The organism is Flagellimonas algicola (assembly GCF_005937185.1).
Taxonomy (GTDB): domain Bacteria; phylum Bacteroidota; class Bacteroidia; order Flavobacteriales; family Flavobacteriaceae; genus Flagellimonas; species Flagellimonas algicola.
In genome coordinates this window covers 749727-865069 of sequence record NZ_VCNI01000002.1, presented here as the reverse complement: position 1 = coordinate 865069, position 115343 = coordinate 749727, and the positions used below count along the sequence as shown (strand labels likewise).

At 40.9% G+C, this 115343-nt stretch carries 117 protein-coding genes (1 of these 117 only partly in view); 78 read left to right on the top strand and 39 right to left on the bottom strand.

What is annotated here, in order from left to right; translation table 11 throughout:
- Positions 1–141: 141 nt before the first annotated feature.
- The 23 genes from FGG15_RS12820 to purD all read left to right on the top strand — a co-directional run bounded on the left by FGG15_RS12820 (position 142) and on the right by purD (position 25456).
- A complete protein-coding gene (locus FGG15_RS12820) occupies positions 142–1011 on the top strand; it encodes a M23 family metallopeptidase (protein ID WP_138836831.1) in 870 nt (289 codons plus the stop codon).
- Positions 1012–2508 (top strand): GH3 auxin-responsive promoter family protein, encoded by a 1497-nt coding sequence (locus tag FGG15_RS12815; RefSeq protein ID WP_138836829.1) that lies wholly within the window; start codon positions 1012–1014, stop codon positions 2506–2508. It abuts the gene before it with no gap.
- A gap of 42 nt (positions 2509–2550) precedes the next feature.
- Complete coding sequence (locus FGG15_RS12810; protein ID WP_138836827.1) at positions 2551–4236, top strand: DUF6909 family protein; 1686 nt, start codon at positions 2551–2553, stop codon at positions 4234–4236.
- Between the two features lies 1 nt (position 4237).
- Positions 4238–5287 carry a hypothetical protein gene (locus tag FGG15_RS12805; RefSeq protein WP_138836825.1) on the top strand — a complete coding sequence of 350 codons (1050 nt, stop codon included), beginning with the start codon at positions 4238–4240 and terminating at the stop codon, positions 5285–5287.
- A 95-nt stretch (positions 5288–5382) separates the two neighbouring features.
- Positions 5383–6438 carry an N-acetylneuraminate synthase gene (neuB, locus tag FGG15_RS12800; protein ID WP_138836823.1) on the top strand — a complete coding sequence of 352 codons (1056 nt, stop codon included), beginning with the start codon at positions 5383–5385 and terminating at the stop codon, positions 6436–6438.
- Positions 6429–7724, top strand: coding sequence for a GNAT family N-acetyltransferase (locus FGG15_RS12795; RefSeq protein WP_138836820.1), 1296 nt, complete (start codon positions 6429–6431; stop codon positions 7722–7724). The genes neuB and FGG15_RS12795 overlap by 10 nt, the downstream gene beginning before the upstream one ends.
- Entirely contained in the window at positions 7711–8802 is a 1092-nt protein-coding gene (locus tag FGG15_RS12790) for a DegT/DnrJ/EryC1/StrS family aminotransferase (RefSeq protein ID WP_138836818.1), read from the top strand. The genes FGG15_RS12795 and FGG15_RS12790 overlap by 14 nt, the downstream gene beginning before the upstream one ends.
- A gap of 2 nt (positions 8803–8804) precedes the next feature.
- On the top strand, positions 8805–9839 hold the full coding sequence (gene gmd, locus FGG15_RS12785; RefSeq protein ID WP_138836816.1) for a GDP-mannose 4,6-dehydratase: 1035 nt from the start codon (positions 8805–8807) through the stop codon (positions 9837–9839).
- 9 nt (positions 9840–9848) lie between these two features.
- Complete coding sequence (locus FGG15_RS12780) at positions 9849–10553, top strand: acylneuraminate cytidylyltransferase family protein (protein ID WP_138836814.1); 705 nt, start codon at positions 9849–9851, stop codon at positions 10551–10553.
- Between the two features lie 12 nt (positions 10554–10565).
- Positions 10566–11930, top strand: a complete 1365-nt coding sequence (locus tag FGG15_RS12775) for a glycosyltransferase family protein (protein WP_138836812.1) — start codon at positions 10566–10568, stop codon at positions 11928–11930.
- 121 nt (positions 11931–12051) lie between these two features.
- A complete protein-coding gene (locus tag FGG15_RS12770) occupies positions 12052–12579 on the top strand; it encodes a hypothetical protein (RefSeq protein WP_138836810.1) in 528 nt (175 codons plus the stop codon).
- A 412-nt stretch (positions 12580–12991) separates the two neighbouring features.
- Positions 12992–13798: an O-antigen ligase family protein gene (locus FGG15_RS12765; RefSeq protein ID WP_138836808.1), complete on the top strand. Its 807-nt coding sequence runs from the start codon at positions 12992–12994 to the stop codon at positions 13796–13798.
- Positions 13799–13831: 33 nt separating this feature from the next.
- On the top strand, positions 13832–13963 hold the full coding sequence (locus FGG15_RS20385; protein ID WP_262710838.1) for a hypothetical protein: 132 nt from the start codon (positions 13832–13834) through the stop codon (positions 13961–13963).
- Positions 13964–14297: 334 nt separating this feature from the next.
- Positions 14298–15107: an O-antigen ligase family protein gene (locus tag FGG15_RS20095; protein WP_161991966.1), complete on the top strand. Its 810-nt coding sequence runs from the start codon at positions 14298–14300 to the stop codon at positions 15105–15107.
- A gap of 75 nt (positions 15108–15182) precedes the next feature.
- Complete coding sequence (locus tag FGG15_RS12755) at positions 15183–16442, top strand: oligosaccharide flippase family protein (RefSeq protein WP_138836804.1); 1260 nt, start codon at positions 15183–15185, stop codon at positions 16440–16442.
- A 43-nt stretch (positions 16443–16485) separates the two neighbouring features.
- The gene (locus FGG15_RS12750; protein WP_138836802.1) at positions 16486–17511 is read left to right on the top strand and encodes a Gfo/Idh/MocA family protein; all 1026 of its coding nucleotides are present in this window, start codon (positions 16486–16488) and stop codon (positions 17509–17511) included.
- Positions 17504–17956 (top strand): acyltransferase, encoded by a 453-nt coding sequence (locus FGG15_RS12745; RefSeq protein ID WP_138836800.1) that lies wholly within the window; start codon positions 17504–17506, stop codon positions 17954–17956. The genes FGG15_RS12750 and FGG15_RS12745 overlap by 8 nt, the downstream gene beginning before the upstream one ends.
- A gap of 2 nt (positions 17957–17958) precedes the next feature.
- Entirely contained in the window at positions 17959–19068 is a 1110-nt protein-coding gene (locus FGG15_RS12740) for a DegT/DnrJ/EryC1/StrS family aminotransferase (RefSeq protein WP_202619557.1), read from the top strand.
- Positions 19058–20254, top strand: a complete 1197-nt coding sequence (gene lhgO / locus FGG15_RS12735; RefSeq protein ID WP_138836795.1) for an L-2-hydroxyglutarate oxidase — start codon at positions 19058–19060, stop codon at positions 20252–20254. The genes FGG15_RS12740 and lhgO overlap by 11 nt, the downstream gene beginning before the upstream one ends.
- The gene (locus FGG15_RS12730; protein ID WP_138836793.1) at positions 20254–21495 is read left to right on the top strand and encodes a glycosyltransferase family 4 protein; all 1242 of its coding nucleotides are present in this window, start codon (positions 20254–20256) and stop codon (positions 21493–21495) included. The genes lhgO and FGG15_RS12730 overlap by 1 nt, the downstream gene beginning before the upstream one ends.
- A gap of 177 nt (positions 21496–21672) precedes the next feature.
- Positions 21673–23043, top strand: a complete 1371-nt coding sequence (locus FGG15_RS12725; protein WP_138836791.1) for a sugar transferase — start codon at positions 21673–21675, stop codon at positions 23041–23043.
- Between the two features lie 15 nt (positions 23044–23058).
- Complete coding sequence (locus FGG15_RS12720) at positions 23059–24045, top strand: UDP-glucuronic acid decarboxylase family protein (RefSeq protein ID WP_138836789.1); 987 nt, start codon at positions 23059–23061, stop codon at positions 24043–24045.
- 139 nt (positions 24046–24184) lie between these two features.
- Complete coding sequence (gene purD / locus FGG15_RS12715) at positions 24185–25456, top strand: phosphoribosylamine--glycine ligase (RefSeq protein ID WP_138836787.1); 1272 nt, start codon at positions 24185–24187, stop codon at positions 25454–25456.
- A 48-nt stretch (positions 25457–25504) separates the two neighbouring features.
- Here the strand turns inward: purD and FGG15_RS12710 are convergent, their stop codons facing one another.
- Positions 25505–25726, bottom strand: a complete 222-nt coding sequence (locus tag FGG15_RS12710) for a DUF6341 family protein (RefSeq protein WP_138836785.1) — start codon at positions 25724–25726, stop codon at positions 25505–25507.
- A 39-nt stretch (positions 25727–25765) separates the two neighbouring features.
- Here FGG15_RS12710 and FGG15_RS12705 point away from each other — a divergent pair, with 39 nt between their 5' ends.
- The 3 genes from FGG15_RS12705 to FGG15_RS12695 are packed head-to-tail and all read left to right on the top strand — an operon-like array spanning position 25766 to position 28373.
- Positions 25766–26698 (top strand): DUF6427 family protein, encoded by a 933-nt coding sequence (locus tag FGG15_RS12705; RefSeq protein ID WP_138836783.1) that lies wholly within the window; start codon positions 25766–25768, stop codon positions 26696–26698.
- A gap of 36 nt (positions 26699–26734) precedes the next feature.
- Complete coding sequence (locus tag FGG15_RS12700; RefSeq protein WP_138836781.1) at positions 26735–27340, top strand: DUF4254 domain-containing protein; 606 nt, start codon at positions 26735–26737, stop codon at positions 27338–27340.
- The gene (locus FGG15_RS12695) at positions 27324–28373 is read left to right on the top strand and encodes a glycosyltransferase family 9 protein (RefSeq protein ID WP_237561817.1); all 1050 of its coding nucleotides are present in this window, start codon (positions 27324–27326) and stop codon (positions 28371–28373) included. Before FGG15_RS12700 ends, FGG15_RS12695 begins: the two co-directional genes overlap by 17 nt.
- Before the next feature lie 136 nt (positions 28374–28509).
- On the opposite strand, the gene FGG15_RS12690 is transcribed toward FGG15_RS12695, so the two are convergent.
- A complete protein-coding gene (locus tag FGG15_RS12690; RefSeq protein WP_138836779.1) occupies positions 28510–29127 on the bottom strand; it encodes a TetR/AcrR family transcriptional regulator in 618 nt (205 codons plus the stop codon).
- Between the two features lie 416 nt (positions 29128–29543).
- Here FGG15_RS12690 and bla point away from each other — a divergent pair, with 416 nt between their 5' ends.
- On the top strand, positions 29544–30446 hold the full coding sequence (gene bla / locus FGG15_RS12685) for a class A beta-lactamase, subclass A2 (RefSeq protein ID WP_138836777.1): 903 nt from the start codon (positions 29544–29546) through the stop codon (positions 30444–30446).
- A 23-nt stretch (positions 30447–30469) separates the two neighbouring features.
- On the opposite strand, the gene arsS is transcribed toward bla, so the two are convergent.
- The 3 genes from arsS to FGG15_RS12670 all read right to left on the bottom strand — a co-directional run bounded on the left by arsS (position 30470) and on the right by FGG15_RS12670 (position 32731).
- Positions 30470–31558, bottom strand: coding sequence for an arsenosugar biosynthesis radical SAM (seleno)protein ArsS (gene arsS, locus FGG15_RS12680; RefSeq protein ID WP_138836776.1), 1089 nt, complete (start codon positions 31556–31558; stop codon positions 30470–30472).
- Positions 31559–31634: 76 nt separating this feature from the next.
- Positions 31635–31970, bottom strand: a complete 336-nt coding sequence (locus FGG15_RS12675) for an arsenosugar biosynthesis-associated peroxidase-like protein (protein ID WP_055397919.1) — start codon at positions 31968–31970, stop codon at positions 31635–31637.
- A 92-nt stretch (positions 31971–32062) separates the two neighbouring features.
- The gene (locus FGG15_RS12670) at positions 32063–32731 is read right to left on the bottom strand and encodes a TIGR04282 family arsenosugar biosynthesis glycosyltransferase (RefSeq protein ID WP_161991965.1); all 669 of its coding nucleotides are present in this window, start codon (positions 32729–32731) and stop codon (positions 32063–32065) included.
- A gap of 342 nt (positions 32732–33073) precedes the next feature.
- Between FGG15_RS12670 and FGG15_RS12665 the strand changes: the two genes are divergently transcribed.
- On the top strand, positions 33074–33859 hold the full coding sequence (locus FGG15_RS12665; RefSeq protein ID WP_138836772.1) for a patatin-like phospholipase family protein: 786 nt from the start codon (positions 33074–33076) through the stop codon (positions 33857–33859).
- Positions 33860–33945: 86 nt separating this feature from the next.
- Here FGG15_RS12665 and FGG15_RS12660 read toward each other — a convergent pair whose 3' ends face one another.
- The gene (locus FGG15_RS12660; RefSeq protein WP_138836770.1) at positions 33946–34995 is read right to left on the bottom strand and encodes a ferredoxin--NADP reductase; all 1050 of its coding nucleotides are present in this window, start codon (positions 34993–34995) and stop codon (positions 33946–33948) included.
- A 123-nt stretch (positions 34996–35118) separates the two neighbouring features.
- Between FGG15_RS12660 and FGG15_RS12655 the strand changes: the two genes are divergently transcribed.
- The 3 genes from FGG15_RS12655 to FGG15_RS12645 all read left to right on the top strand — a co-directional run bounded on the left by FGG15_RS12655 (position 35119) and on the right by FGG15_RS12645 (position 39299).
- Positions 35119–36588, top strand: a complete 1470-nt coding sequence (locus FGG15_RS12655; protein WP_138836768.1) for a DUF5687 family protein — start codon at positions 35119–35121, stop codon at positions 36586–36588.
- A 114-nt stretch (positions 36589–36702) separates the two neighbouring features.
- On the top strand, positions 36703–37398 hold the full coding sequence (locus FGG15_RS12650) for an ABC transporter ATP-binding protein (protein WP_138836766.1): 696 nt from the start codon (positions 36703–36705) through the stop codon (positions 37396–37398).
- A gap of 275 nt (positions 37399–37673) precedes the next feature.
- Positions 37674–39299 carry a BspA family leucine-rich repeat surface protein gene (locus tag FGG15_RS12645; protein ID WP_138836764.1) on the top strand — a complete coding sequence of 542 codons (1626 nt, stop codon included), beginning with the start codon at positions 37674–37676 and terminating at the stop codon, positions 39297–39299.
- A gap of 216 nt (positions 39300–39515) precedes the next feature.
- On the opposite strand, the gene FGG15_RS12640 is transcribed toward FGG15_RS12645, so the two are convergent.
- Genes FGG15_RS12640 through FGG15_RS12625 form a run of 4 tightly spaced genes read right to left on the bottom strand, consistent with a single transcriptional unit; the run spans position 39516 to position 41204 of the window.
- Positions 39516–39887: a SnoaL-like domain-containing protein gene (locus FGG15_RS12640; protein ID WP_138836762.1), complete on the bottom strand. Its 372-nt coding sequence runs from the start codon at positions 39885–39887 to the stop codon at positions 39516–39518.
- A gap of 38 nt (positions 39888–39925) precedes the next feature.
- A complete protein-coding gene (locus tag FGG15_RS12635; RefSeq protein ID WP_161991964.1) occupies positions 39926–40609 on the bottom strand; it encodes a DUF2461 domain-containing protein in 684 nt (227 codons plus the stop codon).
- The gene (locus tag FGG15_RS12630; RefSeq protein WP_138836758.1) at positions 40596–40886 is read right to left on the bottom strand and encodes a putative quinol monooxygenase; all 291 of its coding nucleotides are present in this window, start codon (positions 40884–40886) and stop codon (positions 40596–40598) included. Before FGG15_RS12630 ends, FGG15_RS12635 begins: the two co-directional genes overlap by 14 nt.
- 3 nt (positions 40887–40889) lie before the next feature.
- Positions 40890–41204: a hypothetical protein gene (locus FGG15_RS12625; RefSeq protein ID WP_138836756.1), complete on the bottom strand. Its 315-nt coding sequence runs from the start codon at positions 41202–41204 to the stop codon at positions 40890–40892.
- A gap of 110 nt (positions 41205–41314) precedes the next feature.
- Between FGG15_RS12625 and FGG15_RS12620 the strand changes: the two genes are divergently transcribed.
- The 11 genes from FGG15_RS12620 (at position 41315) to atpG (ending at position 51537) form a co-directional block, all read left to right on the top strand.
- Entirely contained in the window at positions 41315–42328 is a 1014-nt protein-coding gene (locus FGG15_RS12620; RefSeq protein ID WP_138836754.1) for a GlxA family transcriptional regulator, read from the top strand.
- A 241-nt stretch (positions 42329–42569) separates the two neighbouring features.
- A complete protein-coding gene (gene porW, locus FGG15_RS12615) occupies positions 42570–45125 on the top strand; it encodes a type IX secretion system periplasmic lipoprotein PorW/SprE (RefSeq protein ID WP_202619556.1) in 2556 nt (851 codons plus the stop codon).
- A gap of 6 nt (positions 45126–45131) precedes the next feature.
- Positions 45132–45569, top strand: a complete 438-nt coding sequence (locus FGG15_RS12610) for a bactofilin family protein (protein ID WP_138836752.1) — start codon at positions 45132–45134, stop codon at positions 45567–45569.
- On the top strand, positions 45547–45777 hold the full coding sequence (locus FGG15_RS12605; RefSeq protein ID WP_138836750.1) for an AtpZ/AtpI family protein: 231 nt from the start codon (positions 45547–45549) through the stop codon (positions 45775–45777). Before FGG15_RS12610 ends, FGG15_RS12605 begins: the two co-directional genes overlap by 23 nt.
- On the top strand, positions 45777–46166 hold the full coding sequence (locus FGG15_RS12600; RefSeq protein ID WP_138836748.1) for a DUF6168 family protein: 390 nt from the start codon (positions 45777–45779) through the stop codon (positions 46164–46166). Before FGG15_RS12605 ends, FGG15_RS12600 begins: the two co-directional genes overlap by 1 nt.
- Before the next feature lie 118 nt (positions 46167–46284).
- Positions 46285–47415: a F0F1 ATP synthase subunit A gene (gene atpB / locus FGG15_RS12595; RefSeq protein WP_138836746.1), complete on the top strand. Its 1131-nt coding sequence runs from the start codon at positions 46285–46287 to the stop codon at positions 47413–47415.
- A 96-nt stretch (positions 47416–47511) separates the two neighbouring features.
- Positions 47512–47703: an ATP synthase F0 subunit C gene (gene atpE / locus FGG15_RS12590; RefSeq protein WP_045801726.1), complete on the top strand. Its 192-nt coding sequence runs from the start codon at positions 47512–47514 to the stop codon at positions 47701–47703.
- An 86-nt stretch (positions 47704–47789) separates the two neighbouring features.
- The gene (locus FGG15_RS12585) at positions 47790–48290 is read left to right on the top strand and encodes a F0F1 ATP synthase subunit B (RefSeq protein WP_138836744.1); all 501 of its coding nucleotides are present in this window, start codon (positions 47790–47792) and stop codon (positions 48288–48290) included.
- A gap of 96 nt (positions 48291–48386) precedes the next feature.
- A complete protein-coding gene (gene atpH / locus FGG15_RS12580) occupies positions 48387–48926 on the top strand; it encodes an ATP synthase F1 subunit delta (RefSeq protein WP_138836742.1) in 540 nt (179 codons plus the stop codon).
- Positions 48927–49027: 101 nt separating this feature from the next.
- Entirely contained in the window at positions 49028–50608 is a 1581-nt protein-coding gene (atpA, locus tag FGG15_RS12575) for a F0F1 ATP synthase subunit alpha (RefSeq protein WP_138836740.1), read from the top strand.
- Positions 50609–50676: 68 nt separating this feature from the next.
- On the top strand, positions 50677–51537 hold the full coding sequence (gene atpG / locus FGG15_RS12570; protein ID WP_138836738.1) for an ATP synthase F1 subunit gamma: 861 nt from the start codon (positions 50677–50679) through the stop codon (positions 51535–51537).
- Between the two features lie 121 nt (positions 51538–51658).
- Here atpG and FGG15_RS12565 read toward each other — a convergent pair whose 3' ends face one another.
- Positions 51659–53296, bottom strand: coding sequence for a sulfatase family protein (locus tag FGG15_RS12565; RefSeq protein ID WP_138836736.1), 1638 nt, complete (start codon positions 53294–53296; stop codon positions 51659–51661).
- Between the two features lie 118 nt (positions 53297–53414).
- Here FGG15_RS12565 and FGG15_RS12560 point away from each other — a divergent pair, with 118 nt between their 5' ends.
- Genes FGG15_RS12560 through FGG15_RS12530 form a run of 7 tightly spaced genes read left to right on the top strand, consistent with a single transcriptional unit; the run spans position 53415 to position 60156 of the window.
- Positions 53415–54884, top strand: a complete 1470-nt coding sequence (locus FGG15_RS12560) for a lipopolysaccharide biosynthesis protein (RefSeq protein WP_138838282.1) — start codon at positions 53415–53417, stop codon at positions 54882–54884.
- Positions 54874–55308 (top strand): dUTP diphosphatase, encoded by a 435-nt coding sequence (dut, locus tag FGG15_RS12555; protein WP_138836734.1) that lies wholly within the window; start codon positions 54874–54876, stop codon positions 55306–55308. Before FGG15_RS12560 ends, dut begins: the two co-directional genes overlap by 11 nt.
- Positions 55309–55342: 34 nt before the next feature.
- A complete protein-coding gene (locus FGG15_RS12550; protein ID WP_138836731.1) occupies positions 55343–56359 on the top strand; it encodes a sugar phosphate nucleotidyltransferase in 1017 nt (338 codons plus the stop codon).
- Between the two features lie 28 nt (positions 56360–56387).
- A complete protein-coding gene (locus FGG15_RS12545; protein ID WP_138836729.1) occupies positions 56388–57302 on the top strand; it encodes a tetratricopeptide repeat protein in 915 nt (304 codons plus the stop codon).
- A complete protein-coding gene (gene lolB1, locus FGG15_RS12540) occupies positions 57302–58090 on the top strand; it encodes a lipoprotein insertase outer membrane protein LolB1 (protein ID WP_313790990.1) in 789 nt (262 codons plus the stop codon). Before FGG15_RS12545 ends, lolB1 begins: the two co-directional genes overlap by 1 nt.
- Position 58091: 1 nt before the next feature.
- Positions 58092–59318 (top strand): murein hydrolase activator EnvC family protein, encoded by a 1227-nt coding sequence (locus FGG15_RS12535; protein ID WP_138836728.1) that lies wholly within the window; start codon positions 58092–58094, stop codon positions 59316–59318.
- 1 nt (position 59319) lies between these two features.
- The gene (locus FGG15_RS12530) at positions 59320–60156 is read left to right on the top strand and encodes an aldo/keto reductase (protein ID WP_138836726.1); all 837 of its coding nucleotides are present in this window, start codon (positions 59320–59322) and stop codon (positions 60154–60156) included.
- A 3-nt stretch (positions 60157–60159) separates the two neighbouring features.
- Here the strand turns inward: FGG15_RS12530 and FGG15_RS12525 are convergent, their stop codons facing one another.
- Positions 60160–60672, bottom strand: a complete 513-nt coding sequence (locus tag FGG15_RS12525; protein WP_138836724.1) for an acyl-CoA thioesterase — start codon at positions 60670–60672, stop codon at positions 60160–60162.
- A 61-nt stretch (positions 60673–60733) separates the two neighbouring features.
- Complete coding sequence (locus FGG15_RS12520; protein ID WP_138836722.1) at positions 60734–61678, bottom strand: HU domain-containing protein; 945 nt, start codon at positions 61676–61678, stop codon at positions 60734–60736.
- Between the two features lie 104 nt (positions 61679–61782).
- Between FGG15_RS12520 and dprA the strand changes: the two genes are divergently transcribed.
- Complete coding sequence (gene dprA / locus FGG15_RS12515) at positions 61783–62889, top strand: DNA-processing protein DprA (protein ID WP_138836720.1); 1107 nt, start codon at positions 61783–61785, stop codon at positions 62887–62889.
- A 6-nt stretch (positions 62890–62895) separates the two neighbouring features.
- Positions 62896–63237 (top strand): GIY-YIG nuclease family protein, encoded by a 342-nt coding sequence (locus tag FGG15_RS12510; RefSeq protein WP_313790997.1) that lies wholly within the window; start codon positions 62896–62898, stop codon positions 63235–63237.
- A gap of 151 nt (positions 63238–63388) precedes the next feature.
- Here FGG15_RS12510 and trpS read toward each other — a convergent pair whose 3' ends face one another.
- Complete coding sequence (gene trpS / locus FGG15_RS12505; RefSeq protein WP_138836718.1) at positions 63389–64357, bottom strand: tryptophan--tRNA ligase; 969 nt, start codon at positions 64355–64357, stop codon at positions 63389–63391.
- Between the two features lie 85 nt (positions 64358–64442).
- On the bottom strand, positions 64443–64685 hold the full coding sequence (locus tag FGG15_RS12500) for a GlsB/YeaQ/YmgE family stress response membrane protein (protein WP_138836716.1): 243 nt from the start codon (positions 64683–64685) through the stop codon (positions 64443–64445).
- Positions 64686–64741: 56 nt separating this feature from the next.
- Between FGG15_RS12500 and FGG15_RS12495 the strand changes: the two genes are divergently transcribed.
- Entirely contained in the window at positions 64742–65473 is a 732-nt protein-coding gene (locus FGG15_RS12495; RefSeq protein WP_138836714.1) for a lysophospholipid acyltransferase family protein, read from the top strand.
- Positions 65474–65582: 109 nt separating this feature from the next.
- Here FGG15_RS12495 and FGG15_RS12490 read toward each other — a convergent pair whose 3' ends face one another.
- The 6 genes from FGG15_RS12490 to recA form a co-directional block, all read right to left on the bottom strand.
- Positions 65583–65969 carry an endonuclease domain-containing protein gene (locus tag FGG15_RS12490; protein WP_138836712.1) on the bottom strand — a complete coding sequence of 129 codons (387 nt, stop codon included), beginning with the start codon at positions 65967–65969 and terminating at the stop codon, positions 65583–65585.
- A gap of 344 nt (positions 65970–66313) precedes the next feature.
- Positions 66314–67483, bottom strand: a complete 1170-nt coding sequence (locus tag FGG15_RS12485) for a histidine kinase (RefSeq protein WP_138836710.1) — start codon at positions 67481–67483, stop codon at positions 66314–66316.
- 221 nt (positions 67484–67704) lie between these two features.
- A complete protein-coding gene (locus FGG15_RS12480) occupies positions 67705–69237 on the bottom strand; it encodes an outer membrane beta-barrel protein (RefSeq protein WP_138836708.1) in 1533 nt (510 codons plus the stop codon).
- Complete coding sequence (locus tag FGG15_RS12475) at positions 69238–69768, bottom strand: RNA polymerase sigma factor (protein ID WP_138836706.1); 531 nt, start codon at positions 69766–69768, stop codon at positions 69238–69240.
- Positions 69769–69810: 42 nt separating this feature from the next.
- Positions 69811–70233, bottom strand: a complete 423-nt coding sequence (locus tag FGG15_RS12470) for a hypothetical protein (protein ID WP_237561816.1) — start codon at positions 70231–70233, stop codon at positions 69811–69813.
- A gap of 89 nt (positions 70234–70322) precedes the next feature.
- Positions 70323–71330, bottom strand: a complete 1008-nt coding sequence (gene recA / locus FGG15_RS12465; protein ID WP_138836704.1) for a recombinase RecA — start codon at positions 71328–71330, stop codon at positions 70323–70325.
- A gap of 294 nt (positions 71331–71624) precedes the next feature.
- Here recA and trhO point away from each other — a divergent pair, with 294 nt between their 5' ends.
- Positions 71625–72656 (top strand): oxygen-dependent tRNA uridine(34) hydroxylase TrhO, encoded by a 1032-nt coding sequence (trhO, locus tag FGG15_RS12460; RefSeq protein ID WP_138836702.1) that lies wholly within the window; start codon positions 71625–71627, stop codon positions 72654–72656.
- 455 nt (positions 72657–73111) lie between these two features.
- On the opposite strand, the gene FGG15_RS12455 is transcribed toward trhO, so the two are convergent.
- On the bottom strand, positions 73112–74761 hold the full coding sequence (locus tag FGG15_RS12455) for a BspA family leucine-rich repeat surface protein (protein WP_138836700.1): 1650 nt from the start codon (positions 74759–74761) through the stop codon (positions 73112–73114).
- 227 nt (positions 74762–74988) lie between these two features.
- Here FGG15_RS12455 and FGG15_RS12450 point away from each other — a divergent pair, with 227 nt between their 5' ends.
- The 9 genes from FGG15_RS12450 to FGG15_RS12410 all read left to right on the top strand — a co-directional run bounded on the left by FGG15_RS12450 (position 74989) and on the right by FGG15_RS12410 (position 82505).
- Positions 74989–75234: a type II toxin-antitoxin system HicA family toxin gene (locus FGG15_RS12450; RefSeq protein WP_138836698.1), complete on the top strand. Its 246-nt coding sequence runs from the start codon at positions 74989–74991 to the stop codon at positions 75232–75234.
- Positions 75235–75236: 2 nt separating this feature from the next.
- Positions 75237–75599, top strand: coding sequence for a type II toxin-antitoxin system HicB family antitoxin (locus FGG15_RS12445; protein ID WP_138836696.1), 363 nt, complete (start codon positions 75237–75239; stop codon positions 75597–75599).
- A gap of 194 nt (positions 75600–75793) precedes the next feature.
- A complete protein-coding gene (locus FGG15_RS12440) occupies positions 75794–76951 on the top strand; it encodes a PSP1 domain-containing protein (protein WP_138836694.1) in 1158 nt (385 codons plus the stop codon).
- Positions 76941–77429 carry a gliding motility lipoprotein GldH gene (locus FGG15_RS12435; protein ID WP_138836692.1) on the top strand — a complete coding sequence of 163 codons (489 nt, stop codon included), beginning with the start codon at positions 76941–76943 and terminating at the stop codon, positions 77427–77429. The genes FGG15_RS12440 and FGG15_RS12435 overlap by 11 nt, the downstream gene beginning before the upstream one ends.
- A 4-nt stretch (positions 77430–77433) precedes the next feature.
- Positions 77434–79767: a penicillin-binding protein 1A gene (locus FGG15_RS12430; protein WP_138836690.1), complete on the top strand. Its 2334-nt coding sequence runs from the start codon at positions 77434–77436 to the stop codon at positions 79765–79767.
- 101 nt (positions 79768–79868) lie between these two features.
- Positions 79869–80570, top strand: a complete 702-nt coding sequence (locus tag FGG15_RS12425; RefSeq protein WP_138836688.1) for a CoA transferase subunit A — start codon at positions 79869–79871, stop codon at positions 80568–80570.
- A 45-nt stretch (positions 80571–80615) separates the two neighbouring features.
- Positions 80616–80966 carry a four helix bundle protein gene (locus FGG15_RS12420; protein WP_202619555.1) on the top strand — a complete coding sequence of 117 codons (351 nt, stop codon included), beginning with the start codon at positions 80616–80618 and terminating at the stop codon, positions 80964–80966.
- 41 nt (positions 80967–81007) lie between these two features.
- Complete coding sequence (locus tag FGG15_RS12415; RefSeq protein ID WP_138836684.1) at positions 81008–81661, top strand: CoA transferase subunit B; 654 nt, start codon at positions 81008–81010, stop codon at positions 81659–81661.
- A 313-nt stretch (positions 81662–81974) separates the two neighbouring features.
- Positions 81975–82505 carry a GNAT family N-acetyltransferase gene (locus FGG15_RS12410; RefSeq protein ID WP_138836682.1) on the top strand — a complete coding sequence of 177 codons (531 nt, stop codon included), beginning with the start codon at positions 81975–81977 and terminating at the stop codon, positions 82503–82505.
- On the opposite strand, the gene FGG15_RS12405 is transcribed toward FGG15_RS12410, so the two are convergent.
- Positions 82494–82814 (bottom strand): hypothetical protein, encoded by a 321-nt coding sequence (locus tag FGG15_RS12405; protein WP_138836680.1) that lies wholly within the window; start codon positions 82812–82814, stop codon positions 82494–82496. The genes FGG15_RS12410 and FGG15_RS12405 overlap by 12 nt on opposite strands.
- A gap of 144 nt (positions 82815–82958) precedes the next feature.
- Here FGG15_RS12405 and FGG15_RS12400 point away from each other — a divergent pair, with 144 nt between their 5' ends.
- Positions 82959–83666 (top strand): helix-turn-helix domain-containing protein, encoded by a 708-nt coding sequence (locus FGG15_RS12400; protein WP_161991963.1) that lies wholly within the window; start codon positions 82959–82961, stop codon positions 83664–83666.
- Positions 83667–83670: 4 nt separating this feature from the next.
- Here FGG15_RS12400 and FGG15_RS12395 read toward each other — a convergent pair whose 3' ends face one another.
- From FGG15_RS12395 to FGG15_RS12385, 3 genes are read right to left on the bottom strand one after another with little or no spacing between them, the layout of a single operon-like run.
- Positions 83671–84816: a methionine aminotransferase gene (locus FGG15_RS12395; protein WP_313790989.1), complete on the bottom strand. Its 1146-nt coding sequence runs from the start codon at positions 84814–84816 to the stop codon at positions 83671–83673.
- Positions 84809–85288 (bottom strand): very short patch repair endonuclease, encoded by a 480-nt coding sequence (locus FGG15_RS12390; protein WP_138836676.1) that lies wholly within the window; start codon positions 85286–85288, stop codon positions 84809–84811. The genes FGG15_RS12395 and FGG15_RS12390 overlap by 8 nt, the downstream gene beginning before the upstream one ends.
- 59 nt (positions 85289–85347) lie before the next feature.
- On the bottom strand, positions 85348–86217 hold the full coding sequence (locus FGG15_RS12385) for a winged helix-turn-helix domain-containing protein (protein ID WP_138836674.1): 870 nt from the start codon (positions 86215–86217) through the stop codon (positions 85348–85350).
- Between the two features lie 108 nt (positions 86218–86325).
- Between FGG15_RS12385 and FGG15_RS12380 the strand changes: the two genes are divergently transcribed.
- Together FGG15_RS12380 and FGG15_RS12375 are read left to right on the top strand one after the other, a co-directional pair.
- The gene (locus tag FGG15_RS12380) at positions 86326–86910 is read left to right on the top strand and encodes a YceI family protein (protein ID WP_138836672.1); all 585 of its coding nucleotides are present in this window, start codon (positions 86326–86328) and stop codon (positions 86908–86910) included.
- A complete protein-coding gene (locus FGG15_RS12375) occupies positions 86911–87876 on the top strand; it encodes a WD40 repeat domain-containing protein (protein WP_138836670.1) in 966 nt (321 codons plus the stop codon).
- A gap of 96 nt (positions 87877–87972) precedes the next feature.
- Here FGG15_RS12375 and FGG15_RS12370 read toward each other — a convergent pair whose 3' ends face one another.
- Genes FGG15_RS12370 through FGG15_RS12360 form a run of 3 tightly spaced genes read right to left on the bottom strand, consistent with a single transcriptional unit; the run spans position 87973 to position 91399 of the window.
- A complete protein-coding gene (locus FGG15_RS12370; RefSeq protein WP_138836668.1) occupies positions 87973–88719 on the bottom strand; it encodes a succinate dehydrogenase/fumarate reductase iron-sulfur subunit in 747 nt (248 codons plus the stop codon).
- 5 nt (positions 88720–88724) lie between these two features.
- Positions 88725–90728: a fumarate reductase/succinate dehydrogenase flavoprotein subunit gene (locus tag FGG15_RS12365; RefSeq protein ID WP_138836666.1), complete on the bottom strand. Its 2004-nt coding sequence runs from the start codon at positions 90726–90728 to the stop codon at positions 88725–88727.
- 2 nt (positions 90729–90730) lie between these two features.
- The gene (locus FGG15_RS12360; RefSeq protein WP_138836664.1) at positions 90731–91399 is read right to left on the bottom strand and encodes a succinate dehydrogenase cytochrome b subunit; all 669 of its coding nucleotides are present in this window, start codon (positions 91397–91399) and stop codon (positions 90731–90733) included.
- Positions 91400–91597: 198 nt separating this feature from the next.
- Here FGG15_RS12360 and FGG15_RS12355 point away from each other — a divergent pair, with 198 nt between their 5' ends.
- Together FGG15_RS12355 and FGG15_RS12350 are read left to right on the top strand one after the other, a co-directional pair.
- Positions 91598–92488, top strand: a complete 891-nt coding sequence (locus FGG15_RS12355) for a RimK family alpha-L-glutamate ligase (RefSeq protein WP_138836662.1) — start codon at positions 91598–91600, stop codon at positions 92486–92488.
- On the top strand, positions 92466–93425 hold the full coding sequence (locus FGG15_RS12350) for a succinylglutamate desuccinylase/aspartoacylase family protein (protein WP_138836660.1): 960 nt from the start codon (positions 92466–92468) through the stop codon (positions 93423–93425). Before FGG15_RS12355 ends, FGG15_RS12350 begins: the two co-directional genes overlap by 23 nt.
- Here FGG15_RS12350 and FGG15_RS12345 read toward each other — a convergent pair.
- From FGG15_RS12345 to FGG15_RS12320, 6 genes are all read right to left on the bottom strand, one after another.
- Positions 93422–93910, bottom strand: coding sequence for a hypothetical protein (locus tag FGG15_RS12345; RefSeq protein ID WP_237561815.1), 489 nt, complete (start codon positions 93908–93910; stop codon positions 93422–93424). The genes FGG15_RS12350 and FGG15_RS12345 overlap by 4 nt on opposite strands.
- A gap of 153 nt (positions 93911–94063) precedes the next feature.
- Entirely contained in the window at positions 94064–94600 is a 537-nt protein-coding gene (locus tag FGG15_RS12340; protein WP_138836658.1) for a hypothetical protein, read from the bottom strand.
- A 16-nt stretch (positions 94601–94616) separates the two neighbouring features.
- Complete coding sequence (locus FGG15_RS12335) at positions 94617–95744, bottom strand: acyl-CoA dehydrogenase family protein (protein ID WP_138836656.1); 1128 nt, start codon at positions 95742–95744, stop codon at positions 94617–94619.
- 120 nt (positions 95745–95864) lie between these two features.
- Complete coding sequence (locus tag FGG15_RS12330; RefSeq protein ID WP_237561814.1) at positions 95865–96731, bottom strand: helix-turn-helix domain-containing protein; 867 nt, start codon at positions 96729–96731, stop codon at positions 95865–95867.
- Positions 96732–96779: 48 nt separating this feature from the next.
- Positions 96780–97958, bottom strand: a complete 1179-nt coding sequence (locus FGG15_RS12325; protein ID WP_138836654.1) for an acetyltransferase domain-containing protein — start codon at positions 97956–97958, stop codon at positions 96780–96782.
- A gap of 198 nt (positions 97959–98156) precedes the next feature.
- A complete protein-coding gene (locus tag FGG15_RS12320; RefSeq protein WP_138836652.1) occupies positions 98157–101000 on the bottom strand; it encodes a beta propeller repeat protein in 2844 nt (947 codons plus the stop codon).
- Between the two features lie 86 nt (positions 101001–101086).
- Between FGG15_RS12320 and FGG15_RS12315 the strand changes: the two genes are divergently transcribed.
- Positions 101087–102379, top strand: a complete 1293-nt coding sequence (locus tag FGG15_RS12315) for an aminopeptidase P family protein (protein WP_138836650.1) — start codon at positions 101087–101089, stop codon at positions 102377–102379.
- Between the two features lie 64 nt (positions 102380–102443).
- The gene (locus FGG15_RS20205; RefSeq protein ID WP_202619554.1) at positions 102444–102611 is read left to right on the top strand and encodes a hypothetical protein; all 168 of its coding nucleotides are present in this window, start codon (positions 102444–102446) and stop codon (positions 102609–102611) included.
- Between the two features lie 31 nt (positions 102612–102642).
- Here the strand turns inward: FGG15_RS20205 and FGG15_RS12310 are convergent, their stop codons facing one another.
- Positions 102643–102852: a helix-turn-helix transcriptional regulator gene (locus tag FGG15_RS12310; protein ID WP_138836648.1), complete on the bottom strand. Its 210-nt coding sequence runs from the start codon at positions 102850–102852 to the stop codon at positions 102643–102645.
- Positions 102853–102998: 146 nt separating this feature from the next.
- Here FGG15_RS12310 and FGG15_RS12305 point away from each other — a divergent pair, with 146 nt between their 5' ends.
- Positions 102999–103190: a SymE family type I addiction module toxin gene (locus FGG15_RS12305; protein WP_138836646.1), complete on the top strand. Its 192-nt coding sequence runs from the start codon at positions 102999–103001 to the stop codon at positions 103188–103190.
- Positions 103191–103288: 98 nt separating this feature from the next.
- Here FGG15_RS12305 and FGG15_RS12300 read toward each other — a convergent pair whose 3' ends face one another.
- Both FGG15_RS12300 and brnQ read right to left on the bottom strand, forming a co-directional pair.
- Positions 103289–104599 carry an AbiH family protein gene (locus FGG15_RS12300; protein ID WP_138836645.1) on the bottom strand — a complete coding sequence of 437 codons (1311 nt, stop codon included), beginning with the start codon at positions 104597–104599 and terminating at the stop codon, positions 103289–103291.
- 1 nt (position 104600) lies between these two features.
- Entirely contained in the window at positions 104601–106082 is a 1482-nt protein-coding gene (gene brnQ / locus FGG15_RS12295; protein WP_138836643.1) for a branched-chain amino acid transport system II carrier protein, read from the bottom strand.
- Between the two features lie 271 nt (positions 106083–106353).
- Between brnQ and FGG15_RS12290 the strand changes: the two genes are divergently transcribed.
- Positions 106354–106611 carry a hypothetical protein gene (locus FGG15_RS12290; protein WP_138836640.1) on the top strand — a complete coding sequence of 86 codons (258 nt, stop codon included), beginning with the start codon at positions 106354–106356 and terminating at the stop codon, positions 106609–106611.
- A 120-nt stretch (positions 106612–106731) separates the two neighbouring features.
- Here FGG15_RS12290 and thiL read toward each other — a convergent pair whose 3' ends face one another.
- On the bottom strand, positions 106732–107778 hold the full coding sequence (thiL, locus tag FGG15_RS12285) for a thiamine-phosphate kinase (RefSeq protein ID WP_138836638.1): 1047 nt from the start codon (positions 107776–107778) through the stop codon (positions 106732–106734).
- Between the two features lie 65 nt (positions 107779–107843).
- On the opposite strand from thiL, the gene FGG15_RS12280 reads away from it, so the two are divergent.
- From FGG15_RS12280 to FGG15_RS12250, 7 genes are all read left to right on the top strand, one after another.
- Positions 107844–109121: a choice-of-anchor B family protein gene (locus FGG15_RS12280; protein ID WP_138836636.1), complete on the top strand. Its 1278-nt coding sequence runs from the start codon at positions 107844–107846 to the stop codon at positions 109119–109121.
- 9 nt (positions 109122–109130) lie between these two features.
- Positions 109131–110471 (top strand): hypothetical protein, encoded by a 1341-nt coding sequence (locus FGG15_RS12275; protein ID WP_138836634.1) that lies wholly within the window; start codon positions 109131–109133, stop codon positions 110469–110471.
- Positions 110472–110589: 118 nt separating this feature from the next.
- Positions 110590–110919, top strand: coding sequence for a HesB/IscA family protein (locus tag FGG15_RS12270; RefSeq protein WP_138836632.1), 330 nt, complete (start codon positions 110590–110592; stop codon positions 110917–110919).
- Between the two features lie 45 nt (positions 110920–110964).
- The gene (gene sufB / locus FGG15_RS12265; protein ID WP_138836630.1) at positions 110965–112410 is read left to right on the top strand and encodes a Fe-S cluster assembly protein SufB; all 1446 of its coding nucleotides are present in this window, start codon (positions 110965–110967) and stop codon (positions 112408–112410) included.
- A gap of 83 nt (positions 112411–112493) precedes the next feature.
- Positions 112494–113246: a Fe-S cluster assembly ATPase SufC gene (gene sufC / locus FGG15_RS12260; RefSeq protein ID WP_138836628.1), complete on the top strand. Its 753-nt coding sequence runs from the start codon at positions 112494–112496 to the stop codon at positions 113244–113246.
- Between the two features lie 75 nt (positions 113247–113321).
- The gene (gene sufD, locus FGG15_RS12255; RefSeq protein WP_138836626.1) at positions 113322–114638 is read left to right on the top strand and encodes a Fe-S cluster assembly protein SufD; all 1317 of its coding nucleotides are present in this window, start codon (positions 113322–113324) and stop codon (positions 114636–114638) included.
- A gap of 3 nt (positions 114639–114641) precedes the next feature.
- On the top strand, positions 114642–115343 hold the 5' portion of the coding sequence (locus FGG15_RS12250; RefSeq protein WP_138836625.1) for an aminotransferase class V-fold PLP-dependent enzyme. Its footprint extends 525 nt past the window's final position; 702 of the gene's 1227 nt are visible here — the first part of the coding sequence; the start codon lies at positions 114642–114644; its stop codon lies beyond the right edge, outside the window.

Below are 115343 nucleotides of genomic sequence, written 5' to 3'. Positions count from 1 at the left end.
ATTAGTAAAAAGAACCGTAAGGCTCTAGATGATTAACGAAAATTAGCAGTTCCAGCCGTTTCTGGAACAAATAGTTGCTGTAGACGGGGTTTTATAAAAGCTTAACATCTATATAAAAATCTAAGGCTATCTTTGTCCATCATGGCAAAGGACAAGAAGAAAAGAAAAGAAATCAAGCAAAAGCTGCTCCACAAGTATCGTTTGGTGATTTTGAACGAGAGCACTTTTGAGGAGAAAATCTCATTTAAACTGAGCAGACTCAACGTTTTTGTTACCGGAACTCTTTTCATAATCGTGCTTATTGGCTTGACGACCCTGATTATTGCCTTTACACCCCTTAGGGAATATATTCCTGGCTATTCTTCAACCCGCTTAAAAAGACAGGCTACTGAACTCACCTATAAAACGGATTCTTTGGTCACTGTATTGAATTATACCAATAGGTATTTGGACAATGTCCGTCTGGTACTGAGAGGAGACGTGGAAAATAATGAGGTCAACAGAGATTCCCTTTTTGAAAAGTACAAGCTGGATCCCTCAACAGTGGATTTAACTCCAATTCGAGAAGACTTACTACTACGGGAGGAAGTGGACTTGGAAGACAAGTACAATCTCTTCGAACGGAACATCGAAAATGTTGGCTCCTTGTTGTTCGCTCCGCTTAGCGGAACAGTATCGCAGAACTTTGACCCTAACAACAAACATTATGCGGTGGATGTTGTGGCACCGAAGGACACTCCGGTCAAATCCATTGCCGATGGAACGGTGCTTTTTTCTGAATGGACTGCCGAGACAGGCTATGTGATTATTGTTAAACACCAAGATGATTTGACATCGGTGTATAAACACAATGGTTCCTTGAGTAAATCACAGGGAGACTTGGTCAGGGCTGGGGAAGTGATTGCATCCATAGGAAATACTGGAGAGTTGACTACTGGCCCACATCTCCATTTTGAACTTTGGAAAAAGGGCAAACCCGTAAATCCATTAAATTATATCGACTTCAAATAAATGTCGCTAAAGTCATTTGCAGCAAAGCTTTTTGCCAAAAGAATAGCCAAAAAGACAAGGGCATGGTCTAGCAACCCTATCCAGGTCCAGGAAGAGCTATTTCAAAATTTAATTACTAGGGCCAAAAACACCCAATTTGGCTTGGATCATGGTTTTGATGGGATTAAAACGCATTCGGATTTTACCAGACAGGTTCCCGTAAGGGATTATGAGGAGCTCAAGGACTACGTACATAGAATTATTGATGGCGAAGCTGATGTGCTATGGCCGGAAAAGCCGGTTTACTTTGCAAAGACTTCGGGAACTACTTCAGGAGCCAAATACATACCCATTACCAGGGAATCCATTAAAAATCAGGTTGAGGCCTCTAGGAACGCCATTTTGAGCTACATTCATGAGACTGGCAATGCCAATTTTGTGGATGGACGCATGATTTTTTTACAAGGAAGTCCGGAATTGGAGGAAAAAGGAGGCATAAAACTGGGACGACTGTCTGGGATATCGGCCCACTACGTTCCCAACTATTTACAGAAAAACAGGCTACCTAGTTGGGAGACCAACTGTATTGAGGATTGGGAAACCAAAGTGGACAAAATTGTAGAGGAGACCGAAAATGAAAACATGACGGTAATAGCCGGCATTCCGTCTTGGGTTCAAATGTATTTTGAAAAGCTGAATGCCAAATCGGGCAGGAAAGTCGGGGAGCTTTTCAAAAATTTTCAATTGTTCATTTATGGAGGGGTAAATTACGAACCCTACAGGGCTAAATTTGAGGAATTGATGGGCAGGAAAGTGGACAGTATTGAATTGTTCCCGGCTAGTGAGGGATTTTTTGCCTATCAGGATTCCCAGAAAGAGGAAGGCATGCTTCTATTGCTTAATGCAGGTATTTTCTATGAATTTATCAAAGCGGACGAATTTTTTGACGAAAGCCCAAAACGAATAACTGTAAAGGATGTGGAAGCTGGAGTGGACTATGCCATGATTATTTCCACTAATGCCGGGCTGTGGGCCTACAACCTAGGAGATACCGTTCGGTTTGTTTCTTCTAAACCTTATAGGGTTGTGGTATCTGGGCGAATCAAACACTTCATTTCTGCTTTTGGGGAGCATGTAATTGCCAAAGAAGTGGAGGAAGCCATTCAAATGGCTATTTCAAAATCGGATGCCATAGTGAATGAATTTACTGTGGCGCCCCAGACCTCCCCACCAACTGGAGAACTCCCCTATCACGAATGGCTTATAGAATTTGAAAAGCAACCCTCAGATGTGCCGACCTTCATTTCCCATTTGGAAGAAAGCATGAAAGATCAGAATAGCTATTATCTGGATTTGATTGCGGGAAATATTCTGCAACCACTAAAAATTTCCAAAGTACAAACTGGGGGATTCCAAGAATTTATGAAGACCATTGGAAAACTGGGCGGTCAAAACAAGGTGCAGCGTCTTTCCAACGACCGTAAGGTTGCAGAAGGCTTGAAACCTTTTCTCATTTAGGTACAGCTTTCGTAGGAATTCATGTATTTTTGTCGCTAAATTATGATGACCACCAAAGTAAAACAGGCGACACGCGCACAGGAATCCACCAATGCCATAGAACGCCTTTATATTACCATGCGCCATTTGCTAAACCGTGGGTTTTATAAGCCATCTGGTGTATCGGGCAATGCGCTAAGGACTGCACTTTTGTTGTTACGGCCTGAGATTTATGGTTCTGTTGCAGAGGATAAGGCGGAGTTAAATGGTCTTATTTATGTGTTGGAGAGATTGCCTGAAGGCATAGAGGAATGCCGATTTATCAATCTCACCTCAGACGAGGGATTTTCCAAATCACATTTATCCGCTATTATTCCACCAAAAAGACGACGGAATTGCTATCGGATTGATGAGGAACAAATGAATATTGAGATTACTCGTGGCAGAAGCGATATCTATGATATTCTTACCCACCTTACGTTTCTGTACATTGAATCAGGAAAGATTTGCAAACGCGTATTGGTGGACCAAACCGAAACCATTCGGGACTGGGACAAGCTTTCGGAATTTATCACTAGTGAAGAAAAGAGTGGTGCCGAACGGGAAATTGCCATGATTCATGCCGCCAACATTCTGGGCAGGACTTTTGAGGACGTGGTTGAGATTCAAGAAAAACTTAGCACAAAAGAAAATCCAGACCGCTTTTTGGATGTGATATTTTGGCTAGGGAAGTTGGCCATAGAGGAAGAAACAACAGGCTTAAAGCGGACAATCACTTTTAGTCCACTACTGCGCGAAAGGTTGGGGCATCACATCCATGGAGAACGTTGGGCGGACATAATCAAACAAACACTAGTCAAAAACGGTTTGTTGGGTCGCCCCCTCCACATTATAAGTGCCAACATGCACAGTGTAATGAACTCTTTGTTTGCCAAAACAACCTTGTCAAAGGAATTGCAAGAAACCAAATCCCTGGACATTTATGAAGCTTTGAGTTCGTCTGAAAACAAAGAGTTGAGAAAAAAAGTTCAGCAAGTCGCCAAAAAGAACGGGATGCTATTTTTGGATGACGAGTCTGGAGCCAACATCGATGTTCAAATCTTCGATACGGCTAAATTTGGCGTCAACGCATGCTGTTATGACTTTCCAGAGGGAATATCTGAGGCGGATAAACCCGTTATCTTTGTAATGGACTATGCCTTTGGCGAACAAGCGTACGAGACCATAGATGAACTGTTAAAGCCTTTAGAAATTAAGGGAAAGAAGCAATTTTTAAATGTAGATTCCATTTCCATTATGGGCAAAGCTGGTATTTTGAAAGGAGGCAAGGGAGATTTGATGATTCCTTCAGCCCATATTTTTGAAGGCTCCGCAGATAATTATCCCTTTGACAATGAATTGTGCAAAGAAGACTTTGAAGGATATGATCTCATGGTTTTGGAAGGAGCAATGGTGACGGTATTGGGCACATCCTTGCAGAACAAGGACATACTCAAGTTTTTTCATGAATCAACATGGAACGTTATTGGCCTGGAGATGGAAGGAGTACACTATCAAAAGGCCATTCAATCGGCTTCCAAGATTCGGAAAAGTATAAAAAAGGATGTAAAAGTAAGGTACGCGTATTATGCATCGGATAATCCATTGGAAACAGGGAGCACCTTAGCATCAGGTGGTCTTGGAACCACCGGTGTAAAACCCACCTATTTGATAACAGATCGGATTTTAAAACAAATATTCAATTCATAAGATGGCAGAACAACCCGTAAACAACAATTCTTCGGATGAAATAGATTTGGGACAATTGTTCCAAATGATTGGAAGGGCTTTCGAACGTTTTTTCAGTTTTATTGGCAGCATTTTTAAAGGGATTTTCCATTTGGTGATTCTTTTACTTCTTTTTGTTCAGAAAAACTTCATTGTACTATCCGCCGCAGTACTCGTGGGGGCAGTTGCCGGTTATTTTCTGGACAAAAGCTTACCAGAAAAGTATGTTTCCAAGATGGTAGTGGAACCCAATTTTAATAGCGTCCAACAGCTGTACAATAATATTGATTTTTACAATGATTTGGCCAAAGCACAGGATTCTACGACTTTGGCTACTGCGCTAAACATTACAGAACATGAGGCAGCTAGTATCAGCCAGATTTTTGTAGACTCTTACTCCGACGAGAACCAAAAAATTGAACTTTTTGATGACTTCATTAAAAATTTGGATACGACTACTATAAAGACGATTGATTTTGAAAATTACCTTAAGAACTTTAATTCCCTGGATGCTAGGTTTCATCAAATATCCGTTGTGAGCTATGACAATAAGGTAGCAAAAAAGTTGCAACCTGCCATTATTGGATCCATTTCCGTAAATGACTATTTCAAACTCCAAAAGAAGATCAACGATGAAAACTTGGATTTACAAGAAAGAATTTACAAGAAGCAATTAACTGAAATAGACTCACTTCAAAGCCTTTATAGAACAGTTTTAATCAAGGGAGCTGACAAACCTATGCAGGGTACAAATATTAATTTGGCAGAAAATGGAGAGTCCCAAAACAAAGAGTTAGCATTGGTTCAAGAACGGGAAGTGCTTAAGGGGCGTTTAGTGGAATTAAATCGTGAAAGAGCAAATAAATCTGAAATACTTAATGTTATAAGCGATTTTCCTACAAGAGGCGTGAAGCAAAAAGGTTTTTGGAAGAGCTATAAATTTGTACTGCCATTGATTCTATTGGGTTTTGTACTTGTAATATTGGGAATAATTGGTTTAAATGCATTTTTAAAAACGTACAATAACCCATAATTATATCGAATAGTGAGCAAATTTTTATTTGTCATTGGTATTTGTGATTTATTTAATTTTATTGCTCTAACCAGATTATTTAATCCTAGATTTTTATGAACTCATTTCGTATCGGTGATTTTACTATTGGCAATAATAGTAGCTGCTATATAATTGCTGAGGCTGGTGTTAACCACAACGGCGACTTACAAATGGCGCTTAATCTTGTAAGAGCGGCTAAAAAAATTGGTGTTGATTGTATCAAGTTTCAAACTTTTAAAGCAGAAAGTGTAATCACAAAAGATGCTCCTAAAGCAAAATACCAGCTTGAAGTAACGGACAAAGCTGAAAGCCAATTTGAAATGCTGAAAAAACTAGAATTGACTGAGAACGACTATACAGCGATTATCGAAGAGTGCAATAATCTGGGGATTACATTTCTTTCTACTCCTTACAATGAGGACGATGCTGATTTTTTAAACAAGCTTAATGTACCAGCCTTTAAAATAGCGTCAGGCCAGATTGTGGAATTATCATTTTTAGAACATGTCGCTAAGTTTAACAAACCAATCATTTTATCAACGGGCATGTCAACCTTAGCTGAAGTTTCGGATGCTGTGAATACAATTAGATCCACAGGAAACGAACAAATTGCAGTACTGCAATGTACAACCAACTATCCATCGTTAAACAGAGATGCCAATATTAGGGCGATGATTTCAATGGGAGTAGCCTTAGATACAATTTTTGGCTATTCTGACCATATTGAAGAGAATTATGCCTGTTATGCCGCTGTTTCTTTAGGAGCTAAAATTATTGAAAAGCATTTTACACTAGACCGTAATCTTCCAGGGCCCGACCATAAGGCTTCATTGAACGTTGATCAGTTCCAAAATTTAATAGAAGGCATTCGAAAGACGGAAATAGCATTGGGAAGCCCGGTAAAAAGACCTTCTGAAAAGGAAATTGCCAATACTGAGGGAATGAGAAGGAGTATAGTTCTGAAAAAGGAAATTAAAGAGGGGCAGAGAATTACGTCGGAAAATATTGCTTTTAAAAGACCAGCAACGGGATTAAATCCTAAGAGGAAAAATGATATTGTTGGTAAAAAGGCTAGTGAAGATATCCCACAAGATGTGCCTTTGAAGGAAAGCATGATAGTATGGGAGTAGAACTTGAAGTATTAGAGATATCAAATAAAAATTATACTATCCTCGAATCTTTCATTGAAAGCTTGGATGATGAGAAAAACTCTTTTCGTTATTTCAACAAAAGGGGTAAGGAGGTTTTAAATAACCATCTGTGTACCCTGTTATTAAGAAAGGATAATGAAACAATGGGTTATGGACATTTGGACAAGGAAAATGACACCATCTGGCTAGGGATAGTAGTTAAGAGTTCTTTTCAAGGACTTGGTTTAGGTAAAAGGATAATACAAATATTGTTAGATAAAGCAACGCAACTGGGAGTTGGAGCCATTCAGTTGTCTGTTGACAATGATAATTTTAAGGCAATCAAACTTTATAAAGGTTTTGGCTTCAAATTAATTTTGCAGGAAAACACCTATTCTATATTTAGAATAGATATAAATGCCAACTCTTTCGCCAACACTATTGGTGTAAGCACCTTGGCATTTGGTAAAAATAGCAGGGAAGAAATTGTTTCAATTTCCAGGGAAGAGGAACTTACGATTGAATTTAGTTCTAGCTTTCCATTTCAAAGTGACATGGGGGAATTCTTTGTTAATTGTGACATTAAAAGGTTGGCACACAACTATTTTCCTGCTCCTTCCGAACCCTTCGTACTCAACCTTGGAAGTAGTAATGCTGAAATAAGGGAACGTTCCATATTACATTGTATTTCGGGTTTGAGATTATCCAAAAAGGCAGGAGCGCCATGTTTTTCTGCTCATGCAGGATTTTGCGTAGACCCTCAGCCCGATCAACTGGGCAAAAAGCTTAATATCGATGTTCCCGTGAACAGGGAGGAGAATTGGTCACATTTTATAAACTCTGTCAAAATTGTTTTGGACGAAGCCGAACGTCTAGGTCTTTCTTTTTATGTTGAAAACAACGTGACCGCCAGTTTTAACCTAAGAAATGATGGAATAGAGATGCTTTTGTGTTCAAGGCCTCAGGAAATGGTAAGGTTGTTTGAAGAAATAAACTCTGAAAGTTTTGGGCTTCTTTTGGATACCGCACATTTGAAAGTGTCCGCAAATGCGTTGAACTTTGAATTAAATAATGCTGTTGAGAAAGTTAAACCTTATGTGAGGTACATTCATCATAGTGATAATGACGGGAACCGGGATACCAATGAAAGCATTGACGACTCGTATTGGTTTTTACCATGGTTAAAACACTTTCCAGATTGCATCCATGTCCTGGAAGTAAAAAACATCACATTAAATCAAATTAATAAACAGCTTGGACTTTTAAGAACTTATGGCAAACAGTAAAATACCAATATATCAGCCATTTTTAGGAGCCGAAGAACAGAAATTGGTTGCAGAATGCATGGACTCCACCTGGATTTCAAGTCAAGGTAAATTCATAAATAGTTTCGAGCAAGAAGTTGGAAAATATACTGGAGCAAAACATGCTATTGCCGTTAGTAATGGAACGGTTGCAATCCATTTGGCCATGTTGGCTTTGGACATCGGCGAAGGAGATGAAGTAATAACCACCAATTTTACATATGTGGCAAGTACCAACGCTATTTTGTATGTAGGGGCCCACCCAGTATTTGTAGATGTTGATTCTGAAAGTTGGAATATTGACACGAATAAAATCACGGAGAAGATTACATCAAAAACCAAGGCCATTCTCTATACTAATATTTATGGATGTCCTTCAGAATATAACGAATTGAAACGCATTGCAAAAGAGCATGGTGTATTTTTGATTGAGGATGCTGCGGAATCATTTGGTGCCAGTTATCATGGAAAGATGTCTGGGGTTTTGGGTGATGTGTCGACATTCTCTTTTTTTGGAAACAAAACCATAACCACTGGAGAAGGAGGAATGGTATTGACACCTCACGACGAATTGAACAAGAAAATAAGGAAACTTAAGAATCAAGGCAACTCTGAAACCAGAAGATATTACCATGATGTTCTTGGATATAATTATCGAATGACAAATATACAGGCGGCCATTGGACTTGGACAGTTAGGCAAGCTAGAAGAAATCTTGGGCCTTAAACGTGTTTTACAAAACAACTATGAAAAAGCCTTGTCAGATGTTCTGACTTTTCAGAAATTGCCAGAACACTCAACATCATCTTATTGGATGTGCTCGGTACTGTTTAATTCAATTGATGAAAAACTTAAAATTGAGTCCGCATTAAATTCGGCCAACATTGAAACTAGACCTTTTTTCACCCCAATCGATGAATTACCATTTTACGATGAGGTGGAAGACTGTCCAAATGCAAAGAGGATTTCTGCTTTGGGACTAAATTTACCAAGCTATCCTGGACTACAATTTGAACAGCAAGAACAAATCATTGAAATAATCAAAAACAACATTAAATAATTGTGAAGAAGAAAGCATTAATAACTGGAGTTACAGGTCAGGATGGGAGCTACTTGGCCGAATTTTTATTGGAGAAGGGATATGAAGTTCACGGAATGGTGAGAAGATCCAGCTTAGAACAAAAACTAAGAATAGATCATTTGTACAAGGGAGTTGATGCCCATGAATTAGACTTTCATGTACACTACGGGGATATGACGGATTCATCCAACATTATGCGTTTATTACAGCAAATAAGGCCAGACGAGATTTATAACTTGGCCGCCCAGAGCCATGTTAGAATATCTTTTGATATTCCGGAATATACAGCGAACGCCGATGCCTTGGGGAGTCTTAGAATACTTGAGGCAATACGTATTCTAGGGCTGGAGAGGAAAACCAAGTATTATCAAGCCTCCACTAGTGAACTCTATGGAAAAGTTCAAGAAATACCACAAAAAGAAACCACACCATTTTATCCAAGAAGCCCATATGGAGTAGCAAAACTTTATTCATATTGGCTAACGGTAAATTACCGAGAGGCGTATAATATTTTTGCGTGCAATGGAATTTTATTCAATCATGAAAGTCCAAGAAGGGGAAATAGTTTTGTAACAAAAAAAATAGCGGAATCAGTTTCCAAAATCAAAGAAGGGAAGCTTTCTAAAATACGTTTGGGCAACTTGGATGCAAAGAGAGATTGGGGATATGCAAAGGACTATGTTGAAGCCATGTGGTTAATGCTACAGCAGGATGTTGCCGAGGATTTTGTTATTGCTACCGGTGAGACAAACACAGTAAGGGAATTTGTGGAAAGAGCCTTTAAATATATCGACATAGATATTGTGTGGAAAGGTGAAGGGATTGATGAGGTGGGTTATGATAAAAACACGGAAGAAATCCTAGTGACAATAGACCCATATTATTTTAGGCCAACCGAGGTGGACATATTAATTGGCGATGCCACCAAAGCAAAAGAGAAACTGAACTGGGAAGCTAAAGTGAAGTTTGAGGAACTCGTGGATATAATGATGAAGTACGAGTTGTCTGAGGTATAACGTGTATTTATGAAACCACTTGTTGTAATACCGGTGAGAGGGGGATCAAAAGGGATTCCCAATAAGAATATTAAAAAGCTTAAGGGAAAACCCTTGATTGAATACACTTTGGATGCAGCGAAAGAAGTCTTTCCTATTGAACAAATTTGTATATCTACTGATTCTGTTGAAATAAAGAATGTTGCTGAGAAAAATGGCCTGGAAGTGCCGTTTCTTAGACCAGACGAACTCGCGACGGATACTGCAAGTACGTACGACGTGTTGATACATGCGCTGGAATTTTATGAAAAAAAAGGGTACTCGCCTGAAGTTGTAATAATACTTCAGGCAACATCACCATTTCGCGGTGCGAAACATATCTTAGAAGCTTTGAAGCTCTTTGACGATGAGATGGACATGCTTGTTTCAGTTAAGGAGACAAAATCCAACCCATATTACGTACTATTTGAGGAAGACAATAATGGATGGTTGGTAAAAAGCAAATCCGGAGACTTTACCAGAAGACAAGATTGTCCGCAAGTCTGGGAATACAATGGGGCTATTTATATCATTAACACAGAATCTTTACGGAAGAGCAGTATCTTGAATTTCCAAAAGATCAAGAAGTATGTCATGGAAGATGTAAACTCCTTGGACCTGGACACCCCATTGGATTGGATGATTGCCGAGAAATTGTTGGAAACCAAAGAATTTGTAAGGGCTCTTAACCAATAAGATAGCCAATAAATGAATCTCAATAAGATTGAAAGGGACATAAAAGTCCAAGGAATAAAACACAAAGGAGTTTCCGTTTGGCCAATAATAAAATGTTATTTAATAGATTTAGTAGGCGAACGAAAGGTCATTAAAAAGGTTGACCAATCATTCATCAAGATTGTATTGAATGGTATCTGGCTAGATGTTGGTTCCTTACTTAACTTGAGAAAATCCAAATATTGGGTTTTTTCAACCTCCCAAACGAGATTCAGACTTAATGAAGAGTCAATTGACCGTGTTGCGTCAAGCCTGCTTCGTTATTTGCCGAATATTGTTCTAATAGAAAATCCTATTCCAAAGGGCAAAACCTCAAGAAGCAAATTTCAGAAAAACGAATTTTACGTTGGCATGTCCTTAATGTTTCTAGGACAATTTGTTGTTCAGAAATTAACAAGAAAGCCAAAAATAAAAGACTTTGAAAAGCTTGAAAAATATTTGGATGCCGACTTGGAACGGTTCTACCCAATTTATCATCGTATTTATGCTTCCATGCTGTTCTATGGTTTTTTATTCCGAATAATCAGGCCTAAGATGATTTTTGCAGTATGCTACTATTGCAATTTTGGAATGATCTGGGCAGCTAAAAAGAAAAACATCCCCGTGGTGGAAATGCAACATGGCTTAATTGCAGATGCGCATAGAGCATATAATTTTACTGAAAAACAAGACAATAGACTAATGCCGGATTATCTGTTAAGCTATGGGGCTGAATCTACTAAAGTGGCCCTTAAAGGCAATATAGTTACTACAGATAGGGTATTGAACTACGGAAATACATTTCTCCAGGATGTATATGAAAGACTTAGTGCATCCAAAACCCTAATAGCCTACCGTAGGAGATTTGAGAGAGTCATCTGTGTCACAGGCCAGTTAGAACTCACGGATCGGCCATTGATTCAAATGTTGAGTGAGATATGTGTAGCATTTCCTCGTGTTGGGTTTTTGTATAAACCAAGACATTTAGATTCCTTTTTGGACTTTTCTGGCCAGGACAACTTAATTCGATGTGATGGCATTAACACCTATGAATTAATGAAGTATTGTGATTATCATCTTACTGTTTATTCAACTTGTGCTTTGGAAAGTTTAGCATTGGGGACACCTAATATATCCGTTGACATTAAAGGCTATTATAAAAGGTATTTGCATGACATCTTAAAGGATAACCCCTATAATTTTGAAGTCGGTTCCAAGCTAGCATTAAAAAATCTAATCTTATCATTAAACAACGAAACATTTATTCAAGAGAAAGTAAAGGCGTCGGTGCATCACATTTTTGCAAAGGGTGTAGATCGCACTGCGTTTCATTCATTTTTCAAGGGAGTAATTAATTAGGATATCTTTGCTAAGGATTAAGAAGTTGCTTCGAGTTTGGCGGTCAATCTAACTGAAAAGAAAGTTGTCTATTTATCAGGTAAAACAAATTGAAGATTTACGAAAGCATAGAGTAACTTCTATGCCCATTCTGTATATAACCCTTATTGTTTTAACGCTTCTTTCCTGTAACCAAATAAAGGAGGATAAAGTTAAAGATCCGCAATTAATCGATGACAATTTTCTATCAATAGGATGTTCTGCAATCAGTATTTTTGAGCAAAAAGTAAAACTTGAAGTACATGTTGAGGATAAGCTTGGATTTCAATTTGAAGACATATATTTATCAAAGACAAATAATGATACATTTACAATAGCGATAGATGCCAAAACAAACGACCTTACCAATAGTAAATTAAATGAATATTACCTTCTAATTGCCTTTTATCCTATTGATGACGAAATAGGGCTGTTAAGGGAGGAAAGAACAAGGTATGGTTTTGAAACCTTTTCCACTAAAATTTTACCCTCGGCAAATGAAAAGCCTCTAATAGAAAGGACCATTCAAACAGCTTTAAGAAATCTTAGGGCAATGACCATAACATTGTTGGATAGGGAGAACAAAAAGTATCAAGTTTTGGTAATTCAAAATTTGAAATTAAACGAATAGTTGGTATTGAAACTTAAGGATGGAACAAACCTTACGCATATCAAAAAAGTGGCTGATCGGTAATCTACACTTGGTCATAATCACAATTGCCGGTTTAAGTACCATATTAAGACCATCTATCGAGAGCAAGGTAACCCTGTTCAGAGTATTGCTTCCCTTCCTGTTTTTTTGGCTGTTTATTGCCAATACCAGGCGAGCATTAAAATTATCTTTGATTCTGTCTGTGTTTGTTGTTTACTCATTAATTGCCTCATATTTGGGTAGATTCCATTCATTGAGTATTACGTATAATTTATACTATATAACTGTATTCTTTTTCTACTTCTACTATAAGGAAGTTCTAAGGATAGTAGGAGCGGTCCGTATATACCAGTATTTGTTAGTCCTTTTTAAAGTCCTAATAATTCTTGGGATGGTCCAGTTCTTGTTTGGAGGGGTATACTTTAATACCATAAGCAGATTACCTGCGGTACATATTTTTTTCTGGACAGAAAATGAGTTCTCCGCCATTTTGGCCATTTTTGTTCCGCTTTACTTTTTAAAGGAAAAAAGTCTTGTTAAATTCCTCTGGATAGGTCTTGCAGTTTTTCTTATCGTCTATAATGATGCCAAGTTGGCCTTTTTGTCCCTAATAGTATTTTTCGGCGGATATGGGTTAATGGCATTAAAAATATTCAATCTCAAATATCTTGGGTTTATCGTGTTGGGCTTAATAGGAGTATTTGGGCTATATTTTTTCCGTAATTATAGTGTCAATGGTGTATACACTATTGAATATATAATTTCACGTTTGATAAATAATCTGATTGCCCAGGAGCCTTTGGAACATTTGGGTACGTTTAACGCAAGATCAAATGCTGTTATTTTAGGGGTCAAAGAATTTGTAAATTCATATTTTATTGGAATTGGCCCTGGAAATTCATTAAAAATGATGGCTGAAATAGTTGTTCCAGGAACTGAAGAATTTACCGCCTTGAGCATGCACAATTTTACCTTACAATTGGTCACGGAAATGGGATTGTTTGGACTTGGCATGCACTACATTTTCTTTCGCAAGGTTGAGCAAGCGGCTTTTCAAAGCAAATACTCTTTGAACATGGTTTTTGTCTTTTTCGTTAGCTGTGTGATTTCCATTACGCTATTATCGGGAGCATGGGCCAATTACTTTTATTTGTTCATTTTGGTGTATTCCATAGATTTTTTCAAGCACAATGTCTAGTAAAATTCAGTTTGATACGGCATTCACAAAAAAATGGATCTACTTAGAGAGAATGCTTCTTGGGAATATCCTATTCTCGCTTCCATTAATACCAAAGATAACGGCGGTTCTTATAATCATATTTACTTGCCTTTCCTTATTGAGGTTTCGAGTGGCTTTTTTTAAAAGATTGCTGATTTCAAAAGAACTATTGCTCTATATGTTGCTATATGTTTTATTGACCATTGGCATATTCTATTCTTCCAATTTCAACAACGGTATTTCCAAAATCCAGACGCAAGTTTCTTTTATTTTAATACCCCTAATTCTAGGGGGAAGAAGATTCAGGTTGTGGGAAAAAGTGTTTTACATCCGTATGTTTGTTTGGGGCACGTTTTTATCAGTGATTATATGTTTGCTAAATGCAACAAGAAGACTTTATTTGTCTAATTCGCTGTATACGGTTGATGCATTTGGGAAAAGACATAATATTTTTACGTACAATGAATTTTCCTCTTTTATGGACTTACATCCATCGTATTTTGCTCTTTACGTTGGTTTGGCTCTGCTGCTGTTGCTATTTGATTCCGCTTCTTTAATTTGTAAACCTAAACTATGGAAAGTTGGCCTGACACTTGGTTTCATGGCCGCTCTCCTTTTAATTTCAAGTAAAGGTGGTTTGATTTCTTTTTTAACAGCTTTTACAATTGTCTCGGTTTATAAATTGATAAGTGCCAAATCAAAGAAAACGAATTACCTATATATGGTTTTGATTTTTGTTGTTTTGGCATTCACGGCCCAAAAATCAGGTTTTTATAATAGAGCCATAAAAGGTCTAACAAGTTTTAGCGAGTCTTATGAGCGTGGCCAAGCAGTTTACGAATCAACAAGCATCCGTTATTATTTGTGGAAATTGTCCTTAAAAACTGCCAAAAATTCATTGCTTTTGGGCCATGGTACGGGTAGTGTCCAAAATGAATTGAACGATCAATGCCTGCAGCACTATTATTTTTCTACGTGTGAACTGTTAAGGAATAAAAACAGCCATAATCAATATCTCAACTTTTTGGTTTCAAACGGATTGTTGTTCTTGCTGTTGTTTGTGTTGGCAATTGTGATTAGTATTATCAAATCAATTCGGACAAACAACATTTTCTTGTTGACTTTCTTAACATTTATTTCCGTGAATTTATTTTTTGAAAGTCTTTTACAAAGGGAGCGTGGAGTAATTTACTTCATGTTGTTTATAGTAGTTTTTCTAAAGAAAAGCCCACCTGCACTGAGAAGTGCAAAATCCTTTGAAAACCATAAAGCAAAAATTGCAGGATAGCATTCACCTCAAAGATGATATATTTGTAGAACAATCAAAATGCGTTGATTGGGGGAGAAATTTTTAAGCAACACAATGAACAATAAAGGCCTATTCAAAAACATCTCCCTTTTTACTTTTTTCAATCTACTTAACTCTGGAATCCCTTTTTTACTTCTGCCATTTTTGACGGTTTATTTGAGCCCAGAGGATTATGGCCTAGTAGATATTTTCTATAATATTTACTTGGTTGCTATGCCTGTAATTGGTCTTAGTGTTGTTCAATCCATAAGTCGTTTTTATTTTGAGAAAATCAACCTTGGGCCATTTCTTACCACTGTGTTGGTGATACTTTGTGTTATAGGGTTCATAATTACTGTGCTAAGCACATTGCTATCATCAGTTTTTTCAGATTTTTTGTCTGGGCACAACATCCCTGGACACTTCATTTTAATTGTATTGTTATATACTCTTTTTTCCCAAGTTTCGGAAATATTACTGCTACTTTGGCGTGTGTCGTACAAAACCGTCCAATATGGCATTTTTAGAGTTTGCAAAACCTCTTTGGATTTAGGGCTGTCTCTTGTTTTGGTTATTGGACTGGGAATGGATTGGAAGGGAAGGGTGTTTCCACAACTGTTCGTAGCAATTTTATTTGGTATTATTGCCGTTATAATCCTGTATCGCAAAGGTCTATTGTTAAAGGATGGTTATTCCAAGGAATACAGGAAGGAAGCGCTATCATTTAGTACACCTTTAATCTTTCACTCCCTTGGTTCCAGCCTTTTAGGTTTTTCAGATCGATTTTTTATTTTATTCATGCTCGGTTTGAGCGATGTAGGGATTTATTCTGTGGGTTATCAGGTAGGAATGGTAATGTCCCTTTTGCAAAATTCCTTTAATCAGGCATGGGTTCCATATTTCTATCAAATACTTAAGAAGGATCAAATACAGGACAAAATAAAAATTGTAAAAATCACTTATGTCTATTTCATCTTTATTTTAATTGTAGCACTTTTGTTCTATCTAACAACGCCATTTATATATAGGGTTTTTATTGGTAAAGAATTTGAATCTGGAATTTCAGTTGTATTATGGATTCTATTGGGTTATGCTGTCTTAGGGATGTATAAAATGATGGTCAATTATTTATTTTATCTCAAAAAAACCAAAATAATTGCTTTTTGTACCGTGTTTACCGTAATGATCAATCTAATACTGAACTATGTTCTCATAACCAATAATGGTATTGTTGGTGCAGCTCAAGCCACCTTGATTTCCTTCGTAATTTTGTTTATTGTGGTTTTTGTAATATCCAAGAGGAATTATAAAATGCCCTGGCTTCTAAAAGTGTAATTTTGCGTGATAATTGAGAAAATAACATAAAGAGTTTAAACACATGAATAAACAGTTGAATTTTGCCATAGTGGGCTGTGGTAGGATTGGCGAAAGACATGCCGGTCATATTGTCAAGAATGGAAAACTTATTGCGGTCTGTGATATCGAAAAAGATAAAGCGGATCAATTAGCTGAAAAACATGACGCTAAAGCCTACTATGACATTGATACTTTGTTAAAACTTGAAGGCGATATAGACTTGGTGGCCATATGTACTCCAAATGGATTACACGCAAGTCATTCTATAATGGCTTTGCGAATGGGATTTCATGTTCTATGTGAAAAACCGATGGCAATTTCAGTACATGACTGTGGTGAGATGATCAAGGCTGCTGATTCAGCCAATAGACGATTGATGATTGTTAAGCAAAATAGATTTAATCCCCCAGTTGAGGCTGTCAAAAAACTTATCGAAAATGACAAGTTAGGTAGAATTTACTCTATTCAATTAAACTGCTTTTGGAACAGAAACCCTGATTATTATAAGAACTCTTGGAAAGGCACTCTAGATTTGGATGGAGGGACACTCTACACACAATTTAGTCATTTTATTGACTTATTGTATTGGATGATAGGGGATGTAAAATCTGTCAAAGCTTTCGGGGGTAATTTCAATCATCAGGGAATTGTGGAGTTCGATGACAATGGTGTAATAGCTCTTGAGTTTTACAATGGTGCATTGGGTACTATTAATTATACGGTGAATTGTTTTGAAGGGAACATGGAAGGATCCTTGACAATCTTTGGAGAGAAAGGAACTGTAAAAATTGGGGGCCAATATTTAAATGAATTGGAATATCAAAAAATAGAAGGCGTGGAAATCAAAGATTTGCCCAAAGGAAACACGGCGAACAATTATGGAAAATACCAAGGTTCCATGTCCAACCATGACAAGGTGTATGAAAATGTGGTTCAGGTATTAACCAATGATGGCGTAATTTCTGCCAACGGTTTTGAAGGACTAAAAACAGTAGAAATAATAGATAAGATATATCAACAAATAGGAAATAGAAATCAAAATGTATAAAAAACTAACAGTCGGCATAGTTGATACAGCATTTGGTTCTAATGTGAAAGTTGTGGAGCCGGTTAATATTTATGGCTGTAAAATAGGAAATGATTGTTTTGTCGGCCCTTTTGTTGAAATCCAGAAAGATGTCATCATAGGCAATCGCACCAGGGTACAGTCACATAGTTTTATTTGCGAATTGGTAACAATTGGCGATGATTGCTTTATTGGACACGGAGTCGTTTTCATAAATGATCTGTTTTCTGATGGGGGTCCGGCCGGCGGTGATACCTCAAAATGGAAATCAACAGTAATTGGAAACAACGTTTCCATTGGGTCAAATTGTACTATACTGCCAGTGTCGATTTGCGATAACGTGGTAATTGGTGCCGGTGCAGTGGTAACTAAAAATATCAAAAAAAGTGGAGTATATGCAGGGAATCCTGCTGTTAAGATTAAATAATAATGATAAAATTTCTGGATTTAGTAGGTCAGTATAACAGCATAAAAGGAGAGGTGGACTCAGCCATTGAAAGTGTGATATCCAAGTCTTCTTTCATTGGAGGAGAGGAAATAAAAAAACTGGAAGAGGATTTTGCACAATTCCAAGGAGCCGAACATTGTATAGGAGTCGCAAATGGAACTGATGCACTTGAGATAGCTATAGAAGCGCTTGAGTTACCTGCTAAATCAGAAATTATTGTTCCCGCTAACAGTTTTATAGCTAGCTCGGAGGCAGTGACTAGATCTGGCCATAAGGTAGTTTTTTGCGATTGTGACCCTAATAATTATACAATTTCAATCGCAAGCCTTAAACAAAAATTAACTAGTAAAACCAAAGCTATTCTCGCTGTTCATTTGTATGGCCATCCCTGTGATATGGATGAATTGTTGAGTTTGGCAAAGGAAAAAAACATCTATATCATTGAGGATTGTGCACAAGCACATGCAGCAGAGTATAAAGGGAAAAGGGTTGGTGCAATAGGTGATATAGGTACCTTCAGCTTTTATCCAGGTAAAAATTTAGGAGCATATGGGGATGCTGGCGCCATAATTACAAATAATGTGCACTTAGCCAAAAAAACAAGGATGATTGCGAACCACGGTCGGATAGAAAAATACAACCATGTTTTTGAAGGCAGGAATAGTAGGTTGGATAATTTACAGGCTGCCATATTAAATGTGAAGCTCAAATATCTTGAAGATTGGACTAAACAAAGAATCGCAATTGCAGACTATTATTTAAAGGAATTGGATGGGATTCACAATTTGAAACTTCCAAAAAGAGAGAAATGGGCACGTCAGGTGTACCATCTTTTTGTGATTAGAACCAATTCAAGGGACCAGTTAAAGACTTTTTTGTTGGAAAGAAATATTCAATGTGGTGTTCACTATCCAATTTCGTTACCTAAATTAAAGGCATATGAATACCTTGACTCGGCCTCAGAAGGGTTCTTTGCCAATAAAACAGATTCAGAACTGCTAAGCCTACCTATAGGAGAACACTTGACTATCAAGGATGCGGATACAGTTGTAAAGGCTATTAGAGATTATTTTTCGGAACATGAATTATGATGTTGCTGTAATTGGAGCAGGAATTGTTGGGCTCTCTGTTGCGCATAATTTGTTATTGGAACGGCCTGGGCTTTCCATTGCAATTATTGAAAAAGAGTCAATTGTGGCAAGTCATCAGACAGGAAGAAATAGTGGTGTAATACATTCCGGAATCTACTATACACCCGGAAGTTCTAAGGCAATCAATTGTAAAAAAGGATATGAGTTGATGGTTTCTTTTTGTAAGAAACATGGAATAGAACATGATATCTGCGGGAAATTGATTGTTGCAACTAGCCAGGACGAGGAGTCCAGATTGATGGAAATTTACCGTCGGGGGCAACAGAATGGATTGAAAGGGTTAAAGATATTGGATCCTGAAGATATTAAGAATATAGAACCTCACGTAGTTGGAATAAAGGCAATATATGTTCCGCAATCCGGGATTGTAAGTTATAAAGATGTAGCGAAGTGTTTGGAAAAACTATTAATTCAACAAGGTGTAGTATTTAGCTTTAACCAGACGGTAAAAACAATTGACAAAGGCCAAAATGGGTATATTATTAAATGCGATACCAAGATTGTTAAATCCAGACTTCTAATAAATTGTGCCGGACTCTATTCCGATAAAATTGCTCAAAAAAGCCGTGTTGGGCTGAAAGCAAAAATAATTCCTTTTAGAGGGGAGTACTACTTGTTAAAAGAAGAAAAAAAGTATTTGGTCAAAAATTTGGTTTACCCTGTACCCAACCCTGCATTTCCGTTTTTGGGAGTTCATTTTACCAGAAGAATTACTGGAGAGATTGACGCAGGCCCGAATGCAGTACTGGCATTTAGTAGAGAAGGATATAAAAAATATCAAGCCAACATAAGTGAATTTTTAGAGAGTATATCATACATCGGGTTTATCAAAGTCGCATTGAAATATTGGCAAGTGGGCTTGTATGAAATGTACAGATCTTTTTCAAAACGAGCATTTGTGCGAGCTTTGAAAAGACTAATTCCAGAAATTGAAGAATCGGATTTAATTGTTGGAAGCTCAGGGGTAAGGGCTCAACTTTGTGACAATAAAGGAAATCTAGTGGATGATTTTATGGTTGATTATTCTGATGATGCGGTTCATGTTGTCAATGCCCCATCTCCTGCAGCTACCTCATCATTGCAAATTGGAAAAACTATTGCTGATAAAATTTCTAAAAACTTCTAATGAAGCAAGTTTGGATAATAAACCAGTACATTACCAGTCCCGATATCGAAGGTGATGGTTATAGACACTATTATGTAGCGAAAGAACTGGCTGAAAAAGGATATGATACCACTTTGATCACTTCATCTTTTTCGCATGCGCCCTATAGGCATACTAAAATAAAAGGACTTTATAAACTTGTAAATAAGGATGTCCGTACGCTTGTGTTAAAGGGTAATAAATATGGGAAATCACAAGGCTTGGGGCGTATTATTAGCTGGATAGTATTTGTAATTCAGCTAATGTGTCTGCCTTTGATTTCTAGAAATAAAATTCCACGCCCAGATATTATTGTGCTTTCCTCATTGCCTTTGTTGCCAATTTTGAATGTCATTTTATTCAAGGCCCTATTTTATAGGAAGGTGAAAATAGTATTTGAAATCAGGGATTTATGGCCATTATCGGCAATAGAATTAGGTAATTATTCAAAGCGGAATGCTTTTATAGGATTTTTATCATACTTAGAAAAGAAGGCGTATCAAAATGCGGATTTTATTATATCGGTAATCCCGCGGGCTGACATACATATCAAGGAGGTTCTAACACATGAAAAATTTAAATTCCGGTGGATTACCAACGGGTTTAAAATCCCTTCAAGCTCACGGAAACTGGAACTTTCAGATGTTTGCGACACTTCGATTAATACCAATGATTTTAATATTGGCTATGCTGGCACCTTGGTTGTAGCCAACCCTTTGGATACAATAATTCAGGTGGTAGGGAATCATGAAAATAAACAGATTAACCTTTTTATATTGGGGGGTGGTCCAGAGAAAGAACGGATTGTAAAACTTGGGAAGGACTACCCAAATATCCATGTGTTGGATAGAATACCCAAAAAATATGTTCAATCCTTTTTAAGTCAAATGGATTTATTGTTTATGGGTAAGGGAACCAAAAACACCACCATTTACAAATTTGGGACTTCACAATTAAAGACCTTTGACTACTTTTTCGCCAAAAAACCCATTATTCAAGCGCTTAACTCATCTGAAAACCCTGTTACCTATTCTAATTCTGGTTATGTGGTGGAGCCTGAAAATGATGTAGAATTGAAGGAAAAAATTGACTATTTTATTGGAATGGGGAAAGATGGCCGCAACTCTTATGGGAACCGAGGTTATGAATATTTGATCGCAAATTGCACTTATAAGATAATTGGCGAAAGATTTGCAGAAGTTTTTGATGAATTGATGACTTAAATCAAAGAAACCACATGTTAGTTTTTTGCTTTTTTCAAGTTTTGTAAAAAATTTTGGAAGAAAACCAGACAAATTGTCCAATTTTACCTTGGCTAAGTATTGTTTTATAAATAAACTTTGGGGGAAAACAGGGAAGGATAATTATAAATGATTTAGTAGAATCTTACTAATACCCAGATGCCTAAACTATCCATATTAAATTCAATAGAACGCAAGTTTATTCTGCTTATCGTTGATCTTGCAATAATAGTTGCATCCCTAAACCTCTTTATTAATCATGCAATAGATGATGAGTTTATTTCTTTTGAGCTCAAAGTATTTGTTTTTGTATTTGGGATTTCCACTTATCTGGGGCTGTCCTACATTTTGGATTTTTACAATTTAGAAAGAACAGGCCGTAAACGACATGTATTGTCACAATCGGTATACATTACGGGGATTTTTGTTTTTCTGGTTTTTGTATTTACCATTATAACATATGATGTTAGTTTTTGGAGAATTCCATTGCTCTATTTTTTGATATTAACCCCATTGGAAGTATGGTTATGGCGCCTGTTTTTTACCAATGTATTTAGTATAATACCTACCGTTAAAAAAGTACTCTATATATATGATGAGAACAACTTGGACAATCTTCGCGAAAATATTGGATATATTAATGGCGATGGTGTAAGCACATTTTACAAAGTAAAACTTACTTATGCGATCAAAGAAGATCAATCTAATTTAGACAAGCAGACATTTCATGATGCAATTGATAAAATAGACACTTGGATATTAAACGTTCAAGATTACTCAGACATTTCCAAAGAGCTGGAAACTTTGCTTTTGGACTCAATTTTAAAGGGGAAAGAAGTTTTGACGTACACTTCATTTTACGAAAGTGTTTACGAGGCAATGCCTATCCGCTCCCACTACCATAGTTTTTATGAATTGCTGCAACTCAAGAATAAAAAAATCAGATATTTACAGGTGATTTTCAGTTTCATGGTGAATTTCATTTTATCTCTTTTTGTAGGTATTGTGTTTTTCTTGGTCTGTCCACTGGTATGGTTTTTTAATATATTCTTGAATAGAGGCCCTCTTTTTTACACCCAACTAAGAGTTGGTCAATATGGAAAGGAGTTTAAAGTTTACAAATTCCGATCAATGGTGGTTGATGCAGAAAAGAACGGGGCTAAGATGGCTTCAAAGAATGATAATCGCATAACTCCTTTTGGCAAAATTTTAAGGACATTTAGAATTGATGAATTACCCCAAATAGTTTCTGTGTTGAAAGGTAATATGACCTTTATTGGACCAAGGCCAGAAAGAAAGATTTTTGTAGATCAATTGGATGCCATTTCCCCATTTTATAGTATTAGACACCTTTACAAACCGGGGATAACTGGATGGGCTCAAGTAAAATATAAATATGGTGAAGATTTACAGGATTCCATCAGAAAATTAGAGTACGATTTATATTATATTAAAAACAAATCCGTAACGCTGGATCTGAGAATTATTTTTAAAACCATTACAACTGTTTTGTTTTCACGGGGCGTATAGAGAGATAAATAATATATGAAAAAAACCCTCATTACAGGAGCTGCAGGTTTCCTCGGGTCTCATCTTTGTGATCGGTTCATTGCCGAGGGGCACCATGTCATTGGCATGGACAATCTGATTACTGGGGATTTAAAGAATATAGAGCACCTTTTCCCATTGGAACGTTTCGAGTTCCATCATCACGATGTGTCCACTTTTGTCCATTTGGGAGGCGAGTTGGATTATATTCTACATTTTGCATCTCCTGCAAGTCCCATTGATTATCTGAAAATTCCAATTGAAACCCTAAAAGTGGGTTCTTTGGGTACGCTTAATCTCTTGGGCCTGGCCAAAGAAAAGAATGCCCGTATTTTGGTCGCTTCCACTTCCGAGGTATATGGTGATCCCCTTGTTCATCCCCAGAATGAGGAGTACTACGGCAACGTAAGCCCTATTGGCCCTCGTGGTGTTTATGATGAGGCCAAACGTTTTATGGAATCGATCACTATGGCTTATCACCGACACCATGGTTTGGATACCCGTATAGTTCGGATTTTCAACACCTATGGCGCCAGGATGCGATTGAATGACGGCCGTGTGGTGCCGGCCTTTATGGGACAGGCTTTAAGAGGAGAGGACTTGACGGTCTTTGGCGACGGTTCCCAAACCCGCTCTTTTACATATATAGATGACCAGATTGAGGGAATTTATCGTTTATTGATGAGCGACTATGTGGAACCGGTCAACATTGGAAATCCGGATGAAACCACTATCTTGGAGTTTGCAGAAGAAATCATAAAACTAACAGGAACGAATCAAAAAATTGTATTTAAACCATTGCCAGTGGATGACCCGCTACAGCGACAACCGGACATTTCAAGGGCCAAGAAAATCTTGGACTGGGAGCCTCAAGTGCATCGTTCCGAGGGCTTAAAAAAGGTTTATGAATACTTCAAATCCTTATCTCCCGAGGAATTGCACCAAAAAGAACATCGGGATTTTTCACATTTAAATGGGAAATAAGGAATGTCATTTCGAAGAAGCAAGGCGACTGAGAAATCTAACAATTAAGTTTGGAAACTGATTGCTTATTTCATTCGAAATGATACTATTCTTATGCAATTACATCTGAATTGAACTATTTTTGCCAAAATTTTGATTGATGAACATCCTTGTCCTAGGTTCTGGAGGTCGTGAACATGCGATTGCCCATAAGATTTCACAAAGCCCAAAAATCAACAACCTTTATGTTGCCCCTGGTAACGCAGGTACCTCCAAAATTGCCAACAATGTTGGGGTTGGGGTCAATGATTTTGAAGGAATCAAGAAATTGGTTTTGGACAAGAACGTCAATCTGGTGGTTGTGGGACCCGAGGATCCGTTGGTGAATGGAGTACACGATTTTTTCCTGAACGACCCAGAACTACAAAAGGTATTCGTGATTGGCCCGCAAAAAGCAGCTGCAGCCTTGGAAGGGAGCAAGGAATTTGCCAAGGAATTTATGATGAGACATAACATTCCTACCGCCGCCTATCAAAGTTTTACTTCTGATAATCTGGAAGAAGGCTATGCCTTTTTGGAAACTTTGCAACCGCCTTATGTACTAAAGGCAGATGGTTTAGCTGCTGGAAAGGGTGTTCTCATTCTTCAAAACCTCGAAGAGGCCAAAAAAGAACTTAGTGCTATGTTGCTCGATTCCAAATTTGGAAAGGCTAGCACAACAGTCGTGATCGAAGAGTTCTTGGATGGGATAGAATTGAGCTGTTTTGTACTGACGGATGGGAGCAACTATAAGGTCTTGCCTACGGCAAAAGATTACAAGCGGATAGGTGAGGGAGACACAGGATTAAACACGGGCGGCATGGGCGCTATTTCCCCGGTTCCTTTTGCAGATAATGCCTTCATGCAGAAGATAGAAGAGCAAATTGTTATACCCACCGTAGAAGGCCTTAAAAAGGATCAATTACCCTATGTTGGATTTATATTTATTGGATTGATTAAGGTTGGGAATCAACCCAAGGTCATAGAATACAATGTAAGAATGGGGGATCCGGAAACCGAGGTGGTTATCCCAAGGGTTCAAACAGATTTGGTGGATATTCTGACCGCCATGGCAAATGGAACACTAGATCAAATAGATGTTCAAATTGATGAAAGGGCGGCTACGACGGTTATGGCTGTTTCAGGAGGATATCCTGAAGCTTATGAAAAGGGCAAAGAGATAATAGGAATAGATACGGTTGAAGATTCTTTGGTATTCCATGCTGGAACCAAAATCTCAGAAGGTAAAGTGGTAACTAATGGTGGAAGGGTAATCGCTGTAACTTCTTTTGGAGATGATTTCCACCAAGCCCTGAAAAAGTCCTACAACAACATGGGAAAACTCCATTTTGATGGGATATACTACCGCAAAGACCTAGGGTTTGACCTATAGCCAAATAGCTTGAATTATCCCAAAAAAGAAACGAATACCAGGGAAATATTATATGTAGGTGTGGGAAGTTATACTCTTGTCTTCCTCGCCGTTGTCATTGAAAATCTTCAGTTCTTTCATCCAATAAACCATGGCTACAAAACCGATAATGGTAAAGATCCAGTTTACAGTATTGGAGGCCCACCAGCTTTCCATAAAACGGAATAAATCATAAGGGGCAAAAAGGTAGTTTACAAATAAGTCTTCAATGCCGTAAAAAAACTTGCTCATGTTAGCTATATTTACTTTGCAAAAGTAGTAAAACCCACGATGATTTCAAGCTTTTTCGGAAAAACAAAACCCATAAACTACATTGTTTTGTCCGTCTTTTTGGTTCTGTTTTATGGCTTGTTCCAAATTCTTCAAATCCATGGTAGTGGAAAGAATCTTTCTATCCCGTTGGAAGTCTTGACCTTAGGCACGTTGATCCTGACCATTTTTGTGATCAATCAAATTATTAAAACAGAAAAAGTCACGGAGTTTAGCTCCTATGCCATGTTGTTTTTTGTTTTGCTCTTGGTCGCATTTTCGAACATCCTTAAAGATAAAAATGCAATTTTTGCCTCCTTTTTTCTATTGCTGGCCATCTGGAGACTCTTGGCCGTTAGGTCCATCAAAAATGTAAAACACAAAATTTTTGACGCTTCTTTTTTAATATGCGTGGCCAGTCTGTTCTATGATTGGGCCATTGTGTTCCTAATTTTGGTGTTTGTGGTGATCAATGTATATGATAGGAAAACCGTAAAAAATTGGATAGTTCCTTTGATAGCTATGTTTACCGTTTTTGTTTTAACATTTGGGATTACAAGACTGTTTGGCATTTCTGATTTTTACCAATTGCATTATCGATTTTCCTTTGGCTTTTTGCAAGATGGACTTTTCTCTCAAAAGGGCGTATTGCTGTCTCTAATTTATCTGTCGCTTTTGGGGGCTTTGGCCTCATTGGTGTTTCTTCAAGTAAGAAGAAAGGGAGGTGGAAGGTTGGTGCCTCTGCGTATTTTGTTTCTGGCTTTCATCTTGGGTGCCATATTTAGTTTTCTCACCCAAAACGGTACGGCCACTATACTGATTACTTTTTTCCCTGCAGCTGTTTTTCTGACCAATTTTTTGGAAACCATAAAGCGCCCAAGAATCAAAGAATTGGTTCTGGCCGCTTGCATAGTAGTTCCCGTTTTGCTTTTCGTTCAAAGCCTAAACCAATAAACCATAAAGCAATATCTTTGCGCAAATTGATACAACATGTTTAGTGCGTTTGCTTTTAGCATTTTTCAAAAGAGTATAGATACCTATCACATTAAGGACGACGTATACCAAGATTTTACAAATCCCTATCCCAAGGATGATGTGGAGCATTTGTTATATCGAAAAAATTGGATAGATACGGTGCAATGGCATTATGAAGATATAATCCGTGACCCAGAAATTGATCCGGTAGCTGCCCTGGATCTCAAACGAAAAATTGACGCCAGCAATCAGGACAGAACGGACTTGGTAGAGTATATTGATAGCTATTTTCTTCAAAAATACCAATCGGTTCAGGTAAAGGATGATGCCACCATCAATACAGAGAGTCCGGCCTGGGCCATAGATCGCCTTTCCATCTTGGCATTGAAGATATACCATATGCAAGAAGAAGTAGATCGTACCGATGCTTCACAAGAACACGTTGATAAGTGCTCTGTCAAACTTGCTGTGCTACAAGAACAGAAAAAGGACCTTTCTTCCGCCATTGACCAACTATTGGCCGACATTGAAGCGGGAAACAAGTACATGAAAGTCTATAAGCAGATGAAAATGTACAACGATGATGAACTAAATCCAGTGCTTCGTGGACAAAAAGGGTAAACCTGCCCACATTTTGGTCATCCGGCTTTCGGCCATGGGGGATGTTGCCATGACCATTCCTGTTTTAAATGCTGTTTTGGATGCGTATCCAGAAGCGAGATTTACCGTTCTCACCAAAAAACATTTTGCTCCTATTTTTTCCCAATTGGATAGGGTGTCAGTGCATCACGCTGAGGTAAAAACCAAACATAAAGGCCTGATCGGGCTATGGCGATTGTACAAAGAACTGTCCAAGTTTAAGTTTGATGCCGTAGCCGACCTTCACAATGTTCTCCGAAGTCGGATTCTGAAGAAATATTTTGCCTTGGATGGGGTGCCCTTTGTGCAAATTGACAAAGGAAGGAAAGCAAAAAAGGCATTAACGCGGAAATCCAACAAATCTTTCCATCAATTAAAGACCACCCACCAGCGGTATGCGGATGTGTTCTCTGAACTGGGTTACCAAATTAATTTGGAGGATGCGAAACCACTAGCCAGATTACAACTTTCAGAAAATGTCCTGAAAGCTGTAACACAAGATGCCAAGAAATGGGTGGGCATCGCGCCCTTTGCAGCCCATGAGGGCAAGATGTACCCGCTGAAACTGATGAGGGAAGTCGTTAAGGCCATTGTTGATACCGATAAGTATAAAATATTGCTTTTTGGGGGAGGCGCCAGCGAGGTGGAACAGCTAAATGCTATTGCAGTATCCAATAGTAACGTTCAAAATGTGGCTGGGAAATTGAGTTTGACCGAAGAGTTGGAACTGATTTCCAATCTGGATGTAATGCTCTCTATGGACAGTGGCAATGCCCATTTGGCGGCCAACTATGGTATTCCAGTGGTAACGCTTTGGGGGGTTACCCACCCTTTTGCGGGCTTTGCACCCTTTGCACAGTCCAAGGAGAATGCGCTGCTATCAGACCGAAATGAATTTCCTTTGGTTCCCACTTCGGTATATGGGAATAAACTTCCCAAAGGATACGAATCCGTGATGGAATCCATTCCACCCAAAAAAGTGGTGGAGAGGCTTATCAACATATTGGAAAACTAGAAAGGAAGTTTTCGTCAGTTTGAGTGGCAAATCAAGGGTTTGGTGTATCGAAAACAAGAAAATTTCGGGCTTTAAGCACTTCTCGATACTGGATGCTTTTCAGCATTTAACTCGAAGTGACGGATTCTTCACCCAATTACGCCACTACCTGTCTTTCCTCAATGGCATTAAAATACAATTTCAGCTGCTGAACGTAATTATACTTCAATTGCCTATTTGTACTTTCAGCTAAAAGCGTGCGCATTCCCAAATACGAGGCAATAATATAGCTTGCAGCACCTTCGCAATCCACATGGCGGGCGATATAACCATCCACTTTTCCTCTTTTTAGGATCGAGACCAAGTTGACCTCCCATACTTTTAGGATATCCCGCAAATAGGTGGCAATCTCTTCATTTCGCTTACTGAATTCCGTGATAAAATCGTTCAACATAAAGCCATAGGCAATTTCATTGGGCCTACCGGGCTCCAAGGCCTTCTCAATACTGTCCAAAATTACCGGCAAGGGATTTTCATGAGTATTTAAAGGTTCTACCAAAAGGGCATACACCTTTTGCTGCACAAGATTTTGCACAATGGCAATAAAGTAATCCTCCTTGGATTTAAAATGATGGTAAAATGCACCTTTAGATAAGGAAAGGTCTTTTAGGATGTCATCCAGATTGGTGTTGTAATAGCCTTTTTCATGAAAAACTTCAAGGCCTTTGGCACACAGGCGGTGCATGGTTTCGCGTTTTTTCAGGTTCTTGTCCATAAGATTTGGGTTTTGGGCATTCAGACTGTTAAGTCGGTTACAAAGTTTCCCCAGTTTTGGCCCAAGCTCAAGAATCAAGGACGTATTTGTAAGAAAAATCGGTGAAGTGACCAAAAAGGCCCCAAATCTGAAGGAGCGAAAAAATGGAACCGACCGGCGGGTCGGTTTAAGCGATTCTTTTTTGGGATTAAAAACATGGACCCAATGGCTACATGCATCTATTTAGGTAGGATTTTTAATTAAAAATTCCCGAACTTCAATCGCTACTTATTATTAAAGAGCGATATCTCGATCATTAACCTACTTTATGGATAAAATTTTCAGCCCGATTTCCCTTCTCTCCACATTTACTGTTGAGCAAAAAGAACCATAAAATCATTTTCAAATAACTAACACCTAAAAACAAAGAATCAATAATGCTAAAACACACGCTTGCAACAATCTTCGCCTTCTTAATGGTTTCTACCCATACCAATTCACAAAAAAAAGAAACCTTAAGACATCAAATAGAGGGCATTATAAGTTCCAAAAATGCCACGGTTGGGGTGGCCATCAATGGGATGGATGCTAAAGATACGTTGAGCATCAACGGTCAAAGGCACTTTCCTATGCAAAGCGTTTTCAAGTTTCCAATTGCATTGACCATTTTAGCTGAAGTTGATAAAGGCAATCTCTCCCTAGACCAAAAAATCGACATCAAGAAAAGCCAATTATTGCCAGGTCTGTGGAGTCCGCTACGAAAAAAGTACCCCGAAGGGGGCTCCATTCCCTTAGACGAAATTATAGAGTACACGGTCGCTTTGAGTGATAATGTGGGTTGCGATGCGCTATTAAGACTACTGGGCGAACCTCGGGCCGTTGAAAGATATTTTTCCAAACTGGGCTTTACCGATTTTGCGGTTAAGATAAATGAAGAAGTCATGCAGGGCAATTGGGAGCTACAGTTCTTAAACTGGACAACCCCCAAAGAAGCCAACAGGATATTGGCAACATTTTATGAGACCAGCAACAACTTGCTTTCCAAGAAAAGCTATGATTTTATCTGGGACATTATGAAAGGGACCAAAACAGGAAAAAAACGATTAAGGGGACACCTACCTGAGGAAACCATAGTGGCGCATAAAACAGGCTGGTCGGGAAAACATAAAGAAACAGGAATAACCGCCGCAGTGAACAACATCGGAATTGTTTTTTTACCCAGCGGGGAGCATTTTACCATTAGCGTCTTTGTCACTGAATCATCTGAAAGTCTTGAGACCAATGAGAAAATAATAGCGGAAATTTCCAAAGCAGCTTGGGACTACTTCTTGGTAAAGTAACCGACCCAAAGTATAGATGGGGATTAGGCCACCGTTCCCTGGCAACTACTACCCGCCCCTGCTGTACATCCATAACAATGTTGGGATATTACAATGTTTCGGTCGTTTAGCAAATCCTCGTTGTAATCCTTTATATGTTTCACCTTGCTGGCTACTTTCAGTTCCAGCATTTGGTTAAAGTCACAATCGTACAACCAGCCATCCCAACTTACGGAAATGGTATTGGTACACATCACATTGGAAACTGCTGAGGGATTATAGGCCTCAACCAAAGCATACATATAGTCCTCATAGTTGTCCGATGCAATCAAATAATCCAAGAAACGTGATATGGGTAGATTGGTGATGGCAAACAGATTATGGAACTGGATTCCAAAATCTTCATCCAGAGCCTTTTTAAAGTCGCGCTCCATGGCCATTTGATCGCCAGGTAAAAAAGCGCCCGAAGGATTGTAGACCAAATCCAATCGCAAATCACTTCCCGGCATGCCATAGCCCACAGCGTTTAGTTCCTGCAAAGCTTTGATGGACTTGTCAAAAACCCCATCTCCACGTTGCTTGTCAGTTTTGCCTCTGGTATAATGCGGCATGGAAGAAACCACATGAACATTGTGCTTTTTAAAGAACTCAGGGAGGTCATAGTACTTCTTGTTGGCTCGGATTATGGTCAGATTGCTACGCACAATAAAATCCTGGATACCAGCTTTGGCGGCTTCCTCAACAAACCATCTAAAATTCGGATTCATTTCTGGTGCACCTCCCGTAAGGTCCAATGTATGGGCACCTGTATTTCTGATGACTTCCAAACACAGCTCCATGGTTTCGCGCGTCATAATTTCCTTTCGATCAGGCCCGGCATCCACATGGCAGTGTTCGCAGACCTGGTTGCACATGTATCCCACATTGATCTGCAAAATTTCCAGCTTATTGGGGCGTAGTGGAAAATGTCCAATCTCCGCAATCTTATCCTTAAAATAAGGAAGTTCCCCATCGGCGAAAATTCCCCCATTCAGGATTTCCAATTGCTTGTTGGTTTCCGCAAGCTCATTTTCCCTGGCCTTAAGGGATTTTTTGGCCGCCTTTTTTATTTGAGGTAATATGCTTTGTTCCATTTGTGTAAACTCAATTATTTGGTCTAGTTTCTTGAAGCGAAGCGGTCTAAAATCCAAGAGCGCAGCGCGTCCATACTTACATAGATAATTTGTTGTACTTGTTCATCATTTGTACCCCATGCACTAGGGTAGCGCCACTTTCAATTGCGGCTCCGGCATGTACCGCTTCCATCATTTCCTCTTTGGTAATTCCTCGCTGTAGCCCATCTTTGGTATAGGCATCAATGCAATATGGGCATTTGACCACGTGTGCCACTGCAAGGGCGATCAAAGATTTTTCGCGGGCACTAAGTGCGCCTTCTTCAAAAACTTTTCCGTAGTAATCAAAAAATTTGTTGCCCAATTCCTCGCTCCATTCGGTGATTTTTCCAAACTTCCGTAAGTCCGCGGGATCGTAATATGAATTTGCCATGTGTTTTGCTTTTTTGGTTCGTAAACGTGAATAACGCTATAGCGCATCACTAATAATTAAATGGGAAAAAGAACCTTTCTAAGGTTCAAGAATTAATAGAGTTGGGTAAAACGAACCGGCGACCCCTTGTTAAAGGGATTTTGTCGACTTAGGATTTCAGGAGATATTTCTATAGTTGAAATGAAGCGATGTTTTGTTTTCAACATTTTGGAAAACAAGGACAACCAATTTTTGCTCAATGTTTTCGCAAAATTGGAGAGATGTTTAATGTCGATTATTGAGTCTATATCCGATAAGGTTTCCAATGTAGCCAGTTGGCAAGCAACGGAATCAAAATAAGCAAGAGTGTCCTGATATAAGTTTGAAGTCTGCCAGGGAAGGGATTCCAACCCATTGGCGTCAAAATGTTCTCTTGTGATTCCCAAGAGATAAAATCCACCATCCAATGATGGACCCAGAACCACTTTCTTTTGTAAGAGTAGCTTTGAAGCTTCCTGTATATGGTGTTTTCCTAGATGGGGACTGTCATTTCCAATGGCAATAACGTTGAGATAGCCTTTGTCAAATATGGCCTGAATAGCATTAACAAAGCGTTTTCCAAAGGAATTTCCAACCTGTTCCTTTTCTGAGAAATGAAAATGTGGAAGATCAGTGGCCTCAATAACCTTTATAACGTGTTGATTGAGGGATTCCAACAAACCGCTGTCCGCATGCAATTTTTTTGCGCGAATATCCTCTTCGGCAGAATTGGCGAAGAGCAAAATGGCAGTATGTTTTGTATGCGCTTTGATTAAAACAGCTTATATGTAAGTAAACTTACAACAATCTAGGCTTCAATTTAGGTCGAAAAATGGGTTTTCAGTTTACATTTTATGCCGCTTTTTCCAAATTTTAACATACCGACTCCCCAGTCGGTCAACGAAAAAGGCACCTTTGAAAAAGTCCAGATTAAAATCGATGACATTTCGATAAAATGCACAAACTACCTCAATTTCGATTTCAAACCGACCCGCCAGTCTGTAATAATCCCATAAATTTTCAGGTTAAAAACTGGATTTTTCCCAAGTGGAAGCTAGTTTTATAGTGCCTAAAATCTTGAATCTATGAACAAAGTAATTTCTGATGCAAAAACTGTGGGGCTTGTGCTATCTGGAGGTGGAATCCGGGGCATGGCACATATTGGACTTCTCAAGGCGATGGAAGAAAAGGGCGTTCAGGTCCAAGTGGTTTCAGGCTCAAGTGTGGGCGCCTTGGTGGGAGCATTGTATGCCAACGGGAATTCCATTGATGAGATGCTGCAGTTTTTTAAGGAGACCCCCTTGTTCAAATATGATTTTTTTGCAATCAACAAGCCAGGTTTTATCGACACTGAACGCTATTTCAAGATTTTTAAGGGCTATTTTCCGGAAGATGCTTTTGAGGCATTGCGAATTCCATTGTTCGTGGTGGCTACGGACCTCCTTAAAGGAGAAGAAAAGGTTTTTTCTAATGGAAAATTGATTAGGCCGCTGCTAGCATCCGCAGCCTTACCGCCAGTTTTTAGTCCAATCGAAATTGAAAAGACCCTCTACGCTGATGGTGGGGTCATGAACAACTTCCCAAAGGAATATGTGGACGATAAGGCGGATTTCATCATCGGGAGTAATGTTTCCATTGCAGATGAAATTGATAAAAGGGCCATCCGGAATTCCATTTTATTGGCCGGAAGGGTAACTGGCTTGATGATTTATGCCTCCAGTCACAGGAAATTGTTGGAATGTGATATCAGCATAGAGCCCAAAGAGCTGGAAGGCATCGGTGTTCTTGACAAAAAAGGGATAGAAAAGGCCTTCAAAATCGGATACGAACATGGGAGCAGGGCATTAGAACTAACAAGTGTTTCAAATTAGCCTGACACGAATTTCACCAACTTATCGAATTAATGTGGAGGTTGTTGAAAAAGCGAATAGAACCCTTCGCCTTTTACCCTTACACCCTATACATCATCATAATCCACCTTCAGAGTGGGCGTCAAAGGATGTGCTTGGCAGGTTAGGATTAAGCCCTCGGCAACTTCCCCGTCTGTTAGGATTTGATTTTTCACCATCTCGGCCTTTCCTTCGGTGATACGTGCAATACAGCTGCTGCAAACCCCGCCTTGACAGGAATAAGGAGCATCGATTTTTTCCTTCAGCACTGCGTCTAGTACAAGACTCTTTTTATCCATGGCGAAAGAAAAAGTCTCGTCGTCCACCACCACTTCTACCTGGGTTTTTCCGTCCAAGTTTTCGGCCAAGGTATCTTCCGTTTCAGAAGCCGTAAAGAGCTCAAATAGAATTTTATCTTCGGAAACCCCATTGTTTTTCAAAGTATCAGATACCGTATTGATCATCTCCTCTGGGCCACATAGGTAAAAGGCGTCAAAAGCCGTTTCCTTGAACTTGTTTTTTACAATAAAGTTGACGGTTGAGGTTTCTATTCGTCCAAATAGAGCGCCTTCTTCCTGGGAACGACTGTACACCTTTTGAATAAAAAACCTATCGGAATATTTTGTTTGTAATCCCTCTAAATCCTTTAAATACATAGTTTCCCCCGGAGTTTGGTTCCCAAAAACAAGCACAAATGTGCTTTCCGGATGGGATTCCAAAACAGTTTGGGCAATACTCATTATAGGGGTAATTCCACTACCTGCTGCGAAGGCCGCAACGTTTTTTGGGGAAGAGTTCGGTTCAAACACAAATCGACCCTCTGGCACCATTACCTCCAGCACATCCCCAGCTTTTAATTGCTCATTGGCATAAACAGAAAATGTACCGTTGGGTACTTTCTTTATACCCACCGTGATTTGACCAGATGATGGGGAAGAGGAAATGGAGTAGGCTCGTCGGACCTCGGCTCCGTTCACCTGATGTTTTAGCGTGATATATTGACCAGCGGTAAAGGAAAATGTATCTTTTAGGTCCGTGGTTATTTCAAAAGTAAGTGCAACTGAATTTGGGGTCAATGCTTCCGTCGAAGCTATTTTCAAAGCATGAAATTCGCTCATTGTAATCAATTTTTGTGCAAAACTACGGATTCGGGCTATTTTGGAGTGCCAATTTTGAAAAAAGAGTACTTTTTGTAACAAATGAACGGAATGGGCTACTAACCAATCGATAAACCTCCAACCATGTTTAAACGTTTTATCCAGCTGCAGTGGAAATCCTTTTTTCGGTCCTCTTCTTTCGGAAAGGGGTTGGCTCTAAAAATTGTGATGATCTTTTTTGGACTCTATTTGTTGTCTGCCCTGGTTGGTTTAGGGGTCGTTCTCTACTTTGTCCTTCGAAAGATTTTTCCAGACCAAAACCCTATGTGGATGCTGAGCCAGTTTATGATATACTGGATTTTGGTGGAGCTCTTCTTCCGGTATTTCATGCAAAAACTCCCGGTGATGGATGTGAAACCGCTCTTGTCCATGCCCATTAAAAAGAGTGCCATCACACATTATATTCTTGGGAAATCGGCAATTTCAGTTTACAACCTGATGGCATTTTTCCTATTTGTTCCCTATGGATTGGTTTTGCTATCCAGAGGTTACCCTATTTTGAACGTAGGTCTTTGGTTGGTGTCTATTATGGCCTTGGTCTTGTGTATCAACTATCTCAATTTTATTGTAAACAAGAGTGATAAGGCCTTGATGATCATAGGTGGAATTTTGTTGACCCTTTATGGACTTGACTATTTTCAACTGCTTCCTGTCAGGGAATTTTTTGGGCCGCTATTTCACGGGTTGTACCAGTACCCGGTTACGGTTTTGATACCGCTTACCCTAGCTGCCATTACCTACTACGTTAACTACAGATATTTAAGGAACCGTATATTTTTGGATGCTTCGCTCAAGACCAAATCCAAGGAAGCGAAGACTTCAGATTTGGCTTGGACCAAACGCTTTGGCGATATGGCGCCTTTTTTACAATTGGACCTTAAAATGATCTGGCGCAACAAGAGAACCAAAGCCCAAGTAGTTATCTCCCTGCTCTTTGTTTTTTATGGCTTGATTTTTTATTCGCAGGAAGAATTCGCCAATATGATGCCCATGCTGGCATTCTTGGGCATTTTTATGACAGGCATTTTCCTGACCAATTTTGGGCAGTTCATTCCGGCTTGGGATAGCTCCTATTATAGTATGATGATGTCCCAGAACATACCCCTTCGTAAATATTTGGAATCCAAAGCCAGTTTGATATCGGTTAGTGTTGTGGTCATGTTTTTGTTGACCATTCCCTACGTCTATTTTGGATGGGATGCCCTGGCGATCAATTTTGGGAGCGCACTTTATAATTTGGGTGTGAACATTCCGGTCATCCTATTTTTTGGATCGTTCAATAAGAAAAGAATCGATTTGGATAAAAGTCCATTGGGGAATATGCAAGGCACCAGTGCTACCCAATTTTTGATTATTCTACCGGTTTTGGGGCTTCCCATTTTGATTTTTACTGGGGTGTATTTTCTGATTTCCCTAGAAGCGGCTGTGATAACACTTTCGCTTTTGGGAATTGTCGGATTTGCGCTGAAAAGTAAACTTTTGGATGCAATCACGGAACACTATAGAAAGAAAAAATATGGGATGATAGCCGGCTTTAAGGAAAAAGAAGGCTAAAGAACTATAAACCTAGTAATAGCTTTACACAAATTGAATCTGACAAAAAGAAGATTGAACTTGAACTTGATTTTTGAGCTTGAACTTTAAAATTGAACTTGATACTTTATCATTATGATAACTACACAAAACCTCACCAAAAAATACGGATCGCAGCTAGTATTGAATATAGAATCCCTAGACATTCCCAAAGGGCAGAGCTTTGGCTTGGTCGGAAACAATGGGGCAGGGAAGACCACCTTTTTTAGTTTGTTATTGGATTTGATTCAACCCACAACGGGGCGTGTGGAAAACAACGGGATTCAGATCAACACCAGCGAGGATTGGAAACCGTTCACCTCAGCCTTTATTGATGAATCTTTTTTGATAGGCTATTTGACCCCAGAGGAATACTTCTATTTTATTGGCGACCTCCGCGGCAGAAACAAAGCTGATGTGGATAAGCTTTTGGCGTCATTTGAAAATTTTTTCCACGGAGAGATTTTGGGGCAAAAGAAATATTTGCGGGATCTATCCAAAGGAAACCAGAAAAAGGCTGGTATTGTTGCGTCCTTTATTGGCAACCCGGAAGTGGTGATTTTGGACGAGCCCTTTGCCAATTTGGATCCCACTACGCAAATCCGCCTTAAGGCCATTATCAGGGAACTGGCGGCAAAAGAAGGCGTCACCGTTTTAATTTCCAGTCATGATCTGGCCCATGTAACAGAAGTTTGTGAGCGCATTGTGGTTTTGAACAAAGGGGAAATAGTTAAAGACATCCAGACCTCTACAGAGACCCTTCAAGAACTGGAAACTTTCTTTGGCGGGTGATAACTCCCCTCTTGAGAGGGGCTAGGGGTGTGTTCAACCTTTTTGATACGAACCCATAAAACATATCCCTGATTTCTCAGCTCGAAATCTTCCCTTCTCAAGAAGGGAGAGGTTTTAAAAATATTCAATTTAAATTCCCCTCTCGAGAGGGGCTAGGGGTGTGTTTATATGGCTTCAAAACACCCATCCATCAATTCATATGGGGCATCCGTCAATTGGGAGGCGCCTAAAAGAGCGGTATCATTTTACTTTATGGTTTAACCATAAAAACCCAAATGATGAAAAGAATTGCTCAATGGCCCACAGTGGCCCTAGCCCTAGTTTTGATTGTAATAGCCTGTGGCAAAGAAGATGGTCCAAGCACAAATCCAGAACCTGGTAATGGAACTCCAAACATTGCGGCACAAACATTAAATGCCTCTGAGGACATAGCTCCAGGCGTAATTGATAATGTATCAGCCTCTGATCCAGATGGAGACCCAATTACTTTTTCAATCAAAACCAATTCCGACAATCTCTTTAAAATTTCTGAAGAGGGCGAACTAAGTTTGGCAGCGGACAAAAAATTGGACTACGAGTCGGCATCGTCCCACGAACTTATTGTTGAGGTATCGGACGGAACAAATAGTGCCAGTGAGACCATCACGGTGTTGGTGGGGAACGTTCCAGACGAGCCTTTCATTACCACATGGAAGGTTGGAGATGGAGAAACTTTGGAAATTCCTACTGGAGGAGACTACACCTATAGTTGCACCATAAATTGGGGAGATGGCACGGAGGAAACCATTACCTCGAACACCCCATCTCATACCTATGGTACCGCAGGGACTTATACCGTAACCATCGGTATAGGGTTTCCGAGTATTGAAATGAAGGATAGTTATTTCGATAGCAATCTTGTAAGTATAGAGCAATGGGGTGAGATTGAATGGAAAAAATTGGAAAACGCATTTAATTATTGTGTAAATATGATAGGAAATGCCACAGATGCCCCGGACCTTTCACTGGTAACAAGCCTTGAAGGGATGTTTGCTTCGGCAACGTCTTTTACCGGAAATCTTAATAATTGGGATGTAGGTAATGTGGTGAATATGGCCAGCATGTTTGACTACGCGACATCATTTAATAGCAACCTGAATAACTGGAATGTAACAAACGTAACTAATATGGCAGACATGTTCAATGGCGCAGAATCGTTTAATGGAGATATCGGTAATTGGGACGTACGTAATGTCGAAAATATGAGGGCAATGTTCTTAGGCACAAAACTTTTTAATCAGGATTTGAGTGCTTGGAAAGTAGATAAGGTTGCAAATATGGCTTTTATGTTTTCCCTAACAACGGCATTTAACGGCAACATAAACACATGGGATGTAAGTAATGTGGAAACCATGGAATCAATGTTTAGATATGCCAAGGTGTTTAACCAAGATTTGAGCAAATGGAAAACGGGTAAGGTTACTAATTTGCACTCAATGTTCTTTAATGCTTCAAACTTTGATTCAGACCTGTCCAATTGGAAAGTGGATCTGGTTACGGATATGAGTGTAATGTTTAGCGGAGCCACTAGTTTTAATAGTGATATAAGCAATTGGAAAGTAGGTAAGGTAACAGATATGTGGGGAATGTTCCGGGATGCCGAGAGTTTTGATCAGGACCTTGGAGGATGGGATATAAGCAAAGTTGAGAATATGGCACAAATGTTGGATAGATCAGGGCTTTCTTCATCAAACTATAGTAAGACCCTTATTGGCTGGGCTAACCAATTAAATGTTCCAAACGGTATTACCCTAGGGGCAGAAGGACTGGAATACTGTACGGAAGTGTCAACCTACCGAGATGTTTTGGATATTGACAATGAATGGACGATAAATGATGACACCCAAGTAAATTGCTCTTAATCAACAAGTTTTGGAATACATTTATAGGCAGCAATGAGATAGCCATAAGCTTGGTTTTTGTTGTTTTTGACTTGGATGGTCCCTTCTCAAGAAGGGATTTTAATCAATTATCAAAAATGAATTCCCCTCTTGAGAGGGGTCAGGGGTGTGTAAAAAAACACCCAAATATTCAGTTCGAACCTGCTTTTGTCGGCAGGCTCGAACTTAACTTAAATTTTAACCCCCCATAACCGAAGGATCATAGAAAAACTGGGCTTTGGTGATTTGCCCATTTTCTACCTGGTACATACAGAATTCTTCCATGTTGATACGGCCTCCCTGTTTAAAGGTCACATCGCTGGTCATGGGTACTACAAAGTGGTTGCCCACTACCATGGGGTCGCCCACGGTTCCGCCATGGGATTCCTCAATATTGCTGGCCCATTGGGCAAATCCTTGAAGAATATTGTCCAGTCCTTCGGTTTTTTCGTTGGGTACCCCTGGCATCTCAACGCTCACCGCATCCTTAGCATACAGGCCATAAGCTTCCTCATATTTGCCTTCCCTACAAAGGCCCACTAGTTTGTCTGCTACTTCTTGTGTTGTCATTTTGTTTCTGTTTTTATGATTAATAAATAAATTGGTATTCAATCCAATGCTTGGCCCAGATAGGTATTCAAAGGTTTAATGGCTTCAAAATGGGATAGAACCTCATCCTGCAGTTTGCTACTTTCATAAAAAGGCTCCAACGGAAACTCGGCCATAGCATAGAACTGTTTGTGATAAATCAAATCTGTTTTTTCCGCGACAGGAAGTAAACTTTTATCCAAACGCTTCGCTTTTTCACCCTTGAGCTTACCAAAGTTTTGGGTAAAGGAAGTATCCGAAACAAGCTTTATCAAAACCTCTGGGTCATCGGCAATATGTTCCCTCACTTTCTTTAACTCTGGTGGGTGAAGCATAAAAAGCCCACCTCCTACATGGATGTTTTCCGCATCAATGCCCAAATAATACCCTGGTAAAACAGACTTTTTCCCATTAGGGGAGAAGCCGGCTTTTAGAATGGTATGGTAAGGCGTTTTGTCCTTGGAAAACCGAACATCCCTGTTAATTCGGAACATGGCCTTTTTGGGGTCGGCAAGAATTCTATGGTCCCATTCGGTCAAAGCGGGAATCAATTCTTCCAATAGTTTCAAAAAAGGATTTTTGACCTCAATCTCGTACCGCTTTTTATTGGTATGGAACCATTCTTTATTGTTGTTCTTGGCCAATTCCTTAAAGAACGAAGTGTAGGTTTTTGTGATCATGATAGGTCTGTTAGTGGATTTCATTTTGGAGCATGGGCTTGGGCATAATTTCGCAAAGCGGATACAGCACATCCGTAAATTCCCTGCAATAGCTACTCTTCTTGTGCAGCGTTTCGGCCTCCGGGTTGGCAAAGCTCATCACATGTGTAAAACTTGTGGGTTCTTCAGCATCCTGGAAGGATTTGTACAACAAGGTGCCAGGCTCGTTTTCCTCAATTTGGGAAATAAACTTGCCCACAATTTCCTTTACGGTTTCCACGGCATCCGGTCTTACCTTATAGGGTACAAATACATGGATCATGGCTCAGTCCGTTTTGATTTTTTCCAAAGCAATGTCTGCCAGTTTTTCCCAACTTTCGTGGTATTGGAACTCCGCTTCGTACCAACCTTTCAATGGCCCTTTGTTCTTGAAAGGGTTAAACTCCATGAGTTCAACTTCAATTCCTTCCACGGCGGATGGCGAACCCAGCTTAAAAACCATTTTATTTTTTTTCGAGAAAAAGGCAAACACCTTCTTTTTATAATGAATGGACTGGGAACTCATCATTTTGCCTTCGGTGACATCAGCCTCTTGCAAGCAAAGCTTATCCCGTATTTCCAAGAATTTTTCGAACTCCATATCCCAAAGCTACAAAAGAGGCCTATGCAGGTATAAGGGTAAATATGACACTTTTAAGGGTTGATTGTGCCAAGTATTCCCATTACATTTATAGTGTAAAAAAGCTGATTATGAAACATGTAAGCATATTGGTGCCCAAGGGCAATGCCATTTTAAGCAGTGTGGTGGGCCCATTTAAAATATTGATGGCCGCTAATCAGTTCTTGAAAAAAGCGGGGATTCGGGAAGATGATTTTTTTGAACTGCATTTGGTGGGTTTGAATCATGACTATTCCTTGTACGAAGGACTTTTCAGTATACATTGCGATAGCACAATTGATGATATTAAAAAGACGGATTTGATTCTTATTCCAGCCTTAAGGCCGGACAAACTGGACGCCGATTTGGATCAGAACAAGGATTTTATTCCATGGATTCTAAACCAAAGACTCCGGAACAATACCGAAGTTGCCAGTATGTGTATGGGCGCTTTTTTGTTGGCCCAAACCGGATTGGTGGACGGCAAACAATGCGCTACCCACTGGGCGGGAATGGATATGTTTAGAAAGATGTTTCCACAAGTAAACTTGGTGTCCAACAAAATTGTGACCGACGAAGATGGCATTTATACAAGTGGCGGAGCTTTTTCCTTTTTGAACCTTATCCTCCATTTGGTTGAAAAATACTGTGGCCGGCCAGCAGCTATTTATCTGTCCAAGTTTTTTGAGATTGATATGGATCGGCAGGACCAGAACCAATTTGCGATTTTTCAGGCACAAAAAGATCACGAGGATGATGCCATAAAAGAAGCTCAAAAGTATATTGAAGATAATGTGAGGAGTAAGATATCTGTGGAACGTTTGGCAGAGAAATATGCAATCAGTAGTCGCAATTTTGTGCGACGGTTTAAAAAAGCTACCCAGAACACCCCCTTGGAATACATTCAAAGAGTGAAGATTGAAGCAGCGAAACGCAGCTTGGAATCTACCCAGCAAAATGTGAATGAGATCATGTATCAAGTGGGTTATGCCGATCAAAAAGCGTTTCGCACCGTCTTTAAAAAATATGTGGGACTTTCCCCAGTGGCATACAAGTCCAAATACAATAGGAGCAGGACCAATTTTGAAAGACCTTCAGCCTGGTAGTCTTCAATATTTTTAATGTACGGGGATGTTTGGTAGTGACACATCCTGGATTTCGTTGCTTGAAATCTTTCCCTTCTCAAGAAGGGAGGATTATCAAAAACTTTCTAAGATTAAATTCCCCTCTGGAGAGGGGTTCGAGGTGTGTAAAAAATCCAAGAAGAAAAATTATTGCATTTTGCCGATGAGCCTTATAATAATCTGGACGTTTTTCAGTTAAGGTTAGACACGATTATCGATAATTTTGAAGCTTCAACATCTTTTTTTTGCCACAATTGTATTGGGCGGGCTGGTTTTTAACTCCTGTTCCACAAAAAAGGACAAGTTCCTTAACCGCAATTGGCATGCCCTAAATACTAAATACAACACCCTGTATAATGGCAATATTGCCTTTGATCAAGGCAGGGAGGAACTCAATTCCAATTACCGCGATGACTATTGGGAAATTTTGCCCGTGGAACGTTTGGAAGTCACCGATGAGGTGAAACTGGATTCCGAGAACAACAACCCCAACTTTATCATTGCGGAGGAGAAGGCCACCAAGGCCATCCAAAAGCACAGCATGGACATTAAGGACGAAGAGCGCAATCCACAAACGGATGAGGCTTTTCTTTTGTTGGGCAAGGCCCGATATTTTGACCAACGCTATATTCCAGCCTTGGAATCTTTCAATTACATTCTGAGAAAATATACGGAAAGTGATAAGCTCAACGAAGCCACCATCTGGCGGGAGAAAACGAATATGCGTCTAGACAATCCGGAATTGGCCATAAAGAACCTGCAAAGATTGTTCAAATTTGAACGCCTAAAAGATCAAGAGCATGCCGATGCCAATGCAGTGATGGCACAATGCTATATCAACCTAAAGGCTAAGGACACGGCCATCCAAAAATTGAAGATAGCCCAGGCCTATACCAAAAAGAATGCTGAAAAGGGAAGGTACCTGTTCATCATTGGTCAGCTGTACAACAATTTGGGATTCAAGGATAGCGCCAACTATGCTTTTGATAAGGTAATTGCCCTGAACAGGAAATCCCCAAGGGTCTACATGATCAATGCCCATCTAAAGAAAATCCAGAACACGGAGATTACGGATACCAACCAAGAAGAGGTATTGGAATATTTGACCGAGTTGGAAGAGAATAGAGAAAACCGACCGTTTTTGGACAAGATCTATAGAGAGATTGCCCAGTTCCATTTGAACACCCAATCCGACAGCTTGGCCATTATCTATTTCAACAAATCCTTAATGGCCAATACCGGAGAGCGTAAATTAAATGCGCTTAATTACAAAGATTTGGGCGACTACTACTTTGACCAAGACGCCTACAAAACCTCAGGGGCCTATTATGATAGCACCCTGACCAACCTTGTGGTAAACACCAAGGAGCATCGTCGCATCAAGAAGAAGTTGGACAATTTGGAAGATGTGATCAAGTACGAGGACATTGTGCAGTATGCGGATAGCGTAATCACTTTATATGAAATGCCGGAAGCAGAGCGTAAAGCTTATTTTGAAGAACTTATTGCAGAGCTCAAGCGCAAGGATGAGGAAGCGGCCCAAGCAGAATTGGAACGAACAACCGCTGGTTTTGCCACTTTTGCAGAATCCAAAGGCGGAAAAGAAAACAAGGGCAAGTTTTATTTTTACAACATTACCAGTTTGGGCTACGGAAAAAACGATTTTAGAACCCGCTGGGGGGATCGAACCTTGGAAGATGATTGGCGTTGGAGTAACAAAGCTAGAACTTTGGTTTCCGAAGCAACCGGAGAAGCAGTTTTGGCCAATGGTCAGCCCGCTACGGCCATTTCGGATGAACAAAAATATTCGCTGGATTTTTATTTGAGCCAGATACCAACAGATGAAAAGGTGATTGATAGTCTTTGGGGCGAACGCAATTTTGCCAACTATCAATTGGGATTGATCTATAAGGAAAAATTCAAGGAGAACCTATTGGCTGCGGGCAAACTTGAACGGGTTTTGGCTTTGAATCCAGAGGAGCGCTTGATCCTTCCATCCAAATACAATCTGTACAAAATCTATGAGGAAACAGGAAGTCCCTTGGCGCAGAACATGAAACAGGATATCATCAGGAACCATCCGGATACCAGATATGCCGAAATTCTGCTGAATCCCCAAGCGGTATTGGCTGGAAATACGGATAGCCCGGATGCCAGGTATGCGTCGCTTTATAAATTGTACGAACAACAAGAATATCTTCAGGTAATAACCTTAACCCAGGATTACATCAACAAATTTACAGGAGACCCCATTGTTCCCAAGTTTGAGATGTTGAAAGCGAATGCCATTGGTCGTTTGCAAGGATTTGAGTCTTTCAAGGAAGCACTGAATTTTGTGGCACTGACCTATCCCAATAATCCGGAAGGTAAAAAAGCCGAAGCAATGGTGGCCAACCAATTGCCCAAGTTGGAAGCCAAGGAATTTTCCCCAGAAACCGGATCAACCGGAGCTGGGAATTGGAAAGTGGTTTTCCCATTTAAAATAAAGGACAACGAAAAAGCGTTGAAATTAAAGGAGCGATTGGAGGCATCCATTAAGGACCTTAATTATAAAAATGTGGTTTCCAAGGATATTTATACGTTGGAGGACCAATTTGTGGTGGTGCATGGATTTAGATCGAAAGACTTTGCCCTAGGCTATGCAGAGCTTATAAAAAAGAATAAGGACTACCGCATCTACGATGAGAATTTTGTAGTTTTATCTAACAATTATAAAATCATACAAGTACACAAAAACTTAAATGCGTATAAGGCGCAAATTTTAACCCCAAAACCTTAGAAAACAATGTTTTCAGACAACAAAAAACCTCGGACTATGACAGAACTTGGAGGACAACCCAACAGAATTGAGAAGAACACCAAAATTAAGGGTGATATTACTTCGGAGGCCGATTTTCGAATCGATGGTAAACTCGAAGGCAACGTAAAAACTTCCGGAAAAGTGGTTATCGGAAAAGATGGCTACATCAAAGGAAAAGTAGAATGTGTAAATGCAGATATTGAAGGGAAATTTAATGGCGAACTTCAAGTAAACGATTTACTATCCCTTAAGGCATCTGCAATAATTGAAGGAACGGTAAGTGTTTCAAAGTTGGCGGTTGAACCCGGAGCCACATTTAATGCTGCTTGTACCATGGGCAAAGGAGCATCGGCACCAGCTGCTGCTGCCTCCACGCACAAACTGCAGCCCAACAAGACCAATGAACCAGCAAAAGTCTCCTAAGAAGAAGAACAATTTTAAGAATGCCGCAATGCTTTCAGGCATTGCATTTGAAATGGGGGCCATTATTTTCCTCGCTGTAAAAGGTGGGAAATGGTTGGATTCTTATTACGGGAACGAAAAAAATATTTTCACGGTAATTGCCACTTTATTGGGAGTGGCAATTTCAATTTGGGTAGTTTTGCAACAGCTAAAACGGATTAAGTACTAATGCCCAAACTCAATTTTCCCACCAAATTTATTGCACTTCTTTTGTTATTGTTGCTCCTGTCCTTTGGAGCGCATTTAGGAATTCTGTCGCTGAGGAACCTTCCTCTTTTTGACAATCTCATTGTGCTTTCCTATGTAGTAAACGCGATTTTGGCAGCCGTAATTTTTCTATTGCTCTATAAATTCAAGGAGAAGCTTAAAAATCAGATTGGATTTTTGTTTATGGGCGGAAGTCTGCTCAAGTTTGTGTTTTTCTTCCTATTATTTTACCCGACATACAAGAGTGATGGAGATATGTCCGTCTTGGAGTTTGCAGCTTTTTTTGTTCCCTACGCCATCTCACTTTTTTTGGAGACATTTTTTACTTCCAAAATGCTCAAAAACCTATAGGATAGACCTCAAAATTATCCCACTCAAGGTGTCAAAAATAAAAGTTTGAAAGCTTTTTTCTTTTTGTGAGAATGACTTACATTTGCACCGATTTTGAGAGACCGATATTTTGAGCGAAATGCGAAAAACTTTTTTTACGAGATTTCTTCTTATTGCAGCACTATTTTTAGGTCAGTTCACTTTTGCAAGTGAAACCAAAGAAGAAGCCGATGGACACGGCAAGGACCTTAAGACAGAAATTAAGGAATACATCGCCCATCACCTTCAGGACGCCCATGATTTTTCTTTGTTTTCCTATACCAAGGAAAATGGGGAGCACAAGTATGTTGGATTTCCATTACCGGTTATTCTTTGGGATAACGGATTGAAGGTTTTTTCCTCTTCAAAATTCCATCATGGCGAAACTTTGGCCGAAGTTGATGGTAACTATTACAAGCTTTATCACAGCAAAATATATAAAACAGATGCGGAAGGGACCATCCATTATGATGAAGACCACCACGCCACCAATGTAAAGCCTTTGGACTTTTCCATCACCAAAAACGTGGTGATGATTATTGTAACTGGCTTGTTGATGTTGTGGTTGTTCACCAGTTTGGCAAAATCCTACGGCAAGAACAACGGTATTCCAACAGGAGCAGGTCGTTTCTTCGAGCCGATAGTCCTATATATTAGGGATGATATTGCAAGACCAAACATTGGCGAAAAGCGCTATAGAAAGTATATGCCCTTTTTGTTGACTATCTTTTTCTTTATTTGGTTTTTGAACATATTTGGATTGACTCCACTGGGAATCAACGTAACAGGAAACATTGCCATTACAGTTTCTTTGGCGATTATGACCTTTTTGATTACCAATTTTACAGGGACAAAGGATTACTGGATGCACCAGTTTGACCCCCTAGGAAAGTCATTGCCTTGGTATGGCAAAATACCATTGTATATCATTTTGGTTCCCATTGAATTGTTGGGATTGATCATTAAACCTTTCTCCTTATTGATTCGTTTGTATGCAAACATGCAAGCGGGTCATATTGTATTAATGAGTTTGATCGGGTTGATGTTCATCTTTAAAAGCTGGTTGGGAAGCCCATTGTCCTTTGGACTGGCTTTCGCCATTTCATTGATTGAGGTATTGGTAGCATTGCTGCAAGCATATATTTTCACCATGTTGTCTGCTCTGTATTTCGGATTTGCTTCTGAAGAACACGAGCACGACCATGAGCATGAAGCTGAAGTAGCGCATTAATTGATTAGAATGTTGTTCCCACCGTCAGGTCGAGCGCAGTCGAGACTAAATGTGGGAATCCAAAAATTGAGTATTTAATTTTTAAACTAGATAGATATGGAAATTCCAGTAATGGTAGGTGCAGGTTTGGTAGTGATCGGTGTAGGTCTTGGTATTGGTAGAATCGGTGGTTCTGCTATGGAGGCTATCGCTCGTCAGCCTGAAGCTTACGGAAAAATCCAAACAGCGATGTTGATTGCAGCAGCGTTGATTGAAGGTATTGGTTTCGCTGCCCTATTCGCGGTATAATCAAACCCACAAAGTAAAGGCTGTAACGGTTGGTTGCAGCTTTTACTTCGTTTAAAAATTCAAAGTATAAAAGCATAGAATAGATTATGGAAAAGTTATTGGAAGAGTTTTCAGTAGGATTGTTTTTCTGGCAGACATTGTTGTTCGGCTTGTTGCTGTTTCTAATGTGGAAGTTTGCATGGAAACCAATTTTGAAGGCAGTAAACGATCGTGAAGATGGAATCAAGGACGCCTTGGCAGCAGCGGAAGATGCCAAAAAGGAAATGCAGAACGTTACTGCCGATAGCGAAAAATTGTTGAAGGAAGCTAGAGCTGAGCGCGAAGCTATGTTGAAGGAAGCACGTGAGATCAAAGATAAGATTGTGGCTGATGCCAAAGAGCAAGCTCAGGTTGAAGGAGATAAATTGGTAAAGCAAGCCCAAGCAACCATCGAGAGTGAAAAGAAAGCTGCTGTTGCCGATATCAAGGCGCAGGTGGCAAATCTTTCCATCGATATTGCTGAGAAAGTGATCAAAGAAGAATTGTCCGACAAGAAGAAACAAGAAAAGCTTGTTCAGGATATGTTGGGTGACATCGAGTTAAACTAGTTAAAAGATTAAGGTTAAAAGTTAAAGACAATCGGCCTTACAGAGATTGGAACCTATTAACTGTTAACCAAGAAACGAATAACAATTGCGAATATAATGAGCAATAACAGGGCAGCCGTACGTTACGCAAAAGCAACCTTGGATTTCGCTATCGAAAAGAAAGCGGCCGATGCCGTTGAAAAAGATATGCGAAGCATTGCTGCTACCATCAACGATAATGACGAGCTCCAAAGCTTATTGGGAAGCCCGGTCATCAAAGGAGAAGCAAAAAAGGAGGCGCTAAAAAAGATATTCAAAGGGTCTAACCAAATTACTTTGGGCCTGATCAATACCTTGACCGATAATAAAAGAATTGGTCTGTTGCAAGAGGTGGCCTATAAGTTTATCATCTTACACGAGCAATTGAAAGGTGAGGACGTTGCGTATGTCACCACTGCGGTTCCATTGACGGCAACTTTGGAAAAAGAGGTGTTGGCCCAAGTGAATAAAATCACGGGAAACAAAGTCACTATACAAAACAAGGTGGATGAAAGCATCTTGGGTGGGTTTGTGTTGCGCATTGGGGATTTGCAGTACGATGCCAGCGTATCCAACAAATTGAACAATTTAAAAAGAGAATTTACAAATAGTCTATAGTCCTTCGCTGTGCTACGGACTATAATCGTTTAAAAAATTGAAATAAAAACACGACGCATAGCTATCAAAATCTATCGTCTAAAGTCTAATATCTAGTCAAAATGGCAGGAGTAAAAGCCGCTGAAGTATCAGCAATTTTGAAAGAACAATTATCAGGATTTGAAGCATCCGCTTCCTTGGATGAAGTAGGTACCGTATTACAAGTAGGTGACGGTATTGCCCGTGTCTACGGACTTTCCAATGCTCAATATGGTGAGCTTGTGGAGTTCGATGGCGGTATGGAAGGTATTGTTTTGAACTTGGAAGAAGATAATGTTGGTGTTGTATTGTTGGGCCCATCCAAAGAAGTTATGGAAGGCGCAACCGTAAAAAGAACACAACGTATCGCATCCATCAATGTAGGTGAAGGAATTGTTGGTCGTGTGGTAGACACCTTGGGTAACCCTATTGATGGAAAAGGACCCATTTCTGGTGAAACTTACGAAATGCCTTTGGAGCGTAAAGCCCCAGGGGTTATCTACCGTCAGCCTGTAAATGAGCCATTGCAAACAGGAGTTAAGGCAATCGATGCCATGATTCCAATCGGTAGAGGCCAGCGTGAGTTGGTGATTGGTGACCGTCAAACGGGTAAGACCACCGTTTGTATTGATACCATCCTAAACCAAAAAGAATTCTACGATGCAGGAGAACCTGTTTACTGTATTTATGTAGCTATCGGACAAAAAGCTTCTACAGTTGCGGCTATTGCCAAGACTTTGGAAGACAGAGGAGCTTTGGCCTATACAACTATAGTTGCAGCCAACGCATCCGATCCTGCGCCGATGCAGGTTTATGCGCCAATGGCCGGAGCATCCATAGGAGAATATTTTAGAGATACAGGTAGACCAGCTTTGATCATCTATGATGATTTATCAAAACAAGCTGTTGCTTATCGTGAAGTTTCACTTCTTTTGAGAAGACCCCCAGGACGTGAGGCCTATCCAGGTGACGTATTCTATTTGCACTCAAGATTGTTGGAGCGTGCAGCAAAAGTTATTTCAGATGATAGCATTGCAAAAAACATGAACGATTTACCTGATGCCTTAAAGCCAATGGTAAAAGGAGGAGGTTCTTTAACTGCACTTCCTATCATTGAAACACAGGCGGGTGACGTATCCGCATATATTCCAACCAACGTAATTTCCATTACGGATGGACAGATTTTCTTGGAGCAAGATTTATTTAACCAAGGGGTAAGACCAGCGATCAACGTGGGTATTTCCGTATCTCGTGTGGGTGGTTCAGCTCAGGTGAAGTCCATGAGAAAAGTAGCAGGTACCTTGAAACTGGATCAAGCACAGTTCCGTGAATTGGAAGCTTTTGCCAAGTTTGGTTCCGATTTGGATGCTGCTACCTTAAACGTAATCGAGAAAGGTCGTAGAAACGTTGAGATTTTGAAGCAAGCACAAAACGATCCATTTACTGTGGAAGATCAGATTGCAATTATCTTTGCAGGTTCTAAAAACTTGTTAAGAGATGTTCCTGTTGAAAAAGTAAAGGAATTTGAAAGAGATTTCATAGAATTCTTGAATGCCAAACACAGAAATGTATTGGATACCCTTAAAGCTGGTAAGCTTACCGATGAGGTAACCGAAACGTTGACTGCGGTTTGTAAAGATCTTTCAGGAAAGTATAGAGCATAGATTTTAGTATTGAGAAGTGAGATAGGACATCTCATTGCTTAATACTCAATACTCAATTCTAAATAAGAATGGCAAACTTAAAGGAAATACGAAATAGAATAGCCTCGGTATCTTCAACCATGCAGATTACCAGTGCCATGAAAATGGTGTCTGCTGCCAAATTGAAGAAAGCCCAGGATGCCATTACCGCGATGCGTCCCTATGCAAATAAGCTTACGGAATTGTTACAAAGTTTAAGCGCAAGCTTGGATGGAGATGCCGGAAGTAAATTTGCGGATGCTAGAGCCGTAAACAAGGTTTTGGTAGTGGCCATTACCTCCAACCGTGGTTTATGTGGTGCCTTCAATTCCAACATCATTAAACAATCCATCGTATTGGTTAATGAGACCTATACGGGCAAGCAGGTGGATTTTATTGCTATTGGGAAAAAAGGGAATGATATTCTAAGTAAAAAGAATACGGTTATTGCCAACCACAGCCAGGTTTTTGATGACATGACTTTTGAAAATGTTGCAGCAATCGCCCAAGACCTAATGAATCATTTCACCGAAGGCGATTATGACAAGATTGAGTTGGTGTACAACAAGTTCAAGAATGCGGCAACGCAAATTGTCATGACGGAGCAATTCTTGCCGATTGTGCCGGTAGAAGGCGATAATTCAGGTGCTGCAGATTACATTTTTGAGCCATCAAAACCTGAAATCGTTGAGCAACTGATTCCGAAATCTTTGAAAACCCAATTGTTCAAAGCGGTTCGTGATTCCTTTGCAAGTGAGCATGGTGCCCGTATGACAGCAATGCACAAAGCAACTGATAATGCCACAGAGCTTAGAGATCAGTTAAAATTGACCTATAACAAAGCAAGACAGGCTGCAATTACCAACGAAATCTTGGAAATTGTTGGTGGTGCGGAAGCACTAAACAATTAGGCGGAACAAAGAGAAGCCAAATAGATTAAGTGCTGAAGCTTTGAACAATTAAGGCTAAATAATACTAATGGAAAAGGCCGCTTCATTGAAGCGGCCTTTTTTATTTTATCATGTTAACGGGCTAATGGGTTTTAGCCATTCTGGATTCGTGCAAATCAATATAGTGTTGATTGAGCTCATCAGAATCTTTATACTGAACGCGAAGTTTCTCCAGCTTTATCTTTAGTTCACGCACCACTTCCGCATAAGCAGGATCTGCATATACATTGTTCATTTCCCGTGGATCTTTTTTGCGGTCATAGAGCTCCCATTCGTCCACATCATAATAAAAGTGGGCTAGTTTGTAATCAACGGTAACAATTCCGTAGTGCCGCATCACTTGATGTTCTGCAGGATATTCATAGTAGTGGTAATACACGGCATCCCGCGTCCATTTCTCCTCGTTCGATGTCAAGAGGGGCATCAAACTTTCCCCTTGCATATCATCCGGAATTTCAATTTGTGCAGCCTCCAAAAAGGTTTGGGCAAAATCCAGATTTTGTACCATTTCCTCATTGGTTATTCCGGCCTTTATTTTGTTTGGCCAACGAATCAGCAAAGGTGTTTTGAAGGATTCGTCATAAATAAAACGTTTGTCAAACCAGCCGTGCTCCCCTAAATAAAACCCCTGGTCAGAGGTGTAGACTACCAACGTATTCTCCGCTAGCTGATTCTCGTCCAAATAATCCAACACACGTCCCACATTGTCATCCACAGAAGAAATACAGGCCAGATAATCCTGCATATAGCGCTGGTATTTCCAAATCATTTTCTCTTTATCCGTCTTAGAGGGCCAGTTCTCTTCAAAATCTTTGCTTATCGCATCCAAAAAAGGTTTGAGTTGGGCTTTCTGCTCCTCGGTGGCACGATTGTACTGATTGTTAAAGGCGTTGACCAAATCAGGCACCTCTGGAGTCACGGTGCCCATGTTTGCAATGGTCTCTGGCCAAACCTTGGTGTCATACACGTACTTCATATGGGTGAGCAGGTTCATTTCTGCTGTTTTGGCAGCTGAACCTCTATTGCTATAATCATCAAAAAGTGTTTCAGGAATCGGAAACTCCTTGCCATAGTATTCCTTGAACTTTTCAGGCGTTGGCCACCAAGGTCTATGGGGAGCTTTGTGCAAATACATCAGCATGAAAGGCTTGTTGGGATCTCGTTTTTTGTCCAACCAGTTAAGGGTGATATCGGTGGTGATATGCGTGGCGTAACCTGTTATGGTTGTATCTCCATTTTGAGTGATAAAATCGGGATTAATATACTGTCCTTGACCTGGAAGAATCATGAAATCATCAACTCCTTTGGGGTTATTTCCAAAATGGAGTTTCCCAAACATGGCGGTTTGATAGCCGGCCTTTTGGAACAATTGGGGAAAAGTCACTTGAGTGGTGTCAAAGGGCATCAAATTATCCACTTTACCATTGATATGGGTGTGTTTTCCCGTTAAAATGGTGGCCCTGGATGGCGCGCATATAGAATTGGTAACACAAGCATTGGTAAAAACAATTCCTTCCTTTCCTATTCGGTCAATATTGGGAGTTTGGATCAGATGGTCACTATAGGCACTTATGGCCTGATAGGCATGGTCATCTGACATGATGAACAGGATGTTGGGTCTTGTTTGATTTTCGGTTTGGACTTCTTTTTTCTTTTCAGCACAAGAGATTAAAAAGAGGGTTGAAAAGATGAGGGAAAATGTTTTTGAAATGGCTTGCATTGGGTTGATTTATTTATACAAGTCAAAAAGGTACAAATTGTTCCGCTAAAGCTATAACCAAAACGTTTTGCGTAACTTGTACTCTTCAAAGGAATGGTATTATAACAAGGAGTTTCTATTGAACCCACTTAAGCGGCTTTTTAAACAGACTTTTATCTATGGCCTGGCCACCGTTTTGCCCAGGGTACTTTCCTTCTTCTTGCTACCCTTGTACACTTCAGTTTTTGAAAATGCTGCTGGATATGGTCAATATATCAACATCTACGCTTGGATAGCGATATTCAATGTTTTTTTGGCTTATGGAATGGAAACTGCTTTTTTCCGATTTTACCATAAGAATGAAGATAAAAAATCGGTGATTTCCACTTCATTGATTTCCCTTTTATGTTCCTCGCTACTGTTTTTGATTTTGGCTTTGGGCGTCAAGGAAAGCTTGGCCAACGTCACCAATATCAATATCGATTACATCAAGTTTACCACTTACATTTTGGTGCTGGATGCCTTGGTAATCATCCCTTTTGCTTTGTTGAGAGCTAATGAAAAACCTATGAAGTATGCCATGCTCAAGACCATCAACGTGGCAATCAATTTAGGATTCAATGTGTTTTTCCTTTTAATTCTCCCGGGACTCGCCCAGCAACATCCAGAAGGGTTTTTGGCGGGAATTTACCATGAGGGATGGGAAATCCAGTATATCTTCATTTCCAATATTATTGCAAGTGGAATTACATTGCTCTTGTTGTTGCCCACATATTTTAAGACGTCCTACAGCTTCGATTTTTCAATCTGGAAAGGCATGCTCAAATATGCAGGTCCCGTGATGGTGGCGGGAGTTGCTTTTACCATCAATGAGGTATTTGACAAAATTCTTTTGACCGAACTTTTACATCCTGATGTGGCCGAGGCCGAGGTGGGCAAATACGGCGCCTGTTATAAATTGGCCCTTTTCATGACTCTTTTTGGAACCGCATTTAGAATGGGGGTGGAACCTTTCTTTTTTAGTCATGCAAATTCTGAGAAACCCCAAAAAACGTATGCACAGATTACCAATTACTTTGTCATTCTAGGAAGCCTGATATTGCTCACGGTGATTGTGTTTGTGGAGCCTTTGGGGAAACTGTTGATTCGAAATTCAACCTATTGGGAAGCTTTGAGCGTGGTTCCCATAATACTGTTGGCGAGCTTTTGCTTGGGCATCTATCACAACTTATCCGTATGGTATAAAGTTACGGACCAGACCAAGTTTGGCGCTTACATTTCCTCTATTGGCGCTTTGATTACCTTGATCGTTAATTTGGCCTTTATTGATAAAATAGGATATATGGCTTCCGCGCTGGCAACACTAGCAGCCTACGGAAGCATGATGCTCATGTCTTATTACTTTGGGAGAAAATATTACCCCGTTCCATATAACATGAGGAAAATCGTTTTCTATATGTCCGTTTCCTTGATTTTTTCTGCCCTTGCATTCTATGTTTTTAACCGAAATTTAATAGCTGGAGGCCTGTTACTTTTAGTATTTTTGATGTTAGTTTATAAATTGGAAGGGGATAAGTTAAAGACCATATTTTTGCAGCGTGAAAGTTAAGATCATCAATAAATCAAACCACCCATTGCCCCATTATGAGACTATCGCTTCGGCTGGAATGGACCTAAGGGCAAATATTGACCAACCCATCACCTTAAAATCCTTGGAAAGGACCATAATACCAACGGGTCTTTATATAGAACTGCCGGTTGGCTATGAAGCACAGGTGAGGCCTCGTAGTGGACTGGCAGCCAAAAAAGGAATCACGGTGTTGAATGCCCCAGGCACAGTCGATGCCGACTACAGGGGGGAGGTCGGGGTTATTTTGGCCAACTTGTCCGCAGAGGATTTTACCATTGAAAATGGTGAGCGAGTGGCCCAAATGGTTATTGCCAAACATGAACAAGCCGAATGGATCCAGGTAGAGGAACTTTCCAGTACAGATAGAGGAGCTGGAGGATTTGGGAGTACCGGAAGACAATAAAAGAAAACACTAACTACGTTATATACTGATAAGCATGAAAATTATAGTGCCTATGGCGGGACGGGGATCTCGCTTAAGACCACATACATTAACCATTCCTAAACCACTGATACCGGTAGCGGGAAAACCTATTGTACATCGCTTGGTGACGGATATTGCAAAGGTCCTAGGCGAACAAATTGAAGAAGTAGCCTTCATTCTGGGAGATCCCGCATTCTTTGGTGATGATGTGGTTGAAAGCCTAATGAACCTGGCCGAAGAATTGGGAGCAAAAGGATCCATTTACAGACAGGATGAACCGCTTGGCACCGGACACGCCATTATGAGTGCGAAGGAATCCCTTAGCGGCCCTGCAGTAATTGCTTATGCAGACACCCTGATTCGTGCAGATTTCGATTTGGACAAGTCCGCTGATAGCGTAATATGGGTAAAACAGGTAGAACGCCCAGAAGCATTTGGGGTGGTCAACCTGAATGATGACAAAGAGATTGTTGAGCTGGTGGAAAAGCCAAAGGAATTTGTTTCTGATTTAGCTGTTATTGGCATCTACTATTTCAAAGATGTCGGTGTCTTGAAAAATGAGCTTCAATACGTGCTTGACAATAACATAGTACATGGCGGAGAATATCAAATCAATGACGGAATCAAGCGGATGATGGAGAAGGGCATGAAGTTTGTGCCCGGAAAGGTTGATGAATGGATGGACTGTGGCAATAAAAATGTAACTGTGGAAACCAATCAACGCATGTTGGGCTTTTTGGAAAAGGATGGTGAAAGTTTGATTGCTGAATCAGTAAAACAGGAAAATGCTAACATTATTGAGCCTTGTTTCATTGGGGAAAATGTGATGCTAAAAGACACGACCGTTGGCCCATATGTTTCAATAGGGGCGGACACTTTGGTGGAGAATTCCACCATAAAAAACAGTTTGATCCAAAGCAATAGCAAGATTTCAAATGCCAATCTGGATAATGCCATGATTGGCAACAATGTGGTTTTTGACGGCAACTTCGAATCAATAAGCATTGGGGACTATTCCGTGCTGGTGTAAATAGCAGGCAGATATAAGTGATGGACGGATGAAAAAGCATTTCAATTTTTGGGTTGTATTGGCCCTGTTTCTTGGAACGGGGTATACATGCTATGCCCAAGAGGAAGAGAGTGCCGAAGTCTATCTTGAGGAATATACCGACGAATTTCAGGAGACTTTTTTTGAGGCCGTAATGCAGAAGAGCATCCAAAATTATGACAAGGCAATCAACCTCTTTTTGGAATGTAAACAGTTGGATGTTTCAAGTGATGTAATTGACTACCAATTGGCCAAAACATACTTTTTGGACAAGCAGTATATCCAAGCCCAAGAATATGCCATTGAAACTCTCAAGGCCAAATCAGGGGATTTTTGGTATTTGGAAAACCTCGTCAACATTGTGGAAGCGCAAGGGAGTTCTTTGGAATCCTTGAAAGAGCGTTTGCCGTTGGAAAATTCGAAGCTAAAGGAGAACCTTGCCTTGATTTATTTCAAAAAGGCTAAATATGAAAAGGCCCAAAAGGTTTTAAGAGAAATGGGCGACACCAAATTTGCTCATGAGCTTGCATTGAAAATCCAGGATTCCTTGAACAAGAAGAACAGTTCTCGGGTGGAGCCGGCAAAGGAGAATGCCCCTAAAGAAGATGACCTGTTAGCCCAGAATATCGCTAAAATGGAAGAACTTTTAGGGACATCGGATTTTGGAGCATTGGAAAAATTGGCCGAGGAGGCACTGGAAGCGTATCCCCTTCAGGCGTTTTTTCACTACGCCTATGGAGCTGCTCTCAATGGAAAATCGGACACGGCAAAAGCCATTGAGGTGTTGGAAGGAGCCTTGGATTTTTTATTTGACGATGATGCACTCGCCAATAAAATATATAAGGAACTTTCCGTGGCGTACACCAAAATTGGAAATTCGTCCAAGGCAACAGAATATCTTAATAAAATAAAACCCGGATTGTAATGATGGGCATTCAGTTTAGAACAAATCGCCTTTTTACCGCAATTGCATTGATTTTGATGATGGGCTTTACTGCTTGTAAATCCGCAAAGAGCATAACTGGGGGTGAAGTGGATTCCCGTTTGTCTACCAAACGGATCATCGAAAACCATTATGCCAACCAGCTTGAGTTTAAAACCCTGAGCGGGAGGGTCAAAATTGATTATTCAGATGGTGAGGACGCCCAGGGGGTCACGGTGAGTCTTCGAATGGAAAAAGATGAGGTGATATGGATTAGCGCTCCTTTAGGCATGGTTAAGGCTCGTATTACCCCAGAGCGGGTATCTTTCTATAACAAACTGCAGAATGAATATTTTGACGGAGACTTTAGCTACCTAAGTGATTTGTTGGGGACAGAATTGGACTTTACCAAAGTACAGAACCTGCTTTTGGGTACAGCGGTTTTAGACATGAGGGATGAAAAATATACGTCCACAATAAATGGGAGCAATTATCAGTTAAAACCTAAGAAGGCCCGGGAATTGTTTAAGATCCTGTTCCAATTGGAACCTGGAAATTTTAAAATTCATTCCCAGGAAATAGCACAGCTGGAAAGCAATAGATTGCTTACTGCTGAATATACCTATCAGGATATATCGGGAAGTGTGCTGCCCAATGAAATTCATATTGTTGCATTGGAAAAGAATGAGAACACAAAAATTGACCTTAGTTTTAGAAGCCTTGAATTGAACAGACCCTTGAATTTTCCCTATAAAATTCCAAAAGGGTTTGACGAAATTATATTAAAGTAATATGTTCAATAAGCTACCATATTGTCTTTACTTATTGCTTTTTACCTTGGTATGTATTGGTTCAGTGTCGGCTCAGACGAGCGAACAGAAAGCATTGGAAGCCAAAAGGGAGCGACTGCAAACAGAAATAAAGGAAATTAACAGATTGCTTTTTGCCGAAAAGAAGGAAAAAGGCAATGTACTGGATCAAATGGAGGCACTGGATAATCGAATCAATGTCCGCCAGGAGTTGATTCGTGTAACCAACCAGCAGTCCAACTTACTCAACAGACAAATCAATGTGAACATCAGAAGCATCAGTAAGCTTCGGGAAGATTTAAAAATCTTAAAGGAAGATTATGCGCAATTGATCCGCAAAACCTATCAAAACAAAGCGCAGAATAATCGTTTAATGTTCCTGTTGTCCGCCGACAACTTTTTTCAGGCTTTTAAACGGCTCCAATATATGGAGCAATATGCAAAGCATAGAAAGAAACAGGGGGAGGATATTCAGAAAAAAACAGACCAATTGGCTCGGTTGAACCAAGAATTGGTTCAGCAAAGAAAGTCCAAGGAGCAATTGCTAGCGGAAAACAAAAGAGTAAAGGCAAGTCTGTTTGATGAAATTCAAACGCAAAAGGACCTGTTACAGAGCATTCGTCAAAATGAGAGCAAGTATACAGCGGCCATTCAGAAGAAACAGCGAGAGGCACGTAAGATAGACCGGGAGATTGAGCAACTTATTAAAAGCGCGATTGTTAGCACCAACCGTAAGGCAGGCTCTTCAAGCTCAAGAACCAAATTTGTATTGACCCCTGAAGCCAAATTGGTGGCGACAAATTTCTCGGCCAATAAAGGAAAGTTGATTTGGCCGGTGGAAAAAGGAATTAAAAGCCAAGGGTATGGAGTTTACGCCGATCGCTTTTACCCTGGAATAAAACATCGGAACAATGGGGTTACAATTGCAACAGATAAGGGAAGCAAGGCACGGGCCATTTTTGAAGGGGAAGTTATTGCCATTCTTTCTGTTCCTGGCGGTGGAAGAGGCGTTTCCATTAAGCATGGAAATTACATCAGCACCTACTACAACCTAACGAATCTTTACGTTAAAAAGGGGGACAAAGTTACGGCCAAGGACGTTCTCGGAGACGTTTATACCAATCGGTTTGACGGGACAACCAAACTTAAGTTCTATCTTTATCAAGATACAAATCGATTAAATCCAGAAGACTGGATATATCAACTATAACATGGGAAAAATTACCGATTTACAAGGATCTTTTGAATTACACAATGGGGTCCAGATGCCCTATTTTGGTTTGGGCGTATACCTTTCCAAGGATGGGAAAGAAGTGTCCAATGCTGTTAAAGTTGCCCTAAACCACGGATATAGACATGTGGACACGGCTTCAATTTACAACAATGAGGTAGGCGTTGGCCTTGGTATCAAGGAAAGTGATGTAGCTAGAAAGGATGTATTTGTGGTGAGCAAGGTTTGGAATTCCGATCAAGGATACGATTCCACATTAAAGGCTTTTGATGCCAGTTTGGAACGGCTTGGATTGGACTATCTGGATCTTTATCTGATTCATTGGCCCAAAGGCAAGCTGTCCAAGGAAACCTGGAAAGCCATGGAGCGGATTTATAGGGAAAAGAGAGTGCGAGCCATAGGGGTCAGTAATTTTATGCAGCATCACCTTGAAGATGTATTGACAGATGCTGAGATAGTCCCCATGGTAAATCAAATGGAATTTCATCCCTATCTGGTGCAGCAAGACCTTGTCAATTTTTGCAAGAATAAAGGCATTCAATACGAGGCCTGGTCTCCAATGATGCAAGGGAATATTTTTGACCTACCCGTTTTAAAGTCCATGGCGGAAAAATATGGGAAAACAGTGGCCCAGATTGTACTGCGATGGGACTTGCAAAAAGGGGTGGTTACCATCCCAAAGTCTTCCAAACCAGAACGCATTGTTTCGAATGCAGACCTTTTTGACTTTGAACTGAGCGTAGAAGATGTTCAAGTATTGGACGATCTTGATCGTGGCCAGCGATTTGGTCCAGACCCGGATAATTTTGATTTTTGAGGATTACGAAGTGAATAAAGCCTTCAATTCCGTTGCATCGGAAGGTTTCATTTTGCCAGCAAGCACTAAACTCAACTGCTTTCTTCGCAAGGCTGCGGCAAACCGTTCTTTTTCCTGATCGGTTTCAGGTTCCAAGGGCGGAACTTCTGTAGGTATTCCGGTTTCATCCACAGCAACAAAGGTGTAGATAGCTTCATTGGCTTTGGCGCGTTCCCCTGTAAAACGATCTTCCATCCATACATCAATATAGATTTCCATAGAGGTTTTAAAGGCCCTGGAGACTGCGGCCTCTACGGTAACAACGCTTCCAAGTGGTACGGAGCGGTTAAAAGCCACATGGTTTACAGATGCTGTAACCGTGATTCTACGGCTATGTCTTCTGGCAGCTATACTGGCAGCCCGATCCATACGGGCTAAAAGTTCGCCACCAAATAGATTGTTTAAAGGATTGGTTTCACTGGGCAAAACCATATCGGTCATAACCGTTCTTGATTCACTGGGCTTTTTTGGGCGCATACCTAAAATTTTGCGCAAAGATATTGAAGAGAATTAGGGTATTAAAGAAAAGAGAAGGGGATTATCGCTCAGATAATAACCAAGCATCCGGAGATTCCGTTCTTTTGATCTTTTTAAGATAGACGAGGGCTACCTTGGGATCCTCGAAACTGTCATAGGCTACTTGGTGGAGTCCAAAGCGATTGGCACCCAAATAAAAAGCATTATAACCCTGCTCTTTTAGCTGAGCCACCTTCTTTTCGGCATTTTGCTCAATACGGAAGGCCCCGGCAATGACGTGGTGTTTGCCCAACTGCTTTTTGGTTACCTCAATATTCAAAGCCGGAAGTTCAAAGGGCGCACTATCAAAAAATGTGGCCTCTTGGATATGCTGTTCCACCTGTTTCCTTGCATTCTCCTGGGTAACAAGCTGGTTTTCCTGTAATTGATTGTAGGTTCTAAAGGATGTAGTTCCTATTGAAACTGCCAATAGCAGGATGGCCGCATATTTTAACCATGGTCTAAAAGAAGATTGTTCTCTTTTTTCCGGGGTGATAATAAATGGAATTCGTTCTTCGAGTTCCTCCACTTCTTCCTTAAGGGATTCCCTTTGTATTGGAGTAGCCGCAAATGCAGATAATCCAAAAGATGAGGTTAGAAAGTTGTTTTTGTTCTCAGGTTGAAATTGCACTTTTTGCGCGTTATTGAGCCAGAGTTTACCAACCTCAAAAAGCTCGATGCTATCCCCTTGGTTCAATCTCTTCTTCCAATCCCCGGCAACGGCTTCCACTTCAGAGAGTATCTCGTCATAGGCCAGACCTTTTACCTCAGCAATATGGGAGACCAAAAGTCCGTCATTTTTGCTTAACTGTGCATTAAAGGACACGGACTTGGTGGGTGGAAGCAAGGTATTGGTGGACAAATCCAAGGCTGCAGATTTTCCATGTGCCAAAAAGGCACCAAATTCAGGAACCACCACGCAATTGTAGTTGTACAACAAATCTTCTATGTACGAGTCGATACGCATCGACACAAATATTGCAAAAAAACCCTGAGGACAAAATATGCCAGATAACTTTTTATTAACATTTGAAAATCTGTACTTTGTGAACAACTTAACCTACTTAATAAATGACTGAGGATGAATTTCTTGCGGCCCTTCGGCTGCAGGCGGTTCCTAATATTGGGGATTTGACCGCCAAAAAACTGATTACTCACTGCGGTAGTCCAACAGCAGTTTTTCAAGATAAGGCGCAACACTTATTAAAGATTGAGGGTATTGGAAAAATGACCCTTAAGGGACTTCACGACCCTAATTATGCCCATGAAGCTGAAAGTGAGTTTGAATTTGTTTCCCAGGAAAAGTTGGACTATTCCTATTTTATGGACAAAACCTATCCTGATTATTTAAAGCACTGTGCAGATGGACCACTATTGCTTTTTCATCGAGGCAACATCGATTTAAAAAACAAGAAAATAATCAGCGTTGTTGGCACCAGAAACATTACCAATTATGGCAGTGCGTTCTGCGAGGCCTTTGTTGAAGAAATTGCTCCTTTGCATCCAATCATTGTTAGTGGTTTTGCTTATGGGGTGGATATCACTATTCAAAAATTGGCAATGGAACATGGTTTGCAGACCATTGGTTGTTTGGCTCACGGGTTGAATCAAATATATCCGAAGGCTCACAAAAAATTTGTTTCCAAGGTTAAGGAAAATGGTGGGTTCCTTACCGAGTTTTGGAGTACGAGCAATCCCGATCGTGAGAACTTCTTAAAACGAAATAGGATTATTGCGGGTATTAGTGAAGCGACCCTAGTAGTGGAATCAGCAGAAAAGGGAGGCAGCTTGGTTACTGCCGATTTGGCCAATGGATACAATCGAGAAGTTTTTGCGGTACCAGGACGGTTTTCAGACAAGTATAGCACAGGGTGCAATAATCTTATTAAACGACAGCAGGCCCACATTCTTACTTCCGCCGCAGAACTAGTTTACCACTTAGGCTGGGAACTGGAAGCCGAGGATGCCAAAACGCCCATCCAAAAACAACTTTTTGTACAGTTGGATGAAACCGAAAAATCCATTTACTCTTATCTACAATCCAATGGGAAACAGCTGCTGGACTTGGTAGCAGTGGAATGCCGATTACCCATTTTTAAAGTTTCGTCCACACTTTTGTCTATGGAAATGAAAGGCTTGGTTCGTGCCTTGCCGGGTAAACTTTTTGAGGCCATCTAAAATGTCATTCTGAGCGAAGCGAAGAGTCTAACAATTATTATTAACAGCCACTTTCGGACCTATTATATTTACATCTTAACCAACAAGAACAAAACCGTTCTATACACTGGAGTAACCAACAGTTTGACGCGAAGATTGTCTGAACATCACGAAAATATAATATTGAGAAAGCGAACATTTGCAGCGAGATACAATTGTAGACATCTGCTCTATTATGAGCAGTTCTCTCGGATTATTGATGCCATAGCAAGAGAAAAAGAAATCAAAGGTTGGCTTAGGGTGAAAAAGTTGAAATTGATTAAGAGTATGAATCCTGAAATGGAGTTTATGGAGCACTTGTTCCTCTGAAACTTTATGGTTGTAACGAAATAAGGTTAGTGTCTATGGCTATTCCTGTCAGTCATACTGAGCAAAGCAAAGTATCTCTGGGCAATTACTGGGTTTAGTACGATTCTTCACCCTCGCCGTGCTCGGGTTCAGAATGACCTTAAATGCAGTTTTAATACCCAATTTTCTCACGAACGCGTGCAAGCACCCCATCTGCCACTTTTTTGGCTTTTTCAGCCCCAATGGCCAAAGCCTCATCCACCTCTTTCAAGTTATTCATGTAGTATTCAAACTTTTCCCGTGGCTCGGCAAACCGTTCCATGATGACCTCAAAGAGGGCTTGTTTGGCGTGGCCATAACCGTAGTTTCCTGCCAAATAATTGGCGCTCATCACCTCTATCTGGTCTGGTTGCGCTAAGATTTTATATAGGGCAAATACATTATCGGTGGTTGGATCTTTGGGATCCTCCATGGGAGTACTGTCCGTTAAAATTCCCATGATTTGCTTACGCAGTTTTTTATCGGGTTGAAACAGATTGATAAGGTTTCCCTTGCTCTTGCTCATTTTCTCGCCGTCCGTTCCTGGAATGTACATGGTCTCTTCCTGAACCTTGGCATCTGGTAAAACAAAAGTTTCCCCAAACTGATGATGGAACCTAGAAGCCACATCACGGGTCATTTCCAAATGCTGCAATTGATCTTTTCCCACGGGAACAATATGCGCATCATAAAGCAAAATATCAGCAGCCATTAACATGGGATAAGAAAACAATCCACCGTTAACATCCTCCAACCGATCTGCTTTATCCTTAAACGAATGTGCCAAAGTAAGCCGTTGGTACGGAAAGAAACAGCTTAAGTACCAGGCCAGTTCCGTTACTTGGGGAACATCACTTTGTCTGTAGAAAACAGTTTTTTCAATGTCCAGACCAAAGGCCAACCAGGTTGCTGCAGTGGCATAGGTGTTGTTTCGCAATTCCTCCCCATTTTTTATTTGGGTAAGGGAATGCATATCCGCAATAAAAAGAAACGACTCGTTTTTGGGGTCTTGTGCCATTTGAATGGCAGGAACAATAGCCCCCAATATGTTTCCCAAATGCGGAACGCCCGTACTTTGGATTCCCGTTAAGATTCTGGCCATGCCTTAATTTTGGCCGTAAAAGTAACAATCCGCATGCGATAAAAAAAGCAAGGATAGACCGCTTACCGAAAAAGAGGGTAAAATGTTATTTTTTGAAGAGGCCAGCTACAAAAAGGATCACCACAGCACCAATAACTCCAGTAATCAAGTCGCCAATAAGACCTGTGCCAATCTGAACACCCAAGGTGCCAAAGAGCCAGTTCCCCACGGCACCACCAACAATACCCAAGATAATGTTGATCAAAGCACCAAAACCGCCGCCTTTTATGATTTTTCCGGCCAGCCAACCGGCAGCCGCTCCAACTAAAATGGCATACAAAATTCCCATAATCAAGTTTTTAAGGTTGTTTCCTTAAAGATATTCAAAAATTCTACTTTTGAAATATGGTTCAATTTTTCAAGAACATTGGGCATGTCCTCTACCGAATTTGGTTTTACGTGTTGGTTGCCCTTCCCATCTTTCTCTTTTTCCCATTTTTACTCCTGACCGTCTTTTCCGAAAAGACCTATCCACAGTTCTTTTGGTTGGCCAGAAACTTATGGGCCAGACCCATTTTGTATGGCATGGGCTGTTTCCCAAAAATTGAAAGGGAACAACAAATGGAAAAAGGAAAAAGCTATATGTTGGTTTCCAACCACACCAGTATGCTGGATATTATGCTCATGTTGGTGGTAAGCAAAAACCCCTTTGTTTTTGTGGGCAAAAAGGAGTTGGTGAAGATTCCCGTATTCGGTTTTTTCTACAAACGCGTTTGCATTATGGTAGATCGTGACAGTATTAGAAGCAGAACCGGGGTATATCTTAGGGCGCAGCGAAGATTGGATCAAGGGCTGAGCATTTGCATTTTTCCCGAAGGGGGTGTGCCAGAGGAACATATTGTTTTGGACGCCTTTAAGGATGGGGCGTTTAAAATGGCCATAGCCCATAAGATTCCTGTGGTGCCCATTACGTTTTACGACAATAAAAAGCGTTTTTCCTTTACTTTTTTTAGTGGAGGCCCAGGGCGGGTCAGGGCCAAAGCACATCCCTTTTTTGAGACAGGATTTTTGGCCGAGGATGATAAATCTACTTTACGGGAAGAGGTGAGGGAGGTGATATTAAATGAGCTGGTTTAACACACCCCTAGCCCCTCTCAAGAGGGGAATTTGTTTTTCTGTAATTGGTGAAGCTCCCTTCTTGAGAAGGGAAAATTTCAACTTGTTGAAATTAGGGATGTGTCCAAAATCAGGGATGTGTTTTTTCATGATTGTGAATATAATCCTCAATTGCACGGAGTACATTGTCCATATCCTTCAAAACCTGTTCATCTGAAAAGCGTAATAGGCTTATTCCCAGCTTTAACATAACAGATTCCTTGACCTTGTCTTTTTTGAACACCTCTACCAATTGATGGGAATAACCGTCCACTTCAATACCAAGCATGAGTTCATGGCAAAAGAAATCAAGAATATAGTTATCTATAGGTTTTTGGCGATGGAAATCATAACCATACAGTTGTTTACTTTTTAGTTTTTGCCATAGGATAATTTCAGCCTTGGTGGAACTGTTCCGGAGCTGACGCGCCAGTTCTTTAAGTTTTGGGTTATAGGGAATTATTTTTCTTCTAGCCATTTTTTACACCCCTAATCCCTCTCCAGAGAGGAGTTTATTTTGAGTATTCCGTTAAGTTCCCTTCTTGAGAAGGGAAAGATTTCGGGAAGCGAAATCAGGGTTGTGTTCATAGGTGAAACTGAAAACTTACACACCCCTAGCACCTCTCAAGAGGGGAATTTTTTGGGATTGGCAGTTCGAGCTTGCCTTTATCGGTAGACTCGGCGCTCAGGATGACAGCTCGATGTGACGCGGACATTTTTAACACACCCCTAGCCCCTCTCAAGAGGGGAACTATCTCCCTTCTTGAGAAGGGAAAATTTCAACTTGTTGAAATTAGGGAAGTGTTCAAAATCAGGAATGTGTTAATGGTTTGGAGCAGGTAAATTGGGCATGGTCAGTACAACCGTATTCTTGTTAGTTTCCGAATCCAGATAGTCCTCCTTACTTATCTGATACCCTTTATGGGTATTTAATAGTCGTATTTGATCCAAAAGTTGCTCATTGTGCTCCTGATTTTGGGAAGTGGGCTCCAACAAGGAATTCATCTCGTTGTGCTCATGCTGGATTTCAAATAAAACCTGATCTTTTGAAAGTTTAAAGACGATGTTCAGATGAATTTTGCTTCGGTTACTAGACATCAGGTTTTCGATGGTGTTTTCCAACAAGGTTTGGATAAGTGTTGCAGGCACCATAGCATCCCATTGCCCCACAGGGTTCCCTACATCCAGGGTAAATTCAAATTGGTCATCATATCGCAACTTTTGAAGTTTTAGGTACCACCCCAGCATTTTGATTTCTTCCTTCAGCTCTACTACTTCAGCACCCAAATGTTTTAGGTTATGTCGGATAAGCTTGCTAAAGGTGGACAAATACTCCAAAGCGGATTTTTTGTCTTCGGAAGTCACGTAATATTGAATGGCATTGAGCGCGTTAAACACAAAATGGGGATTAAGTTGGGAGTTCAAAGCCTTGAGCTTAAGCTCCATCATTTCTTCCTTGATTTGAAGCAGACTTTCCTGTTTTTCCCGTAACGCTTTGTTGGCCCGAACACTTTTGATTTTGATAGCGCAAATGGAAGCTACTGCCGATAACATTTTTAGGTGGTGTTCGGTAAAAAACCCTTGCTTGGGATGCTCACAATCAATTACCCCATAGACAATGTCTTCATTGGAAATAGGCACACAGATTTCGGATAGTCGCTGGTCATCATCCACAATATAGCGCGAGTCCTTGGAAGTGTCCGAAACTATTTCTGCCTTACCTGAGCTGGCTACCGAACCGGTAATGCCTTGTCCCAAACCTATCTCAACTGGGTTGTACAGATTATGGTCCTTAGGATTTTTAGGGCCGTAGGCTGCCTTTTGCACCAGCAGCATTTGGTCCTCATCTATCAAATAGACCACACAATCCACAAACCCCAGCTTGGCAATGCAGTTTTTGGCAAGATCCCACAAAATCTCATCCTCATTTTCCTTTCCCAAAAGCGATTTGGAAAAATAGATTAGAATATCCTCAAATTGGTTAGTTTTCAAGTATAAGGGACTTTGAAGGCGGATTAAATTAAGGAATTTTTGTTACAGCGACACATTTTACAATCAAGTTGAACGGAAAAATCTGACGCGCCTCAAATAGCACCGTAAAAAAACACCCCACAGGAATGCAGGGTGCTTCATGATTGTCTAAAGGGACAATCAACCTAACCAACGTCTTTGTGCGGTTCAGCCCAACAGGAAATAATAGGTGGCCCCTGTTTTTAAAACTTGAAGCTGAAACCACTGTATACCCCAACAGAGAAAGGTCTGAAGGAGCCAGAAGTATCGGAAAAAGTATTCAATTGATATTTGAATACCGGTTCCAGATTCAATTGCACTTTAGGTGAAAACTTATAATTGAACCCAAGCCCAACGTTGGTACTAAAATTCATGGAGTTGGCATTGTTGGCTTCACCCACTTCGGTAACCAAACCTTCGGACTCCAACAATACGGAGTTGTCCACTAAGAAAAGGGAACTTACACCACCAATCAGGTCTACTCCAAACTTTTTATCTATAAGACTATAGTTCAGTTCCAGCGGAATTTCCAAATAACCCAAATTTTGGATCATCTTTCCATCCAAAACCGCACTGGAACTAAAGTTAACTTCTTCCTTATCCAGACTAAGGGCGCCCTTGTCCCTACTTTCCACAACAATGTTCTCGGATTGTCTGGCATAGTCAATATTATCAATAAGATTGACGGAGGAACCATCCAATGAAGAGGAAAATACCACATCATTGGTGTCGTAGCCAAAATTGACACGATGTACTCCTGTACGCACCTTTAATTTTTTACCTACTTCATAAGCAACGGTAACCCCATAGCTTAAATCCACGTTACCGGATTTGGAATTGGAAGCAAAGGAGGAATGCACAGGCGAACCTTCTCCGGAGGCACTAAAGTAAACCGGCGCTATGGACGGGCCAACAGACCACTTATTTCCTGAATTCTGTGCCACGTCATCTTTCTCTTGCTCGGCAATGGCATCAAAAATGGATTGACCTTCATCAACATCATCATCCTTTTGGTTTTGGGCAACGACCTCTTCTTCCTGAGTTGCATCCTCCAACAAATTGTCTTTAGCCTGCTGCTGATTTGAATCGTTGGTGGCAATTGCTTCTTGCTCAAGTTGAGGTGCCAAATTCAACACATCTTTACGCTCCTTATTTTGCACTTCTTGTTCAACACCATTGCCTTTTTCTGAGGATTCGGTTGCCGCAACCGTGGCATAATCTTCCGTTTTTGGCGCATCATCCCTTAAAGGATCCGCATTGGTCGGATTCTCGTTCTTTTCGGACGGGTTTTCTGCAACTTCCTGCCCGCTCACAAATTGACTTGGATTTGAGCTTACGGAATTGGATTTTCCCTCACTGGTTTCCACAACTGCATTTTGATCGGATTCCAAAGAGTTGTTTTCTTGAGTGCCCACCAATCCATCTTCCTCTGAAATGGAGGAGGATTTAATCTTGTCATCTGAACTGTTTTGCCCATCCGGAAACTGATTGTTTTCCGTTTCCGAAATGATAATTGGTTCACTGTTGTCACTGTCACCAAATGGATTGATGACATACAACAGGATGGCCAGTACGGCTGCAGTTCCCCCAAGCCGCCACCAAATGGGCACAACCCTTTTCTTCTGTTTCTTTTTGTCCAAAGAGGCTTCAATGGATTTCCAGACTGCATCATCCGGAACCTCCTGAAAGTCTCCTAACTTTTCTTTGAACAATTGCTCTAAATTCTTTTTCCCCATCTAAGCAATGTTTATGTTTTCCTTTTCTATCTTTTCTCTCAAGATCATTTTGGCCCTCGCCAAATTACTCTTGGAAGTGCCTGTGGATGTCCCCAACATCTCACTGATCTCTTTATGGCTATAGCCATCCAATACGTACAGGTTAAACGTTAACCTATATTTATTGGGCAGTTCCTGAATGTACCCCAGTAAGGTGGAAAGGCTTATGTCTGTCTGTTCCGTATCTACTTCCACCTCTTCGCCAACATTTTCCGAGACTACATCCAGGTACTGCTCTTTTCTATATTTCTGAAGCACCGTGTTTACGGTGATTCTTTTGATCCAACCTTCAAATGACCCATTGAACTTGTACTGATCGATCTTGTTAAAGATGGTCATAAAGCTGTCGTGCAAATTATCCTCGGCTTCCGTTCGGTTCCGCGAATATTTGAGACACATACCGAAAAGAATACCGGAATATTTCTGGTACAATTCGGCCTGCGCCTGCCTATTGCCTTTTTTGCAATTATGTATCAGCTCGTTTATATCCAAATGTTGGTCAATTTTGGATTAAGGATGCCCTTAATGTAATGATTACTCCACTACGGGAATGGTAAATTCCAAAAATTCGGAATTATCGTTTTCATCCTGTCCAGTATAAAACCTAAAATGGTACTCCCCAGTATACAACACTTGAAAATCAAATGAAGCAGTGACTTCCTGGATTACCTGTGTGCATGCCGTATCATCGGTCAGAACAGAACCAATAACAACCACTTCTCGGTCGGTTTGAGCCGTTCTGGCCACATCAAATCCTTCAAAAAATGTACAGCCGTTAGGTCTTACATAGGTGACCTCAATGCTGTAGGTTTCATTCAGTTCAAAGGATTCGGGGACGTTGGCATCTACAATGGACAAGGTAGTAAAACGAAAGTTTTGACCGTCATCCAAATCACAGGCATTGAACAGCCCCGCTGTTCCAATAAGCATGATAAGCATTATTGCCTTTCTCATCATAAAAATTTCCTTTTTTATTCCTAGATGAACAGCAATCATAAGGGTTGCGTAAGATTTGCAACCTTAAATCCAGTTATTTGCTGGGAGTGCTATGCACTTACCAAGGAAATGGCTTCCTTGATCTTGCTCTCCAGCTCCTCGGAAAGCTCCGGATTGTCTTGAAGCAATGCCTTTACAGCGTCCCTTCCCTGGCCTAATTTGGTATCTCCATAACTGAACCAGGAACCACTTTTCTTCACAATTTCATAGGCCACTCCGAGGTCTAGGATTTCCCCAATTTTCGAAATACCTTCTCCGTACATAATATCAAATTCCGCAGTCCTAAAGGGCGGTGCTACTTTGTTCTTTACCACTTTTACTCGGGTCTTGTTTCCTTGAACCCCACCGTCCGTATCCTTGATCTGGGTAGATCGACGAATATCCAACCTCACCGAAGCATAAAATTTAAGGGCATTACCCCCAGTGGTAGTTTCGGGATTCCCAAACATCACCCCAATTTTTTCACGAAGCTGGTTTATGAATACCACCGTACAATTGGTCTTGCTGATGGTTGAGGTCAACTTTCGCAATGCTTGCGACATCAATCGGGCGTGCAATCCCATTTTGGAGTCCCCCATTTCCCCTTCAATCTCACTTTTTGGGGTTAGGGCCGCAACGGAATCCACAATAACAATATCTATAGCGCCAGAACGAATCAGGTTGTCCGCAATTTCCAACGCTTGCTCCCCATGATCGGGTTGTGAAATGATCAGATTGTCAATATCCACTCCCAATTTTTGGGCATAAAAACGGTCAAAGGCATGTTCCGCATCTATAAAAGCGGCAATACCTCCATTTTTTTGCGCCTCGGCAATAGCGTGCAGTGTCAAGGTGGTTTTTCCTGAAGATTCAGGTCCATAAATCTCGATGACCCTGCCTCTTGGGTAACCGCCAACGCCCAAAGCAATGTCCAAACCTAGGGATCCAGAAGGAATTACATCCACATCTTCCACTACACTGTCCCCCAGTTTCATGACAGCACCTTTTCCATAGGTCTTGTCCAGTTTATCCAGGGTTAGTTTTAAGGCTTTTAACTTTGCTTCTTTCTCGTTGCTCATGGTATCAAATTATTTGGAAGGCTAAAAATACCATTTCTTTTGGCACGTAACAACAAGCCCACGCAACCTTTTTAAACAACCGTATCTACTCCATACTAACTCGTATTATCATAGCGGGCCCAACTAGGGCTCGTTGCCTTTGGGCAAAAGGGAAATTTTGCGCTATGAAAAAGGATTAATCGGTTGGGAGGGGTTTCTTTTTAAGAAACCCTTTTTCTTTTTTAGCCGATTGGATTTTATAACTTTGCCCCACTTTTAGACAATCTATTCTTTAATCCTAACTATTGGTATAGCATGCAACTGTACAATACATTAAGTGCAAAGGAAAGAGAACAACTTATTGAGGAGGCCGGCAAGGATCGGTTAACCATCTCTTTCTATAAATATGCACACATTGGAAATCCAGAAATTTTAAGGAACCACTTATTTATCGCTTGGAACGAAATGGACGTTCTGGGCAGAATCTATGTAGCCTACGAAGGGGTGAATGCCCAACTTTCCGTTCCCGCGGAGAATTTTGAGACTTTCAAAACTCATTTGGACAGCATTACCTTTCTGGAGAATGTTCGGTTGAACATTGCCGTGGAGCAGGACAACAAATCCTTCTTAAAACTCAAAGTTAAGGTGCGCAACAAAATTGTGGCGGATGGCTTGAACGATGACACTTTTGACGTCACCGACAAAGGGGTGCATGTTGGAGCTGAAAGATTCAACGAGCTTATTGAAGACCCCGACACCGTCCTTGTTGATATGCGCAACCACTACGAAAGTGAGATAGGCCATTTTAAAAATGCCGTTACTCCGGATGTGGACACATTTAGGGATTCTTTGGACATTATTGAAGAAGATTTGAAAGAACACAAAGAGGATAAAAAATTGGTGATGTACTGCACGGGGGGAATCCGTTGTGAAAAAGCTAGTGCCTACTACAAGCATAAAGGCTTTAAAAATGTGTTCCAATTAGAGGGTGGAATCATTGAGTACACCCGCCAGGTGAAGGCCGAAGGCCTGGAAAACAAATTCTTGGGCAAGAATTTTGTGTTTGATCACCGTAGGGGTGAGCGCATTTCTGAGGATGTCATTTCCAGCTGCCACCAATGCGGAAAACCTTGCGACACCCACGTAAACTGTGCCAACGAGGCCTGCCATTTGCTCTTTATCCAATGCGAGGACTGCGCCAAGGCCATGGACAACTGTTGCTCAACTGAATGCCAAGACGTTCATGCTTTACCTTATGAAGAACAAAAACGCTTACGTAAAGGCAAACATGCCAGCAACAAGATTTTTAAAAAGGGCCGCTCGGAAGTATTGAAGTATAAAAAGTGATTGTTAAATCATTTTGAGGAGCGAGTTTCGAGTGACGAGAAATCTGCACCTAAAGAACACTTAAATTTTTCTGGGTCACCACGAGTGATTCCAATATAATTGGAAGAATGCCTGCCCTCCGAATAGGAGGGTATTGAGAACAACTGTACGATGTCAGTTCGAGCCTGCCTTTGTCGGCAGACAGGCGCAGTCGAGAACCAATTCATTGGCTGATTTTGTAGACATCTCGACTGCTCCTTCGACTGGCTCAGGATGACAGCTCGATATGACCAACTTTTACAACACACCCCCAACCCCTCTCAAGAGGGGAGCTGTTTCAGAGCAATCGGACAAACTCCCTTCTAGAGAAGGGAAGATTTCGCAAGGCGAAATCAGGGAAGTGACATGTAAAAAAGAACCCCAGAAAGCAAGGCTTTCTGGGGTTAAGCATATTTCTTCTAAAAGTTTAGTACAACCTACTGGTTACAACTATCACCATTTATGTCCCATTGCTTGGTATTGACCAAAAAGTCCACAGCGGCATCCAATGATTCGTCTACATCTAAACAAAGTTCAAGGTTAAAAGCCCCTAAGGTAACATTACTTTGCAAAGCAGCGCCCAAACCTGCCCATCCAATCAATGTGTTTTCAAAGTTTTCTGGAGAAAGGTTTGTATGGTCCAACATACCGGTCATGTTTTCGACACTACTTATATCCCACCCGCCTAAGTCTTGGTCAAAATCTGCTGCATTGTAAAACATGTGGCTGGTTGACGTTGCCTCACCAAGAGTCCACCCGCTAATATCGGAGTTGAATGAAGTGGCTTCTCTAAACATCCAAGAGATATTACTGGCACCTTCCAATTGCCAGTCGTTAATATTTCCATTGAAAGAAGATGCCTTGTAAAACATTGAACCAAAATCCCAAACGTTTCGTACATCCCAACTGCTTATATCTCCGTTAAAGGAGATTGCTTCAGCAAACATACCCCTCATTTTTTCTATCTTGCTAACGTCCCAGGTGTTCAAATTTCCGTTAAAAGAATTTGTTTCACTGAACATCCCTGTCAAATCAGTTACATTAAATAAATCAGGAGCATCCGTTGCATTGTATTGCATATTTGAACAACCTCTAAATGCATTGGCAAAATCTTCCCATTGAACAGTTCCCCATTGTTCAATGCTTTTAACCTTTGTGGCATTGGGGTTGTTTTGCCATAATATCCGGGAAAACGCTCCATTGTCCAAACCTTCGGTATTAATGGATATGGTATAGGTATCTGGAACTGCATAGTTGTGTTGGGGCAGTGCTTGATCACCTGTAACCTCGTCAATAGTGCCATCTCCCCAATCCAAAATAAAGTGGTAATCTCCTCCTTCTGCAATACCTAGTGAAACGGGTTCATTGGCCTCGGTTGTCTCCAAAGTGAAGATAAAGGAGCTTTCCTCCAATCGGTAAGGGGCGTCAACCACATTCTGTACTTCAATTGTGATTACTCCTTGGTCGATGGCCGTACCATCGCTTACCTCTACGGTAATTTCATGAGTGGTTTGTGTCTCGTAGTCCAAACCTGCACCATCGCCCAAAAACAATTCTCCGTTGTTGTTAACTACAAACATGTCATTGTCATTTACCGTGATTTCAAAAGTAAGATCGTCTCCGTCAGGATTTTCAAAGTCTAATGCTCCAATGGCGTCTGTCCCAGAGAAATCTTCATAGACCTCAAATGCTTGATCCGCAATTTCAGGCGCTTGATTTACGCTGATCACATTTATGGTTATAGTTGCAGTAGTGGTTTCAGTACCGTCAAAAACGCTAATTACAATTTCGTGGGAAGTGGCCGTGGCATAGTCCAAACTTTGCCCATTTGCAACTCTTAATTCGCCTCGGTCAGAAATAACAAAAAGGTCATTGTCATTGGTTACAATGGCAAATGACAGGGCGTCCGCATCAGCATCCGATGCCTGAATGATTGTAATTATGTCAACCGGGGAGCTGTCTTCTTGGGCGTCATACTCCAAAACTGTTATTTGAGGGGGTCGGTTTTCCTGTACTTTGTCTTTTTCACAAGATGATAAAAAGATCATGCCCAATACCATAATTGTAAATAGGGTTTTCAGTTTCATAATTTTTGGGTTTAAAAGTTAAAGGCCCAAAAATGTCTCCTATTTTCTATTCTTAGCAGGCTCAACTAACGGATGCTGGGTTTGAGTTGATGGATGCTGGTTTTGGCTTGACGGATTTTTTGCCAGCCGAGCAGAAAATGGCCAGCTTTAACCATGGGATTCAGACTGCCAATAATCATTTGTGTTTGTAACTATTTTTTAGTTACAAAATTTATTATACCTTTACAATGAGTAGAATCGATAAACTAATAGAGAAATTTAAAAGTGTACCAAAAGATTTTACTTGGGAAGAATTGATTAAAATTCTTGCACATTTTGGATATCACGAGATTAGAAAGAAAGGAAAAACAGGAGGATCTCGGATGAAATTTAGCAATGGTGACAAAGAAATCATCAACTTGCACAAGCCCCATCCGGGGAACATTGTAAAACAATATGCTATAAGGCAAGTACTAGAAAAACTGAATCTATAGGTATGGGAAGTTTTTTAGAATACAAAGATTATATAGGCTCCGTAGAATTTAGTGCCGAAGACAATGTTCTGTATGGCAAAGTGTTGGGCATAAACGATTTGGTAAACTTTGAGGCAACTTCCGTTGATGAGCTTAGAGAGGCCTTTAAAGATGCCGTCAATGATTATTTGACTACCTGTGAGGAATTGGATAAAGAACCCAATAAATTTTTTAAAGGGGTGTTTAATGTCCGAACAGGATCAGACCGCCACCGAGAGCTTGCGCTTATAGCAGGTAAAAGAAACATAAAGCTAAATGAGGTGGTAAATGTTTCCTTTGAATATTTAATAAAGCATGAAGAGGAAGTTTTTGGCAAAGCCCAATAGCAGATGGCATAGAAGCACCATTTCTCCACTGCCCAATTTATGCTATCTTTACCTCAAGATTTTTTATGAACCCTATTTGGGGGGCAAAAAAAACCTTGAAACTAGTTCAATGTCACATCGAGCCTGCCTTTGTCGGCAGACATGGCGCTCGAACTGACAGGGGTTTTTGAGCACTCCAAACCAAGATATTAAATATGGGATGTAGCAGTTGTTCAACCGGCAAGGATGGACAACCGCGGGGTTGCAAGAACAATGGTACTTGCGGCACAGATGGTTGTAACAAGCTTACAGTCTTTGACTGGCTTTCCAATATGTCGCTGCCCAACGGTCAAAAACCTTTTGATTGCGTTGAGGTACGATTCAAGAACAGTAGAAAGGAATTCTTTAGAAATGTGGACAGCATTCCGTTGTCCATTGGCGATGTTGTGGCTACTCAGTCCAAGAGTGGACATGATGTGGGGATTGTGACTTTGACAGGCGAATTGGTCAAGGTACAAATGCGAAAGAAAAAAGTAGATCAAGACGACAAGGCCCTCCCTAAAATTTACAGAAAGGCATCGCAACGCGATATTGATATTTGGCAAAAGAGCAGGAGTAAAGAAGCTGAAATCCAAAAGCGTTCACGTGAAATAGCCATTTCCTTAAAGTTGGAGATGAAACTGAGTGATGTGGAGTTCCAAGGCGACGGCTCCAAAGCAACTTTTTATTATACAGCAGAGGAGCGGGTGGATTTCCGCCAGCTGATCAAGGACATGGCCAAAGCCTTTGGTATCCGGATTGAGATGAGGCAAATCGGTTACCGCCAAGAAGCCCAACGTTTGGGTGGGATTGGATCCTGTGGTCGCGAACTTTGTTGTTCCACCTGGCTAACCGATTTTAGGTCGGTAAGCACGGCTTCTGCAAGATACCAACAATTGGCATTGAATCCCCAAAAATTGGCAGGGCAATGCGGCAAGCTCAAATGCTGCCTCAACTATGAACTGGACATGTATCTAGAGGCCCTGAAGGATTTCCCTTCACAGGACAGCAAGCTCCAGACTAAAAAAGGAGTGGCCTTCTGCCAAAAAGCCGATATTTTTAAGCAGACCCTGTGGTTTTCCTATAGGGATGACCCGGCCACCTGGCATGCCCTGGACAAAGACCATGTACTGGAAATCTTGGAACTGAACAAGAAAAATGAAAAGATAGACAGCTTGGAAGAATATGCGCAGGACAATGTAAGCGATGAAAAAATGGCTTTTGAAAATGTGGTGGGTCAAGACAGCCTTACCCGTTTTGATAGACCCAAGCGAAAGAAACGCAACAAAAAAAGAAGAAAAAACAAACCAAAATCTTCTTCCAATGCACAATAAAATTTGCTATGCCTTGGTTTTATTCCTAGTCTTGGTATCGTGTAACAGCAATCTGGTATTTTCCGATTTTGAACCCATGTCCAATGGCAAATGGCAAATGGATCAGCTGGTGAACTTTGAGTTTTCAGAACTGGATTCGGTGCAAGGCCATAACATGTTCATCATTATAAGAAACGATAACACCTACCCGTTCAGCAACCTCTTTTTAATTACGGAGCTGGAGTTTCCCAATGGGCAGACCCAAAAGGATACCCTGGAATACAAAATGGCGGAACCCTCCGGGGAATGGTTGGGAAAAGGTTTGGGCAGCATCAAAGAAAATAAGCTTTGGTTTAAGGAAAACATCGTTTTTCCAGATTCTGGCGTATATAAATTGAGCGTGGCGCATGCTATGCGCAAAAATGGCGAGGTAGATGGTCTTTTCATTTTGGAGGGCATTACCGATGTAGGTTTGGAAATTGAAAAAAGCACCCAATAAAGCAATGGCAAAAGCTAAGCAGAAGAAGTCGCAGAGCTTTCTTCCTTTCATCAAATGGTTTTGGATTCTTTTCGGAGTCGGGATTTTCTCGGCGGCACTGATTTTTTTATTGGCATCTTGGGGTGCCTTTGGTGAAATGCCCACTTTTGAGCATTTGGAAAATCCAAGCACCAATTTGGCTACTGAAATCATCTCTTCCGATGGCAAAACACTTGGAAAATTCTATCTTGAGGATAACCGAACCGATGTCTCTTACAATGAATTGCCCCAAAATTTAATAGATGCTTTAATAGCCAGCGAAGACATTCGGTATTACAATCATGCGGGAATCGATGCCCGAGGTACATTGAGAGCCTTTGTTTTTTTGGGGAGACGTGGAGGAGCCAGTACCATTACCCAACAGTTGGCCAGACAACTTTTTGTAGGAGTTAGTTCTCAAAACATTATTGAGCGTATTCAACAAAAGGCCATGGAGTGGGTAATTGCTACCCGTTTGGAGCGCAGCTATACCAAGGAGGAAATCATAAGCATGTACTTGAACATTTATGATTTTGGCAACAATGCAGATGGAATTCGATCCGCAGCAAGAATTTATTTTGGAAAAGAACCCAGCAACCTGAAAATTGAGGAATCTGCAATGTTGGTCGGCATGCTTCAGAACTCATCCCTGTTCAATCCTCTTCGGCGAGAGGAACTTACCAAGAACAAAAGGGACATGGTTTTGGGCCAATTGGCAAAGAATGACTACATCAGTGAAGCAGAAAAAGACTCACTACAAGCTTTGGAGATAGATTTGAACTATAATCCCGAATCCCATCGAGAAGGATTGGCCACCTATTTTAGAATGTACATGCAACGGAATTGGTTAAAGAAATGGGTGAAGGAAAATCCCAAACCCGATGGTGAGAAATACAACATCTATTTGGATGGATTAAAAATCTATACCACCATTGATTCCAGAATGCAGAAAAATGCGGAAGAGGCTGTGGAGATGCATATGAAAAATCTACAGGCCGAGTTCTTTCATCAAAATACGCCCAAAAGAAACCCAACAGCACCTTTTTTGGATATTACCAATGGAGCTATAGATACCATTATGCGGAGCGCCATGAGGCGTTCTGACCGTTGGCGTATCATGTCCGGTCAGGGTAAGAGCGCTGAAGAAATTGAAAAATCTTTCCATGAAAAAACGGAAATGAATGTTTTCGATTGGAACAGTGACTCCTATGAGAAAGACACCATAATGACTCCCATGGATTCCATTCGATACTATAAAACATTCCTAAGGACGGCTATGATGTCCATGGAACCACAGACAGGCCATGTGAAAGCTTGGGTTGGGGGTGTGGATTACAAACATTTTCAGTACGACAATGTGATTCAAGGTGCGCGTCAGGCGGGGTCTACGTTTAAGCCCTTTGTTTATGCAGCTGCTATTGATCAGCTTCGCTATTCACCCTGCGATTCACTACCAGACAACCAATATTGCATAGAGCCATTGAAACATGGAAATATGGAGGCCTGGTGCCCCAAAAACTCCGATGGAAAGTACTCAGGGAAAAACAGGACCCTAAAAAATGCACTGGCCAACTCAATAAACACGGTAACGGCCCAATTGATAGACCAAGTGGGACCTGCATCGGTGGTCAATATTGCCAAAAATATGGGCTTGGGCGATAATATTCCAGAGGTGCCATCCATTGCCTTGGGAACACATGATTTTGGGGTTTACGATATGGTTGGAGCTTATGGAACATTTGCCAACCAAGGAGTATATGTAAAACCGGTTATGGTTACACGGATTGAGGACAAGAATGGAACAGTGCTGTACGAGTATGTACCAGAAACAAAAGATGTTTTGAGCAAGGATGTGGCCTATGCCATGGTAAATTTAATGGAGGGAGTGACCCAGGGAGGCTCAGGGACAAGATTGAGACATACTTCTGCAAAAGAAAATCAGGTTTATAAAGATGTAGTTACAGGTTATCCGTACCAGCTTACAAACCCTATTGCAGGGAAAACCGGAACTACTCAAAACCAAAGCGATGGTTGGTTTATGGGGATGGTCCCCAATTTGGTCACCGGTGTCTGGGTAGGTGGGGATGACCGCTCAATTCACTTTAAGCGTCTAGCCTACGGCCAAGGGGCGTCCATGGCGTTGCCTATTTGGGCTTTGTACATGAAGAAGAACTATGAAAACGAAGAGTTGGGGGTGTCAATAGAGCCATTCGAAGAGCCAGAGGATTTGTCCATTAATGTAGACTGTACCAAAGTGTTGGAGGAATTCAAGGAAGAAACGGATACCGAAGACGATTTGGACGAGGATATAGGTTTTTAGGCCAAAGGAAAAAACACTGAAAAATGAGCTCCATGTGAAGATACTTCCTTGGGGCTTTTTTATTAAAATCGTAATTTCAGTGCCAAGAAAATTAGAAATCCATGATCAAGAAAACTGTAGCAAATGTGGAGCAAGCCCTTGATGGGGTATCGGATGGAATGACCTTTATGCTAGGAGGGTTTGGACTCTGCGGAATTCCAGAAAATGCCATTGGGCAGCTAGTGAAGTTGGGGGTCAAGGATATTACCTGTATCTCCAATAATGCTGGGGTCGACGATTTTGGTCTGGGACTTTTACTACAACAGCATCAAATCAAAAAAATGATCTCTTCTTATGTGGGCGAAAACGACGAATTTGAACGCCAGATGCTTAGTGGGGAACTTGAAGTGGAGTTGACGCCCCAGGGTACTTTAGCAGAGAAATGTAGGGCCGCGCAGGCTGGATTCCCGGCATTTTACACCCCAGCGGGTTATGGAACCGAGGTTGCTGAAGGAAAGGAAACTAGGGAATTTGATGGCAAGATGTATGTCTTGGAACCCGCATACAAAGCAGATTATGCCTTTGTAAAAGCATGGAAAGGGGATGAAGCAGGTAATCTGATTTTCAAGGGGACGGCAAGAAATTTTAATCCTTGTATGTGTGGTGCTGCCAAGATAACGGTGGCGGAAGTGGAAGAGTTGGTTCCTGCGGGAAGTCTGGACCCCAACACAATTCATATCCCAGGAATTTTTGTGCAGCGCATTTTTCAAGGGGAGCATTACGAGAAAAGGATAGAGCAGCGAACAGTTCGAAATAGGGATTGATATGAAAATGAGCTAATGTGAGGATGGCCTAATGAGTTTGTGAGAATGAAGGAGAACGTTGTTGTGGTAAAATCTACGGAATTAGCTTTAGAGATTATTTCCTTTTGTGAAGTTCTGGAGGCGAAAAGGAAGTTTGTTGTGGGCAAGCAGCTATTAAGATCAGGAACAAGTGTAGGGGCGAATATTCGTGAAGCGCAACATGCAGAAAGCAGAGCGGACTTCATCCATAAACTAAAAATAGCCGCCAAAGAGCTGGAAGAAACCAAATATTGGCTGGAACTCTGTGAAAAGGCGCCATCGTATCCGTCAATGTCTAAACTAGGGCCACTGACCAAGGAATTAGGATTGATTTTAGGTAAAATTGTAAGTACAAGTAAAAGAAATTCAAAAAAATAGGGAATTGGCACATTGTCAAATCAAACAATTAGCACATTAAAATGTTGGATAAAAACGGAATTGCAAAACGGATTGCAAAAGAGGTAAAGGACGGATATTATGTGAACCTAGGCATAGGAATACCCACTTTGGTGGCCAATTTTGTAAGAGAGGATATAAGTGTGGAATTTCAGAGCGAAAATGGGGTGTTGGGCATGGGTCCATTCCCGTTTGAAGGCGAAGAAGACGCCGATATCATAAATGCTGGAAAACAGACCATAACCACCCTACCCGGAGCTTCTTTTTTTGACTCTGCCTTGAGCTTTGGAATGATTCGGGGGCAACATGTGGACTTGACTATTCTAGGAGCGATGGAGGTAGCAGAGAATGGTGATATCGCTAACTGGAAGATTCCGGGCAAGATGGTAAAGGGGATGGGTGGCGCAATGGATCTTGTAGCCTCAGCGGAGAATATCATCGTGGCCATGATGCATACCAACAAGGCAGGAAAGTCCAAATTGCTGAAGAAATGCACACTTCCGTTGACCGGAGTGGGCTGTGTTAAAAAGATAGTGACCAATTTGGCGGTAATAGAGGTGACCCAGGATGGGTTTAGACTATTGGAAAGGGCTCCGGGAGTATCTGTAGAGGAAGTGGTAAGAGCTACAGAAGGTAAACTAAGAGTAGAAGGGGAGATTCCCGAGATGGAAATATAGTCTCTATACCAATCAGTTTGTTTACAACAATATACTGTAGCTTCACAACATTTTTTTTATTTCATTTTTCTTTAGCTGTATTTTGGTAGTGTTGAATATTTTTCCCAAATTAACCACCCTTAAAATCAACACCATGGCACCCAAATTTTTCCGCTCCTCAGTAGAGGACAACGTTCAAGTTTACAGAAACGATTTTTTCACAGGATTTATGTTATTGATCAAGAAGCTTTTTATGCTTTAAGATTCATAAAATGAAAAGACGTAAGAGCCAACAAAATTGTTAGGCTCTTTTTTTATTCCATAATTTAGAGGGATGAATCAACCCTCCAATCATTTAAGTTTTCGCGAATGCACTTTGTCGGATTTGGATACCTTAATCCAAATATCCAAAGACACTTTTATTGCAGCATTTGAAGCAGAAAATGAACCGGAAGATTTCAGGGAGTATATAGAATCAGCGTTTAGCAAAGAACAACTGCAAAAGGAGCTATTGAACCAACATTCCCAATTCTTTTTTGTATTTGAAAATGTGGATTTGGTGGGCTACTTCAAGGTGAACAAAGACCAGGCGCAAACAGATGTCAAAGACAAAGATTCACTGGAATTGGAACGCATATATGTTGTTGGCCATCACCAAGGGAAGGGCATAGGGGCATGGATGCTCCAACAGGTCATCGATTTAGCCAAAGACAACGGTATGGATTATGTTTGGTTGGGGGTTTGGGAACATAACCCGGGAGCCATAAGATTCTACCAAAAGTATGGGTTCACCAAGTTTGGCACCCATCCCTACTACATTGGCGACGACCAACAAACAGATTGGTTGCTACGGTTAATGCTTTAATAAGGCATCCAAAAACATGATGTCTCCTTCCGACTGTAATCTCCGTGCCACGGAATTTTCTAAGGCAGCGTGGATGAGTAGGGCCAAAGCCATGGAGTTGCCCTCGGTTAAACTATTGGTTCTATAGACCAAATCCCTTACCGTGGAATAACTGATACCGCACCCTGCAGCAATATTGGCCAAATTGTCCTTGTTCAGGTTTCTTCGCAAAATTGTGGAGAGTTCCTCTCCAATGGGTTTACCAAAATCTGATTTGGTAAACATTTCTTCACTTTTGATTCGTAGGTCTGAAGATTTGAGCGTGCCCATACATGTAAATTGTTAAGTTAAACTTGTATTAAATGAAATAATTCCCTTTTTCTATATTTGATCGTAAGGGAAGTACAAAGGTGAAGTTGAGAATTACGCATTTTTATGGGTATGCGTAAAAATATTACACAAGATAGTGATTTTATGCACATAATAAAAGAATTAAGGCGAAAAAAAGGAATAAGTCAAACTGAATTTGCCCATGCCATTGGTGTTAGCCTGCGAACCGTACAGCTTTATGAAAGAAGGGATGCCAATATTCCAAATAAGAATTTAAAAAAAATTGCCCAATTTTTTGAAATGACCATCCCCGAACTGGTCATTCATGAATTCCATGACCCCAACGATACCTATGGAAAAAAGAAGCCCTACACCAAAAAGGGTAGTGTGTTCTATCCTTTGGAGCACGGAAAACTATTGGTAATGTCCCCTTTGGTACTCATGGAGCAACAAAAGGAATATATAACCCGGGTAAAAACCGGTCTTGTTTCGCAAAATGCCTTCCAAACCGGGTTTGTGATGGATTCCATTGACGATGAACTTCATATGGCTTTTGAGATAACAGGGGATTCCATGTTTGATGGAACCATAGATTCCATTCCCAACAAATCCATTGTCTTGGGGGTAGAGCTGGACGTCAAGGAGTTTGCTTTGGAAAACACCGGCTTATTAAACAAATCCTACGTTTTGGTTTGCAAAGACCGCATTATCTGTAAGCAGATCACCAACTATAATACAGAAAAAGATGTTTACCAATGCAGCAATCTAAACATGGCTCCGGAATTTCAGGATTTTGAGCTGTTGGGTAAAGATGTTCTGCAAATCTTTCGGATTGCCAGGAGACAGCTATAATCGCTTAGATTCGATGTAGGATTTCTACCGCTTGATCTAGGATATCCTCGGTTTTCCCAAAACAAAACCGTAAGAACTTTTCATTATATTCTGATCCGCAAAAAACGGAAATGGGAATACTTGCCAATTGATATTCCTTGATGAGGCGTTCAGCAAAATCCGTGTCTTTCTCATCCGTAATTTTACCATAATGCAACAACTGAAAGTAGGTTCCGGCAGAAGGTACAGCTTCAAACCTTGAACCTTGGATGGCATTTAGAAAATGATCTCGCTTCTTTTGATAAAAATTCCCTAGCTCAAGATAATGTTCAGGTGATTGCAGGTATTCGTTCAATGCAATTTGAAGTGCGTGGTTTACCGAAAAAACATTGTACTGGTGAACTTTATGGAACTCTTGCATCAAAGCTTTGGGCGCCACACAATATCCAATTTTCCAGCCCGTAACATGGAAGGTCTTTCCAAAAGAGGAACAAATGATGCTTCGGGAGGCCAAATCTGAAAATTTGGAAACACTATGATGTTGTTCCCCATCAAATGTAATATGTTCATAAACCTCATCACTCAACAAAATTATGTCGGTATCCTTAAGGACCTCCTGCAGTTGTAGCATATCGGATTCCGACCAAAGGGTACCCGTGGGATTATGGGGCGTATTAATAATCATCATTCGGGTTTTGGGAGAAATCGCTTTTTTAAGAGCGTCCCAATCTACCTTAAAGGATGACCCTATCAATGGAATGGGAACCACAATGCCACCAAAAAGTTCAATGGCGGGTTCATAGCAATCATAAGCGGGCCGAAGCACAATAACTTCATCTTCGGGCTTGATAAATGCGGCAATGCTGGTGAAAATGGCCTCGGTTGCCCCTGCAGTAATAGTAACTTCAGATTCAGGATGATAAAATGTGCCATACAGGCTTTCTGTTTTTTCTGAAATGGTTTCCCGCAGACTTAAGACCCCTTGCATAGGGGCATACTGATTGAAATCGTCTAGGTGGGCCTTATTTACCAACTGCAGCAATTTGAAATCCGGTGAGAAATTGGGAAACCCCTGGGATAGGTTGATGGCGTTATGTTCCTTGGCCAACTGGCCAATGACCGTGAAAATAGTAGTGCCTAAATTGGGCAGTTTAGAGTTGATGTTAATCACTGGCGGTTTGTTTTCTTAGTGATACAATTACTTTGTCCAAACAACTTTCAAGTTCTTTTTTGACTTCGCTTTCCCAAAATCGAAATACAGTGTATCCCATTTCCTCCAATGCTTCGTTGACCTCCTGGTCGCGTTGTATGTTTCGCTCTATTTTGGGAATCCAAAATTCTTTGTTGGTTTTGATTTTGAGTTTGCGCTCTTCCCAATTGTGTCCATGCCAAAATTCCCCATCAATAAATATGGCTGTCCGATACTTTTTAAGCACAATGTCCGGCTTTCCAATTAACTTTTTATAATCTATCCGATAACGGTAGCCAGCGGCCCACAAGGCTTTTCTAAAAGCCAACTCCGGTTTGGTGTTTTTACCACGGATCTTGCCCATGATCTTTGAACGTTCCGGGGTAGTATAAAATCCGGATTCTTCGTTGAATCGAGGAACTTTTATGCGCTCTTTGGGATAGTTTTTGGGCATGTTTCAAGATAGCAAAAAGGGAAGCTTTAATTTCATTCCGATGGGATTTCTTATGTGGATTATTTCAGAATTTCCAGTTTATAACCAACCCCGTGTACATTGATCAGATTGATATGAACCTCGTCTTTGAACTTCTTTCTGAGTTTGGAGATGAAAGTGTCCAAACTTCGGCCCACAAATACGCCCTTATTTTCCCAAACATCCTTAAGTAATTGATCACGGCTAACCACTTGGTTGATGTTTTCGGCAAAAATTTTAAGTAAGTCCGTTTCCTTAGCAGTTAACTTGATATCTACACCATCCTTGACCAGCTTGTTCTGATCTTTATAGAAAGCATAGTTGCCAATAGGTATATATGACAATACGTCTTGGGACCCATTCGCGTCCTTACGCTTTACCAAGAAAAACAGACCTATTCCTAGAGTTCCAAATACCGCCAGGGTATACCATGGTGCACTCAATTTGGATTCTTTGGCATCTGTGGGTTTGGGAAAAATCACGTTGATGGAATAGCAATTCTTGGGAAGATTTCTGCCCAAACAGGGGACAATGTTTCGTTCTTCATTATCCGATATCGCATAGCTATAGTTCACTTCGTGCTGTTGGCAGTCCACGACTTCCACCAGATAGTCACTGGGTAAATTCATGGCCTTAAAATTTCGCGCTACCGATGCCACTAAGCTATCCGGAACTATAGGTAACTCCATTTCAAAAGTCAGCTGAAAACTTTGCGGCCCATTTTGCACTACTGGCAAAACCAAAGAGCTGGAATCACGGCTTTGCAACAACAGAGTGTTTCCTGTATTTCTAAGCGCAATTTTTACTCTGTTTGAAAAAGTTTCATCTTGGCCTTTGGGCGCCTTTTTGATCACCGAAAAAGAAAGTGCAAACACGAACAGAGCGCTATATATATAGAGTACAACTTTCATTTCTGATGGATTTTTGTCAATTTAAAAAATTGCAATTTTTTACACTTCATTTACATTTTATTCACCTCCCCTGAGGCCCTCAAACCTAGATTTGTCCAAAACAAAACAATGAAAAAAATCATCTTATTAGTTGTGGGCATTGGGTTTAATGCCTTTATGTATGGACAAGGTACCATAAATATTGATACAGAAAAGAGTGTAATTAATTGGTCGGGATCCAAATTGTTCCAGTTCAATGAGCATTATGGCACAGTCAAGTTTTCTAAAGGCACAATTTTTTGGTCTGGCAATATGGTCATGGGAGGCTATTTTGAGGCGGATATGAATTCCATTGTCAATACGGATGGCAAATACAATGATATGCTGGTGTCCCATTTAAAAAATGAGGACTTCTTTGATGTGGAAAATAACCCTATAGCCCAATTAAAGATTGTTGAGGCCCTGTATGTTGAAGAAGACGAAATTGGTGTTGAAGCCCTGCTGACCATAAAGGAGGTTACCCATCCCATAAAATTTAGAATGAGTGTTGAGGAGCGGGATCAAACCTATGTATTCAAATCCAAATTTGTAATTGACAGGACCCGATGGGGCATTAGTTACGAATCCAAAGGGATTATTGGTAGTGTCAAGGAAAGCATCATTTCAGATGCTATCGCCTTTGAAGTGGTTTTGGTAACCAAACCAGGGTGTTAAATGGAAAAGCTTTTCTTTTTTCTGTTGATGTGCTCCTTGATCAATATCTGTTGTCAGAAACAGGTTGAGAACAAAGAAACCCTATGGACCATAGCTTGGAGTCCAGACGGGAAATATATTGCAACAGGGGGCAATCAAGAAGTGTTGAAAGTATTTGATGCCAAGACTTTTGAACTGTTGAACACTTACCCAGTTCCAGGGGTACAACTAAGTAGACTGAAATGGCACCCCACCCAGAACCTTTTGGCCGTTATTACCCAAGGAAGAACCTTTAAAGCCAAAATACTTGATTTGGACACTGGGAAATGGAGAGAGCTGCAGGATTTGGAATCGAGCTTTAGAGCACTGGACTGGAATCATACTGGAGAACTGCTCGCTGTTTCCGAACTTGAAGATACGGTGTCCGTTTATACCGTGCATGGGAGCCGTGTAAGTCGATTCTTAGCCGACTCAAAGGGAGTTGCTGGCTTGGATTGGCATCCTTCTAAAAACATTATGGTCACGGTCGGGGATCAGATAGGGATTTACACACATCTGGGTGATACGATCAATGCTTTTCTACCAAGAAATGCAGAGACCCTTGTACTGTGTGTGGAATGGCATACTTCTGGCGATTTTTTTGCTGTTGGGGATTATGGCCTACTTGAAAATAAAGTAAGCGATAAGGACAAACTCCTCCAATTTTGGAATATTGATGGTAAAAAGCTTCATGAAATCAAACCAAAAAAGGCCGAATACAGAAATATAAGATGGAACCCAAATGGAAAAAAATTGGCCAGTGCAAGTGATGCATTGCGGATTTGGTCCCAAGCTGGAGACCTTATAGCTGAATCGGCATCGGCTAATGATTATCTATGGGGCGTGGATTGGAGTCCTGATGGCAAGTTCATAGTAACTTCAAGCAGTGAGGGGAAGATTGCTTTGTGGGATAAAAATGCCAACCTCCTAAGAGTTATTGAGGAATAAAAAACCCAAACTCTTTGGGGAATTTGGGTCTAAGTGGTGACGTCACCTCGAGCACTGTTAAGAGGTCTCGACTGCGCTCGACCTGACAAATTTATACTATCCTTTGGTAGTCGCAGAAAGATATTCCCGGTTCATACGGGCAATGTTCTCCAAGGAAATTCCTTTTGGACACTCCACCTCGCAGGCTCCCGTATTGGTGCAATTTCCAAAGCCTTCCAAGTCCATTTGACGGACCATGTTCTGCACGCGGTCTGCAGCTTCCACCTGACCTTGGGGCAATAAGGCAAATTGGGAAACTTTCGCCGAGGTGAACAGCATGGCACTCGCATTTTTGCAGGCTGCTACGCAGGCCCCACAACCAATGCAGGTTGCAGCGTCCATGGCTTTGTCTGCATCTTCCTTTGGAATGGGAATGGCATTGGCATCCACGGTATTTCCGGAGGTATTCACAGAGATAAAGCCACCGGCTTGCTGAATCCGGTCAAATGAGCTTCGATCAACAATCAAATCCTTGATGACAGGAAAAGCTTTGGCTCTAAAAGGTTCTATTACGATAGTATCCCCATCATTGAACTTGCGCATATGCAATTGGCAGGTGGTAATCAATCTATCTGGTCCGTGAGGTTCCCCATTGATTTGCAAGGAACAAGTTCCGCAGATACCCTCCCTACAATCGTGATCGAACTCCACTGGTTCCTCACCTTTTGAAACCAGCTCTTCGTTTAGGATATCCAACATTTCCAAAAAAGACATATCGCCCTCAACACCATCTAGGGTATAATCCACGATTTGACCCTTAGTTTCGGCATCCTTTTGTCTCCAAATTTTTAGATATAACTTCATAGCTTTTATTTGTAAGAACGTGTCTTTAATTCGATATTTTCGTAAACCAAATCCTCTTTGTGCAACTCAGCATCCTTGGGTTCTCCTTTAAACTCCCATGCGGCTACGTATTTGAAGTTCTCATCATCACGCAACGCTTCCCCTTCTTCGGTTTGGTATTCTTCTCTAAAATGACCTCCACAAGATTCTTTCCTATGTAAGGCATCCTTGGCAAAAAGTTCTCCCAATTCTAAAAAGTCTGCAACCCTTCCGGCTTTCTCCAACTCTTGGTTTTTGGAATCGGCTTGACCAGGAATTTTTACATTTTCCCAAAAGTCCTTTCGCAATTCAGCTATTTCGCCAATGGCTTCCTCCAATTCTTTTTCGTTTCTGGACATGCCACATTTGTTCCACATGATCTTACCCAATTTTTTATGATAATAATCCACGGAATGGATACCGGTTCCGGACATCATTTTTTCCATTCTACCTCTGACTTCATTTTCAGCGTCCTCAAATTCTGGCAAATCGGTTGAAATGGCTCCAGTTCGGATATCGTCGGACAAATAATCACCAATGGTATACGGCAACACAAAATAACCATCTGCCAAACCTTGCATTAAGGCTGAAGCCCCAAGTCGATTGGCACCATGATCACTGAAATTGGCTTCCCCTGCACAGTAACAACCGGGAATGGTGGTCTGTAAATTATAATCAACCCAAAGACCACCCATGGTATAGTGCACCGCTGGATAAATCATCATTGGGGTCTTATAAGGATTCTCATCCACAATTTTTTCATACATCTGGAAAAGGTTACCGTACTTGGCCTCTATAATTTCCTCTCCTAGTTGTGTAATGGTTTCTTTATCCGGATTTTTGATACCGGAGGTCATGGCCTTTTCCTTACCATACCTCTCTATGGCTGCTGCAAAATCAAGATAAACAGCCTCGCCAGTCTTGTTCACGCCAAACCCGGCATCACATCGTTCTTTAGCTGCCCTGGAGGCAACATCACGGGGAACCAAATTTCCAAAGGCGGGATATCTACGTTCTAAGTAATAATCGCGTTCTTCCTCGCCCAATTGCGTAGGCTTCAATTTCCCTTCCCTGATAGCGACGGCATCCTCCATGCGTTTCGGTACCCAAATACGACCATCGTTCCTCAATGATTCAGACATCAAGGTCAATTTGGATTGATGTTCTCCGGAAACCGGAATACAGGTTGGGTGGATTTGCGTATAACAAGGATTGGCAAAGAAAGCTCCTTTTTTATGGGCACGCCATGCTGCCATCACGTTACTTCCCATGGCATTGGTGGACAAGAAGAAAACATTTCCATACCCCCCAGTTGCCAAAACTACGGCATGGGCACTGTGCCTTTGAATTTCTCCGCTTACCAAATCACGGGCAATAATTCCACGGGCTTTTCCATCCACTAAAACCAAATCCATCATTTCATGGCGGTTATACGCTTGGATTTTCCCTCGGTTGATTTGTCGGTTCATGGCCGCGTAGGCACCTAAGAGCAACTGCTGTCCGGTCTGTCCTTTGGCATAAAAGGTTCTGGAAACCAATACCCCACCAAACGAACGGTTGTCCAAAAGACCTCCATATTCGCGGGCAAAGGGCACCCCTTGTGCCACACATTGATCTATGATATTAGCAGATTCTTCAGCCAATCGATATACGTTGGCTTCGCGGGAGCGATAGTCCCCACCTTTGATGGTGTCGTAAAACAATCGATATGGGCTATCCCCATCTCCTTGATAGTTTTTGGCTGCATTGATACCTCCCTGTGCTGCAATGGAGTGTGCTCTTCTGGGAGAATCCTGATAGCAAAAAGTCTTAACGTTATAACCCAATTCAGCCAATGTGGCTGCCGCGGCTCCACCGGCCAATCCAGTCCCAACAACAATTACGTCAATGTTACGCTTGTTGGCAGGATTAACTAGATCGATATCATTTTTATGCTTGGTCCATTTATCGGCCAAAGGACCAGATGGAATTTTAGAATCCAATATGCCCATAATTAATGTGTTATTGGGTTAAGGTGATGGTATAGTGCAATGAACACAAATGCCAAAGGCACTACCACCGCAAATATTTTTGTAAAAGATTTAATGGCCGGGGTGTATTTGTTGTTCACTCCCATAGATTGGAAGGAGGAAGAAAACCCATGCCACAGGTGTAGACTGAGCAGCACAAACGAAATCACATAAATGATGGTTCGCCAAAAGGGGGCAAACTTTTCAACCGTTTCCGCATAGTAACGAGTAGGGTTTTCAGGATTCATTTCGATGTATTTATAGGTCATTTCATGTACCCAAAAATCGTAGAAGTGCAATCCTAAAAATGCCAAAATAACCAGTCCGGAATAAATCATGTTTCTGGAAACCCACGGTGCATTGGCCGCGCCGCTATATTTTACATAGCTGATTCCCCGTGCTCTTTTATTTTGTAGCTCAAGACCAAACCCCATCACAAAATGCACAATGACACCAATGATCAAAATGGGCTGCATGAGGTATTGCACCAAAGGGTTGTATCCCATAAAATGGGAGGCCTCATTAAAAAAATCGGGGGAGACGACCGATGCTAAGTTGATGGTTACGTGCAGTACTAGAAAAATTACCAGAAAGAGACCCGAAAGTGCCATCACTACCTTGCGGGCAATCGAAGATTTTATCAATCCACTCATTAGCGTTGGTTTTAACTACAAATTTACGGCACGGGTGAGTTTTTAACAAGCTTTCAACAGCCATAAGGGTCTTATTTAGACCGATTTTAACCTATGCTCGGAATGGCTTCAACTTGAAGCATTTAATTGGGATAAATTTCGAACAACTGGGAATTTTAACCGATATTACAATTGATTTATAACTGACCAAAATCCCTTATGGACATTGCCATTTTATCCGTGAGCCTTAATGTACACTCCACTAAGAGGATCGTTGAGGAAGCCCAGAATGCTGGACATTATGTGGAGGTTATTGATCATACCAAATGCTCTGTAAAATTGGGCGAGGGTAGGCCCCAGATTTATTTGAATGAGGAAAACGTGACCAATGAGTTTGATGCCATCATTCCCAGAATTGGAGCTAAGGTTACCAGGCACGGAGCGGCCATTGTGAAGCAGTTTGAAATGAACAATGTGTTCAGTACGGCACGTTCATTGGGTATTACCAGGGCGCGAAACAAGGTCCGAACACTTCAAATTATGGCGCGCAAGGGCATCCCAATTCCCGAGACGGTCTTTTCCATCAATCCGGACAATATTGAAGAGCAGATTAAATTGTTGGGCGGACCGCCGGTAATCATAAAGCTTCAAGAAGGAACCCATGGGATGGGCGTAATATTGGCCGAAACCAAAAAATCTGCCAAGTCCATCATAGATACGTTTTATAAGATGGATACCAGTATTCTTTTGCAACGCTATATTGCCGAGGCCAATGGAGAGGACATCCGAATTATTGTGGTGGGCAACAAGGTGGTGGCCAGTATGAAGCGAACCAGTGATTTGGACGATTTCCGATCTAACGTACACCGAGGAGCCGACACAACGGCTATCAAACCTACCGCCAAGGAGCAGTACATAGCCTTGAACGCCACTAAATATTTAGGATTGGGCGTTGCTGGAGTGGATATAATGCGCTCCAAAAAAGGACCGGTTCTAATTGAAGTCAATGCATCTCCCGGTTTGCAAGGCATTGAAGCTGCAACTGGCGTTAATGTGGCCAAGCATATCATTCAATTTGTGGAAAAAAATGGGTATCGAAAGCGAAAATAAAACCATTGCCATCAATGGAGAAAAAGTTGCGCCTGGACAGAACAAGTTGGTGCAGATAGATATTGCACGATTGCCGACCGGAACTTTGATTCACATACCCGTGCATGTTTTTAATGCTAAAAAAGCAGGGCCCACCGTGTTGGTGCAGGCAGGCTTGCATGGCGATGAAATTAATGGGGTGGAAACGGTCCGAAGAATGCTTCAGAACGATTTATTTGACATTAAGAAAGGCGCTGTAATTGTGGTACCCATTCTAAATATTTTTGGTTTTATACATTTTTCACGGGATGTTCCTGACGGGAAGGATGTGAACAGGAGTTTTCCTGGAAGAAAAACGGGTTCCTTGGCCAGCAGGATTGCATACACTTATACTTCGGAAATTTTACCCCAAATCGATTTTGGAATAGACCTTCATACCGGAGGTGGACAGCGGTTCAATTTTCCACAGATTAGGTATTCCCAAGAAGACAAGCAAAGCAAAAAATTGGCAGAAGCTTTTAACGCTCCCTTCTATTTTGCTTCTAGATTGATAGCGGGTTCCTTTAGGAAGGCTTCTCTTAGAATGGGAATCCCAACCATAGTGTATGAGGCAGGAGAAAGCATGCGTTTTGATGAAGGGTCAATTGAGCAAGGAATGCTTGGAATTAAAAATGTATTGAATTCTCTGGGAATGCTCTCCAAAAAAATGGCATCATGGGAAAAGAAGTCCATTGAATTAAACAAAACACGTTGGCTCAGGGCTTCTAGGGCAGGCATGTTTATCCCGCAAAAAGTAAATGGAAGCTCGGTGGTCAAAGGAGAAATCTTAGGAATGATTACAGACACCGACGCCAAGAAAAACAAGAAAATAAAGGCCCCATTCAGTGGGTATATCTTTTGCATTAACCACCAAGCGGTAGTAAACCAAGGAGATGCTCTATTCCATTTAGGATGTTAAATAGTTGGTTGTTCGTTTTTAGCCTCAATTTTTGACAGGCTCCAATTAATGGCGGTCTCCAAATCAGAAAATTGACGAATGTTATTTCTGAAAAACATCTTCTCTAAGATGATACTGGCAAGGCCACTTTTGTTATAGGCAACAACGGAGTAAAGCTCAAGTTTGTGACGGTGCGTGTAGAACTTGATCCAATCTGTGGGCACCACAGAGTAGTCGTGGATTCGGTTGGAAATGTATGCGATGGGTCTATCTTGTCCAATCACTTCGTAAGCGGCATCAATGGCTTTTTGGGCCATGGACCAATTAAAAACCACACCCTCCTTGATTTCGGAAATAACAAGTCCATCGAAAAAATAGAATACCCCAAACTCATATTCTCGAATCTCCCGAATATTCTTAAAGAATGCTATTTCCCGAACACGTTGCATACGTTCCAAAAAGAGATAATTGGTTAAAAAAATTGAAAAAGGTTGGTTGGAAACCATAAAAATAGGAATTATTGGGCGGAATTCCCTAGACAAATAGGGATTATGTGGGCTATTTTTAGATAAATACCCTGTTATAAGTATGGTTTTTGCTGGTAAATTCTGACAAAAACCTGCAAAAGCTTGGGGATTTATCTTTTGCAGGTTGTTTTACTAGTAGCTAAACTTAGCCGTTTTTCGATTTTTGCCCAAGGTCATATGCAGTCGTAAATTGTGACGCAATTTTTTCCCACGCACAAATCGTACTACCAACACATTGTCTCCGAATGACCACTTTGGATACTCCAAGGCGATTTTTTTCCTGACATGTGAAGGGAGGACTTGGTTCTTATATCGTTCTATGGTTTTGACGAGCTCACCTTTACTGTCATACCATGCATGTACCAGGGCATTTTCATTTGCGAAAACAACATGGTAACGCGAAGGTTCGTTTTTATCGAATTCTTGCAAAGCATCCAATTCAAATTTGGCCACTTTTTGTTGCATAGGGTGTACCGAAGTAAGGAAACTACTTGAAGTTATCTTCGAAACATAGTGGGCGTTTGGTTCCTCAAAATCGTCCATGGGAACGGGAGCATACCTCTTGGGTTCAGCTCCTTGGTTAAAGGCCAATAGATCTAGTTCTTGTGTGCTGGCTGTGGTGTATAAGACCAGCGATAAAAGTGCTGTGATGAATAATTTATTTTTCATTTTATGGTTTTTGTGATTACGATTTATGATTTTCTAAGAGGTGTCTACTGGTAAATTCGTACTGGCTCCATTTGGGCAATGGATGGAATTGCGATGCCTGCACATCCCTGAACAAGCGTTCCAACAAATGCCTTTGATAGAACCCCTGCCCCCCAATAATTTCCATCGCTGAGCTGACAGTTTCCCTGGCCAAGTCAGACACATTGGTCTTATAAGCCAAAACATCAGCTGAGGTCAATCCTAGAGGTTTAAAGTTGAGGTTGTTGGCCATGGACCGCATAGCTACCCATTGCGCTTTACAAGCCAAAAACGTATTGTGGAGTTTTCCAATACTATAGGGTAGATGGCCCAGACTTCTTTTTTGCGTCGCAGCTATGGCCAAATGCTCCGCTTTTTCTGCAATACCTACATAGGCAGACATAATCAACGGCATTGCCACCGTTAGCACTACATTCCAGATGGGATGAAATTCATTTCTTTCCCTCTTTAGCGCTATACTTTCCTCGGGAACAAACACCTCTTCAAAAATGATGGTTTGGGAACCTGTTGCCCTCATTCCCAAAGTGTACCAATCATCCAGCAGGGAAACCCCTTGCTGCTTCAATGGAATGGAAAAATGAAGTACATATTCTCCACCATCAATGTCCGAAAACACTGAACTGGTAACAGCCACGTCCCCTATTATAGACTGACTCGCAAAGTGTTTTTTGGCGGAAAACAAATAACCTCCATTCACTTTTTTAAGGGTTCCGTTGGAATCCAACCAGTCTTTGGCCCCTGTGCTGACCAAGACCAACTGTTGTTCCGCAATCTTTGTCAATGTTTCTGCGCCCTCATTTTTGTGTTTGTATTTCCAAACAGCCGCTGCTACCAAATGCTGGTGCATGGAGAAAGCCAAGGCCGTAGAACCACAATTGTTGCCTATGATTCTAATGATCTCACACATTTCCGTATAGGTTATTCCACCACCGCCCAACTCCTCGGGAATAAGCGCGGAGAAAAACCTATGGGCTTTTAAGTCTTCGTAGTTCTCATAAACAAAGGAGGCTGTCCTGTCCTTTTCATTGGCCCGTTGGGCGAAAAGCTCCCCTAGCTGTTTTGCCAAATGTGTCCAGTTTTCTGTTTTGATGGTTGTAGTTTCCATGATTTTCTAATTTGATTACCATGCAAAATTGCTACAACCTTGGTGAGATGCATTTTCCTAAAAGTCCAAATAGTTTGTGCTGAAGCTCACACTATTTACCTAAAAAACAGATGGTTGTACTTATTGGGCTTTAATGTTGGACCTAAACTGATGTGGAGGGAGTCCGTATTTCTCTTTAAAAGTGCTATTGAAATGGGAAGTGTTTTTGAAGCCACTTTCATAACAGATTTCATTGACGGTCAAGGAAGATTGATTCAACAAGGTTTTGGCATATTCGAGCCGTTTGTTTTTGATCCACCGCCCAGGGGTTTCCTTAAAATGGGATTTAAAATCACGCTTAAAAGCTGAAAGACTGCGTCCGCAAAGTCTTGCAAATTCATCTAAACCTAGGTCGTATTGAAAATTAAGCAACATGGTGTGTTCCATATTGGCCTTTTGCAAATCGGATAGGGAATACAGGTACTGGGCTAAAGTTCGGTTCTTGGGATTCAATAGGATGTTGAACAATAATTCCCGAAATTTAATCTCCACCAAACTTTTCGGAATTTCTCCAGCTTGTTTGAAGTAATTGAAAATACTTAGTATCAGGGCCTCGAAGGAATCGTTTACATCAACTTCAAAGATTTGCTTGAAGTCGATCTGGGCAGATACAAATTTTAGCTCGAGATGGTCCCTAAAAAAATTGGCAACAAAGTCATCCGTAATAAAAAAGAGGATCACACAGTAGTCCACTTCAAAGTGCTGGCGTGTGGTATATACTCCCTTCCGTACAAAAAGGGCATCCCCTCCCTGAATTTCAAATGTTTGATTGGGACCAAACCAATCTTTTTTGCCACTGATGACATAGTTAATGATATGGGAATCGGTAAATAGTTGAAAATTCTCAATATCTATGGGACACTTGTACTCTACGAACAGATAGTTGTCTCCCATGAGCTTGTTGAACTTGGGATGTCGCTCAAAATATCGCTGAATATCTACTATCATTCTTTATCGATTTGGCTACTTGAACAGCATGGCCTGCCATAAATTTAGCTACAAATAGCTCAACCACCATTTTTCTCGATGGGCTGTCTTGTAGTTGTTGTACCAACTGCAAATGGGATAGAGCGCAATAATGAGCACAACCCAAATAAGATAAACTACCCAGAGATCAAAGCCATACCCCTGCAGTTGGGGCTGGAGGGTAATCCAAAGATCAATGACCATATCAGAAAAACTGAAACCCGTCATCATGGCAGCAATAACCGCCAATGCATGAATGACATAGATATGCAAGATGTAAAAAAACATAGGTACCCTTCCTATAACCACCATTTTTTCCGTCCATTTGTTTTGCCAATTTTCTACAAGGGCCAAGAACACCAAAGAGGGTCCAAGGGTTATCAATAAGAAATGAAGGGACGGAGGGTATTTTGTGACATTGAAAAATGAAGCAATGGTGAGTCCAACAGATTCTTGTGTGGCCCAATGATACGAATCCCCATAAATATTGATGGCCCTTAAGGCAAAAAATAGGAGGGTCAAACCCAAACCCATTTGCACTAATCGGGAAATTCTAAGTTTTGGGTCAAAAGACGGTTTATAAAGCTCTCCCAGATAGTAACCCAGAGGCATTACAAAGATCCAGGGAATCATGGGATACCCAACGAAGATTTTGATAAATCCCATGTCAACAAGATTAAATACATGTAAAAATGACCAAAGTCCTGCCGCAAAAGGTGTGGTAGGGGCCACCGAATCCAACAAATTATGTCCAAAAACCGCCACTAGACAAATAGCAAGACCCAGTTTTTTGGGAAGGTGGATAAATGCTGCCAAAAAGATCATGCTAATCCCCAGCACCCAGATGACCTGTAGGAGTACTCCTGAATAATCCAATTTGAACATCCAAGCCAATTTAATAATGGTAAACTCGGCAATGATCAACCAAATACCTCTTTTCAGTAGCCAAATGGAAAGTGATTTTTTGTCTCTGCGCTGTCCAACAAAAAAAGCGGAGGTGCCAGCTAGAAAGACAAAAACCGGGGCGCAGAAGTGGGTCACAAAACGGGTCCAGAATAAAGGCACATTGGTCTGGGTTAAATCCGAAGGATCAAAAAAGTAGGCATCGGCATGGAAATAATCCCGGACATGGTCCAATGCCATGATGATCATTACCAATCCACGCAACATGTCAATGGATTTAATGCGTTTTCGTCTATCATTTTCCATGATTTGAAAGGTTTAGGTTGATGTATTTGCCAGTGCTAAAAGGTTCAACCAATCAGTGGGGGAAAGGGAATATTGAACCAACAAGATTTCTAAATTTAAGAAAATCTTTAATTCTTTAAGGCTGATTTCCAACCTTATACCTTAGGAACTTTACCACAAATTGATAAAGTGAAGAAAGTCCCACAAACCCAATGGAATCTACTCTATGGAGAATTCAATTTTTTGGTTTTGCCCATTCCCGGAAATTTCAACTGCGTAACTTCCCTTGGGGAGGTAGGTTTTTCCATCTTTGGCTTCCTCCAGTTTCATTTTATTTCTTTTAAGGAAGTTGCTTTTCCCTTTTTTGGAGAAGGCCAAATCATAGGAAAGGACGTTTAGTCCTTTTTCAGCTTCCATTTCGGTGGAGCTGACTTCTGTGCCATTCGCGGTCAATACCTTGGCAACGCAAGAACCCGGAGCGGAACAATAGAAATTTATGTCCAAGCCTGGCGTATCTGGTTTGCCCCAGGTGTAGGAGGCGTTGCCCCAACTCTTGGAATGTTTAATGGCATCTACCTCAAAAACAACCAAATCCTTGGAAATAGCTTCCGGGGTCATTTGTTGCAACACCGAAATATCTGCCTTATAAATACTTCGGCCATGGGTCCCAACCAAAAGATGTTTGGCTTCGGGCTGAATGACCAAATCGTGTACAGCCACATTGGGCATTCCATTTTGGAAAAGTTCCCAGGTTTCCCCTCGATCAAGGCTGGTGTACAAACCGTTATCTGTACCTGCAAATAGGAGGTTTTCGTTTTCGGGATCCTCAACCAGCGCATTTACCGGCGATGCAGGAATGTTGCTTGAAATATTCTTCCAAGACTTTCCATAGTTCTCACTTACATATATATAAGGAGTAAAATCGTCTGAACGATAGCCGTTCAAGCTTGCATATACCCGTTCCTTGTTATGTTTGGATGCTGCCACTTCGCTCACCCATAAATTTTGGGGGAGGGAACCAGAGATAACATCCCAACTCCCTCCTCCATTTTTGGAGACTTGCACCAACCCGTCATCACTTCCAGTATATAACAACCCAAATTTAAATGGAGATTCTGAAATAGTGGTCAGGGTGCCATAGGCCACATTACCAGGTTTACCCCCTTGGGTCAAATCGTTGGAAATGGTCTCCCAATCATCGCCTTGGTTCAAAGAACGGTGTAGTTTGTTGCTGCCCAAATAGAGGATATCTTGGTTGTGCTTGGATAAGAGAATGGGAGTTTGCCAGTTGAAACGGTATGGAGATTCGCCCAACTCATGCTTAGGCTGAATGTACTTTTGTTTTCCACTACCTAAATCCAAACGGTAATAATTTCCAAACTGATAGCCCGTATATACGGTATTGGAATTTCTACTGTCAATCTGGACTTGCATGCCATCCCCTCCTAGAATGGATTTCCATGGATTGGAGCCATTTTGATGCCATCCACGATCTTCTTTATTGTTATGTGCGCCTTTCCAAACCCCATTGTCCTGTAAACCGCCGTATACGTTGTAAGGTTCCTTATGGTCTATATTGATGGCATAGAATTGTCCCACTTTGGGCGAATTGTTTTTCACCCAATTTTCTCCATCGTCATAGCTGATGTTGAGCCCTCCATCATTACCGTTGATTAAATGTCCAGATCGCTTTGGGTTGATCCAAAGCGCATGATGGTCCACATGCACATTTTCCTTGCCAATGGATGTAAAGGTATCCCCGCCATCTTCAGACTTGACCAGAGGCACCCCGGCCAAGTAAATATGGTTCTTGTTGTTGGGGTCTATCCTGATTTGTGCAAAATAGTATCCATAACTATAGAATAGATCATTAATATATTTTGAGTTCATTTTTTGCCAGCTCGATCCTGCATTGTCACTACGATACACCTCAGCGCCGATAACCGGGGTGTCAAATAAAAGGGAGTTGGCATTTTCCAAATACTTGGCCAAATCTACAGGCTTCACCGAGCCGCTCCGCACCAATTGTTTTACGTTCTGCGCTCTATACTTTTCCTGAAATCCATTGGTCTTCAGATATTCGTTCAACTTTTTATCATCCAGGGCAAGAAAGGTTTCGTTGTCCATCAACTTAAAGTCGTCTTTGGTTAGTTCGTCCTTTTTTGCCTTGTCTTTTTTCTCTCTTCGGAACTGGCTATCGTGTACTGCATAGACTGTGTTGTCGTCAAAAACAGCCAAGCCAATTCGACCTACACCATTTCCCGTAGGGAAACCGCTGCCCTCAGTGCTGATCAATGTCCAGTGGCTACCGCCATCCACACTTTTATAAATACCCGAAGCGGAACCGTTACCGGTAAAATTCCAGGCTTTACGATCCTTTTCCCAGGCCGCGGCATATTGAATATTGAAGTTATTGGGCGCAAAGGCCATATCAATGATTCCCGTTGCTTCGTTGACAAAAAGTGATTGTGTCCAGGTCTGTCCACCATCTGTGGTTTTATAGACCCCACGTTCTTTGTTGGGTGAATAAAGATGTCCCGTTACCCCTACAACGACCTCATTTGTATCGTTGGGATTGATCAATATTCTGCCAATATGATGCGAATCATGCAATCCCATATTTAGCCAAGTTTCCCCTTTGTCTGTAGATTTCAAAATACCAATCCCGGCATAGGAAGAACGGGAGGAATTGTTTTCACCCGTTCCCACCCAAATGGTTCCATTGTTCCAGTCCACAGCTATGTCCCCAATATTTTGGGTGTTGGAATTATCCAAAACTGGAGTAAACGAAATTCCGTTTGTGTTGGTGTACCAAAGTCCCCCAGAGGCATAAGCCACATAAAATTCTGTAGGATCATTTGGGTTGACATCCAAGTCCACCACCCTACCGCTCATCACGGAAGGGCCAATATTTTTTAAGGGAATATTTTTAACCAAGGACGTTTGGGCCATTTGTGTTTTTTGTGCCAAAGCCTCAATTACAGCACGGGCCTCAGTGGGCTTCTGTTGTGCTGGAATCGTTTGAAAAAGAAGTAGCAGCAAAGGGAGTAGGAATTGTTTCATGAACTAGCTGTTTTGTTTCAATGTGGAAGGTATGAATTTGTCATCGGTATAGCAATTACCTACATTTGGACAAACCTTTTTGAAACATGAAATACCACGCGATTAGCAAGCAGCTTTTTGTTAAAAACCGCAAGAAATTTATGGCTCAAATGCAGCCTAAAAGTATTGCTGTGTTCAATTCCAATGACATATATCCCATTAGTGCAGATAGCACCATGGCCTTTGAACAGCACAGGGATATTTTTTATTTAAGCGGAGCCGATCAAGAGGAAACAATATTGCTGCTTTTCCCAGATGCATTGGATAAAAAACACCGGGAAATCTTGTTTGTTAGGGAAACCAATGAGCATATTGCCGTTTGGGAAGGTGCTAAGTTGACCAAGGAACAAGCTTCAGAAGTATCTGGTATAGAGACCATTTATTGGCTCACCGATTTTGACAGGATTTTCTTTGATTTGATGACGGAGGCGGATACCATTTACTTTAATACCAATGAACACTATAGACAGGCTGTGATTACCCAAACTAGGGAGGATCGATTTATTGAAAAATGCAAAAAGGATTTTCCCGCACATAGATGGGCGAAGAGCAATCCTATTTTGCAGCAAATTAGAGGAGTGAAGGAACCCGAGGAAATTGCATTGATGCAACAAGCTTGTGATATCACTGAAAAAGGGTTTAGACGGATTTTGGAATTTACCAAACCGGGTGTTTGGGAGTATGAAATGGAAGCCGAGTTCCTGCACGAGTTTGTAAAAAACCGTTCAAAGGGTTTTGCATATACTCCGATTATTGCTTCGGGTAACAATGCCAATGTGCTGCACTATATTGAAAACAACCAACAGCTTAAGGACGGGGATTTGATCCTGATGGATTTGGCCGCGGAATATGCCAACTATTCCAGTGACCTTACCCGAACCATTCCGGCAAACGGGAAATACAATGCCCGGCAACGGGCGGTCTACGATGCCGTGCTTCGGGTTAAAAATGAAGCTACGCAACTTCTGGTGCCCGGAACCATTTGGGCTGAATACCATAAGGAAGTGGGTAAAATAATGACCTCGGAACTTTTGGGCTTGGGACTATTGGACAAGGCGGATGTACAAAATGAAAATAAAGATTGGCCGGCCTATAAAAAGTACTTTATGCATGGTACCAGTCACCATATTGGATTGGACACGCATGATTATGGGGAATTAAAAACTCCGATGAAAGCCAATATGGTGTTCACTGTGGAACCTGGAATCTATATCCCGGATGAGGGCTTTGGGGTGCGATTGGAAGATGATGTGGTTATTCAAGAGAAAGGGGAACCCTTTAATTTGATGCAAAACATCCCAATTGAAGCAGAAGAGATTGAGGAGTTGATGAACCAGTAACCAACAGCAAAAAATAGCTTGACTCCTCACTTCGTTCAGAGTGACAATTAAGACAAAGGAACAAATGCGATTCTTAAGCTTACTTCAAGTAGACATAGACAAGAAAATAGAGGAGGCTCCGGACAGTTGGTATGAGATAGGAGTGGTTATTGGATCATACCTGCCTTTTGTAGTTTTGGTGGGGATTGCTTATGCGATATACCATTATAATAAAAAGAATAGGGGATCCTGATATATTATTGCAAAAAGTCCATCTATAGAATCTATTCTTTGGAAGCAACAAACAGTTCCCTTACTTCAATATCTAAAATTTCAGCAATCTTGTAAAATGTTTCAACGGGTGGTTGCATATCATTTGTACACCATCGAGAAATAGTGGATTTATCTTTACCTAATTGCTCACCTAACCACTTTGCAGATTTTTCTTTTTCTGCAAGAACAATCTTAATTCTGTTATATCTAGGTTTTGACATTAAGTCAACTAATTTGCATAAAGCGCAAAAATAGTTGATTCAAAAACATCTTAAATTCAACGATTATTTTCTATATTCGAAAATAAAATTTCGTAAAACGAAAATAAGTTTCTGATATTTGAGCAAAACCCAATAAGAATTCGTAAATGAAAAAAATTAAGATTCAACCCAAGCATAGAAAAAGAACCTATGATGAAATTATTATTCCCGAGATTAGAATGGAAGGAAAATGGTTGGAAGCGCTGGGATTCAGATTAGGGGAATATGTACAAGTGGAATGGGTGCAGGATAAATTGGTTATTACACCAATCAAAGATGAGAAAAAGTCAAGTCCTTAAATCAAAAAGTAACAATGTAAACTACACCAACCTACATGTTTTGTTTGTAAAGTACAAAGAGGTGAGGGTCATACTTTTGTGCCTTCGGTCTTGTATAGCTATTGGTTCTTTAGGGGAAATCTCATAGTTTGAGGCAGGGGAGAACAAAGAGATTTGTTCACAATTTTTTCTCGCATCATTTTTTTATCATTAAAATGTCGAGAAATGTTTTGAATAGTTTCTGTAAAATTATCAGTTCCATCTTCACGTTTATGATAGAATACTTTAATTGATCGACAGTTTTTATGTTCAAAAATTGTATTAAGCAAGGTTCTGTCAGAAAGACCACATGAGTGTCCCATAACATAAACTTGAAATTTCTCTGAATCGATTAAATCCAGAATTTGTTTATAGTAGGGGGTTCTGGAGTACATAAAAGATTTGAAATGACTTAAATATTCATTTTGATTTAGATTTTCAATAAAACTATAGTCTTCATCCATCTCATCTCCAAAACCAAAAAAAATTTCATAATCACCTTCATTTTTTAAAGATCCATGTATAGGTATTATTTCTGGGGGTAAATAGTAACCATAGTTACCCGTTTTCATGATGCTGGCATAAACATATAGCGAATTGGTATAATTGAAGTTCAAAAAGACCGTCTTTTTTTTCGAATTGTATAGAAATTCATGGGTTTTGGTATTTGTTGAAGCTTCAATTAATTTGTTGTCAAAGTCAGTGATTTCATCATGATCGGCAATAGAAAACTCGTTAAGAAATTTCCTGTTGGAGTTAGTTTTAGAAAGATATAATGGCTTGACTTCAAGAAGATTTAACAGTTGCTGAAAATTGGAAACCCTTCCATTTATTAGGTCATAACTATCCGCAGTATTACGAATTAGATATGATTTTAAAAGCTCTTTAATTTCGTTAAACTCCTTGTTTAGTTGAATAGCATTTGACCTATTTTTACTTATTTGTTCCTTTTCTGCCTCCTCTCTGCTACCTGTGTAGGAAAGAATCTTTCTTTTTGAGATTGTTTTTAATTGGGTAAAATACTCGTATTCTATATCAACCCAATTTTCTAGTGAACGGAGATTCAAATTTTTGAAAAGGTGATTATTAAACTTAAATATTTCCTTTCCAAATCCCTTGCGGGTTGTAGCAATTAGGGTAGCCTTGTTGAAGTAAAATTTGTGATCTTCGCAATACTCTTCAAGATTAGAAATTAAATCCTCAAAACAAGAGATAGAGTTAATTGTCAAAACACGATAAAACTCTAGGTTTACATATACAATTTCCTGCACATGTTTTTCTTCATAAATAGATTTTAAGTTGGACCAAAAATCATTTATGAAATGACCATATGATGTTTGAAGTCCGTGAGCCAAATCAAAACCGTTACCTACAATGATGAGTTTGTTCATTTTACTTTCTTGTTTTTTTCAGGATAAAAACAAAGTATGAAAGTATTGTAACAAGGAATAACAATATCGTTCCCGCCAATAACAATTGTAACCAAAGAATAACATTATGTATTTCTCCGAACAATTTAACCACTAAAATTTCGGAGAAGATGAAGAAAAAGGTTAGAAGTCCTATGAACAGGCCAAAATGATTAAGGGCAATTTTCTTGTGGGGCATAGTACTGTTCAGTTTAATACTGCTAAGGATGAATGCTGATATAGCGGGTAAAATCCAGCCCAAACTAAATTCACCTAAAGGAAAACTGGTTAAATAATACGGCATAAGTTCCTTGAGATCAACACTCCCTAAAAAATCGGGAACGCTAAATAGAATAGTGGCCGCAATTACCCAACGGAAAACCTTGACTGAAGCCCACTTGTCCGGGAGCACATTCAGGATGATCAATACAATGGTAATGGGGTAAATAAACATTAATGCCGGCAAGGCAACGGCAATAATATAACCCACGTTAAATTGGCCCATTAAAACTCCAAGGATACAACCTATTATAGCTGTGATGGTATAGGCGATTTGTGATTCGTTAAAACGTCCTTTGATAAAATCAGCTGTTCCTGTAATGATTCCGACAGCCGTTGTAAAACAGGCCAAGCTTACCAAAACACTCAACAGAAGTGCAGCTGTGTTTCCCCAAGTTTTTTGGCTGATACCACTAAGCAGTGCGGTTCGAGAAATTTCAGGATCAAAAGAATCACCGAAGAGAGATCCTGTTAAGATCAAGCCTGTATAAATAAGGAACAGTCCCAGACCAGCAAACCATCCGGCTCTGGCGATAAGACCTTTTTTGACTTCATAAGAAGCCTGCTTATCCTTTAGGTTAATAGAAATGATAATTACCCCACCCACAACTACCGCACCGATGGCATCAAAGGTTTGATAGCCCTCCAAGATTCCGGCTGTAAAGGAGTTATTGAATTGGGAAATTCCGAAATCGAAATCCAAACCAAAAATGGCAGCTCCCATAATCAACACCAAGACAATCAAAATTCCAGGCGTCAAAAATTTGCCCACTAAGTCCAAAATCTTGGAACGGTTGACCACAAAGATGTAGACCAACACAAAATAGATGATACTGGTCAACAGGGAAGAGGAATCCCAAATGGGCTGTATTGCCATTTCATGGGTAACCGACGCTGTTCTTGGCGAAGGCAAGCTAATAGAAATGGCGTACACAATATAACAATAGACCAAACTGAATGTAGGAGATACCTTTTTTGCAAAGTCGAACATGGTGCCCTGCAATTTGGCATGGGCGAGAATTCCCAGAATTGGAATGAGAACTGCCGATAGACAAAACCCTAGGGCAACCACCCACCATAAGTCTCCGGACTTAAAACCAAGGAGCGGGGGAAGAATAAGATTGCCTGCGCCAAAAAAAAGGGAGAATAGCGCAAAAGCGGTTACGGCAACAGTTTTTTTGTTCATAAAGTGTTAATAATTTTTTGTTAAAATAAATCAAATAATTATATTTCGAACAAGTAAGTCAACGGCGGAAAGTCACTTTTTATCGATATGTGTGTATTTCATCGAAAAAAAACTTTTTCAGATAGTTTCATGAAATAAAAAGTTATCAACAGCCGTTGCAGTAATAAATGTCTAATCTAAAACATTAGAAGTATAAAATAGAATTACAGTAAAATGTTACCGCATTTTTCGATCCCCAAATCGTTTGAATGCCCCCAAACAAAACCAACTTATGAAGACTTCCTCCTCCCACTCACATGGCAACAAATTTTCTTCTTTCTTCTGCAACATATTTGGACACCATTATGTAGTTTCCAAAAAGGTTACAGAACACATCAAAGAGTACAAATGCCTGCATTGTCAAAAAGAAGTGACCACAGATGCTAGTGGCAAACTTTCTGCTTTGACCCCACAGCGACAGGACATTAATAGTACTTTGGCAGATATGTATCGCAAAAGACGTAATAGACAAGTTCCCCAAGTGGCGTAGTAAGCGCCACGCTTTTAAAAAATTTCAAGGGTTATCCCGGAAATTAAGTAAGCAACTCGTTCAGTGCAGTCGCGTGCCCCAAGACCGTCTTTCGAGTGTTGCCCTTGTTTTCGGGATTTTTTATTTGTTGAATGAACTCCAACCTTGGGCGGTCAACGCAATTTTTGTATTGGCTCTTGTAATCAAATGGGGTCCCTCTTCTTTTGAGGTCATATGACCAATTACCGTTAGGTTGGGATTGGCTTTGATCTTTGGGAAATCGGCTTGATCAATGGTGAAGAGTAATTCGTAATCCTCCCCGCCACTCAGGGCTATTGTTGTGGAATCCATTTTAAACTCTTCAGCAGTGGAAATCACTGTGGGATCCAATGGAATTTTATCCTCAAAAAGATTACAGCCGGTTTCGCTTTGTTCGCAAAGGTGCAGAATCTCGGAAGAAAGTCCATCACTGATATCAATCATTGCGGTTGGTTTTACCTCCAGTTTGTCCAATAGTTCCACGATGTCTTTTCGAGCTTCGGGCTTTAACTGCCTTTCTATAATATAAGAATAGGGATCAAGATCGGGTTGACTGTTGGGGTTTACCTTGAACACCTCTTTTTCACGCTCCAAAACCTGAAGACCCAAGTAGGCACCTCCCAAATCTCCGGTTACCACCAATAGATCATTGGCTTTGGCCCCTGAGCGATAAACCAAATCATCCTCATTGGCCACACCAATTGCCGTTACGCTGATCAACATCCCCTTGGTGGATGAGGTAGTATCACCACCTACTAAATCCACCTGGTACATTTTACAGGCCTGTGCTACCCCAGCGTAAAATTCTTCAAGGGCCTCCAAGGGAAATCGGTTGGAAACAGCAAGCGAAACTGTAATCTGCGTTGCGGTGGCGTTCATGGCATAGATATCAGAAAGATTGACCATGACGGCCTTATAGCCTAAATGTTTTAAGGGCATATAACTTAAATCAAAGTGTACTCCCTCAACCAAAAGATCAGTGGACACAATGGTTTTTTGATCCTTAAAATCCAGAACAGCGGCATCATCCCCCACACCTTTTAAAGATGAAGCTTGGGTCAATTCAAAGTGTTGGGTGAGATGTTTTATCAATCCAAATTCACCCAATTGCTCTAAGGTGGTTCGCTGCGAATTCTTGTTTTCTAGCATTTTGCAAAAGTAAATAGGATAATTATAAAATGGTATCTTTAAATTAAACTTAAAATTGCTTTGAAATGGTAAAACCTCACTTTACCATCCTTTTGGTTTTCATTATTCTATCCTGTTCCAGTGATGATGGCTTTGTTTCTCCCATAGATAATGGAGGAAACAATGGCGGCAACAATGGCGGAGGTAATACAATGGATATTGGAAACGGGGATGTAACACGCGGGGCCACACCTTGCGAAAGTGGAATGGCGGCAATTTATCCCTGCGACGGGTACGATTTGCTATTCCATATGGATTTGAGTTCCTTGAGCGCAGGTTCCGGAAATGACATTTGGGGATGGACAGATACCGAAAACAATAGGGAGTATGCGTTGGTTGGTCTAAACAATGGTACTGCTTTTGTGGATATCACCGATACCTCCAATCCAATTTATATTGGAAAAATGCCAACGGCAACAGACAATAGTACTTGGAGAGATGTAAAAGTATATAACAACCATGCTTTTGTGGTTTCGGAAGCCCCTGGCCATGGGATGCAGATTTTTGATTTGACCAGACTCCGGAATGTTCAGAGCCCACCACAAGTTTTGACGGCAGATGCCCGCTACACAGGAATCGGGAATGCGCATAATATTGTCATCAATGAAGAAATGGGCTTTGCCTATCCCGTAGGAACCGCCCGCAACGATGCCTTTAACGGGGGGGTTCATTTTATAAGTGTTCAAAGCCCTACCAGTCCGTCTGGGGTTGGCGGATACGGTGCCAATGGATACACCCATGATGCACAGGTGGTCACCTATCAAGGGCCGGACACGGACTACACCGGTCAAGAGATTTTTATTGGGGCCAATGAAAACCAAATTGCCATAGTTGATATTACCAACAAGTCTAATCCAACAGAGATATCAACCTTATCCTATAGCAACTTGGGCTATACCCATCAGGGATGGTTTACGGAGGACCACCGTTACTTTATTTTAGGCGATGAGTTGGACGAGCCAGATTTTGGGTTCAATTCCCGAACCCTCATTTTTGATTTTTCCGATTTGGACAACCCAACTTTGCATACCACCTATTTGGGACCCACAGGGGCCATTGACCACAATGGCTATGTTTTGGGAGATGAGTTTTTCTTGGCCAATTATTCAGCTGGACTAAGAGTTCTCGACATTTCAGATATTGAAAATGAGAATATTTCGGAAAAAGCTTTTTTTGACACCCACCCATCCAACAATATTGCAGGATTTGATGGGGTTTGGAGTGTATATCCATTTTTTGAAAGCGGTAAAATAATTATCAGTGATACGGGTGGCGGTCTCTTTGTCATCCAAAAGTCCAACTAAAGCTGCACCATGAAAAAGTTAGTAGGAATGTTGGTGTTGGCCTTGGTATGGTCTTGCCTCAGTGACGATTCGCAAACAAGTCTTCCATTACAGCGAACCTTTGAGGGAGAGATGGATTGGATGATAAGTTTTGGTGGTAGTGGGGAGGACACCGCGCAATCCGTGATTCAAACTTCAGATGGCGGTTATGCGGTTTTAGGTTATAGCAACAGCATGGATGGGGATTTAGCAGGAAAATCCACCAACGTTAATGACTACTGGTTGTTAAAGTTGGATGATGAAGGAAATCTCAGCTGGAGCAAAACCTACGGAGGAACCAAAGATGACAGGGGGCAATCCGTGATTCAAACCAGGGATGGAGGCTATGCCATTGTGGGATATGCTATGAGCGATGATGGAGATGGGAGCAATAACGAAGGGTTCCATGATAACTGGATTTTGAAATTGGACAATTCCGGAAACATTCTTTGGGAAAAAAGCTTTGGATTTTCTGGTCACGATCATTCCTATGATGTAGTGGAGACTGCGGATGGCGGATTCTTTTTTTCAGGTTTTTTGGATGTGACTTCCTCCGGAGGAGCAGGGAATGAAGGCAAAGGCAGTTATCTCACTCGGCATGGGGTTGGAGAGTTTTGGGGAACCAAGTTGGATGCACAAGGTAATCTGGAATGGCGAAGATATTTTGGGGGTACCAACAATGACCGTTCCTATGGCGTGGTTCAAGCGGACGATGGCGGTTTTGTTTTGGCCGGAGCTTCGGAAAGTGATGATTTTGACATTACCAATCCCAAAGGAAGCTATGATTTTTGGGTGCTCAAAGTGAGCAATCAGGGAGAATTGCTTTGGCAACAGTCCTTTGGTGGAACAGGCATTGACAAGGCCTATGGTATAGCCAAAACTTTGGATGGGGCTTATGTAGTTACAGGAAACACTTTCAGTACGGACACGGATATATCGAGAAACAATGGAGAGTCTGATGTGTGGTTGATCAAGGTAAGTGATACTGGCGCATTGATTTGGGAAAGGGCGTATGGAGGAACCGCCTTTGATGCGGCTCAGTCAGTGAGCGTAAGCACTGAAGGGGGAATACTCATTGCCGGTAACTCCAAAAGCACGGACGGAGATACGGTAGAAAACCAGGGTGAAAACGATCTTTGGATCATCAAAACGGATGCCTCTGGGAATATCGAATACCAGCAAACTTTTGGGGGTTCCGGAATCGATTTTGGTTTTGATGTAGTGGAGAACCGCGACGGCAGTTTGGTTCTTGTTGGCGAAAGCGCCAGTGATGACTTCCCAGGCCTTGTATCCAAAGGACTTAGCGACCTTGTGGTCATAAAAATAAAATAACTTCCCTGTTCCATAGATAACCCCTATTCCAGCATTCGTTATTATAATGTTAGGAACTATGGTAAAACCCTACTAAACACCTATATTTGTACGCTATTTAGAATAAATCCAAAGTAGAATGATAAAAGTTTCGGAAACAGCCAAACAAAAGGTAGTTAGCTTGATGACGGAAGAAGGCTTTGATGCTTCCACGGATTTTGTCCGTGTTGGAGTAAAAAGTGGAGGTTGTAGTGGATTGTCCTATGAACTGAATTTTGATAAGTCTGCCGCGGAAAACGATAAAGTTTTTGAGGATAATGCGGTGCGTATCATCGTAGATAAAAAGAGCTTTCTATACTTAGTGGGCACCACGCTGGAATATTCCGGGGGACTCAACGGTAAAGGCTTTGTCTTCAACAACCCCAACGCCCAAAGAACATGTGGGTGCGGAGAAAGCTTTTCTCTCTAATTGAACATTGTTAATTGTCCATTGCTCATTGGCTAAATGTAAAGTATGGCTTATACAGAGGAAGAATTAAAGAAAGAACTGGAAACCAAGGAGTACGAATATGGTTTCTATACAGATATTGAATCGGATACCTTTCCCAAGGGATTGAGCGAGGACATTGTTATTGCCATTTCCCAGAAGAAACAGGAACCAGAGTGGATGACCGAATGGCGTCTGGAAGCGTTTCGATTTTGGAAGGAGATGGAAGAACCGGAGTGGGCCAACGTGAAATACGAAAAGCCTAATTTTCAGGATATTTCCTATTACTCCGCGCCCAACAAAAAACCCAAGTACAATAGCTTGGATGAGGTAGATCCAGAATTGTTGGACACCTTCAAACGGTTGGGAATTTCTTTGGATGAACAGAAAAAATTGGCCGGCGTTGCGGTGGATATTGTCATGGACTCTGTTTCCGTGGCTACCACCTTCAAAAAAACCTTGGCAGAAAAAGGGATTATCTTTTGTTCCATTTCTGAAGCGATCCAGGACCATCCGGAATTGGTTAAAAAATATATCGGTACCGTGGTACCCCAAAAAGATAACTTTTATGCAGCCCTAAACTCGGCGGTCTTTTCTGATGGATCTTTCTGTTATATCCCAAAAGGAGTAAGATGTCCCATGGAACTTTCCACGTATTTTAGGATCAACCAAGCAGGAACAGGTCAGTTTGAAAGAACTTTAGTGATTGCTGACGAAGGAAGCTATGTGAGTTATTTGGAAGGCTGTACTGCGCCTTCCCGTGATGAAAATCAATTGCATGCGGCCGTGGTTGAGCTTATTGCTCTGGATGATGCGGAAATTAAATATTCAACGGTTCAAAATTGGTACCCTGGTGATAAAGAAGGCAAGGGTGGAGTATTCAACTTTGTGACCAAAAGGGGAATTTGCGAGGAAAACGCAAAAATTTCTTGGACACAGGTAGAAACGGGATCGGCAGTAACCTGGAAATATCCATCCTGTGTACTGAAAGGCGACAATTCCATCGGAGAGTTTTATTCCATTGCGGTAACGAACAATTACCAGCAAGCGGATACGGGAACCAAAATGATCCACTTAGGAAAAAACACCAAGAGTACCATTATTTCCAAAGGAATTTCTGCTGGGCAATCCCAAAACAGTTATCGCGGTTTGGTACAAGTGAATAGCAGGGCTGAAAATGCCAGAAATTTTTCCCAATGTGACTCGCTTTTGATGGGTAATCGCTGCGGCGCACATACTTTCCCATATATCGAAACAAAAAATAAATCGGCACAAATAGAGCATGAGGCCACAACCAGTAAAATTGGGGAGGACCAGATTTTCTATTGCAATCAAAGAGGGATTGATACGGAAAAGGCCATAGCCTTGATCGTTAACGGATTTAGCAAGGAGGTTTTGAACAAGCTTCCCATGGAGTTCGCCGTGGAAGCCCAAAAATTATTGGAAATAAGCCTTGAAGGCTCAGTAGGATAGCCTCGACTCCGCTCAGCTACCTATCAGGGTGATTGAGCGTAGCCGAAATCAAATAATTCAAACAAAGAAGACAATTTTTGAAAATGCTAGAGATAAAGAATTTACACGCGAGCGTAGGGGACAAAAAAATCCTAAATGGAATCAACCTTCAGGTGAATCCAGGAGAGGTTCATGCCATTATGGGGCCCAATGGTTCCGGGAAAAGTACCTTGGCTTCGGTAATTGCAGGTAAAGAAGAATTTGAGGTTAAAAAAGGAAGCATTGCTTTGGAAGGTGAAGATTTGGAAGAGTTGGCTCCTGAAGAAAGAGCACACAAAGGAATTTTTCTTTCTTTCCAATATCCGGTTGAAATTCCAGGAGTTTCCGTGACCAACTTCATGAAAACGGCCATCAATGAATCCAGAAAAGCAAGAGGTTTGGAGGATATGCCTGCCAACCAGATGCTAAAACTGATTCGTGAAAAATCCGAGATGTTGGAAATAGATCGCAAGTTTTTGTCTCGTTCCTTGAACGAAGGTTTTTCAGGAGGGGAGAAAAAACGAAATGAGATTTTCCAAATGGCAATGATGGAGCCTAAGCTGGCCATCCTGGATGAAACGGATTCCGGATTGGATATTGATGCACTTAGGATTGTGGCCAATGGGGTGAACAAGTTGCGTGGTGGAGAGAATGCCATCATTGTGATTACCCACTACCAAAGATTGCTGGAATATATTGTCCCTGACTTTGTGCACGTATTGCACGATGGTAAAATTGTAAAATCGGGCACCAAGGAATTGGCTCTGGAATTGGAGGAAAAAGGGTACGACTGGATAAAGCAAGAGACGGTTGTTTAAAACAGATATGAGATTTCAGATGTCAGATATCAGAAATTGACAAACTGATAACTGGTAATTGATAATTGATAAAGAATGGATTTAAAAGATAAATTACTTTCTTCATTTATAGCCTTTGAGAACAACGTGGATTTGGATAATCCGATTCACGAAGTGCGATCAGAGGCCATCAAGAATTTTGAGGAAAAAGGGTTTCCTTCCAAAAAAGAAGAAGCTTGGAAGTATACTTCCTTGAACAATCTTCAAAAGGTAGACTTCAGTGTATTTCCAAAACAGGAAAATACGTTGGAGTACAGAGACATCAAAAAGTATTTCCTTCATGAGATAGATACTTACAAGATTGTTTTTATAGATGGTGTCTATAGCTCGTACCTTTCTGAGACCACACATGATGGGGTAGATGTCTGTTTGATGAGTGCCGCCTTCAACAAGCCCATGTACAAACAGATCATTGAACTTTATTTTAATAAAGTGGCCTCTAAAGATGAGTCGTTGACCACTTTGAACACGGCTTTTAGTCGAGAAGGCGCCTATATCTATATCCCAAAGAACAAAGCGCCAAGAAAACCCATTCAGATTATTCACTTTGCAACCGGAAACGAAGCGGCATTGATGCTCCAGCCTCGAAACCTGATCATAGCTGAAGAAAATGCAGAGGTACAGATCATCGAACGTCATCAAAGCTTAACAGGAAATGAAGTTTTTACGAATTCAGTGACCGAAATCTATGCGGCAAAGGATGCCATTGTAGATTTTTATAAGGTTCAAAACGATGCAAAAACCGCCTCATTGGTTGATAATACTTATATCTCCCAGAAAGATAATAGTGTGGTACGGGTGCATACGTTTTCCTTTGGCGGAAAAATGACGCGTAACAATCTTAATTTTTATCAAAACGGGGAGCGGATTGATTCTACCTTAAAAGGGGTGACCATTCTGGGCGAAAAGCAACATGTGGATCATCACACCTTGGTGCACCATGCACAGCCCAATTGTGAAAGCCATCAGGATTATAAAGGTATTTTTGGTGAAAAATCCACTGGGGTTTTCAATGGGAAGATCATTGTGGATCAAATTGCCCAAAAGACCAACGCTTTTCAACAGAACAACAACATTTTGCTCAGCGATAAGGCCACGATCAATACAAAACCCCAATTGGAGATTTTTGCGGATGACGTAAAATGCTCTCACGGTTGTACCATTGGCCAGTTGGATGAAGATGCGCTGTTCTATCTGCAATCCAGAGGAATTCCGAAGAAGGAGGCAACTGCCTTGTTGATGTATGCCTTTGCCAACAATGTGTTGGAAAGTGTACGGATTCCCGAGCTGAAAAAGCGAATCAATAAGATTATAGCGAACACCTTGGGAGTACGCGTTGGATTTGATCTGTAATCTATGTTGGAAGTAGGTTTAGATATCCAAAAAATCAGAAAGGATTTCCCCATTCTTCAGAGAGAGGTGAACGGAAAACCCTTGGTGTATTTGGACAATGCGGCTACCTCCCAGACTCCGCAACAAGTCATTGATGTTATCGTGGATTACTACCACAGGTACAATGCCAATATCCATCGTGGGGTACATACACTGTCGCAAGAAGCTACGGATGCGTACGAGGCTGCCCGGGGGACAATCCAAAAACATTTCAATATTGCCAAAGCCCATGAGGTAATCCTAACATCCGGAACAACTCATAGCATCAATCTGGTAGCCAGCGGATTTACTTCATTGTTGAAGGAAGGAGATGAGATCTTGGTTTCGGCCATGGAGCACCACTCCAATATTGTGCCTTGGCAAATGTTGTGCGAAAGAACCGGAGGGGTGTTGAAGGTCATTCCCATGAATGAAAATGGGGAGTTGGTGATGACCGAATTTCACAACTTGCTTTCGGATAAGACTAAACTGGTGTTTTGCAACCATGTTTCCAACGCTTTAGGAACCGTAAACCCTATTGCCGAAATTATTGAAGCTTCCCACAAAGCGGGTGCTGCTGTTCTAGTTGATGGCGCTCAGGCTGCCGCTCATATCAAAGCCGATATGCAAGCTTTGGATGTGGATTTCTACACCGCATCGGCCCATAAAATGTGTGGCCCAACTGGG

Excerpts from the sequence above, each read along its gene's own strand:
- FGG15_RS12600 (WP_138836748.1), top strand. The coding sequence starts at position 45,777 with ATGCCCAAACTCAATTTTCCCACCAAATTTATTGCACTTCTTTTGTTA.
- FGG15_RS12435 (WP_138836692.1), top strand. The coding sequence starts at position 76,941 with ATGCACAATAAAATTTGCTATGCCTTGGTTTTATTCCTAGTCTTGGTA.
- FGG15_RS12335 (WP_138836656.1), bottom strand. The coding sequence starts at position 95,744 with ATGGAAACTACAACCATCAAAACAGAAAACTGGACACATTTGGCAAAA.
- FGG15_RS12420 (WP_202619555.1), top strand. The coding sequence starts at position 80,616 with ATGAAGGAGAACGTTGTTGTGGTAAAATCTACGGAATTAGCTTTAGAG.
- FGG15_RS20205 (WP_202619554.1), top strand. The coding sequence starts at position 102,444 with ATGCGATTCTTAAGCTTACTTCAAGTAGACATAGACAAGAAAATAGAG.
- FGG15_RS12740 (WP_202619557.1), top strand. The coding sequence starts at position 17,959 with ATGATAAAATTTCTGGATTTAGTAGGTCAGTATAACAGCATAAAAGGA.
- FGG15_RS12805 (WP_138836825.1), top strand. The coding sequence starts at position 4,238 with ATGGCAGAACAACCCGTAAACAACAATTCTTCGGATGAAATAGATTTG.
- FGG15_RS12300 (WP_138836645.1), bottom strand. The coding sequence starts at position 104,599 with ATGAACAAACTCATCATTGTAGGTAACGGTTTTGATTTGGCTCACGGA.
- atpH (WP_138836742.1), top strand. The coding sequence starts at position 48,387 with ATGAGCAATAACAGGGCAGCCGTACGTTACGCAAAAGCAACCTTGGAT.
- FGG15_RS12405 (WP_138836680.1), bottom strand. The coding sequence starts at position 82,814 with ATGGGCACGCTCAAATCTTCAGACCTACGAATCAAAAGTGAAGAAATG.
- FGG15_RS12280 (WP_138836636.1), top strand. The coding sequence starts at position 107,844 with ATGGTAAAACCTCACTTTACCATCCTTTTGGTTTTCATTATTCTATCC.
- FGG15_RS12710 (WP_138836785.1), bottom strand. The coding sequence starts at position 25,726 with ATGAGCAAGTTTTTTTACGGCATTGAAGACTTATTTGTAAACTACCTT.
- FGG15_RS12780 (WP_138836814.1), top strand. The coding sequence starts at position 9,849 with ATGAAACCACTTGTTGTAATACCGGTGAGAGGGGGATCAAAAGGGATT.
- FGG15_RS12390 (WP_138836676.1), bottom strand. The coding sequence starts at position 85,288 with ATGCCCAAAAACTATCCCAAAGAGCGCATAAAAGTTCCTCGATTCAAC.
- brnQ (WP_138836643.1), bottom strand. The coding sequence starts at position 106,082 with ATGAACAAAAAAACTGTTGCCGTAACCGCTTTTGCGCTATTCTCCCTT.
- FGG15_RS12340 (WP_138836658.1), bottom strand. The coding sequence starts at position 94,600 with ATGAAAAATAAATTATTCATCACAGCACTTTTATCGCTGGTCTTATAC.
- dprA (WP_138836720.1), top strand. The coding sequence starts at position 61,783 with ATGACTGAGGATGAATTTCTTGCGGCCCTTCGGCTGCAGGCGGTTCCT.
- FGG15_RS12305 (WP_138836646.1), top strand. The coding sequence starts at position 102,999 with ATGAAAAAAATTAAGATTCAACCCAAGCATAGAAAAAGAACCTATGAT.
- FGG15_RS12425 (WP_138836688.1), top strand. The coding sequence starts at position 79,869 with ATGATCAAGAAAACTGTAGCAAATGTGGAGCAAGCCCTTGATGGGGTA.
- FGG15_RS12370 (WP_138836668.1), bottom strand. The coding sequence starts at position 88,719 with ATGAAGTTATATCTAAAAATTTGGAGACAAAAGGATGCCGAAACTAAG.
- FGG15_RS12445 (WP_138836696.1), top strand. The coding sequence starts at position 75,237 with ATGGGAAGTTTTTTAGAATACAAAGATTATATAGGCTCCGTAGAATTT.
- FGG15_RS12410 (WP_138836682.1), top strand. The coding sequence starts at position 81,975 with ATGAATCAACCCTCCAATCATTTAAGTTTTCGCGAATGCACTTTGTCG.
- FGG15_RS12730 (WP_138836793.1), top strand. The coding sequence starts at position 20,254 with ATGAAGCAAGTTTGGATAATAAACCAGTACATTACCAGTCCCGATATC.
- FGG15_RS12605 (WP_138836750.1), top strand. The coding sequence starts at position 45,547 with ATGAACCAGCAAAAGTCTCCTAAGAAGAAGAACAATTTTAAGAATGCC.
- FGG15_RS12745 (WP_138836800.1), top strand. The coding sequence starts at position 17,504 with ATGTATAAAAAACTAACAGTCGGCATAGTTGATACAGCATTTGGTTCT.
- lolB1 (WP_313790990.1), top strand. The coding sequence starts at position 57,302 with ATGATGGGCATTCAGTTTAGAACAAATCGCCTTTTTACCGCAATTGCA.
- FGG15_RS12545 (WP_138836729.1), top strand. The coding sequence starts at position 56,388 with ATGAAAAAGCATTTCAATTTTTGGGTTGTATTGGCCCTGTTTCTTGGA.
- atpB (WP_138836746.1), top strand. The coding sequence starts at position 46,285 with ATGCGAAAAACTTTTTTTACGAGATTTCTTCTTATTGCAGCACTATTT.
- FGG15_RS12440 (WP_138836694.1), top strand. The coding sequence starts at position 75,794 with ATGGGATGTAGCAGTTGTTCAACCGGCAAGGATGGACAACCGCGGGGT.
- FGG15_RS12565 (WP_138836736.1), bottom strand. The coding sequence starts at position 53,296 with ATGCAAGCCATTTCAAAAACATTTTCCCTCATCTTTTCAACCCTCTTT.
- trhO (WP_138836702.1), top strand. The coding sequence starts at position 71,625 with ATGCAACTGTACAATACATTAAGTGCAAAGGAAAGAGAACAACTTATT.
- FGG15_RS12290 (WP_138836640.1), top strand. The coding sequence starts at position 106,354 with ATGAAGACTTCCTCCTCCCACTCACATGGCAACAAATTTTCTTCTTTC.
- FGG15_RS12315 (WP_138836650.1), top strand. The coding sequence starts at position 101,087 with ATGAAATACCACGCGATTAGCAAGCAGCTTTTTGTTAAAAACCGCAAG.
- sufD (WP_138836626.1), top strand. The coding sequence starts at position 113,322 with ATGGATTTAAAAGATAAATTACTTTCTTCATTTATAGCCTTTGAGAAC.
- FGG15_RS12625 (WP_138836756.1), bottom strand. The coding sequence starts at position 41,204 with ATGGAGTTCGAAAAATTCTTGGAAATACGGGATAAGCTTTGCTTGCAA.
- FGG15_RS12470 (WP_237561816.1), bottom strand. The coding sequence starts at position 70,233 with ATGATGAGAAAGGCAATAATGCTTATCATGCTTATTGGAACAGCGGGG.
- FGG15_RS12400 (WP_161991963.1), top strand. The coding sequence starts at position 82,959 with ATGCACATAATAAAAGAATTAAGGCGAAAAAAAGGAATAAGTCAAACT.
- FGG15_RS12385 (WP_138836674.1), bottom strand. The coding sequence starts at position 86,217 with ATGAAAGTTGTACTCTATATATATAGCGCTCTGTTCGTGTTTGCACTT.
- FGG15_RS12655 (WP_138836768.1), top strand. The coding sequence starts at position 35,119 with ATGTTTAAACGTTTTATCCAGCTGCAGTGGAAATCCTTTTTTCGGTCC.
- FGG15_RS12635 (WP_161991964.1), bottom strand. The coding sequence starts at position 40,609 with ATGAAATCCACTAACAGACCTATCATGATCACAAAAACCTACACTTCG.
- FGG15_RS12550 (WP_138836731.1), top strand. The coding sequence starts at position 55,343 with ATGAAAATTATAGTGCCTATGGCGGGACGGGGATCTCGCTTAAGACCA.
- FGG15_RS12755 (WP_138836804.1), top strand. The coding sequence starts at position 15,183 with ATGAACAATAAAGGCCTATTCAAAAACATCTCCCTTTTTACTTTTTTC.
- FGG15_RS12770 (WP_138836810.1), top strand. The coding sequence starts at position 12,052 with ATGCCCATTCTGTATATAACCCTTATTGTTTTAACGCTTCTTTCCTGT.
- FGG15_RS12360 (WP_138836664.1), bottom strand. The coding sequence starts at position 91,399 with ATGAGTGGATTGATAAAATCTTCGATTGCCCGCAAGGTAGTGATGGCA.
- FGG15_RS12645 (WP_138836764.1), top strand. The coding sequence starts at position 37,674 with ATGATGAAAAGAATTGCTCAATGGCCCACAGTGGCCCTAGCCCTAGTT.
- FGG15_RS12430 (WP_138836690.1), top strand. The coding sequence starts at position 77,434 with ATGGCAAAAGCTAAGCAGAAGAAGTCGCAGAGCTTTCTTCCTTTCATC.
- FGG15_RS12720 (WP_138836789.1), top strand. The coding sequence starts at position 23,059 with ATGAAAAAAACCCTCATTACAGGAGCTGCAGGTTTCCTCGGGTCTCAT.
- FGG15_RS12450 (WP_138836698.1), top strand. The coding sequence starts at position 74,989 with ATGAGTAGAATCGATAAACTAATAGAGAAATTTAAAAGTGTACCAAAA.
- FGG15_RS12790 (WP_138836818.1), top strand. The coding sequence starts at position 7,711 with ATGGCAAACAGTAAAATACCAATATATCAGCCATTTTTAGGAGCCGAA.
- FGG15_RS12750 (WP_138836802.1), top strand. The coding sequence starts at position 16,486 with ATGAATAAACAGTTGAATTTTGCCATAGTGGGCTGTGGTAGGATTGGC.
- atpE (WP_045801726.1), top strand. The coding sequence starts at position 47,512 with ATGGAAATTCCAGTAATGGTAGGTGCAGGTTTGGTAGTGATCGGTGTA.
- FGG15_RS12520 (WP_138836722.1), bottom strand. The coding sequence starts at position 61,678 with ATGCGTATCGACTCGTACATAGAAGATTTGTTGTACAACTACAATTGC.
- FGG15_RS12610 (WP_138836752.1), top strand. The coding sequence starts at position 45,132 with ATGTTTTCAGACAACAAAAAACCTCGGACTATGACAGAACTTGGAGGA.
- sufC (WP_138836628.1), top strand. The coding sequence starts at position 112,494 with ATGCTAGAGATAAAGAATTTACACGCGAGCGTAGGGGACAAAAAAATC.
- FGG15_RS12365 (WP_138836666.1), bottom strand. The coding sequence starts at position 90,728 with ATGGGCATATTGGATTCTAAAATTCCATCTGGTCCTTTGGCCGATAAA.
- FGG15_RS12530 (WP_138836726.1), top strand. The coding sequence starts at position 59,320 with ATGGGAAAAATTACCGATTTACAAGGATCTTTTGAATTACACAATGGG.
- FGG15_RS12620 (WP_138836754.1), top strand. The coding sequence starts at position 41,315 with ATGAAACATGTAAGCATATTGGTGCCCAAGGGCAATGCCATTTTAAGC.
- FGG15_RS12495 (WP_138836714.1), top strand. The coding sequence starts at position 64,742 with ATGGTTCAATTTTTCAAGAACATTGGGCATGTCCTCTACCGAATTTGG.
- FGG15_RS12345 (WP_237561815.1), bottom strand. The coding sequence starts at position 93,910 with ATGGTTTCCAACCAACCTTTTTCAATTTTTTTAACCAATTATCTCTTT.
- FGG15_RS12585 (WP_138836744.1), top strand. The coding sequence starts at position 47,790 with ATGGAAAAGTTATTGGAAGAGTTTTCAGTAGGATTGTTTTTCTGGCAG.
- FGG15_RS12270 (WP_138836632.1), top strand. The coding sequence starts at position 110,590 with ATGATAAAAGTTTCGGAAACAGCCAAACAAAAGGTAGTTAGCTTGATG.
- recA (WP_138836704.1), bottom strand. The coding sequence starts at position 71,330 with ATGAGCAACGAGAAAGAAGCAAAGTTAAAAGCCTTAAAACTAACCCTG.
- FGG15_RS20385 (WP_262710838.1), top strand. The coding sequence starts at position 13,832 with ATGGATCTACTTAGAGAGAATGCTTCTTGGGAATATCCTATTCTCGCT.
- FGG15_RS12795 (WP_138836820.1), top strand. The coding sequence starts at position 6,429 with ATGGGAGTAGAACTTGAAGTATTAGAGATATCAAATAAAAATTATACT.
- FGG15_RS20095 (WP_161991966.1), top strand. The coding sequence starts at position 14,298 with ATGGACTTACATCCATCGTATTTTGCTCTTTACGTTGGTTTGGCTCTG.
- FGG15_RS12375 (WP_138836670.1), top strand. The coding sequence starts at position 86,911 with ATGGAAAAGCTTTTCTTTTTTCTGTTGATGTGCTCCTTGATCAATATC.
- FGG15_RS12725 (WP_138836791.1), top strand. The coding sequence starts at position 21,673 with ATGCCTAAACTATCCATATTAAATTCAATAGAACGCAAGTTTATTCTG.
- FGG15_RS12650 (WP_138836766.1), top strand. The coding sequence starts at position 36,703 with ATGATAACTACACAAAACCTCACCAAAAAATACGGATCGCAGCTAGTA.
- FGG15_RS12275 (WP_138836634.1), top strand. The coding sequence starts at position 109,131 with ATGAAAAAGTTAGTAGGAATGTTGGTGTTGGCCTTGGTATGGTCTTGC.
- FGG15_RS12490 (WP_138836712.1), bottom strand. The coding sequence starts at position 65,969 with ATGGCTAGAAGAAAAATAATTCCCTATAACCCAAAACTTAAAGAACTG.
- neuB (WP_138836823.1), top strand. The coding sequence starts at position 5,383 with ATGAACTCATTTCGTATCGGTGATTTTACTATTGGCAATAATAGTAGC.
- bla (WP_138836777.1), top strand. The coding sequence starts at position 29,544 with ATGCTAAAACACACGCTTGCAACAATCTTCGCCTTCTTAATGGTTTCT.
- FGG15_RS12415 (WP_138836684.1), top strand. The coding sequence starts at position 81,008 with ATGTTGGATAAAAACGGAATTGCAAAACGGATTGCAAAAGAGGTAAAG.
- FGG15_RS12810 (WP_138836827.1), top strand. The coding sequence starts at position 2,551 with ATGATGACCACCAAAGTAAAACAGGCGACACGCGCACAGGAATCCACC.
- FGG15_RS12675 (WP_055397919.1), bottom strand. The coding sequence starts at position 31,970 with ATGGCAAATTCATATTACGATCCCGCGGACTTACGGAAGTTTGGAAAA.
- FGG15_RS12310 (WP_138836648.1), bottom strand. The coding sequence starts at position 102,852 with ATGTCAAAACCTAGATATAACAGAATTAAGATTGTTCTTGCAGAAAAA.
- FGG15_RS12630 (WP_138836758.1), bottom strand. The coding sequence starts at position 40,886 with ATGATCCATGTATTTGTACCCTATAAGGTAAGACCGGATGCCGTGGAA.
- sufB (WP_138836630.1), top strand. The coding sequence starts at position 110,965 with ATGGCTTATACAGAGGAAGAATTAAAGAAAGAACTGGAAACCAAGGAG.
- FGG15_RS12380 (WP_138836672.1), top strand. The coding sequence starts at position 86,326 with ATGAAAAAAATCATCTTATTAGTTGTGGGCATTGGGTTTAATGCCTTT.
- FGG15_RS12525 (WP_138836724.1), bottom strand. The coding sequence starts at position 60,672 with ATGCGCCCAAAAAAGCCCAGTGAATCAAGAACGGTTATGACCGATATG.
- FGG15_RS12660 (WP_138836770.1), bottom strand. The coding sequence starts at position 34,995 with ATGAGCGAATTTCATGCTTTGAAAATAGCTTCGACGGAAGCATTGACC.
- lhgO (WP_138836795.1), top strand. The coding sequence starts at position 19,058 with ATGAATTATGATGTTGCTGTAATTGGAGCAGGAATTGTTGGGCTCTCT.
- FGG15_RS12455 (WP_138836700.1), bottom strand. The coding sequence starts at position 74,761 with ATGAAACTGAAAACCCTATTTACAATTATGGTATTGGGCATGATCTTT.
- FGG15_RS12765 (WP_138836808.1), top strand. The coding sequence starts at position 12,992 with ATGGTCCAGTTCTTGTTTGGAGGGGTATACTTTAATACCATAAGCAGA.
- FGG15_RS12320 (WP_138836652.1), bottom strand. The coding sequence starts at position 101,000 with ATGAAACAATTCCTACTCCCTTTGCTGCTACTTCTTTTTCAAACGATT.
- FGG15_RS12690 (WP_138836779.1), bottom strand. The coding sequence starts at position 29,127 with ATGGACAAGAACCTGAAAAAACGCGAAACCATGCACCGCCTGTGTGCC.
- FGG15_RS12350 (WP_138836660.1), top strand. The coding sequence starts at position 92,466 with ATGGGTATCGAAAGCGAAAATAAAACCATTGCCATCAATGGAGAAAAA.
- FGG15_RS12355 (WP_138836662.1), top strand. The coding sequence starts at position 91,598 with ATGGACATTGCCATTTTATCCGTGAGCCTTAATGTACACTCCACTAAG.
- FGG15_RS12640 (WP_138836762.1), bottom strand. The coding sequence starts at position 39,887 with ATGACAACACAAGAAGTAGCAGACAAACTAGTGGGCCTTTGTAGGGAA.
- atpG (WP_138836738.1), top strand. The coding sequence starts at position 50,677 with ATGGCAAACTTAAAGGAAATACGAAATAGAATAGCCTCGGTATCTTCA.
- FGG15_RS12700 (WP_138836781.1), top strand. The coding sequence starts at position 26,735 with ATGTTTAGTGCGTTTGCTTTTAGCATTTTTCAAAAGAGTATAGATACC.
- atpA (WP_138836740.1), top strand. The coding sequence starts at position 49,028 with ATGGCAGGAGTAAAAGCCGCTGAAGTATCAGCAATTTTGAAAGAACAA.
- purD (WP_138836787.1), top strand. The coding sequence starts at position 24,185 with ATGAACATCCTTGTCCTAGGTTCTGGAGGTCGTGAACATGCGATTGCC.
- FGG15_RS12480 (WP_138836708.1), bottom strand. The coding sequence starts at position 69,237 with ATGGGGAAAAAGAATTTAGAGCAATTGTTCAAAGAAAAGTTAGGAGAC.
- FGG15_RS12325 (WP_138836654.1), bottom strand. The coding sequence starts at position 97,958 with ATGGAAAATGATAGACGAAAACGCATTAAATCCATTGACATGTTGCGT.
- FGG15_RS12500 (WP_138836716.1), bottom strand. The coding sequence starts at position 64,685 with ATGGGAATTTTGTATGCCATTTTAGTTGGAGCGGCTGCCGGTTGGCTG.
- FGG15_RS12705 (WP_138836783.1), top strand. The coding sequence starts at position 25,766 with ATGATTTCAAGCTTTTTCGGAAAAACAAAACCCATAAACTACATTGTT.
- thiL (WP_138836638.1), bottom strand. The coding sequence starts at position 107,778 with ATGCTAGAAAACAAGAATTCGCAGCGAACCACCTTAGAGCAATTGGGT.
- FGG15_RS12820 (WP_138836831.1), top strand. The coding sequence starts at position 142 with ATGGCAAAGGACAAGAAGAAAAGAAAAGAAATCAAGCAAAAGCTGCTC.
- FGG15_RS12775 (WP_138836812.1), top strand. The coding sequence starts at position 10,566 with ATGAATCTCAATAAGATTGAAAGGGACATAAAAGTCCAAGGAATAAAA.
- FGG15_RS12665 (WP_138836772.1), top strand. The coding sequence starts at position 33,074 with ATGAACAAAGTAATTTCTGATGCAAAAACTGTGGGGCTTGTGCTATCT.
- FGG15_RS12330 (WP_237561814.1), bottom strand. The coding sequence starts at position 96,731 with ATGATAGTAGATATTCAGCGATATTTTGAGCGACATCCCAAGTTCAAC.
- FGG15_RS12535 (WP_138836728.1), top strand. The coding sequence starts at position 58,092 with ATGTTCAATAAGCTACCATATTGTCTTTACTTATTGCTTTTTACCTTG.
- FGG15_RS12815 (WP_138836829.1), top strand. The coding sequence starts at position 1,012 with ATGTCGCTAAAGTCATTTGCAGCAAAGCTTTTTGCCAAAAGAATAGCC.
- trpS (WP_138836718.1), bottom strand. The coding sequence starts at position 64,357 with ATGGCCAGAATCTTAACGGGAATCCAAAGTACGGGCGTTCCGCATTTG.
- arsS (WP_138836776.1), bottom strand. The coding sequence starts at position 31,558 with ATGGAACAAAGCATATTACCTCAAATAAAAAAGGCGGCCAAAAAATCC.